We start from the raw sequence: 115,343 nt of genomic DNA on the forward strand, positions 1-115,343 counted from the left end.
GCCTTCACCAAGCTCGATAAAGCGTTGAATCATGTTGTCACTCTCCTTTCCTTTAAATCAGAAATCCAATCATAATGTAGCATGAATTCTTTATGATGGAAAGGATGAAGCGTTTGCATTAGAATGAAAGAAAGGAGGTTCTTCTATGGGCTCGATTCTGCTCCTGGTTGGTTTAGTAGGTGGGTTGCTTTATCTATACTGGAAAGGAAGACATGCTAAAGAGGAAACCGTCGATAAAAAGTTGATTCAGGGATTGATTATCACAGACATTCTTGCTGCACTTGTGTTGCATGGTGTCATAACAGCAGCGGAGGCTGAAATGCTTTCAGAGCAATCTCTATCAGAGGTAGAAGATTATTTGTTTAATCATACGAGTATTACAGAAGGATCATTTAGCGACTGGGTTCATCACGGTTGGCATGGTGTGCAGTTTGATGCACTCGACATTGATTCTGGCTAAAGTAAGAAACCTCTTTTGTTCCGTATCGATAAAAAAACCCGCAGGATTTCCTGCGGGTGCCTTAAGCTGTGAAGCTAAGGCAAATGGGAGAGGAGAAACCGGAGGAAGAACTTATGGGGAAACGTAAGTCTTCTTCCGCGGTTGGCAACATCGTTATGAACGATGCTACTACGTTTAGTATCACCATCCCAAAAACGTTTATACATGGATTTTAGCTTTCCCTTTTTTTGTGGTAGGATAAGTAGGAATATGGAAACGATAAGGTTGTGAGAGAGATGCGTATAATTGCAGGAGAATGTAAAGGAAGGCAAATTAAGCCTGTCCCTGGAACTTCTACAAGACCAACAACAGATAAAGTAAGAGAATCAATTTATAATATCATTGGCCCATTTTTTGAAGGTGGTTTCGCTCTTGATTTGTATGGAGGTAGTGGAGCACTAGGCATTGAAGCTTTAAGTCGTGGTATTGAAAAATGTGTTTTTGTGGATCGCGAAAGTAAAGCGATTGAAACAATCAAATCGAATTTGGAGCAAACGAATTTTACGGAATCCGCGGAAGTTTTTCGGAATGATTCAAAGCGTGCGCTAAAAGCTCTTCAAAAACGAGAGGTTAAATTTTCACTTGTTTTATTAGACCCTCCATATCATAAAGAGCAAATCTTGCACGACCTTGAAAAGCTTACGGCTTATCATTTGTTACACGATCAAGCAACGATTGTCGTTGAGCACAAAAAAGAAGTGACGCTTCCAGAATCCTATGCGGGATTGCGAATGATTCGTGAAGAAACGTATAGCGGGAAAACAACGATATCCATTTATACATATGAACAGTTGGGTGTTGAGGAGGAGAAATAGTCATGGCAAAAATTGCAGTATGCCCGGGTAGTTTTGATCCAGTGACTTTTGGTCACCTGGATATTATTAAACGAGGTGCAAGAGTGTTTGATGATATTAAAGTTGTTGTGCTTAATAATCAGAGTAAATCCACGTTATTCTCTGTAGAAGAGCGTGTAGCTTTGTTAAAAGAAGCAACGAAAGACATTCCGAACGTTACCGTTGATTCTCATCACGGTCTTTTAATTGAGTATGCTAAAAAAGTTGAGGCGTCAACGATCTTACGCGGATTGCGTGCGGTATCTGATTTTGAATATGAAATGAAAATTGCTTCAATTAACCGAAAACTAGAAGATGAAATTGAAACTTTTTTTATGATGACCAACAATCAATACTCCTTTTTAAGTTCAAGTATTGTAAAAGAAATTGCGAAATACCATGCACCTGTCTCAGATCTAGTACCTGAGATCGTTGAAAGTGCTCTCAGACAAAAGTATGCAGAATCCCCGTTAAGTTAACGGGGGTCTTTTTTCTACTTAAATATCCGTTGATTCCCAGCACGGTAAGTAACAAGGATGATAAATGTAAGTAATGAAAAAAGGGTGATCCAGGGTCCTGTTTGCGTAAGAAAAGAATAGACGCTTTCAATAAAAGACGGTGCATCTTCTCGATTTAAAACAGGAAGAGAGCCATTACCTGAAGATAAATAATCCAAATAAATAGGTTTCCAAATGACAAGTGTAAGAAAAGCTGCGAAAAAGCCATGAAGTAATCTCGCGAAAAAAAATGGCTTGAACCGAATGTCGGTATCTGCCAAAATACTTGCTACCTGTGCCTGAACGGAAAATCCATTAAAAGCCAGAATGAAGCTTGTGACGATCGCTTGAGCAAGAAGTGTTGTAGAGCTTTCACTTGCTAGTCTGCTTCCTAACGTAATTTCAAACATTCCAGAAAGTAATGGGATATCGAGCTCAGGTGATAGCTGTAACAGTAGCAGGATGGACCGAATTACTCCTGCAAGTATTGCGGCGATTCCAATCACACCGAGTAGCTCATTTAAAACAGAAAACAGAATGATGAAGCCACCAACCATTAATAGTGTTTTAATCGAAGAATGAACAGCATCGCCCATCATTTTTCCGAATGGCCGTGTATCTATAAGCCGTGTTTGATGGAGAGCGGTAAAAGCAAGTCCGAGTCGCGACTCAGAAGAGCGAATCATTTCAGTAGGATGAGCGTCTTCAGGATGATGAAAACGCATCACGAACCCAACTAGAATATTACCTGTGTAGTGGGCGATCGCTAAAATAACGCCAAGTGCGGGATTATGGAAAAAACCAACGGCAACAGCGGCGAAAATAAAAAGCGGGTTTGAGCAGTTCGTAAACGAAACAAGGCGTTCTCCTTCAATGGCAGTGATGTCATTATTTTGACGAAGATGAGCGGTATACTTCGCCCCTGCAGGGAAGCCTGACGCGATGCCCATTGCAAATACAAAAGCACCTGAACCCGGTACACGAAAAAGGGGTCTCATCAAAGGTTCTAGTAAAATGCCAATAAATCGAACAACGCCGATGCCGATTAGGAGTTCAGAGATAATAAAAAAGGGTAATAAAGATGGGAAGACTATATTCCACCACATGGATAAACCGCTTTTGGATGCCTCTAGTGTATGATCAGGAAATAAAATAACGGCGAGAGCAACGAACGTCACGGACGTTGCAAGCATTATAGTTTTCATTACTTGAACGTTCACAGTTTCATTCCTCCCACTTCTCAAATCATGAGCAGTTAACGAAAAAAGATTCTCTAACCTGTCCGATTATTAAAATATACGTATGTGAGGCACAATTAGACCATATGATTAAGCAGGTATAGACAGGGAGGCGTTCTCAGGTGAACCGTCCAAAAATCGGATTAGCTCTCGGTTCTGGTGGAGCAAGAGGATTCGCTCATTTAGGTGTGCTTAAAGTATTACTTCAAGAAAAAATCCCGATTGATTGCATTGCCGGAAGTAGCATGGGATCACTCGTCGGTGCGATTTATGGATCTGGACATGATGTCGAAACGATGGAGAAAATGGCATCGCTTTTTCGTAGAAAGTATTATTTAGACTTTACCGTCCCTAAGATGGGGTTTATTGCAGGGAATAAAGTGAGAAGTTTAATTGAAACGTTGACTCATGGAAAACAGTTAGAAGACATGGATCCTCCGCTTGCGATTGTGGCAACAGACATTATTAAAGGAGAAAAGGTTGTTTTTCGAACCGGGTCTGTAGCGCAAGCGGTAAGAGCTAGTATTGCGATACCTGGGATATTAGTTCCAGAAAAGATTGGAGAACGCCTTTTAGTAGATGGAGGTGTAATTGATCGGGTCCCAGTTTCTGTTGCAAGAGAAATGGGCGCAGATCTTGTCATTGCTGTTGACGTATCCAACGTAAAGAAAGAACCTGATGTGACATCTATTATAGACGTCATTATGCAAAGTATTGATATTATGCAGAATGAAATGGTGAGGCTGCATGAAATTAATGCAGATGTCATGATAAAACCAGGGTTGGAATCTTTTCAATCAAGAGCTTTTACAAACGTAGTGGATATCATTAAAATCGGAGAGGAAGAAGCCTATCGCCACCTTGAACAAATTCATCGGGCGGTGAAGGTGTGGAAGGAGAAAAACAAATGAATCGAAGCACCAAGAAATTCACCTATGTATGGGCAATTATTATTGTATTGGTGGCGGCCTTTACATTTATTGACCTCCCCTATTATGTGACAACACCGGGAGAAGCGAGAGTATTAGATGAAGTAATCAACGTTGAGGGTGGTTCACAAGATGGTGGAGAATTTATGCTGACGACTGTGCGAGTGGGAGAAGCAAACGTTATCCAATATATCTGGGCCCAATTTAACGAATATCATGAGTTAATTGAAGAAGATTTGATTAAACGTGAAGGCGAGTCGGATGAAGAATACCATCAAAGACAGCTAGATGTTATGGCAAACTCACAAACGAGTGCGACAATTGTAGCATACCAGGCAGCGAATAAGGACATTACCATTACAAAAAATGGTGTTCTCGTAACCGGAATCATTGAAGGAATGCCGGCAGATGGGAAGTTAGAACTAGGAGATTTAATTGTCGAGGTTGATGGAGAGAAAGTGGAAGAAACCGAACAGCTTCTTGAGCAACTTGGCTCTTATGAAAAGTCAGACACGGTTAACCTAACCATTAAAAGAGAAGATAAGGAAATGAAGGTGGAGCTTGGTTTTGCAGAATTCCCTGAAGCTTATAATGCCGAAGACGGTAAAGTAGGCGTTGGGATTACAGGTCCTGTAACAGCAACGACAATCGAAACAGATCCTTCTATCAAAATCAATACGGACGAAATTGGTGGACCATCAGCAGGGTTAATGTTTTCACTTGAAATTTATAACCAATTAACAGAAGAGGATTGGACAAAAGGGTATGAAATTGCTGGAACAGGTACAATCAACGATGAAGGTGAAGTTGGACCGATCGGTGGAATAAAACAGAAGATCGTGGCTGCTGATGGATCAGGGGCAGAAATTTTCTTTGCACCGGTTGCTCACTCCAATTATGATGATGCCTTAGAAGCAGGAAAAGATATTGATACCGATATGAAGATTGTTCCTGTGGAAACATTTCAAGATGCTCGTGAGTACTTAAAACAATTGAAAGAAAAGTAAAAGCCCGGCTTACTGCCAGGCTTTGTTTAGATCATTAAAGGGACAGATTTATATTCTTTTTTAAGAAAGTCTTCTTGATGCTGACCATTGTAGCCGAGTGCATAAACAAGGCTTGCTCGTCTTTCAATTGTGAGAAATGGGTGGTCTGATTGATTGATATTGGAAACGAGGGGAATAGAAAGTGCCCCTTTTTTCTCACTAAGAAACGTTCGACCTGATTTTGTCATCCCAAGAATACGGATATATGGTGCTTCCCCATCAAGTGCTGGCTTCATGTCCTCCTTAGTCGTTTGCGTGAGGACGTGAATAGCGAACCGTTGAATTCTTGTCCACGTGTATCGTTTGGTTTTGACAAACTCCATAAATGATTGAAAACTTGGGGCTTTCTTCGCCATTGTAATAAGACGGTTCTCAAGCCCTTCCTCTGCTTCATAGATGAAAGAAAGATCCTTATTGTTCGTCGTAAGTAGTTTATAACGCAACAGGTGATAAAGCTTGTGCCACCCGTGGAAGTCGCTATATGTATGCTCATAGTCGAGGAGCTTCTGGTAAGTTGGATGTGGCACGTAATTGATGATGTGATCAAGGGTACTACCTTTTAATAGCTTGCTTCGAATACTTGTTGCGCTTGCAATTTCCACATCGTCAAAGTCTTGATCATGGTAACCTGCTTTTGTTCGTAAAATTGTAAAGGGCTCTAGATGAGAATTAAGATCTTGAATCGCTTTAACATAGTGGTAACCCAGTATGTTATTTGGTTGAGAGAGATCAAGCACGTTTCTGTGTCCATCAAGACTCTCAAAAGCAAGCGATGACGCTTTTGGATAGCTATTTCCCTGGCCCATGTAATATTTAATTCGTTCGTTATATTCTGGTTCATTGTGATGGATAAATGTTGTTGTCTTTTGGAACTCTTCTATTGAACCTGATTCACTCCCAAAACAGACGGAATCCACTCCGAGCGAAGATAGGAGTGAAATTGCTCCTTTTGCAAAGATTTCCGCTTTTTGGGTAGCATAAACGTAGGGGAGTTCAATCACAAGATCAACGCCATTTCTTAGAGCCATCTCTGTCCGTGTCCATTTATCAACGAGGGCTGGCTCTCCCCTTTGTAGAAATGAACCGCTCATAACGGCAATCACCACATCAGCATTAGTCGTTTTTTTCGTTTCTTCTAGATGATAAAGATGCCCGTTATGAAAAGGATTGTACTCCACAACAACTCCAGCAGCTTTCATACAGTCGCTCCTCTCGATCCAAATCTAATTGGACGTCCATTTTTATTAGTTGAATTAAAGGTTTTTTCTCTGGTATGATAAACATTATACCAAGATTACCAATGAAACAACTGGTGTAAAGAAAAAATATTGACATTTGCTTAATTTGTAGCTATAATACTTTTGTTGCCTTGAGGTGATACACAGATGAAATGGTCAATTGAACAATTGAAGTCCTATAAATTAAAAGGCCTTACAATTGACGAAGAAGTGAATGTAGAGGAACTGAAGGAACGTAATCCAGATATACGTGAGATTACGCCAGTTCATGTTACTGGTGAAACATCGTTTCATGGTAATAAGGTTACCTTTCATCTTACAGTGAAAGGCAAAATGGTTCTACCATGTGCCAATACACTTGAAGATGTTAATTTTCCGTTCGTACTTCGCCCAATGGAGACATTTGTGCTTGAAGCAAACACAAATGGCGTTGATTTTGAGGTGGAAGATGAAGAAATTCATCAAGTTTCGGGAAATACGGTTGACTTAGTTCCGTATATTAAGGAAAATATACTTTTGGAGATTCCGATTCGCGTTGTGAAATATAGCTCTGAATCGGAAGAAATGCCAAAAAAATCGGGTAATGGTTGGGAAGTAATTACGAAGGAACAACCGAAAGAAAAGGTTGATCCTCGTATGGCCGGTTTAGCTGATTTTTTCAATAAGGAAAATGAAGATAACTAGATCAAAATTTCCGTAAGACTGTTAACTTTTTAAGGAGGTGGAAACAATGGCAGTACCAGCTAGAAGAACTTCTAAAACGCGTAAAAACAAGCGTCGTACTCATTATAAATTAGAAGTACCAGGAATGGTAAAGTGCCCTAATTGCGGCGAATACAAACTTTCTCACCGTGTATGTAAAGAGTGTGGAAATTACAAAGGTGAAAACGTAGTAAGCAAGTAATCTTGCGAAACAGAGAGAGAAATCTCTCTGTTTTTTTTTACGTGTTTAATTATTTGACTTTTCTAAAAAGGAGAGGCCGAGATGACAAGTGTGATCGTTGAACATCGTAATCATGCGGCAATCGTAACGATTCATCGACCTGAGCAAAGAAATGCGATTAATGACGGGGTGATGGAACAATTAATGCACGCGGTTGAACAAGCTGAAGCAAACGAAAGCGTAAGCTATATTGTGATCACAGGTAGCGGTGAGAACGTTTTTTGTAGCGGCGGGGATTTGAAGGCATTTCAAGGACTTAAGACAGCTGAACAGGCTTATCCTATGCTACGTAAAATGGGTGATGTTCTTGATCGCTTATTTTTCTGTAAGAAACCGACCGTTGCGCTTTTGAATGGTCATGCAGTTGGGGGCGGGTTGGAGCTTGCGATGGCATGCGATTATCGGATTGCTAGAAAGAACACGAAGGTAGGGTTTATACAGGGATCGATCGGGTTAACAACTGGCTGGGGCGGATCTACATATGCCTTAACGAGAATGAATCATACTGAAGCTTTGAAGATGCTTATGAGCGCTGATCGCTATTCGAGTGAAGAAGCTTTTTTAAGCGGTTGCCTTACATATATTACGAATGATCTTCCATGGGAAGAGGATGCTTATCGCTACATAGAAAATCTTCTGAAACGGTCTCCACTAATTCTTTCTACTTATAAAACCTACTGGCTCAATAGCCTTGATCCACATCTCATCCGTCATCGAGTTGAAGAAGAAATTAGAAGCTGTGCTCGCTTATGGGATACAGAGGAGCATCATCAAGCTGTTAAGGCATTTTTAAACAAGAATTCGTAAATTTGTATCGTATAAATCGGTTTCATTCGATCAATTTTAGGTTGTTTTGGAATAAGAAAAGGTCTATCCCTCTCTCTCTAGGAATTAAAAAATAGATTCTTTCATAAATACAAGAGTCTACTATATCTAGTAAACGCATATGATGACTGTAAAACAGTTATTGGGGGGATTGTGATTGGTACCGATTCGCCAGGATGCTTGGTCGAAAGATGAAGATGTGTTATTAGCTGAGGTTGTCCTACGTCACATTAGAGAATCAAGTACACAACTCGCTGCATTTGAAGAAGTAGGTATGACGCTGTCTCGAACTCCAGCAGCTTGTGGGTTTCGATGGAATTCGCTTATTCGTAAACAGTATGAGGCGGCGATCACGTTAGCTAAGAAGCAGCGCAAGGAACAGAAAAAAAACCAAGTGGAAGTGAAAGTAGATTCAGCAGAAGAAGATCGAAGCATCGATTTAATCGATGAAGCCATTAGGCTGTTGATAACATCGAAAACTTATCTCACTGAAACAAGTAAAAGTGAAGCATCACTACAGGAGGCGCTGGCTGAAAACCTTCAGCTTAAGCAAAATCTTCATCAGTTAGAAAAAGAGTACCTGACAGTTCAGGAAGATTATCAATCATTACTAGAAATTATGGAGAAAGCAAGGAAAATGGTGATCTTTCAAGAGGACGATTCAGGAAGTTTACGGTTTCAAATGGATGCGAACGGCAACTTAGAAAAAATAAAGAAATAGGAGCGTGTCAGCTCCTATTTCTTCGTTACTCCTGTTCGCTTACGCCTTCAGGATACCATACATAAGGATTTTCTCCACGATCGCGTTCGGGCTGATAGGTGACTGCTTCAAAGCCCATTTTCTCCCAGAATTCACCTGAACCTTGTCTTGCGTTCGTTTTCACTGGCAAATTAAAGGTTTTTGCGAAATTCACAAGCGTGGAACCATAATCACGATTATGATATTGCGGAAGTACTTCAAGTTTCCAGAGCTCAAGGTAATCCTGCGGTGGATCAAAATAGCGATCGTATTTGCCATCGATACGATACAAGCTCATTCTAGCAACAAGCTTATCTCCATAGTAAATACCATAGAATGGAGATTCGCTATCATTCTCAATGATGTTATCTTGCAGGTCTTCCATCATTGAAAGTTCCTGAATACCAAATTCTTTAAACTTCTTAAACTCCTCGAGAGTTTTGTAATTGATTACAAGTGGACGAACTGTCAGATCTACCATAGTGGCCCCCTCCAAACATGCTTCTTATTCTCTTAGGTGATTAGAAGTAAAACAACTTCTACCTTTCTATTATAACCGAAAACACAAAACTTTTCCTTATTTCAAAAAACAAAGTATAAAAGGAATAATTTGAATATTTATTGAAACGTGAAGGTCATTTAATGATATGATAAATGTAAGGGTTTTCAAACCTGTTAATTCATTATTGTGGTGAGAGGGGCGATACTTTGAAAAAAATCCTAATTGCAAATCGTGGCGAAATTGCGGAACGAATTATAAGAACATGCAGCAAACTAGGTCTTCAGACGGTTGCTGTTTATTCGAGTGCAGATAAGGATCTTCCATATGTTAAGCAAGCAACAGTCGCATATGAGATTGGTGACCCGCCTGCAGCAAAGTCATACTTGAATCAGGAGCAAATTCTGAAGGTAGCAAGTGAAGAGAACGTGGACGCGATTCATCCTGGCTACGGATTTTTATCTGAAAATGCTGCATTTGTAAGGAAAATCAATGAACAGGGAATAACGTTTATTGGCCCTAGCGCAGATGTTGTGGAAGCGATGGGCGATAAGATTACAGCGAGAAAGACGATGCAGGAAGCTGGTGTACCGGTCGTACCAGGCAGCGGAGAAATTGTGGATGTAGCGGAGGCCGTTGCATTTGCGAATGAAATCAACTACCCCATTATGTTAAAAGCCGCTGCGGGTGGTGGTGGCATTGGTATGCAGCGTTGTGAAAATGATCAAGAGCTAGAAAAAGCATTCGTATCGAGTCAAAACCGTGCAAAGGCTTATTTTGGGAACGGAGCGATGTTTGTAGAGAAATTCATTGACGATGCGCGACATATTGAGGTGCAAATTGTAGGAGACAATCATGGAAACATTGTTCACCTGTATGAGCGAGATTGCTCCATTCAAAGACGAAATCAGAAGGTGTTAGAGGAAGCGCCATCACCATTTTTGTCTAAAAGCACCCGTATCCAAATAGGAGAAGCTGCTCTACTAGCTGCTAAGCATGTCCAATATACGAATGCTGGAACAGTTGAATTTGTCATGGACAAGGATGAGAATTTTTATTTTCTAGAGATGAACACTAGATTGCAAGTGGAGCACCCCATTACAGAAGAAACCATTGGTGTCGATTTAGTTGAGTGGCAAATCAACGTTGCAGAAGGAAAAGCGCTCCCTCTGAAACAGGAAGACATTCAACCTACAGGTCACAGTATTGAGCTTAGACTATATGCAGAAGACCCAACTTCCTTTATGCCTTCACCTGGAAAGATTGAAACGCTCCATTTTCCTAAAATGGAAGGAGTCCGGATTGATTCAGGTTATGAAAGCGGCTCAACCGTTTCCCCATTCTATGATCCGATGATTGCGAAAATCATTGTATCAGGCTCAAGTCGCGAAGAAGCGATTAAACGATGTACAGATTTCTTTACTTCATTTTCGCTGACGGGGATCAAGCATAATGGACCACTTTTTGCCCAATTACTTAAAGAAGAGAATTTTCAACAGGGGAAATATTCAACGTCTTATCTATCAAAAATTCTTGTCAAAAAATAATACGACTGAAAAGGAATGATGAACATGCAAGAAATTAAAGCATCAATGGCGGGAACAGTTTTAAATGTAATGGTCGGCGAAGGAGATGCGGTTACAGCAGGACAAGAACTCGTTATGCTTGAATCGATGAAAATGGAAATTCCGATTGAAGGTGTGGAAGAAGGAACGGTTGCAGAGGTTAAAGTGAATGTTGGCGATTTTGTAAACGAAGGCGATGTACTCGTTACGGTAAAGTAAGCGTGTGTTCTGAACGAGCGCTCGATCTAACCCTAACAGAAGGAGGAGTTTTCAATGAATCATCTAGAAGAGCTTTTATCGTCTAGAGCATCAGAGGTTGAGTCTGGCGGTGCTGAGAAATATCATGAGAAGTTAAAAGAATCAAACAAACTTTTTGTGCGTGATCGTCTGAAGCTTCTGTTTGATAATGGCGATTATATGGAAGACGGAAAATTTGCAAACCACCTTGCTAAAGATCTACCAGCAGACGGTGTTGTAACAGCGATTGGTAGCGTGAATGGTGAAAAGGTATGCGTGATGGCAAATGATTCCACTGTTAAAGCTGGCTCATGGGGAGCGCGTACAGTGGAAAAGATTATTCGCATTCAAGAGACAGCGATGAACCTTAAAGTGCCTCTTTTGTATCTAGTGGATTCAGCTGGAGCGCGTATTACGGATCAGTTAGAAATGTTCCCGAATCGTCGCGGAGCCGGAAGGATTTTTCATAATCAAGTAAAAATGTCTGGGATGGTGCCGCAAGTTTGTTTGTTATTTGGTCCATCAGCGGCAGGTGGTGCTTACATACCGGCATTCTGTGACATCGTAATCATGGTGGATAAAAATGCTTCCATGTATCTCGGCTCTCCGAGAATGGCTGAAAAAGTGATCGGTGAAAAAGTGACGTTAGAACAAATGGGTGGTGCGCGGATGCACTGCAGTACAAGTGGGTGCGGCGATGTTCTTGCTGATAATGAAGAGCATGCAATCGAACTTGGAAGAAGCTATCTAAGTTATTTTCCGGGGAATTTCCATAAGCAACCGCCTCATCTAGAAGGGAAACTTCCTTCACTTGAAAAATCAATTAGCGAGATTGTTCCTGAAAATCAAAATGCGCCATTCAATATGTATGATTTAATCGATGCACTCGTTGATAAGGAAAGTTTTTTTGAAATGAAAAAGCTGTTTGCCGCGGAATTAATTACAGGCTTTGCAAGAATTGATGGACGAGTTGTTGGGTTGATTGCAAACCAGCCTAAAGTAAAGGGTGGCGTGCTTTTTGTTGATTCAGCCGATAAAGGAGCTAAATTTATTCAGCTCTGCGATGCATATCATATTCCGCTTATTTTTCTTGCGGACGTCCCGGGCTTTATGATTGGAACGAAAGTAGAAAGTGCTGGCATTATTAGACATGGGGCGAAACTAATTGCGGCAATGAGTTCGGCGACCGTTCCGAAAATTTCGGTTGTTGTTAGAAAGGCTTATGGGGCAGGCTTGTATGCCATGGCTGGTCCTGCATTTGAGCCGGATTGTTGCATTGCGCTTCCAACTGCCCAAATTGCTGTAATGGGCCCTGAGGCGGCTGTGAACGCTGTATATGCGAATAAGATCAATGCAATTGAGGATCCAAAGGAACGGATCGAATATGTGAAAGAAAAACATCAGGAGTACAAAGAGCACATTGACATTTATAAACTAGCATCGGAGTTAATTGTTGATGATATTGTGCCTGGAAGTGAACTACGTCATGTGTTAGTCGAGCGATTAAGTTACTATGAATCGAAAGAAGTGGAAGCACCATCTAAAAAACATCCGGTCTATCCGGTATAAAATGCTGAAAATCCCTTAACTTAACTGTTAAGGGATTTTTTTCTCATCAACATGATGAACCTGTGCTAAACTTTAAAATAAAGACTCACGATAAGGTGGGGGAGAAGTTGAACGTAACGATAATTGGAGCGGGGTCAATTGGATTACTAGTGGCTGCGAAGCTTGCTATGAATGGCCAAGTAGTGACAGTTATATGTCGTCGCAAATATCAGGCTGATCAGCTCAGCAAAGGCATTAACTACATAAATAGACGCAAGACTCAGTGCGTCAAAGTACAGGCAACACATCTTCTGTCGTCAAAAAAAACGGATTTACTCATTGTGGCAGTCAAGTCAAATCAGGTTCCGTCTGTGCTGTCGTTGATTCAAGAAGTGTATCAAGATTCGAATTTGCCGGATATCCTTTTTATTCAAAATGGGATGAGGCATCTTTCCTATATTAAGTTGTTGCATCATAATGTTCTTGTCGGGGTAGTCGAACATGGTGCGTTAAAGATCGATGAAAGAACAGTTGAACATACTGGTGATGGAATTATTAGAATGAGCGCTTATTCAGGTGTTCCCAAGGTGCTAACTGCGCTTTCTAGCGAAGATTTTCCGGTTCATTACGAACATGACTGGTACGAGATGCTTGCGAGAAAATTAGTCATAAACTGCGCGATTAATCCACTTAGTAGTATATATGGTGTTTTAAATGGAGAGCTTTTGCAAAATGCAAGGTTTTATAGTCTGATGAGAGAATTAGTAAAAGAAGCTTGCGAAGTTCTCGAGTTAGAATTTGAACGGTCATGGAATGATGTGCAACTCGTATGCAGAAAGACGAGCGCGAATACGTCTTCGATGCTCGCAGATATACAAGCTGGAAGATTAACCGAAATCGATGCAATCACAGGATACGTACTAAAAGAAGCGGAGACACGGGGGAAATATGTTCCTTTTTCAAGGTTTGTCTTTGATAGCGTGAAGGGTCTTGAGATGGTAACGAGATAGAGAAGGGAGTCTCATGAAATGGAAAACCTCTTATCATGGATTGTAGCAACGGCTGTAACAGCCCCACTGCTCGCATGGTACCTGGTCTATATTATTACGGTAAAAATGACACGAAAGAAAAAATTCTCTTTTCGTCTTGCAGTAGATCTTTCTACAATCTTTTTTATTTTAAGCGTCCATTTTATTCTAATAGAATTAGTTGGAAAGTCTTTTCTATGGGTTATTTTATTAATGATTATTGGAGCTGCAGGAGCCTTTACGATTCTGCATTGGAAAACGAAAGATGACATTCACATTCATAAAGTGATAAAAGGCGCGTGGCGATTTAACTTTCTATTGTTCTCTACAGGGTATGTTGTTCTATTGCTTATTGGGTTAGTTCACCGAATTATTTCGGTCTAACTCATAAGCTTTTTTTTTGGTAGCGATGAGGAAGTTTGATATACTAACAAAGGATTAAATAGGCGGATTTCAGTAACGGTGTCAAGAAAGGAAGAAATATTAATGAGACTCAAAGAAACATTCCTTCCAGGATCAAATGTCATTGCGGCAGATTATATCGCTGAGAAAACAACGCTCTCAGCTTTTTTTGACTATACATATCAGCATGATTCCTCGTATGAAGAGCGTTACAAAGAGTTAATGGAACGTCATCAAGATCGTACGAATTTAACGGAACACTTGATGGGGTTTAATGAGAAATTTGAAGCTGAAGGACCTGCGCTTAGAAATATCGAGCGTTTACAACAATCAGAATCGGTCACAGTTGTTGCCGGACAACAGGCTGGCGTGTTAACTGGTCCTCTTTATACGATCAATAAAGCGATATCGGTCATTAAATTAGCAGAAGAGAAAGAACGAAAGCTCGGGGTACCTGTTATACCTATTTTTTGGGTAGCGGGGGAAGATCATGATTATCATGAAGTGAATCATATTTATTCGTATGATGAAGGACGCGAGCGTAAAGAAGCAGTGCCTCAAAAACAAATGACCAAGCAGGCATTATCCGATATATCGCTTGATCATGACGCGATGAACACTTGGACGCGTGACATGCTCAAACGATTTGGGGAAACATCATATACGAAAGAGATACAAGCGTTTCTTGAAGGAGTAACAGAGAAGTCAACTACTTACGTGGAGCATTTTTGTTACATCATGACAAAGCTTTTTTCAAAGCATGGACTTGTGCTCGTAGATTCAGGTAACCGAGATTTTCGCCAGCTTCAGACGGACGCGTTTAAAAAAATGATTCATCAAAACGAAACAATCAATGAAGCGGTTTTAACCCAGGCGGCTCGTCTTCGTGAAGAAAATTATCCAATTGGTGTTGACCTTGATGACCAACAAGCAAATTTATTTGTAAAGGTAAATGGCGAGCGAATCTTACTAGAACGACTAAACGGAAGATTTGAGGGAAAAACGGCTTCCGTTTCATTCTCGAAAGAAGAACTGCTTGATTTAGCGGAACGTCAACCGGAAGATTTAAGTAACAATGTTGTGACGCGACCGATCATGCAGGATTTAATGTTTCCTGTGCTAGGATTTGTGGCTGGACCGGGTGAACTTGCCTACTGGGCTTTACTGAAGCCTGCTTTTCATACTTTTGGAATAAAAATGCCTGTCATCGTGCCGCGACTTACATTTACGTTTGTGGAGCGACATATTCAAAAGTATGTCGCTGACCTCTCCTTATCAGATGATGAAATCCTAAAGTCAGGGATCGATCACTCAAAAGAGGCCTATATGCGCCAGTTAGATGATGTAGGGATTGGGACCACATTTAACGATGCTAAGTTAAAAGTGGAGGAAATTCATCAAAACCTTCGTGATTTAACAGAATCTGTTGATCGCGGACTTGATCGCTTTGCGGAAAAGAATGGCCGGTTTCTTCAAAGACAGCTTGATCTTCTTCAACAAAAACTCTATCATTCACTCGAATACCAGCATGAAAATACGTTGGCTAAATTCGATGAGGTGGGATTTGCATTAAAACCTAACGGCGCTCCCCAAGAGCGAAAGTGGAATGCTGTCTATTATTTAAATTGGCATGGTTTGGATTTTGTGGATCAAATGATGGATCTGGAGCTTCCCTTTAATGATCAGCATAAGGTGATTTATCTTTAGAGGATAGAAGGGACAGGAGCGGTTATTTCGATTCCTAACCATATAGTTGAAAAGCTGCCGGAGGATTCTGGCAGCTTTTTTTAGTTTGGCCAATATAGTTGAGATTTGGCCAATAAAAAAGGGTTTTAGCTAATATAATTCGTATTTGGCCAATATCCTCTGAAATTGGCCAATATAACACGATGGGGCATCGTTTCATTCGACAAATAGCGGGGGGTGACAGGCACCCGCGGAGAAAACCAAATATTTTTAAAGAAAAATCCTGCTGAACAGCAGGATTTTTGTGTTGTGGTACGAATTAATTTTTTAGTGGTGAAAAGTGGGGAGTTGTGGTAACTTAGAGGTAGAAAGTGGGAGAGGTGGATGGAGCCATGTTTATGGGGGAATATCAACATACTGTTGATGAAAAAGGCAGAATGATTATTCCCGCTAAGTTCCGTGAAGAACTTGGAGATAGCTTCGTCCTCACCCGCGGGTTAGATAAATGTATCTTCGGCTACCCAATGACCGAATGGGAAGTTCTTGAAGAGAAAATGAAATCACTCCCTTTTACAAAGAAAGATGCTCGTGCTTTTACCCGATTCTTTTTCTCAGGTGCAACTGAATGCCAACTGGATAAACAGGGCAGGGTAAATATTGCCGGAACATTACGCCAGTATGCAGGGCTTGAGAAAGAGTGCGTTGTAATTGGTGTTTCAAATCGATTAGAAATTTGGGACAAAGCGGTCTGGGAAGAGTATTTCAATGCATCAGAAGATTCTTTCTCTGAAATCGCGGAAAGTATGATGGATTTCGATTTGTAGAAGGTCAATATGGAATGAAGGTTAAGGTGTCGCTATGTTTGAACATATTACAGTATTAAAAGAAGAAGCAGTAAATGCACTAAATATTAAAGAAGATGGCATTTATGTAGACTGTACGCTTGGTGGCGGCGGTCATTCAAAAGCAATCCTGGATAAGCTTACCACAGGACACCTCTATGCTTTTGATCAGGATCAGTGGGCAATCGATAATGCCAAAACAACACTCGCAGGGTATGAGGAAAAGCTCACGGTTATCGAACGAAACTTTAGTTTTATTAAAGAAGCGTTAGCTGACCTCGGTGTTGAAGGCGTTGATGGGATTTTATTTGACCTTGGTGTTTCCTCTCCGCAGCTTGATAAAGGTGAGCGGGGGTTTAGTTATCAGCATGATGCACAGCTGGATATGAGGATGGATCAATCTTCCAGTTTATCAGCGTATGAAGTGGTGAATGAGTGGGAGTATGAACGTCTCGTCTCGATTTTTTTCAAATTTGGTGAAGAAAAGTTTTCAAAACAAATCGCTCGCAAAATTGAAAAAGCAAGGGACTTAAAACCGATTGAAACCACATTTGAACTCGTTGATCTCATTAAAGATGCTATTCCTGCACCTGCGAGAAGGAAAGGGGGACATCCCGCTAAAAGAATTTTTCAAGCGATTCGTATAGCGGTAAATGATGAGCTGAAAGTATTTGAGCAGGCTCTAATTGACGGAATGTCCATTTTAAACCCAGGCGGACGGATGAGTGTCATCACATTCCATTCTCTTGAAGATCGGATTTGCAAAACAACGATGAAAGAAGCGGCTTCAGGGCCAGAACTTCCACCGGGAATGCCGATTATCCCAGATGCATACCAGCCTGATATGAAGCTTGTAACAAGAAAGCCAATTCTACCATCTGAAGAAGAGCAGGAAGCAAACAGACGTGCACGATCAGCGAAGCTTCGTGTGGCAGAGAAAATGTAAAGATAAAAATAAAAGAAGGTGCAAGGGGGAAAATGATGAGTAACCTGGCGTATAAGTATCAGCAGCAGCATCAAACGCAAAAACAAGTTGAAACAAAAAAGCAAGCGGTTTATGTAGAACGTGGACGTATTACAAAAGGAGAGAAACTGCTCTGGACGATGCTTGTACTTACGTTTGTGGCCGCGTCAATCTTTATGGTTTCAAATTATGCTACGATTTATAATTTGAATACGGGTCTGCAGCAAGCAGAAGCAGATCAACGTGCTCAAGTGAAACAGAACGAAGAGCTTCAAGTGAAAGTAACTGAGCTAAGTGCACCCGGTCGAATTGTGAACATTGCCGAAGAAAAATTAGGCATGGAGCTAAATGATCAAAACGTAGAAGTGATCAACAAGGGATCATAATTTCGGAGGTTTGCACTGTCATGAAAGAATCAAACAAGAACTCACATATTAATGTTGGAGCAGCGATTTTAATGTTACTATTTGTCCTGCTCTTTTTTGCTTTTATTGGAAGGTTTTTCTATATTGAATGGACGCAGGCGGTTTCGGGTTCCGATGGTGAAAAAGTGGACTTAATGGAACTAGGAAAAGATAAGTGGACGCGAAGCAAGATTCTTGAAGCGGATCGCGGTACGATTTATGATCGCACAGGAGAAAACGCGCTTGCCACTGACATTCCTTCATTTACACTGCGAGCCATTTTAGATGAAAATTATGAAGATCATGTAAAAGATGTTTCGAAAACTGCGGCTGCTCTTGCGCCGATTCTAGAGATGGAGCAATCCGATGTTACTGAAATTCTTTCTAGAGAAGAACTATTTCAGGTGGAGTTCGGAGCATCTGGAAAAAATTTAAGCCTTACTCAAAAAGAAGAAATTGAAAAACTCGACTTACCTGGAGTTGGCTTTATTCCAACGAAAACGCGCCTCTATCCTAATGAAGAGTTTGCTTCTCATCTTCTTGGGTTTACAAACGAAAATGAAAAAGGTGTCCAGGAAGGCTTGTTAGGTTTAGAAAAGGAATTAAATAAGTATCTTGTTCCGCAAGAAGGGAAAGAAACGTATCAAAGTGATCGGGAAGGGTTTAAACTTCCTTATGGAAATGAAAACATCACCCCTTCAAAAAGTGGGAATGACGTCTATTTAACGATTGACCAAAAAATACAGGTATTAATGGAAAACGCATTAAATGAAGCGCAGGAGAAATATAACCCAGAGCGAATGACGGCCATCGTTGCCGATCCGGATACGGGTAAGATATTAGCGATGGGAAATCGTCCAACGTTTGATCCCAATTTAAGAGATGTTTCGAATTATACAAATATGGCATTAACTGCGTTTGAACCAGGCTCTACAATGAAAGTCTTTACTGCTGCTGCAGCTATTGAAGAGGGCGTGTACAACGGAGATGAACTTTTTCAATCAGGACAATATTCTGTACCAGGTGGTCGGGTAAGTGATCATAACGGTGGAGAAGGTTGGGGCATGATTAGCTTTGATGAGGGAATTCGTCAATCCTCCAACGTAGCTGCATCCATTTTAGTAAAAGAAAAACTGGGTTATGACAAATACGAAGACTATTTAACGAAATTTGGATTAGATGCTAAAACGGGGATTGACCTTCCTGGAGAAGCTTCTTCAAGAATTACTTATAGTGGAGAGCTTGAACGGATAACGACTGGTTTCGGTCAAGGGTCTACCATTACACCGATTCAACAAGTTCAAGCGATTACTGCAATCGCAAACGGTGGAAAGATGATGCAACCTTATGTAATTGAGAAGATTGTTGATCCTGAATCAAATGAAGTGAAACTTAATCACGAGCCAAAAGTAGCGGGAGAGCCAATTTCGAAAGAAACAGCAACACAAACTCGCGATCTACTTCGCACGGTTGTGACAGATGGTACGGGAACACCATATAACATTGAAGGTTACGAGATTGCTGGGAAAACAGGTACAGCACAAATTTCTGAAGGGTCAAAAGGATATATGAGTGGATACGGAAACAACATCTTCTCATTTATTGGAATGGCCCCTGCAGATGATCCAGAATTAATTGTTTATGTAGCGGTTGATCGACCTGAACTCGAGTATCCGGAACTAGGAAGTGACCCTGTTTCTCTCATCTTTAACACGGTTATGAAAAATAGCCTTCAATATTTGAATATCGATCCGATTGAGAAGGAAGATAATACTTCTGAGGAAGCTGAAGAGACAGAATCCGGTCAAATATTAAAAGATGTAACGGGCATGAGTGTAAAAGAAGCTAAAAAGCAGCTTGTAGACAAGGGCTTATCTGTCATATCACTTGGCGAGGGAGAGGTTGTTGGTCAATCCCCTAGGCCGAGTACGAAAATTCTCAATGGTGAACGAGTTATTTTGCAAACGGAAGGTAACGCCACAATGCCTGATATAACAGGTTGGTCTCTTGCAGACGTAATGAAGCTCGTCGAGTTGGTTGAGTTAAAACCAAATGTGATGGGGTCAGGTTATGTGGTGAAGCAAGGGATTGAAACAGGAAGTACGATCAAAAAAGATGACTATCTTGTAGCCGAATTAAAGACGCCTTCTTCTGAAACGGAAGAGGAAGAAGGGCCAGAAGAAGAACCAGAACCAATTACGGACTAGCAGGTCTATCCTTCCAACCGAACACATATAGTGAAACGAGCATAATCAGGGAGGATGAGTTTATGCGCGTTTCGAATGTCACTGTTCGAAGAAGACTTGTGATCGCACTTATTGTTGGGCTATTTGTTTTTGCTGTAGTTGTTGTAAGACTCGGTTATGTACAGCTTGTTATGGGGAGCTGGCTTAGTGAGAAAGCGAAGGATTCGTGGAGCCGAAACATCCCGTTTGAACCTAGTAGAGGAGAAATCCTGGATCGTAACGGTGTAGCTCTTGCCACAAACGTGAGTGCTCCGTCTGTTTTGATTGTTCCTAGACAGCTCCAAAATCCAGCTGCCACTGCCGAAGCTCTAGCGGCGTCCCTTAATACTAGCAAGGAAAAAGTTTATGAAACTATCACTCAGAATGAATCGATGGTCTGGATTCGCCCTGAAGGTAAGAAAATGACGAACGAGAAAGCAAATGAGATCCGAAAATTGAACCTATCTGGAGTTTATATTGCAGAAGATAACAAACGCCACTATCCAAATGGTGATTTTTTAGCTCATGTGCTTGGGTTTAGTGGCATTGATAATCAAGGTTTAACAGGGATCGAGCTCTATTATGATGCTGAATTAAGTGGGGAAAAAGGACAGGTGGAATATTACGCTGATGCGAAAGGAAAGCGAATGCCTTCCCTAGCAGATGATTATACAGAACCTGTCGATGGGCTTGATCTTCGATTAACGATTGATTCCCAAATCCAGACGATTATGGAAAGAGAGTTAGATATCGCTGAAGCAACCTATCATCCAGATGGCGCAGCGGCCATCGCAATGGATCCAAATACAGGTGAGATTCTTGGAATGTCTTCAAGGCCAGATTTTAACCCAGAAGAATTCCAGGAAGTATCTCCTGATGTTTGGAACCAGAATAAGCCTGTTTGGAGTACGTATGAACCGGGGTCAACCTTTAAGATCATTACTCTTGCTGCAGCACTTGAAGAGGGAGAGGTGGATCTTGAGGAAGATCATTTTCATGACCCAGGTAGCATTGAAGTGGCAGGAACAAAATTAAGATGCTGGAAAGCTGGAGGTCATGGAAGTCAGACGTTTTTGGAAGGCGTTCAAAATTCCTGTAACCCCGGTTTTGTCATTTTAGGAGAACGTCTTGGTAAAGAAAAGCTTTTTTCCTATATTGATAAATTTGGATTCGGTGACAAAACGGGCATTGATTTACAAGGAGAAGCGAGCGGAATTCTTTTTGATGTTGAAAACGTAGGGCCACTTGAACTTGCGACGACGGCATTTGGCCAGGGGGTCTCTGTCACGCCTATTCAGCAAGTAACGGCCGTTTCTGCAGCCGTGAATGGTGGAACACTTTATGAACCATATATCGCCAAAGAATGGCTGGACCCAGAAACAGGGGCAGTTGTTAGCAAAAACACGCCACAAGCGAAGCGACAGGTAATCTCTGAGGAAACTTCCAAAGAAGTAAGGCACGCGCTTGAAACGGTTGTTGCCCTTGGAACTGGAAAGAACGCCTATGTGGACGGTTATCGCGTCGGAGGAAAAACAGGAACAGCTCAAAAGGCTAAAGACGGAGCTTATCTTAAAAATAATCATATCGTTTCCTTTATCGGTTTTGCTCCGGCTGATGATCCACAAATTGTCGTATACGTTGCGATCGATAATCCGAAAGATACCCTTCAATTTGGAGGGATTGTAGCGGCACCAATTGTAGGTAATATAATCCAGGATAGTTTGACGGTTATGGGTGTTGAAAAAAGGGAAGACCAAATTGAGAAAGAAACGACATGGCAGGATGAAGAGATGATTGAAATGCCGGATTTAGTGGGTATGTCATCAAAAGAGATTCGTGAAGCGATGTATAATTTGAAAATTGATTCAAGTGGGGAAGGCGATATTGTTGTCGCTCAGGCCCCAGAACCTGGAGTGAAATTACCGGTTGGTTCAGAAATTCGGCTTTATATGGGTGACAAATAAGCGACCGGTGAGTACAATAAGTAGTGAACAAGCCAAGGCGTATGCTCTTGGCTTGTTTTCTGAAAATATGTCAGCAAACTAGAAAGGTTTGAAAGAAATGAAATTAAACGATCTTCTTCATGCATTACTTACATATAAACAGGTAGGAAAAGGCGATCCAGAAATAAAAACGATTGAAAGTGATAGTCGTGCCGTAACAGAGGGCAGTCTCTTCGTTTGCATTCCAGGTTATACAGTAGATGGGCATGATTTTGCAGAGCAGGCTGTTCAACAGGGAGCGGTTGCTCTTATATCAGAAAAAGAGATTCATGTTTCAGTACCCGTTATTCTCGTTCGTGATGCGCATCGCGCCTTAGCTGAACTTGCAAATCGTTTCTATCAACATCCGACGAAGTCATTTTCATTAATTGGCATTACAGGAACCAATGGGAAGACAACCGTTTCTCATTTAATAGAACAGATACATAGAGATAAAAAGCAAACAACAGGGTTAATCGGAACGATTAATATGAAAATAGCCGATGAAGAATTTGAAACGAAAAACACAACGCCAGAACCACTCTTGCTTCAAAAGCAATTTGCTAAAATGCGCGATCGTAATGTGCATACGGCCGTTATGGAGGTATCTTCTCATGCCTTAACACTAGGGCGCGTGAGAGGTTGTGATTATGATATTGCTGTGTTTACAAATTTGACGCAGGATCATCTTGATTACCATGGTACGATGGAAGAATACCGTCAAGCAAAAGGTCTTCTTTTTTCACAGTTAGGTAATACATATGATACAGGGAGAAAAAAGGTAGCCGTCCTTAATGGAGATGATGACGCTGCACAGCAGTATGAACAAATGACATCTGCTCATATTTTGAGATATGGCATTGATCGTCCCGCAGATATTAAGGCAGATCATATCTCTTTTTCTGCGAATGGGACAAGATTTCGCTTAAGTACCCCAGAAGAAAACCGTGACGTGAAATTGATGCTAACAGGCAAATTCAGCGTATACAACGCACTTGCAGCAATTGCGGCTTGTCTTGCAAATGGTTTAGATCTTGATCATATTTTGAACAGTCTTGAGAAAATTGCAGGCGTGCCTGGACGTTTTGAACTTGTAGATGAGGGTCAAGGCTTCCCAGTGATCGTTGATTATGCTCACACTCCAGATAGTCTTGAAAATGTCTTGTTGACAGTAAAAGAAATGACCGAAGGAAACGTTTTTGCAGTGGTTGGTTGCGGGGGCGACCGTGATCGAACAAAACGACCACTCATGGCTAAGATTGCAACCGAAATAGCGGATACAGCTGTACTAACATCAGACAATCCACGAAGTGAAGACCCAGAACGCATTTTAGATGATATGGTCGAAGGTGTGAAAGGTCACTATGTGCGGATAACGGATCGGTCAGAAGCGATTCGACATGCGATTCAAAATGCTGTTAATGGAGATGTAGTCCTTATCGCAGGAAAAGGACATGAAACTTATCAAATCGTTGGTGATCAAGTTCTTGATTTTGATGACCGAGAGATCGCACGTCAAGCAATAAAGGAGCGAAAAGGATGAAATTTTCATCGAAATTACTAAACAAAATTAGTCAAGGACCAGTTGATCACGAACTGGTCTTTGAAGGTGTGGCAACCGATACGCGTAAGGATTGCACAAATAAACTATTCGTACCTATCGTTGGCGAAGTTTTCGATGGCCATCGTTTTATCGATGCTGCTATCGTTAATGGTGCTACCGGAACACTTTGGGATAAGAGCAAACCGTTTCCTATAGACCTTGTCGGGAAAATCAATGTCTACGAAGTGGATGATACGACAGTTGGATTCCAGGAATTAGCGAAACAGGTTCTAAAACAGCAAAAACCTTATGTGATTGGTGTTACAGGGAGTAACGGGAAAACGACCGTTAAAGATATGCTTGAGGCTGTTCTAAGTCCGAAATATAAAACATTTAAAACGCAAGGTAATTTAAATAATCATTGGGGACTGCCAATGACCGTGCTTGCGATGCCTGATGACACAGACGTGTTGATTTTAGAGATGGGAATGAGCGGTCTCGGAGAAATCTCCCTTCTTACTCAAATCGCACAGCCTGATGTAGCGGTTATTACAAATATCGGAGAGTCACATTTACTTCAACTTGGTAGCCGCGAAAATATTGCTAAAGCAAAGATGGAAATTGCTGAAGGACTTAAGTCTGAAGGTGTTCTCGTTATTGATGGCGATGAGCCACTCCTGACACCAGATCACAAAAATGTGATTTCATGTGGCTATGAAGACAAAAACGACCTTCAAATTGATCGTATTCAAAAGAGAGAAAATGGCTATGTGTTTACATTGAAAAATCAAAAAGAGCCGTTCGAAATATCTTTGTTAGGTAAACATAATATTAAAAATGCTGTGTATAGCATCGCTTCAGCAAGAAAACTAGGGATGACAGATGATCAAATTCGCAAATCGTTATCTTCCTTAACGTTAACTGGAATGAGGCTTGAAAAATTCCGGTCATCTACTGGTGCGTTAATTATTAACGATGCATATAACGCAAGTCCAACTTCAATGAAAGCAGCATTAGAAACGCTCGCTGAGTTAGAAGGCTTTAATAAAAAAATTGCTATTCTTGGCGATATGTATGAACTTGGTGATCAGGAAGAATTTCTTCACCGGGACATTGCAACCGCGGTAAAACCGTCTATTACAGAAGTGATTACCGTTGGTGACAAAGCAAAGTGGATTTATGATGGGATGACGGAAAATGAAACGCAAGTATCTGCTGTTTCCTTTGACAACAAAGAAGATGCCGCATCATATTTATCGGGTCGACTTGATGAACAAACAGCTGTTTTATTAAAAGCATCAAGAGGGCTTGGACTCGAAACCATACTACAGGCATTAGGGAAAGAATCATAAGGAGGCAGTACAGTGATTGAACAATTATTAATTTTTAGTTTGCTAACATCATTTATAATAGCGGTGCTTGTATCACCGGTATTTATCCCTTATTTAAGAAGACTTAAATTTGGACAGAGTATTCGAGAAGAGGGACCAAAGTCACACCAAAAAAAATCTGGTACACCGACAATGGGTGGCCTCATTATTATTCTTGCGATTATACTAGGCACAGTGATCATCGCACTAAAATATGACGAAATCTCCACTCAAATCTGGCTACTGTTGTTTGTGACAGTGGGATATGGTCTTATTGGGTTTTTAGATGATTTTATTAAAGTAGTGAAGAAACGTAACCTTGGTTTAACCTCAAAGCAGAAATTGCTAGGTCAAATGGTTATCGCTATCCTCGTTTACTTCGGTTTAAGAACCATTGGCTTTGATACGGCGATTCGCGTTCCTGGTACAGAAATTAGCTTTGATATTGGCATTGGGTATGTTGTGTTACTGTTTGTTATGCTTGTTGGCGCATCGAATGCGGTTAACTTAACGGACGGATTAGACGGTCTTGTTGCAGGTACAGCAGCCATAGCTTTCGGAGCTTTTGCCATCTTAGCAGCTTCGGTTTATATGTACGACGTAGCTATTTTCTCAGTAAGTGTCGTTGGTGCTGTTCTTGGATTTCTTGTTTTCAATGCACACCCAGCAAAAGTATTTATGGGTGATACCGGGTCACTTGCTCTTGGTGGCGCGCTTGCCGCTGTAGCCATTATGACCAAGCTTGAGCTTCTCCTAGTGATTATTGGTGGTGTCTTTGTCATTGAGACATTGTCAGTTATTATTCAGGTGGCATCATTTAAAACAACTGGGAAGCGTGTGTTTAAGATGAGTCCGCTCCATCACCACTACGAACTTTCTGGTTGGACGGAATGGCGCGTCGTCGCTACATTCTGGACTGTAGGTTTACTTTGTGCAGCATTTGGAATTTATCTTGAGGTGTGGATGTAATGAAAAAAATAAATTATGAAAATAAATGTGTACTCGTATTAGGCATAGCGAAAAGTGGATTTGCAGCAGCAAAATTGCTTCGTTCGCTTGGCGCAACCGTTACAGTCAATGATCGCGAGCAAGTTGAGAATAATCCAAAAGCTATTGAACTTCAGGAATTGGGTTTTGAAGTGATAGGCGGGGGACACCCGCTCGAGCTACTTGACGGAATTGACTTAATTGTTAAAAATCCTGGGATTCCATATCAAAACCCGCTCCTTGTAGAAGCAGTAAAAAGAGATATCCCAATCGTAACTGAAGTGGAAATTGCCGGAGAGATTTCTGAAGCGCCATTTATTGCGATTACTGGTTCAAACGGAAAAACAACAACGACGACTTTAATTGGTCAACTATTAAATCAAACGCCGGCTAATCCGATCGTCGCTGGAAATATCGGCACGGTTGTTTGTGAAGTAGCAGCCGAAGCAACACCTGATCAAACGCTTGTAACGGAGCTATCAAGCTTTCAATTACAAGGTACGGTAAATTTCCATCCGCATATTTCGGTTCTTCTTAATCTTTATGAAGCGCATCTTGATTATCATGGTACAAAAGACGCTTACGCAGCAGCGAAAGCACGTATGTTCCGAAATCAAACCAATGAGGATTTTGCCGTTTATAATGCAGATGATTCGCTAGTTTCTTCGTTTGCAGAAGCTTCAAAAGCTTCTCTTGTTCCATTTTCAGCTACTAAAATACTTGATGATGGTGTTTTTATTGAAGATAGTTGGATCGTCTTTAGAAAAGAAAAAGTGATCAAAATAGATGATCTATCCATGAAGCAGAACATTGAGAATACACTTGCCGCTATTGCTGTAGCGAAGTTATCCGGTGTGTCGAACGAAAAAATTCATCAAGAACTTACGAATTTTCACGGTGTGAAACATCGCCTTCAATTTGTTGGCGAAGTAAGTGGACGTAAATTCTTCAATGATTCAAAAGCAACGAATTCAATCGCTACAAAAAAAGCGTTAGATTCGTTTGAGAAGCCAGTAATCCTTCTCGCGGGTGGCCTGGATCGTGGAAATGACTTTGATGATTTAAATATCTATTTTAAAACAAAAGTAAAGCACTTGATTACGTTTGGGGAAACCGCCTCGAAATTGAAACAAACGGCTAACCAAGCAGGACTGAATTCTGTCACAGTTGTCGATAATGTAGAAGAAGCTGTTTCAACAGCGTATCATCTATCCGGAACGGGAGATGTTATTCTTCTTTCACCAGCTTGCGCAAGCTGGGATCAGTTCAAAACGTTTGAAGAGCGAGGAGACATCTTTATTGAGGCAATGCATAGACTCTAATGAGGGGTTGTCTTGCTTATCCGCGAAGTTCGGTTAGGTAAAATCGACATAACGGAGTGTGGGTCCATTGCCGAAAACAAAATCAACGCCAGATCTGGTCTTTTTAACTGCAACACTTGTCCTGTTAGCAATTGGATTAATCATGGTTTACAGTGCAAGCGCCGTATGGGCCTCCTATAAATTTGACGATGCGTTTTTCTTTGCGAAGAGGCAGCTTCTTTTTGCAGGCGTAGGCGTGGCTGCCATGTTCTTCGTTATGAACGTTGAATATTGGACGTGGCGGACATGGTCAAAAGTAGGGGTGCTCATCTGCTTTATCCTGCTTGTCTTAGTACTTATTCCAGGAGTAGGACTTGTTCGTGGAGGAGCGAGAAGCTGGCTTGGTGTTGGTGCGTTTTCAATTCAGCCTTCGGAATTCACAAAGCTTGCAATGATTGCTTTTCTTGCGAAGTACTTATCTGAAAATCAGAAACGAATTACGTCGTTTAAAAAAGGTCTAGTTCCGTCACTCGGACTTGTCTTTGTTGCATTTGGCATGATCATGCTTCAACCGGATCTTGGGACAGGAGCCGTGATGGTTGGAACGTGCGTTGTGATGATTTTTATTTCAGGCGCAAGAATTGCACATTTTGTCTGGCTTGGTATGCTCGGTTTAGTTGGGTTTGCAGGTTTAATTTTATCTGCGCCATACAGAATTGCGAGAATTACATCTTACCTAGATCCGTGGAGTGACCCATTAGGTAGTGGGTTCCAAATTATTCAGTCCTTATATGCAATAGGACCTGGAGGATTGATGGGGCTTGGTCTAGGACAGAGTAGACAGAAGTTCTATTATTTACCTGAGCCACAAACGGACTTTATCTTTGCAATATTATCAGAAGAACTCGGGTTTATTGGCGGAAGCTTTGTGATCCTTTTGTTTGCTCTTCTTCTCTGGCGAGGAATACGGATCGCCTTACGAGCACCTGATTTGTTCGGAAGCCTCCTTGCGGTTGGAATTATTGGCATGCTAGCGATCCAGGTCATGATCAATATCGGGGTTGTGACCGGTTTAATGCCTGTTACAGGGATCACCTTACCTTTTCTTAGCTATGGAGGATCTTCCTTAACCTTAATGCTTGTTGCGATGGGCGTCTTATTAAATATTAGTCGATATGCAAAGTTCTAAGCGGTATATGTCGTAAAAGCGCTCATTTTGAGCGCTTTTTTCAATGTTTTTGTAACTGTTTTTTCCATTGACTGAACCATTTATAACAAAGAAATATTATAAGTGGGAATGCGGTGATATTTCTCTGGGATGAATTTCCTTCAAGAGGATAATAAGTGGTAAACTTATGCTATAATGATTGAAATAAGGACTATCTGCTGGATCATGCCGTTCGGTTGCCATGATAAGCGTTTATACATCTTAAGGGTAGACAGAAGTTCAATCACCGGAGACGGAGGCAAGACAATGGAAGATCGCAAAGTTGTAACAATTGAAGACCGGATCCCCACTCTGAAAGCACAGCGGAAGCAACGTGCGAATCGAAGGTTGGTTGTATATCTCTCAATCTTTTTCTTTCTTATTTTGCTGATTATTTACTTCCAATCTTCCTTAAGTCATATTCGGAACGTAGAAGTTTCTGGAAACAATTACGTTTCTGATAAAGAAATCATTCAGTTGAGCGAACTAGATAATAGCGTAAGCTTTTGGAACTTAAACACTGAGAAAGTAGAAGTGAAGGTTGAGGAGTCGAAAGAAATTGCAAATGTAACTGTGTCAAGACAATTTCCTGCGACTGCAAAAGTAAAAGTTGTTGAAAATGCGCGTGTGGCCTATTTGAAAAAGGGTAGTCAGTATTTCCCGATTTTACAATCTGGTGCGATTCTTGATGCGCTTCCTAAAGGAGATACGCCAGTAAGCGCTCCGATCTTAATGCAGTGGAATGAAAGTACAGAGCTATCTGACATGGCAGGAGAGCTTCGGAAGGTAAATTTAAGTATCATTAATCGTATTTCTGAAATACACTACACGCCGGATGGTGATAAAGCGTTTAACTTAACGCTCTATATGACAGATGGTTATGAAGTAAAAACAAGCATTGCTGATTTTTCTGAGAAAATGAATAGTTACCCACTAATTGTAGAGAAGCTTAAGGATAAAGCTAAAGGAGTTCTTTATTTGAATGAGGGTAGCTGGCTAGAGCCATACGAAGAAGTTCCTACAAATGATGAAGAGAATAAAGAGACTTCATAAAAATGTACGATAATACTTATTCGAATGGACAGGGAATGATTTTCATTAACGAACGGTTATAAGCAGGGTATCGCATAAGAAAACCACTTAATAACATAGCAGAATGAAAGAAAACAACAAATTTCTTTTAATTACCTGAAACAGTGACTTTTCTACTGCTTTCACATGGTGTAGACTAATACGTATGCACTGCTTTAGACTAACTCTTCTTGTAAATGGAAAGTAGGCGAGGAGAGTAGGGGTTTGGTACCCAAAAAAATGAGAGTAATTCTCGTATAAAAGAAGGGAAATAACCGGATTTGTGGAATAGAGTCCTTATATCATATTCTTCCTGGGACTTCATGAAGCAAGGCTTGAGGAAGTTTAGTTTGAATCAATGTTGTGTATATAAAGGTGTTGGACATTTTTTCAACCCTATTATAGAGAAACTATTAATACCTGAATATGGTAGCATTTTGAAGGAGGTGCCAGGAGAATGAACAGCAATGAGATTTATGTGAGTCTAGACATCGGTACATCCAATGTGAAAGTAATCATTGGCCAGATGACGAACGATTCTTTAAATATACTAGGAGTTGGCAGTGCGCCTTCCGATGGAATTCGTAAAGGATCGATTGTGGATATAGATGAAACTGTTCGTTCAATTAAACAGGCAGTAGAAAACGCAGAAAGAATGGTAGGTTTATCGGTTCGTTCTGTAATTGTGGGGATCAACGGCAATCACGTTCAGCTACAGCCCTGTCATGGGGTAGTGGCGGTATCAAGTGAGGATCGTGAAATTCATGATGAAGATATTGCTAGAGTAATTGACGCAGCACAGGTTGTTTCTATCCCTCCTGAGCGAGAAATTATTGATGTGATTCCAGGTCAGTTCGTGGTTGATGGACTCGATGGCATTACGGATCCGCGTGGCATGATTGGTGTTCGCCTTGAAATGGAAGGGACAATCATTACAGGTTCTAAAACAGTATTACATAATTTATTAAGATGCGTAGAAAAAGCGGGTCTTGAAATTGCTGATATTTGTCTACAACCGCTTGCATGTGGATCAATGGCTTTATCAAAAGATGAGCGTAATCTAGGCGTGGCTCTCGTTAACATGGGTGCTGGTTCGACGACGATTTCCATCTTTGAAGAAGGCAACCTGAAAGCCACATCTGTCTTACAAATTGGTGGCGATCACGTAACAAAAGATATTTCGATTGGTCTTAGAACAACGACTGAAGAAGCTGAGCGGATTAAGATCAAGCACGGCAATGCTTTCGTTGATCTTGCTTCAGAAGAGGAAGCTTTCACTGTATCGACAATTGGCAGTTCGGCTGAACAAGAATTTAATCAGTACGAATTAGCTCATATTATAGAACCTCGGATCGAAGAGATGTTAGAATTGATAGAAGACGAAATTAAGCGAATGGGAATTCGCGAATTGCCGGGCGGATTTGTTCTAACCGGTGGTATGGTCGGAATGGACGGTGTACTTGAACTTGCACGTGAAATTCTGCAACATAATGTACGTGTTGCTGTCCCAGACTATATCGGCGTACGCGAACCGCAATATACAACTGGCATTGGTCTTATCCAATTCACGTATAAAAACGTGAAGATTCAGGGTAAAGAAGTGGCAGCATCACTTAACCCTGAAGAAGAAGTGAAGCCCAAGCGTAGAACAAAAGCCGAACCTCAACCAGGTGAGAAATCTTCTTCACCAGGTATGAAAGAGAAAGTGAAGAATTTCTTTAATCTATTTGTTGAATAAAGGGCTATTACAAGATTAGGAGGACCTGAGATGTTAGAGTTTGATATGAATATGGAACAATTAGCACAGATAAAAGTAATCGGTGTCGGCGGAGGCGGAAGCAACGCTGTTAATCGTATGATTGAAAATGGTGTACAAGGTGTTGAATTTATTGCCGTTAACACGGATGCACAGGCATTAAACCTTGCTAAGGCAGGGGTGAAGATGCAAATTGGTGGTAAATTAACAAGAGGTCTTGGAGCTGGAGCTAATCCTGAGATTGGCAAGAAAGCTGCTGAGGAAAGCAAAGAGCAAATCCAGGAAGCACTTAGCGGTGCAGATATGGTTTTCGTCACGGCAGGAATGGGTGGCGGAACAGGGACTGGAGCAGCACCTGTTATTGCTGAAATAGCAAAAGAGCTTGGTGCATTAACCGTAGGTGTTGTGACGCGTCCATTTACATTTGAAGGTAAAAAACGTTCAACACAAGCTGTTACTGGTATTGCAATGCTGAAAGAAAAAGTCGATACGTTAATTGTTATTCCTAACGATCGCCTACTTGAAATCGTAGACAAGAATACGCCAATGCTTGAAGCGTTCCGTGAAGCGGACAACGTTCTTCGCCAGGGTGTTCAAGGTATTTCTGATCTTATTGCGGTACCAGGACTGATTAACCTTGACTTTGCCGATGTAAAAACCATTATGACTGAACGTGGTTCTGCACTAATGGGTATCGGTATTGCAACTGGGGAGAATCGCGCTTCTGAAGCTGCTAAGAAAGCTATATCAAGTCCACTCCTTGAAACATCAATCGATGGAGCGAAAGGTGTTCTAATGAACATTACGGGCGGGTCTAACTTGAGTCTTTATGAAGTGAATGAAGCGGCTGATATCGTATCTTCTGCATCCGATGAGAATGTGAACATGATTTTCGGTTCTGTTATTAATGAAGATCTAAAAGATGAAATTCTCGTAACTGTTATCGCCACAGGATTTGACGAGAATGAAAATAAGAAAAAGACGGTTCCACGTCCTTCTGCTCAATCGAAGCAAAGCGCTCCGATTCAGCAACCTAAGCACGAAGAAGAAGAAGTACAGCCAGAACCATCCAAATTTGGCGCGCGCTCTGACGAGTCCAATGACACATTGGACATCCCTACGTTCTTACGTAACCGTAAACGCAATCGACGCTAATATGAAAAACCAGCTCTTTTTGAGCTGGTTTTTTTATTGGAGAAATTTAGCGTCACTCATAAGTAGTTATGGAGTCTATCCTTAAAATGATTGCGCTTTCTAATAGAAATGTGAGTTGCTTTCCTCTTCTAACATTTGTTAACATAGTAAAAATTATATTTTTTCTGAAAATGGTGTTGTGTTCATGGGCAATCACACGTATAATGTCCATTATATAAAAACAAGTGTCCTCACCAGAAGGACAAAGGAGTGGAGAGAAAATGAAGGATTGCGTATCAGTTGGATTATTAGGACTAGGAACGGTTGGTAGTGGTGTCGTACATATGATTGATTCTCATCAAAAGGAATTGCAGCAGCGAGTTGGCTGTGAAGTGAAAGTAGCTAAAGTTCTTGTAAGAGATATTGATAAAGCACGAAGCGTAGATTTAGATGAAAGTGTACTAACGCTTAATCCAGATGATGTCATCAATAATCCCGAAGTTGACGTAGTGATTGAAGTAATTGGTGGAATTGATCAAGCAAAAGAATTTATTCTTTCATCACTTCAAAATCATAAACACGTTGTGACTGCAAATAAAGATTTGATGGCCATTCATGGAAGAGAGTTACTAAGCGCTGCGGTTGAGAATGAAAGTGATCTTTTCTATGAAGCTAGTGTAGCAGGTGGGATTCCGATCCTTAGAAGTTTAGTAGAAGGATTATCTTCGGACCGCATTACGAAATTAATGGGGATCGTAAATGGGACAACAAACTATATTTTAACAAAGATGACAAAAAACAATGTCCCTTACGATAGTGTGTTAAAAGAAGCACAGGAGCTAGGCTTTGCAGAAGCAGATCCTACAGCGGATGTAGAAGGACTTGATGCGGCTAGGAAAATGGTTATTCTTGGAACACTCGGCTTTTCGATGAAAGTAGGCTTAGACGACGTTAAGGTAGAAGGCATTACTCGAGTAGATGAAGATGATATTGCTTATAGTAAAAAGCTAGGTTACACCATCAAATTATTGGGGATTGCAAGCTCAACAGATGGTTCGATTGAGTTATCCGTTCAGCCAACCTTGCTTCCGTCAAGACATCCATTAGCTTCCGTTAACGATGAGTATAATGCAGTCTACGTATACGGTGAAGCCGTTGGAGAAACGATGTTCTACGGCCCTGGTGCTGGTCAGCTGCCAACCGCAACGGCTGTTGTATCGGATCTTGTTGCAGTGATTAAGAACATGAGACTAGGTGTGAATGGAAAAAGTGTTATTCTTCCACAGCATGATCGTAAGCTTAAAGATGATGAACAAATCAAAAGTAAGCATTTTATTCGCTTAATTGTAAAAGATGAACCTGGAGCTTTTTCTAAGATCTCACATCTCTTCCAGGACCGTGGATTAAGTTTAGAAAAATTAATTCAAGAACCTGTTGTCAATAAAGGAACTGCAGAACTTGTCATCATCACACATGAAACAAATCAGAGAGCATTTGAGGACGTTCATAATCGATTAAGAGATCTGGATGTTGTTGTAGAAGTGAAAAGTCGCTACCGCGTGGAGGGAATGTAATGAGCTGGAACGGACTAATTAAGCATTATAAAGAGTATTTACCTCTTACAGAGGAAACGCCGCAGCTCACTTTAAATGAAGGGAATACCCCTCTCTTAAAGCTTGATCAGCTGTCAGACGAACTTGGCATTTCACTGCACGTTAAAATTGAAGGGGCGAACCCGACTGGCTCTTTTAAAGATCGTGGTATGGTGATGGCGGTTGCTAAAGCGAAGGAAGAAGGCAGTGATGCGATCATTTGCGCATCAACTGGTAACACAGCAGCCGCAGCAGCTGCCTATGGAGCAAGGGCAGGTTTACGCTGTATCATCGTTATTCCAAAAGGAAAAGTAGCGCTTGGAAAGCTAGCTCAGGCAATGATTTATGGTGCAGAAATTTTTGAGATTGATGGAAATTTTGATGAAGCGTTACGAATGGTTCGTGATATTGCTGAAACAGAACCGATTGCACTCGTAAACTCTGTTAACCCTTATCGTTTAGAAGGGCAAAAAACAGCGGCTTTTGAAGTCTGTGACCAGCTAGGTGAGGCTCCAGATGTGCTAGCTATTCCTGTTGGAAATGCGGGCAACATTTCAGCTTATTGGAAAGGCTTCAAAGAATATGTCTCAGAAGAAAATCGCCCGCAAATGCGAGGATTTGAGGCTGAAGGGTCAGCGGCAATTGTTCAAAAGAAAATCATTCCGAATCCGGAAACGATTGCTACGGCGATCCGAATCGGCAATCCAGCTAGCTGGCATCTGGCTGAAGAGGCTGTTATCGAGTCAAAGGGGAAAATTGATAGTGTAACGGATGATGAAATCCTGCATGCTTATCAGGAACTTGCTAAAAAAGAGGGTGTCTTTGCAGAACCAGCTTCTTGTGCTTCAGTGGCAGGAGTGATGAAACAAGTCGCTTCTGGCGAGATTAAGAAAGGAACAAAAGTAGTTGCGGTCCTAACAGGTAATGGATTGAAAGATCCTGCAACTGCGATGGACAATGTGATCGCGAAACCACGAGTTGTCGCAGCAGATAAAACAGCGTTTCTTGAAGAACTTAAGGGATGTGTCAGCCATTGATAAAAGACGAATGTCTTTACTTGAAAGTTCCAGGAAGCACGTCAAACCTTGGACCGGGATTTGATTCAATTGGTCTTGCCATCAATCGTTATTTACATGTAAAAATTGAACCTTCGACAGAATGGTCTTTTCACTATATTGATTTTGATGACCGTTTTCCATCTGGAAAAGACAATATGATCTATCAAACAATTGAAGAAATTGAGAGAAAGTATGGGAAAGGGAAAGAGCCCAGGCCTTTCGCTGTCACGATGACAAGCGAGCTTCCTTTAGAAAGAGGGCTTGGGAGTAGTGCTGCAGCGATTGTAGCGGCTGTAGAAATAGCAAATTATGCAATGGAGCTTGGTCTAACGTTAGAAGAAAAAGTGCAAATTGCGACGGTGTTTGAAGGTCATGCTGATAACGTTGCTGCTTCTCTTTATGGTGGTTTAGTCATCGCTGCAGGGCAAGAGGGTTTAGACACGATATCACATAAAGTAATGGATTTAGAAATGGTAGCCTTAATTCCAAATCATAAATTGAAAACAACGGATTCTCGTTCTGTTCTTCCTAATATGTTACCTTATGAGGAAGCTGTCGAAGCGAGTAGTATTGCAAATCTTTTTATTGGGGCAGCACTCCAAAATAATTGGAAGTTAGCTGGTAAATTAATGGCGCGTGACCTTTTTCATCAGCCATATCGAAAGCACCTTGTACCTGATCTTGAACAAGTCCATGAATTTGCAATAAGTCATGGCGGCTATGGTGCTGCGTTAAGTGGAGCTGGACCAACATTAATTGTGTTTGCTCCAAGCGGCTCCTCAGAGTATCTTCAACAATCGCTAGCAAAGCGTTTTCCGATTTACCAATGCGAAGTGCTTCACCCAACGTCTACCGGGATAGAAGTAACCGTCGGAGCTTATGAAAATCAATCAATCTAAGAAGAAGTCGCCCTCAAACAGGGCGGCTTTTTCTATTTGAGAGGGATAGTTGATGGCTGACAAAACTAGTGATAATTATCCAAAATAACCTCAGTCTAACCGGCACAATCTGACAGGTTTATCTGTCAAATTAGTCTATACTTAGAATCAAAATCGCAAGGGGGGAGGTACTTAGTGGCAGTATACCTTGATGTGATTTGGCTATTGAATTTTTGTTTCGATTATATGCTACTTGCGCTAACCGGGATACTGCTAAAGAAAAATGTTAAGAAAAGACGACTTGCGACAGGTGCATTAGTTGCTTCTTTTTACGTTCTTTTTCTTTTTGTTCCATCATTGAGTTTTATGACACTTCCACTGATGAAATTACTTTACTCCTTCGTGATTGTTTTCATGACGTTTGGATTTACTCGATTCCGTAGTTTTATTCAATGCTGGCTTCTTTTTTACTTTGTGACGTTTATGATCGGTGGAGGAATGATGGGAGCTCATTACTTTTTTCAGCAAGACGTGACGGTCGTTAACGGAGCAATCGCGACAAAAAGTACTGGATTTGGTGATCCGATAAGTTGGGCATTTGTCTTAATCGGTTTTCCTGTAGTATGGCTTTTTTCAAAAAGGAGAGTTGAGAAACTTGAAACAACGCGCATTCATTTTGATCAATTGGCCAATGTGTCAATCCGAATTGATGAGGTAACAATTTCAGCAACTGGATTGATCGATAGTGGCAACCAGCTTCAAGATCCGTTAAGTGGTTCACCGGTAATGATTCTTGATATGACTGTTCATGAATCAAATTTTCCACCAACTTTAATTGAAAAAGCAAAAAACATTACTGAATTTCAGGAAGAGGGAGAGGGGGATCGCTGGGAACACAGGTTACGAATTGTTCCGTTCCGAGCAGTCGGACAAGATCACCAATTCTTGTGTGCTGTAAAGCCGGATGAAGTGCTTATCTCATTTGAAGATCGTTCGTTAACAGTAAAGAAAGTGCTTGTTGGGTTAAGCTTTCATTCAATTTCTGGAGAAAAAGACTATTCGTGTATACTTCATCCGAAAATGCTGACAGGACATAAGGCGACTGCGTCATAGAAGGTAATTTAAGACGATCAAGGAGGAGTTTGGATGGGGAAAATGAGAATTAAGATCGTTCTCTGGTGGCAGCGGATATTAATGAAACTAGGGATAAAACCTGATGAAATTTACTACATAGGAGGGAGCGAAGCGCTTCCTCCTCCTCTATCGAAAGACGAAGAAGCGCATTTGTTAATTCAGTTACCTAAAGGGGATAAAGCGGCAAGATCGATCTTAATTGAACGGAACCTTCGCTTGGTCGTTTATATAGCGCGGAAATTTGAGAATACGGGAATTAATATTGAAGATTTGATAAGCATAGGCACAATAGGATTAATTAAAGCTGTGAACACGTTTAATCCTGAGAAGAAGATCAAACTTGCTACCTACGCTTCACGGTGTATTGAAAATGAGATTTTAATGTTTTTGAGAAGAAATAATAAAATCCGATCTGAAGTATCGTTTGATGAGCCGCTTAATGTGGACTGGGATGGGAATGAATTGCTTCTTTCAGACGTTCTTGGTACGGATGAAGATATCATTACGAGAGGAATTGAAGCTCGCGTTGATCGTCGTCTGCTTGTTAAAGCGTTAGAAACACTAAATCCACGAGAAAAACAAATTATGGAGTTAAGATTTGGTCTAGCGGGAGAAGAGGAGAAAACGCAAAAAGATGTTGCGGATCTTCTCGGTATATCTCAATCTTATATTTCAAGGCTTGAAAAACGCATCATAAAACGTCTTCGAAAAGAATTCAATAAAATGGTCTAAGCATGTTAAGAGAATAGATGCATAAAATTCCCACTCGCGGAGATACTTTACTTTGACAGCATCTCCGATGAGGAGGGAATGAGTTGACACGAAACAAAGTCGAGATTTGTGGAGTAGATACCTCCAAACTTCCTGTACTTAAAAATGAGAAGATGAGAATTCTTTTTAAGCAGATGCAGGAAGGGGATATATCAGCACGTGAAGAATTAGTTAACGGAAATTTAAGGCTAGTTCTAAGCGTGATCCAGCGATTCAATAATCGAGGAGAATATGTGGATGATCTTTTTCAGGTAGGGTGTATTGGCCTGATGAAATCCATAGATAACTTTGATTTAGGGCAAAACGTGAAATTCTCTACTTATGCAGTGCCGATGATCATTGGTGAAATTCGTAGGTATCTCCGTGATAATAACCCAATTCGGGTTTCGCGATCATTGCGGGATATCGCTTATAAGTCTCTCCAGATTAGAGATAAGTTAATGACGAAGAATTCTAAGGAACCAAATCCCACTGAAATTGCAAAAGAGCTAGGCGTAACGAAAGAAGAAGTTGTGTTTGCGCTTGACGCCATTCAGGATCCCGTTTCATTATTTGAACCGATCTATAATGATGGCGGTGATCCGATCTTTGTAATGGATCAAATCAGCGACGATAAACAAAAAGATATTCAGTGGTTAGAGGATATTGCACTTAAAGAGGCAATGACTCGATTAAATCAACGAGAAAATTTGATTTTACAAATGCGGTTTTTCCAGGGGAAAACCCAAATGGAAGTAGCGGATGAGATTGGGATATCACAGGCCCAGGTGTCTCGTCTTGAAAAAGCGGCGATCCATCAAATGAATAAAAATATTCAAAGTTAGAATGAGACCTGAGAAACAGGTCTTTTCTTTTGCCTGCATTTCATATAATGAGTTGAAAGGTGGGTGCGTCATGATAAAAATTTCTGAATTTCAGGTCAAAGATGTTGTGAACGTATCGAATGGACGAAAACTTGGTCACATCGCTGATCTGGAAATTAATTTAACTACAGGTAAAATAGAAGCGATTGTGATTCCGGGTGCAGGTAAGATGATGGGGTTATTCGCGAGAGAAAGCGATGTCGTTATTCCGTGGCGAAACATTGTTAAGATTGGTTCAGACGTGATTTTAGTAAGGCATCACGATACGGCAGATGGCGAATCTTTTCAGAAAGAATCGTAAGCTCAGAAAGATGTAACAATCTATCTCCCTTAGCTTCAACATATTATGATAAAATAAGGTATAAACTGTATCATGGTATAAAGGGGTGCAACTGTGGCGAACGAACCATTTCATGCAACAATGAAACAAACTTCACTGGAACTGAAATTTCCAGATCAAGCTGAGCGAAAAAATCAACCAATTGCAGGTTTTTCGACTCGCAGAAACGGAGTTAGCCAGACTCCGTTTTCTAGCTTGAATCTTGGATTTCACGTACCAGATGAAGCGAAAGATGTGCTCGAGAACCGAGAAATTCTTGCTGGTGATATTGAGCGACCACTAAATCAGTGGGTCGTTGGAGAACAAATCCACGGCGCGGCTCTTGCAAAGATTGTTTCAAAGGATAAAGGACGTGGATCAACGGATCATCACGATGCGATTTCAAGCGTCGACGGATTATATACAGATGACCAGGATGTTTTATTAACGGCTCTTTATGCAGATTGTGTTCCATTATATTTTTATGCCCCAAAAGCGAATCGGGTTGGTCTTGCCCACGCAGGGTGGAAAGGAACGACGAAGAATATTGCTGGAGAGATGATAAACGCCTGGAAGCTAGATGGTATAAAGGCTGAGGATATTTATGCAGCGATAGGACCATCTATTGGGAAGTGCTGTTACGAAGTTGATGATGGAGTAGTCAATCAGGTCAATTCACTCCTTTTAAATAAAGCTACACTGTATGAAGAGACATCAAAAGGAAAATATCAGCTTGATTTAAAAACTGTTAATCGGGAATTGCTTCTAAAGGCTGGTGTTCAATCGAGTCATCTATCAATTAGTAGCTACTGTACAAGCTGCAGCAATCTGTTTTTCTCTCACCGAAAGGAAGAAGGAAAAACAGGAAGAATGATGGCATACATAGGACTCGGGGAGGTATAGCATTAACGTGGATGTAAGAGAAAGTTTCACTACGATTAAAAAACAAATAAACGCAGCAGCCGAAGCTTCTAGTCGAAATTCAGAGCGAGTAAACGTGGTAGCTGTTACAAAATACGTAAGTGTTAAACGTACAAAAGAAGCGCTCGATGCAGGGTTAACGCATTTTGGTGAAAGTCGTGATGAAGGACTTTTAGAAAAAGTGGAAGCACTTGGGACAACGCCATCCTGGCACTTTATCGGAACGCTACAGTCACGTAAAGTAAAAGAAGTTCTTCCATATGTAGAATATATTCATTCACTTGATCGTCGTTCTTTAGCAAAAGAAATACAGAAACGAGCGGATCGTGAAATTAACTGTTTTGTACAGGTGAACGTATCCGGTGAAGATTCCAAGCATGGCTTATCATTAGATCATACGATTCCTTTTATTGAATCGCTGAAAGAGTTCTCATCGATTAAAGTGATTGGGTTAATGACAATGGCTCCGCATACAGATGATCGAAATGAAATTCGATCAGTCTTTAAGCAACTCCGGGAGCTTGGAGAACGTATTCAAAACCTTTCACTAAGTCATGCTCCTTGCAACGAGCTTTCAATGGGCATGTCTAACGATTATGAAATTGCAGTTGAAGAAGGTGCAACTTACGTTCGAATTGGATCGTCACTTGTCGGTAATGAAAAATAAATTAAGCTCTCCAGGAGGTGCAGGGAATTGGGTATTAAGACGAAATTCAAACAGTTCTTTGAACTTGATGATGAGACAATAGGATTGGATGAGCAGCAGGAGAACGAAGCCTATATGGAAGAAGAAGAGCCTGAAGTAAGCAGGGCAAATCGAAAAAGTAAACAAAATGTTGTCAGTCTTCAAAGCGTTCATAAGAACTCAAGAGTTGTGCTAGTGGAACCTAGAGTGTATGCTGAAGCTCAGGATATTGCTGATCATGTGAAGAATCGGAAGTCCGTTGTCATGAATCTTCAACGTATTCCGCAGGATCAGGCGAGACGCATTGTCGACTTTTTAAGTGGAACCGTCTATGCTGTTGGGGGCGATATTCAGAAGCTTGGTCCGGAGACATTCTTATGTACGCCGGATAACGTTGAAATTTCAGGAAATATCACAGATGAAATTTATGAAGACGAGTAAGTAAGAAAGGGTGAAAAGTTTGAACATTGCTTCAATCTTAATTTCAGCAGTACAAATTTATACGTGGATTCTCATCATTTACATTTTTATGTCATGGATTCCAAATGCGAGAGAATCTTCAATTGGCCAGATGATTGCTTCGATCGCAGAGCCATATCTTGCACCATTTCGCAAATTCATTCCACCAATCGGAGGCATGCTTGACATTTCACCGATTGTTGCGATCTTTGCGCTTCAATTCGTACAATACGGAATCGCTGCTCTCTTTAGTTTCGTAAGTTAATGTCGATTTACGAACATTACCGCCCTGAAGAACGGACGTTTGTAGATCGCGTTTTGCAGTGGCAAGATGAGGTTCAGGAAAGATACGCCCCCAGATTAACAGATTTTCTAGATCCGCGAGAGCAGGATATGGTGAGACAAATCATAGGAAATCATCCTGATGTGGGAGTGTTTTTCTCAGGTGGAGTGGAAGGGTCTGAACGTCAAAGGGCTCTTCTTGTTCCACCTTACTTTGAGCCTTCAACCGAAGATTTCGAGATAACAGCATTTGAAATTACATATCCAGCTAAGTTCGTTACACTTACGCACCCTGATTTGCTTGGCGCAATGATGGGCCTCGGGATAAAACGAGAGAAATTTGGAGATATCATCGTAAATGATAGTCTTGCACATCTTATTGTCGCAAAGGAGATTGCAGACTTTGTTCAAATGAATTTGACGCAAGCTGGTAAAGCTTCTCTTTCTCCAGTAGAAATTTCACTTGAACATTTACATTTGCCTGAAGCAGTATGGGACGAGCAGGCAGGGACGGTGACTAGTCTTAGACTAGATACTGTTCTCGCTGAAGTTTATAATCTCTCAAGAGGTAAAGTGAGTACGATGATCGAACATGATCGCGCAAAATTAAACTGGAAGATTGTAAGTCAACCTTCTGCTGAAGTGAAAGAGGGAGATTACTTATCTCTTAGAGGTTCCGGTAGAAGTAAAATCGTTTCAATCGATGGGAAAACTAAGCGAGATAAATGGCGAATCACTTATCAAATTCGTAAATAGTTTGTCGCAAATAGAAGGAATATCCAAATCGCTGTCGAAATAAGATTAAGCCGGGTATATGAAATGAGAGTAAATCGGAGGTGGCTGAATTGCCTTTAACACCATTAGATATTCATAACAAAGAGTTTACTCGCGGTTTCCGCGGTTATGATGAAGATGAAGTCAATGAATTTCTCGATCAGGTAATCAAAGATTATGAAACGGTAATCAGAGAAAAGAAAGAATTGAATGAGAGAGTGAAACTATTAGAAGAACGACTAGGACATTTCTCTAACCTGGAAGAAACGTTAAACAAGTCGATCTTAGTTGCACAAGAATCAGCAGAAGAAGTAAGACAAAATGCAAAAAAAGAATCTCAGCTTATTGTTAAAGAAGCAGAAAAAAATGCCGATCGCATTATTAATGATTCACTTGCAAAAGCGCGCAAGATTTCAATGGATAACGAAGAGCTAAAGAAACAAGCTGCCGTTTATCGCACGCGTTTTCGTATGCTAGTTGAAGCTCAACTCGAAATGCTTAATAACGAAGATTGGGATGGTCTTGTAGCTCGGTTTGAAGAAGAGGAAGAAGAGCAGCAGGAACAAATCGAAGAAAAAGCGTAATGCACTTATTTATTTTTTTGTCATTTCCTTGACTTCTTATTTTTATTTAAACTATACTTCTAGTAATAGCAATAACGATCGACGAAGATGGGAAGAGTACCTAATTCTTACTTAACAAAGCGAGCCGGGTATGGTGTGAGCCGGTGTTAAACAATTAGGGAAGATCGCCCCTGAGTCCCGTGCTGAACGATAAGTAAGCCTCGGCGAATCATTCACGTTACGAATGCAAAGTGAGCGTAAAGCTTAATTTGGGTGGTACCACGGGAAAAACCTTCTCGTCCCTATTCGGGGACGAGAAGGTTTTTTTGTGTTTGACGAAAGTGATGCCGGGGATTTGCTTGCTACGGTTGTTGGTCGTTATAAGTTGAAGGAGGAAACCTCATGAGCTTTAAAGAAACGCTCTTAATGCCAAAAACAAAATTTCCGATGAGAGGAAATTTACCAAATAAAGAGCCTGACATGCAGAAAGAATGGGAAAAGATTAATCTTTATGCAAAAGTACAGGAAAGAACGAAAGACCGTCCATTGTTTGTGCTACACGATGGTCCTCCATATGCGAATGGTGACATTCATATGGGCCACGCTGAAAACAAAGTGTTGAAAGATATCATCGTTCGTTATAAATCAATGAACGGTTTCAGTGCACCTTACGTTCCGGGTTGGGATACACATGGGCTTCCAATTGAGCAGGCGTTAACAAAAAAAGGTGTCGATCGTAAAAAGTTAACGGTAGCTGAATTTAGAAAGAAATGTGAAGAGTACGCATTAAAACAAGTCGATCGTCAGCGCGAGCAGTTTAAGCGTCTTGGTGTTCGAGGCGATTGGGATAACCCGTACATCACACTTCATAAAGGCTACGAAGCTCAACAAATCAAAGTGTTCGGTGAAATGGCGAAGCGCGGTTATATCTACAAAGATAAGAAAACCGTTTACTGGTCTCCAACTTCTGAATCTGCATTAGCAGAAGCTGAAATCGAGTATCATGATAAGCGCTCTCCTTCCATCTATGTTGCATTTGATGTCAAAGACGGTAAAGGTGTGCTTGCAGGTGATGAAAAGTTTATTATCTGGACTACAACACCATGGACGATCCCTTCTAACCTTGCGATTGCGTTAAACGAGAAATTTGAGTACAGCGTTGTTGATGCTGACGGAACAAAATACGTCGTTGCAACAGAGCTTGTTGATCAGTTAAAAGAAGAGTTTGAATGGACGAACGTAAGTGAAGTGAAGCGCGTTAAAGGTAGCGAGCTTGAATACGTAACAGCTCAGCATCCGATCTATGACCGTGAGTCTCTCGTTATTCTTGGTGATCATGTCACGCTTGACGCTGGTACAGGATGCGTTCATACGGCTCCTGGACACGGGGAAGATGACTACTTGATCGGACGAAAGTATAAACTTGATATCCTTTGCCCGGTTGATGAAAAAGGGGTCTTTACAGATGAAGCTCCTGGTTTTGAAGGGATGTTTTATGATAAAGCGAATAAGCCAATTACAGAGAAGCTTGAAGAAGCAGGTGCTCTCGTAAAGCTTACGTTCTTCACGCACTCTTATCCACATGATTGGCGTACGAAGAAACCAATTATCTTCCGTGCAACAGAACAATGGTTTGCTTCTATTAAAGAGTTCCGTCCAGAGCTACTTCAAGCTGTGGCAGATGTGAATTGGTTCCCATCATGGGGCGAGATTCGCCTTCATAATATGGTGAAGGATCGTGAAGATTGGTGCATCTCTCGTCAACGTGCATGGGGCGTTCCGATCCCGGTATTTTATGGCGAAAATAATGAGCCAATCATTACAGATGAAACAATTTCTCACGTATCAGATCTATTCCGTGAACATGGATCAAATATCTGGTTTGAATGGGATGCAAAAGACCTTCTCCCTGAAGGATTTACTTCAGAGCACAGTCCGAATGGAGAATTCCGGAAAGAAATGGACATCATGGACGTTTGGTTTGATTCAGGTTCATCTCACCAGGCTGTACTAGAAGAGCGCAGTGATCTCGTTCGTCCTGCTGACTTGTATCTTGAAGGTTCTGATCAGTATCGTGGTTGGTTTAACTCATCTCTTTCTACAGCTGTAGCTGTAACTGGAAAAGCACCTTATAAAGCGGTTCTAAGCCACGGCTTTATCCTCGATGGTGAAGGAAAGAAAATGAGTAAATCTCTAGGAAATACAATGGTGCCGAACGATGTCATGAAGCAATTAGGCGCAGATATCCTTCGTCTTTGGGTATCATCAGCTGATTACCAGGCTGACGTGAGAGTATCAGATGATATTCTTAAACAAGTAGCTGAAGTGTATCGTAAAATTCGTAACACGTTCCGTTTTATGCTTGGTAACTTGGAAGGCTTTGATCCAGCTCAGCATCAAGTCGCTTATGAAAACCTAGGTGAACTTGATCAGTATATGCTTGTGAAGCTAAACAACTTAGTATCAAAAGTGAAGAAAGCTTACGATGAGTATCAATTCTTAACGGTTTACAACACGATTCATAACTTCTTCACAATTGAAATGAGTTCCTTCTACCTTGATATTGCAAAAGATACGCTTTATATCGAGCATGAAGATCATCCAAAACGCCGTGCGATTCAAACTGTTCTTTATCAGACGGCTGTAGCGTTAACAAAACTTCTTTCTCCAATTATCCCGCATACAGCTGAGGAAGTTTGGCAGTATGTTCCTGGTGAGAAGGAAGAGTATGTACAGCTTTCTGATATGCCGGAAGTGAAAAACTTTGAAGGCACTGCAGATCTAGAGCAAAAATGGAATCATGTCATGGAACTTCGCGATGAAGTGCTTAAGGCATTAGAAGAAGCACGTAACGAGAAAGTAATCGGTAAATCATTAACAGCTCAGCTTCATATTTACGCTGATAAGGGCACGAAGGAGTTGCTTGAAGGCGTAGCGAATCTTGAGAAGCTCTTTATCGTATCTGGTGCTACAGTTGCCGGTACGAAGGCTGAAGCACCTGCAGAAGCCAAAGTATATGAAGAACTAGCGATCGCTGTTTCACCTGCTGAAGGAGAAACGTGTGAGCGCTGCTGGCAAGTGAAAACGGATGTTGGCACTGATAGCGAGTACCCAACTCTTTGTGCTAGCTGTGCTGAAACGGTTAAAAATCATTACTAATCGTGATCGTAAACGAAAAGACGCTTTGCAATTGCAAAGCGTCTTTTCTATATGGCAACCGCAGTTTCGATTGTCTGCTGAAGCAAGCTGTGCTAAACTTTCATAGGAAGTAACATTTGATCGGAGGAGCGCTCGTGTGGAAATATCTCATAGCCATTGGCATCATTGTACTTGATCAGTGGACCAAATGGCTTGTTGTGAAGTATATGGAATATGGTGAAAACATAACATTGATCGATGGTTTTCTTTCTCTCACATCTCATCGAAACCGGGGCGCGGCCTTCGGAATCCTTCAAGGACAGATGATTTTCTTTTATATTATTACGATTTTCGTCATTGGAGCGGTTATTTATTATATGAGACAGTATAAACATAGCCGTTTCGTTAGTGTAACGCTCGCGCTCATACTTGGTGGTGCAATTGGGAACTTTATTGATCGAGTACTTCGAGGAGAAGTAGTGGATTTTGTAAACACATTCATCTTCTCTTATGACTTCCCGATTTTTAACGTTGCTGATGCATCCCTTGTTGTAGGGGTTATTCTCATTTTTATCGGAACCATTTTTGAAAGTAAGCAGGCTAAAGGGGAAAACTAATGGAAAAATTCACATTTAAAGTAGCAGAAGAAGAAAAAGGTGAGCGAATTGATAAGCTCATTACTTCTTATGAAAGTGACTGGTCACGTAGCCAGGTTCAAACTTGGATTAAAGAAAAAAACATTCAAGTAAATGGTGAAGCAGTAAAAGGCAATTATAAAGCAACAGCAGGCGATGAAATCGAAGTAACCGTTCCAGAGCCTGAGGAGTTAGAAATTGTTGCGGAGAACTTAAATCTTGAGATCGTTTATGAAGATGCAGATGTACTTGTCGTGAATAAGCCTCGTGGAATGGTTGTTCATCCTGCACCGGGCCACGCTAGCGGCACGCTTGTAAACGGACTAATGTATCAAGTGAACGACCTAAGCGGCATTAATGGCGTTGTTCGCCCCGGGATTGTGCACAGAATCGACAAAGATACATCAGGTTTGTTGATGGTTGCTAAAAACGATAAGGCGCATGAATCACTCGTAAAGCAACTGCAAGCCAAAACAGTTAACAGACTGTATACGGCCATTGTACATGGCAATATTCAACACGATGTAGGCACGATTGATGCTCCAATCGGACGAGATCGTCAAGATCGTCAAAAAATGACGGTGACGGATGAGAATAGTCGCGATGCTGTAACACATTTTCGTGTGCTTGAGCGGTATCAGCAATATACGTATGTGGAGTGTAAGCTTGAAACAGGTCGGACGCATCAAATTCGCGTGCACATGAAGTATATCGATCATCCTGTCGCAGGGGACCCGAAATACGGACCAAGAAGAAAGTCGCTTCCAATTGACGGTCAGGCGCTACATGCAGGAGTACTTGGTTTTCGTCACCCTGTAACGGAAGAGTGGCTTGAATTCTCAGCGCCTATTCCTGAAGATATCGAACGCTTATTAAAAAGACTTAGACAAGATTAGGGTTGACTTTAGAGAAGATCTCTGCGATACTCTTTGTAGACAACAGCATACCCTTTAACGACAGTCCCGTGAGGCTGCAAAGGAAAATCGGCTGCGTACGAACGCTACATTTGTATGCCCAAAAACCCTTTTGCCCTCATGGCAAAAGGGTTTTTTTAATGCTTAGGAATAGAAAAGAGAGGGGCGATCATCATGGAAAACAAGCGAATTTTGCTAGATGATCAAGCGATTCGAAGAGCACTAACAAGAATTGCGCATGAAATACTAGAACGCAATAAAGGCATCGAAAATACAATGCTTGTTGGAATAAAAACGCGAGGCATCTATTTAGCTGAAAGGTTAGCTGAACGAATTGAGCAAATCGAAGGCTCAGCGATTTCAGTAGGAGAAGTGGACATCACGATGTATCGCGATGACTTAACTCACAAAAATGAAGATCAGGATCCGCTGATTAAAGGAACAAGCATATCAAAAGATGTGAGCGATCAGAAAGTGATTCTCATTGACGACGTCCTTTATACTGGTAGAACCGTTCGTGCAGCAATGGACGCCTTAATGGATCTCGGTCGTCCATCACAAATTCAACTAGCTGTGCTTGTGGATCGCGGGCATAGAGAATTACCGATTCGACCTGATTACGTTGGTAAGAACGTGCCAACATCAAAAGAAGAAATCATTGAAGTCGCCCTTACAGAAGTAGATGACTTGGATCAAGTTAGCTTAACACAATCATAAATCGTGCTCCCTTTAATTTCGTCCAGAGAGACGGCCAAGGGAGGAACCGCGTTCCGTTATAGGACACGCGCGTACCTCCTTGCGGCCATGCAAGGAGTTTTTTTATAAGCATGGCCGGGACACGCACAACCAAGGAGGAAAACATCATGAAACAAGTACTAGGAATTCGAGACGTTCCAAAACCATCAAGTTGGCTTACATTAAGCTTACAGCATTTATTCGCCATGTTTGGCGCAACGATATTAGTTCCGTTTCTCGTCGGTCTTGATCCGGCCGTGGCTCTTGTCTCAAGTGGACTTGGTACACTAGCGTATCTCTTAATTACGAAAGGTCGAATTCCTGCTTATCTCGGCTCATCATTCGCCTTCATAGCGCCAATCATATCAGCAGTATCATTACACGGCCCTGAAGGAGCGATGATCGGAAGTTTCTTTGCAGGAATTGTTTATGGATTAGTTGCGATCGGAATTCGAACACTTGGCTTAAACTGGCTCTTAAAGCTGCTGCCGCCGATCGTTGTAGGACCGGTCATTATGGTGATTGGGCTCGGGCTAGCGGGAACGGCGATTGACATGGCCATGAACAACCCGGCAACGGAAGCTTATAGCGGCACACACTTTACTGTCGCGCTTGTTACGCTTGGGATCACCATTCTTGCTTCGATGTTTTTAAGAGGATTTTTCAGCCTGATCCCGATCTTAATCGGCATTGTATCAGGATATACATTTGCTTACTTAATGGGCATTGTGGACTTAACACCGATTAAAGAAGCTTCATTCTTTCAAATGCCTGACTTTATCATCCCGTTTGCAGATTACAACCCAGTAGACGTCTTCTCGTGGGAAATCCTGTTCATCATGGTTCCCATTGCGGTTGTCACGATTGCTGAACACATTGGGGATCAGATGGTCTTAAGTAAAGTAGCCGGAAAAAATTTCTTAAAAACACCTGGTCTTCATCGTTCTATTCTTGGTGACGGCGTAGCGACAATGATTGCATCTTGTCTTGGTGGACCGCCAAACACAACTTACGGCGAAAACATCGGTGTGCTTGCCATTACACGAGTGTTCAGCGTCTTTGTCATAGGGGGAGCCGCTGTGCTCGCACTCATGTTCGGCTTCGTAGGAAAAATAACGGCGCTTATCTCAACAATTCCAACGGCCGTCATGGGCGGAGTTTCAATCCTTCTCTTCGGAATTATTGCTTCTTCAGGCCTACGCATGCTAATCGATAACAAAATCGATCTTGGAGAAAAGCGAAACTTGATTATCTCCTCTGTTATTCTTGTTATCGGTGTAGGTGGTGCCTTCATCCAAGTAAGTGATAACTTGCAAATTGCTGGCATGGCTCTAGCCACGATTATCGGTATTGCGCTAAACTTGATACTGCCTGGAGGAAGCTCACAGCAATCAGTAGAAAAAATGTTTGAAGAAGATCTAGATAACAATGAACCAGCTGCATAGTATCATCCTTTAAAAAGGTACAGAGAGACCTAAAAGGGTGGAAATGAGAGGCGTTGACACAACGCGTCTACCTTTCTACACCCTGACAAACGCTCAGGGTGTTTTTTTTGAACAAAAATGAAGGAAATGGAGTGAATGATTTGAAGCATTTACTTGATATGACGTCTCTTACACTAGATCAAATCCAGGAGATATTACTACAGGCTGAGCGTTTTCGAAAAGGAAAAAGTCTTCAAACCCAGGAACCTGTATTTATTGCCAATCTTTTTTTTGAGCCTTCTACAAGAACGAGATTTAGTTTTGAAGTAGCAGAAAAGAAATTGGGATATGAAGTGTTGAATTTTGAAACTTCCTCATCCAGTGTGCAAAAAGGAGAAACGCTGTACGACACGATTAAGACGCTTGAAGCAATTGGTGTAAGCGCAGTGGTCGTTAGGCACAAGGATGAAAGGTATTTCGCACCATTACTTGAAAAAACGGCGATGTCGATCATTAATGCTGGAGACGGATGTGGTCATCATCCAACACAATCTTTACTTGATCTTCTAACGATTCGGCAGGAGTTCAAGCGATTTGAAGGACTTCACGTTGTGATTGCTGGAGATATAAAGCATAGCCGAGTGGCACGCTCAAATGCTCACGTATTAAAGAGGCTAGGAGCAAAGGTAAGCTTCTCCGGCCCACCTGAATGGCAAGATGAAACAATGAATGAATTTCCATTTGTAACGATAGATGAAGCAGCGGAACAGGCAGACGTTCTCATGCTCCTCCGTATTCAAAACGAACGACATGAAAGAAAAAGCAACACGGGTTCTTATCTTGAGTCATATGGGCTAACAATCGAGCGAGAGAAGCGAATGAAGAAACATAGCATCATTATGCATCCGGCACCGGTTAATCGAGGCGTGGAAATTGATACAACGTTAGTGGAATGCGAGCGCTCAAGAATTTTTAAGCAGATGGAAAACGGTGTTTATGTTCGCATGGCCTGCTTGAATTTAGTTCTACAACCTACACAGAAAGGGATGGTCGTGTAATGCTAATCCAACACGTGAAACTAGTAAACGAAACTGGAGAATTGATCGAGCAGGATGTACTTGTAAATGAGGAAGGACGAATTGAAGAAATCGCAAAAGGTATTGAAAAGGGCGCTCATGAAACGTTCGATGCGAAAGGAAACCTTCTCGTTCCTGGTCTTGTTGATCTCCACGTGCATTTAAGAGAACCGGGCGGAGAGCATAAAGAGACGATTGAAACGGGAACGAAAGCAGCAGCAAAAGGTGGATTTACGACAATAGCGGCGATGCCGAATACAAGACCTGTGCCAGACAATGAAGATACGATGGAGAAATTAATGAATCGCATTAATGAAACGGCTAGCGTACGGGTCCTTCCATACGGAGCGATTACAACGAGGCAGCTTGGTCAAGAGCTTACAAATTTTAATGGGCTAAAAACTCATGGCGCATTTGCGTTAACAGATGATGGTGTTGGCGTCCAGAATGCAGGAATGATGCTAGAAGCGATGAAGCGTGCGGCAGCGAGTAACCTATCCATTGTCGCTCACTGTGAAGAAAATACGTTGATCAATGGCGGAAGCGTTCATGAGGGGCATTTTTCAAAAGAAAATGGATTAAACGGTATCCCGTCTGTATGTGAAGCGGTACATATTGCAAGGGACGTTCTGCTCGCTGAAGCAGCAGGCGTACATTATCACGTTTGTCATATTAGCACGAAAGAATCTGTACGCGTCGTCCGGGATGCGAAACGGTCGGGGATTAACGTCACTGCAGAGGTGACACCGCATCATTTGCTTCTATCAGAAGATGACATCCCTGGACTTGATACAAATTATAAAATGAATCCTCCATTACGCTCGAAGGAAGATCGAGAGGCCCTACTTGAAGGACTGCTCGATGGGACAATTGATTTTATTGCAACAGATCATGCCCCACATTCACAGGATGAAAAGGCACAATCAATGGAGAAAGCACCTTTTGGCATCGTTGGACTGGAGACTGCCTTTCCGCTTCTTTACACTTATTTTGTTGAAAAAGGGACGTTTACGCTCAAGCAACTTGTGGATTGGTTAACGGTGAAGCCAGCACGTGCATTTGGCCTAGAATACGGCACGCTTGCGAGTGGCGTACAAGGTGATATGACCATTATTAATTTATCAGATGAAGAGGATATTAATCCGGAGTTATTTGTCTCAAAGGGGAAAAACACCCCATTTACTGGGTGGACGTGCAAAGGATGGCCAGTAGCAACATTTGTAAATGGAAAAATCGTATTTGACAAGGGGAGCGATCAATGATGAAAAGACAGCTAATTCTAGAAGATGGATCCATTTTTGTAGGAAAAGCATTTGGTAGTGACATCGAAAAAAGCGGTGAAGTTGTTTTTAACACAGGAATGACGGGCTATCAGGAAATTTTATCAGATCCTTCTTACTGTGCTCAAATCGTCACGTTAACGTATCCGTTAATCGGAAACTACGGCATTAACCGAGATGATTTCGAATCAATTAACCCATCTGTACACGGCCTGATCGTTAAAGAAGCAACGGCTGTGCCAAGCTACTGGAGAAATGAAATGACGCTTGATGAACTGCTTCGTGTGAAGGGCATTCCCGGGCTAGAAGGAATTGATACAAGAAAGCTCACAAAGCTGATTCGTTCGAATGGAACGCTAAAAGGAAAGATGTGTAGCATGGACGTCGATCCAGAAAAAATTGCGCGTGATCTAAGCGAAACGCCGTTAAAACGAGATCAGGTGAAGCAGGTGTCTATTAAAGCACCATATGCAAGTCCAGGAAGGGGCTTCCGCATTGTCCTTGTCGATTTTGGGATGAAGCACGGCATTCTAAGAGAATTAACAAAACGTAAATGTGATGTGGTTGTTGTTCCGTACAATACGTCAGCGGAAGAAATTCTTCGCCTAAATCCTGATGGCGTCATGCTTAGTAACGGCCCTGGGGACCCGAAAGATGTTCCCGAGGCTGTAGAGATGATCAACGGCATCCTTGGTAAAATCCCGCTCTTTGGCATTTGTCTTGGTCATCAGCTGTTTGCCCTTGCTTGTGGAGCAAATTCAGAGAAAATGAAGTTTGGTCATAGAGGATCAAATCATCCGGTAATGGATTTAACTACAAAACGCGTGGCGATTACTTCACAAAATCACGGGTATACAATCGCACCTGAAACGTTAGAGAAAACGGAGTTAGTTGTTACACATGTTGCAGTAAATGATGGGTCAATTGAAGGGGTTAAACATAAGGAATATGCAGCTTTCAGTGTGCAATACCATCCAGAAGCTTCACCTGGGCCTGAAGATTCCAATGAACTTTTTGACGACTTTATCACGATGATTACAACATTCAAGGGGGAAAAAACATATGCCTAAACGTACAGATATTCAAAAAATCCTTGTGATCGGATCAGGACCGATTGTCATCGGGCAAGCAGCAGAATTTGACTATGCAGGGACGCAGGCTTGTCAGGCGTTAAAAGAAGAGGGATATGAAGTGATTCTCGTAAACTCGAATCCGGCCACCATTATGACGGATACAACGATTGCGGACGAAGTTTACATCGAACCACTTACGCTTGATTTTGTTAGCCGCATCATTCGAAAAGAACGACCAGATGCTCTTCTTGCGACGCTTGGAGGACAAACTGGACTAAATATGGCAATGGAATTATCAGAAGCGGGCGTTTTGAAAGACTATGAAGTAGAACTTTTAGGTACTAAACTTGATGCGATTCAGCAGGCAGAGGATCGTGATTTGTTTCGTACGCTCATGAATGAGCTAAACGAGCCAGTACCGGAAAGTGATATTATTCATAATCTCGAAGAAGCCTATCGATTTGTGAAGCGAATAGGCTACCCGGTGATCGTTCGCCCTGCCTATACGCTCGGAGGAACAGGCGGGGGAATTGTAAACAATGATGAAGAGCTAGAAGAAATTGTTTCAAGCGGACTTAAGTACAGCCCGGTGACCCAATGTCTTCTCGAGAAAAGCATCGCAGGCTTTAAAGAAGTAGAGTATGAAGTGATGCGTGACGGTCAGGATCAGGCGATCGTCGTTTGTAACATGGAGAACATTGACCCAGTTGGCATTCACACAGGTGACTCCATCGTTGTGGCGCCGAGTCAAACGCTATCAGATCGAGATTATCAAATGCTAAGAAACGTCGCACTAAAAGTAATCCGCGCCTTAAAGATTGAAGGAGGCTGTAACATTCAGCTTGCTCTTGACCCATACAGCTTCCAATATTACATCATTGAGGTAAATCCTAGGGTTAGCCGTTCCTCCGCGCTTGCATCGAAAGCAACGGGCTATCCAATTGCTAAACTAGCAGCAAAAATAGCGGTTGGACTCTCTCTTGCAGAAATGAAAAACCCGGTTACAGGAAAAACGTATGCAAGCTTCGAACCAGCTTTAGACTACGTTGTATCAAAGATTCCAAGATGGCCATTTGATAAATTTGAAAGTGCGAACCGTAAACTAGGAACGCAAATGAAGGCCACAGGCGAAGTGATGGCGATCGGACGGACGCTAGAAGAATCTCTCTTAAAAGCTGTGCGTTCTTTAGAATCGAACGTCAGTCATATATGCATTCCAGAATTAGCTGAGCTTGACGACGAAACGCTGGAGAAACGAATTCGCTTCGCAGATGATGAGCGCATCTTTGTTGTAGCGGAAGCATTTAGAAGAGGAAAGACAATGAAACAAATTCATGACTGGAGCATGATTGATCATTATTTCCTCGTGAAGATACAAGGAATGATTGAACTTGAAAACAAACTAAAAGAAAATAAAGGGAATCTTGATCTTTTACTTGAAGCAAAACAAAAAGGGTTCTCAGATCACATCATTGCAACTCTCTGGAATCAAACAGAGCTTGAAATTTATGAGCTCAGAACAAAAGAATCCATCCGACCTGTCTATAAAATGGTTGATACCTGTGCAGGTGAATTTGAATCGGAAACACCTTATTACTATTCAACGTACGAGGAAGAAAATGAGTCGCTAGAGACGCCGAAAGAGAGTGTGCTTGTGCTTGGCTCAGGACCAATTCGAATCGGGCAAGGAATTGAGTTTGACTACGCAACCGTGCACAGCGTTTGGGCAATTCGCGAAGCGGGATATGAAGCCATTATTATTAATAATAATCCAGAAACGGTTTCAACGGATTTCAGTATTTCAGATAAGCTATACTTTGAACCATTAACAGTGGAAGATGTGATGCACGTCATCGATCTTGAAAAGCCTAAAGGCGTAGTCGTTCAGTTCGGAGGCCAGACGGCTATTAATCTCGCAGACGAACTATCAGCTCGAGGAGTAAAAATTCTAGGAACATCTTTAGAAGATATGGATCGAGCAGAGAATCGCGATAAATTTGAAATGGCGATGGCAGAGCTGAACATTCCGCAACCAGAAGGGAAAACAGCAACATCCGTTGATCAAGCTGTCTCGATTGCCGAGCGAATTGGCTATCCTGTCCTTGTTCGCCCATCCTATGTTCTCGGCGGAAGAGCGATGGAAATCGTCTATAAAGAAAGCGAACTGCTTCATTACATGGAAAATGCGGTTAAAGTGAATCCACAGCATCCAGTCTTAATCGATCGCTATTTGATGGGGAAAGAAATCGAAGTTGATGCGATCTCTGACGGAGATACCGTGTTTATTCCAGGGATTATGGAACATATCGAGCGAGCTGGAATTCACTCAGGCGATTCCATCGCGGTGTATCCACCTCAGAGCTTATCCAGTGATGTGAAGCAAACGCTTATTGATCAAACGATCACGCTTGCGAGAGGATTGAAAATCAAAGGGCTCCTGAATATTCAATATGTGATTCAAAATGAGCAAGTCTATGTGCTCGAAGTAAACCCGCGCTCAAGTCGCACTGTGCCATTCTTGAGTAAAATTACAGGGGTACCAATGGCGAATCTCGCAACGAAAGTGATCTTAGGAGCATCACTTACTTCCCTTGGTTACGAAACAGGGTATGGAACAGAGCGAGACGATGTGTATGTAAAAGTACCGGTCTTCTCGTTTGCGAAACTGCGTCGCGTAGATATTACGCTCGGGCCAGAAATGAAATCAACAGGTGAGGTAATGGGTCGCGATTATACGCTGGAGAAAGCTTTATATAAAGGACTAGTAGCTTCAGGTATGAAGATTCCTACGCACGGCTCAGTCTTATTCACAATCGCCGATAAAGACAAAGAAGAAGCGATCGATATTGTAAAACGGTTCAATGCAATCGGCTACCACATTCTTGCGACAGAAGGAACGGCTCAGATCATACGTGATCTTGGAATCCCTGTGACAGTCGTAAATAAAATTGGGGCAGAAAAGCCGAATTTGTTACACGTCATTCGTGAAGGACAGGCGCAATTTGTCATTAACACGCTCACAAGAGGGAAGCAGCCTGCCCGTGACGGCTTCCGCATTCGACGCGAGTCAGTGGAAAATGGCGTTGTGTGCTTCACGTCGCTTGATACTGCAAAAGCATTGCTACGGGTCATTGAGACGATGACATTTACAAGCACAAGCATGCCAAAGTTTCATGAAAAAGAAGTGGTTCGTACATGAAGCAGTTAAAAACCGAGCTTGTTTCTCAAAAAGAAATTGCAGCTTCGATTTATGAAGCGGTTGTTTTCCATAAGGAGATTGATGAAAGCTTTCAACCTGGACAATTTGTTCATGTTAAAACGGGATTCGGATCAGACCCACTTCTAAGAAGGCCGATTAGCATTTGTCATATCGATCCTTCAAGGCATGAGTTAACGATGATTTACCGTGCAGAAGGAAAAGGAACAAAAGTATTAGCCGAGATGGTACCAGGGGTCGAAGTGGACCTCCTTGGACCACTCGGGAATGGTTTTCCAGTTGAGAGGACAAAGGAGGGCGATACAGCTCTACTTGTGGGGGGCGGTATCGGCGTTCCCCCCCTCTATTACCTTTCAGAGGAGTTAACGAAGCGCGGTGTAAAAGTAAAACATGTACACGGTTTTCAAACGAGTTCTGTCGTTTTCTACGAAGAAAAATTTAAAGCATATGGCCCTGTCACAATCACAACAGCAGATGGCACATATGGCGAAGAAGGATTTGTAACAAACCAGCTTGATATGAACGCTGACTACCTTTTTGCCTGCGGACCATCGCCTATGTTAAAAGCTCTAGAGAATTACCGTGCCAAAAAAGGTGTTTACCTCTCACTCGAACAGCGAATGGGATGTGGAATTGGTGCATGTCTCGCATGTGTTTGTCACGTACAGGGAGACGAAACAGGCTTTGCTTATCGTAAAGTATGCAGTGATGGGCCAGTATTTCAAGCGGGGGAGGTTGTTCTATGAATCGATTACGAGTTGAGCTACCAGGACTGGATCTAAAAAACCCGATTATGCCAGCATCAGGCTGCTTTGGATTTGGTAAAGAGTATAGTCAGTTTTATAACCTGGATCAGCTTGGAGCAATTATGGTGAAGGCGACAACGCATGAGCCGCGTTTTGGCAATCCAACCCCTCGCGTCGCAGAAACAACATCAGGCATGTTAAATGCGATTGGTCTTCAAAACCCAGGACTTGAGCGTGTGATGACAGAGGAATTACCGTGGCTATCGAACTATAACGTGCCAATTATTGCGAATGTCGCTGGATCGACGATAGAAGACTACGTGGCTGTTGCAGAGCGAATCTCAACGGCAGACAACGTACATGCGCTTGAGTTGAATATTTCTTGTCCAAATGTGAAAGAAGGCGGTCTTGCATTTGGAACGGTGCCTGAAACGGCATTTGAGGTCACTAAAGCAGTTAAAGAGGTGTCATCGGTTCCTGTTTACGTCAAACTCTCGCCAAACGTGACAGATATTGTGCAGATGGCAAAAGTCGTTGAGCGTGCGGGCGCTGATGGGTTAACGATGATCAATACGCTTCTCGGTATGCGAATTGATTTAAAATCAGGTAAGCCGATCCTTGCAAATGGAGCGGGAGGATTATCAGGTCCGGCGATTAAACCTGTGGCGATTCGTATGATTCATCAAGTGAGTCAGCAAGTCAACATTCCAATTATTGGAATGGGTGGGGTACAGTCGGCGGAGGATGTAATCGAATATTTTCTCGCAGGAGCGAGCGCTGTTGCGGTTGGTACGGCAAACTTCGTGGATCCATTCACTTGTCCTACTATTATTGACTCCTTACCAGCTTTGCTGGATGAATTAGGTGTTCACCATATTTCTGAGCTGACAGGAAGGAGCTGGAAAAAGTCATGGGATCTTCAATCATCCTCGCACTAGATTTTTCGGAAAAGGAAGAGCTAAATGATTTCCTTAAGCAATTTGAAGGAGAGAAACTTTTTGTAAAAGTGGGAATGGAAGCATTTTATCAATACGGACCAAAGCTTGTAGACGAATTAAAACAGCGAGGTCACCATGTTTTCCTCGATTTGAAACTGCATGATATTCCAAATACAGTGAATAAAGCGATGAAGGGTCTTGCTGGTCTAGGTGTTGACTTAATTAACGTACATGCGAGCGGAGGATCACGGATGATGCAGGCGGCAGTTGAAGGACTAGAAGCAGGTACTAGCGGTGGCCAAAAACGGCCTTTGTGCATCGGTGTCACGCAATTAACGAGTACATCAGAAGAAATGCTTCGAAACGAACTGCAAATTGCAACAGATATGAAAAATAGTGTTGTGTCTCTTGCAGAACTTGCAAAGGGAAGCGGACTTGATGGGGTCGTTAGTTCAGCTCTTGAAGTTCCGATGATTAAAGAAGCGTGCGGAGAATCGTTCTTAACGGTAACACCAGGCATTAGATTAGAAGGCGATATGGCCGGAGATCAAAACCGGGTCTGCTCTCCGAAGAAAGCACGGTCTCTAGGAAGTGATTTTATTGTGGTCGGACGTAGCATCACAGGAGCGAAAAACCCATTAGCGGCATACGACATCTTAAAATCAGAGTGGAGGAATATAAATGAAATCAATCGCTAAAGCACTTTTGGAAATTGAAGCCGTTAGCCTTCAGCCAAATAACCCTTTTACGTGGTCATCAGGATTATTATCACCAATTTACTGTGATAATCGTTTAACCCTCTCTTATCCAAAGGTAAGAAAGGAAATTGCGCGTGGGCTTGCCGCTATGGTGAAAGAAAAATACGCTGATGCAGAAGTGATTGCCGGAACAGCAACCGCTGGTATTCCTCACGCTTCCTGGGTAAGCGACCTGCTCGATCTTCCGATGGTATACGTTCGAGGAAGTGCAAAAGGCCATGGAAAAGGAAATGTGATTGAAGGGAAAGTAGAGGAAGGACAAAAGGTTGTTGTAATTGAAGATTTGGTTTCAACAGGAGGCAGTGCGATCGACGCTGTGAAACAATTAGAAGCTGCTGGCGCTAACGTGCTCGGTGTAGCCGCCATCTTTACATATGGAATGAAAAAAGGAGCAGAGCAGTTCACCAGCGCGGAAATTGCCTGGGATACGCTTACCAATTTCGATGAATTATTAACATGTGCCGTAGAAACAGGTATGATTGAAGAAAGAGAGGTTCAATCACTGCTTCACTGGCGCGACAATCCATCCTCAAAAGAATGGTTGGAGCAGTTGAAAGATCTCTCCGTTTAGGAGGGGTAAGATGAGAAAAATGCAGGGAGAAGAGTTCGATTCACTCGTATCCTTTTTTGATGATATGGCACGAACAAAGTGGCTTGGTGCCGTTCATGATGAACTAAAACAAGCTTCCGGTTCATGGGAAGAAAAATCCGTTCTCGATGTAGGATGTGGGACAGGGAGGCTTCTTCTTCGTGGTGTTGAGGAAGCGAGCATGCTGACAGGTGTTGATCTATCATCTGAAATGATTAAAGCTAGCAAACAGAATTTTTTCTTTTTGAATCGGTCGAATAAAAGTCACTTTTCAGAAGGTGACGCATGCAACCTTGCGTTTGAGGACGACTCGTTTGATTTGTCTCTATCAACGTGCGTCATGTTTCTATTACCTGAGCCTGAAGCAGGCATGAAAGAGATGATTCGTGTAACAAAAGAAGGCGGGAAGGTTGTGATGTTAAATCCGTCTTTACAAATGGACCAAATGGCAGCTTTCTCATATGGAAAAAAGCATAATATGAGCGGTTTTGAACAAACTTCTTTGCTCAAATGGTCGAATGTTTCAACAAAAAGGCACCGCTACTCACCAGACCAATTAAGTGAAAAGCTTAAAGGTTTAGGTGCGAAGGAAACAAAACATGTTGAAGTGCTGGATGGTTTGGCCATTATTACAGTTGCATCCTTATAAAAAAGGTTCCCGCTAAATGTAGCGGGAACCTTTTCATTACTTCTTCATCCTAAAAACAAGATCCTGATCAGGTGTAACATATAACGTGTTTTGCTGATCATATGTCACAAACCCGGGTTTAGCACCATTTGGTTTTTTAACGTGACGCACTTCCGTGTAATCAACTGGAACAGAGCCAGACTCACGGGCTTTACTGAAGTAGGCAGCGAGATTAGCTGCTTCAAGTAGCGTCTCCTCTGTATATTCCTTATTTCGAATGACAACGTGTGATCCAGGAATATCTTTCGTATGGAGCCACGTTTCGCTTCGAGCGGCCAACTTATTCGTTAAATACTCATTTTGTTTATTATTCTTCCCAACCAGAATTTCTGTACCGTCAGAAGAAAGGTAAACATCAAGCTGAGGTTTTGTTGGCTTTGATTTTTTCTTTTTGCGTCGCTTTTTAATGTAACCTTCTTCTTCAAGCTCTTCCCGAATTTCCTCGATATCTCGAGGTGAAGCGGAAGTTAACTGCTGAATGAGCTGTTCAAGGTAAGCAATTTCTTGATGAGCCATCGTAATCTGCTCTTCAAGAACGGAAATAGAATTTTTGGCTTTACTGTAGCGCTTGAAATAAGCTTGAGCATTCTCGGACGGCGTTTTTTGTGGATTCAGCTCGATCTGAACTGTTCCACCATCTTCATCATAATAGTTTTGAACTTCTACTTGCTTATCGCCTCGTTTTACTACATGCATATTTGCGGTTAACAGCTCGCCAAGCAGTTGGTAAGTGTCAGCTTCTTGGGCTTGTTCGATCGTACGTGATAACTTCTTAATTTTTTTCTCGTTTTTCTTTAATTCATTCGATAGAAAACGCTCAAGATCATTTGACTGTTGTTTCACGCGATCACGATCGGCTTTTCCGTAATAGAAACGGTCGAGCAGTTCACTAGCGGAGTCAAATGCTCTTTTTTCACCAGCTAAGTGGGTAAGCTCAACGACTGAAAAGAACTCTTTTGAACTTGTCACCATTTGCGGCGCATAGTCGTGGTGCTCTAGTTTTTGGAAAACATCGAAGAAAGCTTCTGGTAGCGTTGAGCGATTTGCAAGGCCAGCTCTATGAATCACTTCACTTGCGATGAGAGGTGAAAGTCCACCAAAAGCTTGCACGAGCTGCTGGCTCAATTTCCCTGAGTTAAAATCGATTTTCTTTAGAAAATCATCTCTTGTTAATCCGAACGGCGAAACTTTGTTTTGCGCAGGGGGAGCGATATAATCCTGCCCCGGAAGTACCGTTCGATGTCTGTTTACAGACGGAGAAAGGTGCTTAATGCTATCTAAAATCATGTTCGATTCATTTAAAAGAATCACGTTACTATGGCGTCCCATTATTTCAGCGACTAATGTTCTTGTCGTTAAATCGCCAAGGTCATTTCGAGCTTTAAACGTAACGTGGATGATTCGCTCATTTTCAATTTGTTTAATTTCTTCCACAATACTACCTTCTAAGTGCTTACGAAGCAGCATGCAGAACATTGGTGGTTCTTTTGGATTCGCATAAGATTCCTGCGTAATTTGAATTCTTGCATAAGATGGGTTAGCTGATAAAAGCAACTGATGGTTTTTTCCACCAGAACGAATCACAAGTAATAAATCAGTCGCATAGGGCTGATAGATTTTTGTCACGCGCCCACCTTTTAATTGTTCGTTCGTTTCATGTGCAACGGCTCTCATTACCATACCGTCAAAAGACATATCGTTCACCTACATTCCTATCACTAGACATTATTCTTAGTATAGCATTTTTTTGAGCTTGTCTGAATATAGTTGAATTATTAGCGACATTACGTGCAGGATCGGGGTGTAGATCATGAACTGGTATAACATGACAAAAGGAGAAGTTGTTGAGGAATTGGAGACAAGCGAGGGGGGAATTAGTTCCGATGAAGTAGAGAGAAGAAGAAAAGTTTTTGGACTAAATCAATTAGATGAAGCAGAACGACCATCGATGATCTTAATGTTTTTAGCCCAATTCAAAGATTTTATGGTCGTCGTCCTCCTGGCGGCTACGCTTATATCCGGATTACTTGGAGAATATCTTGATGCGATCGCCATTATCCTAATCATCCTAATGAACGGGATTCTTGGCTTTGTACAAGAACGAAAAGCAGAAAAATCCCTCCAGGCATTAAAACAGTTATCATCACCAAAGATGAAGGTCCTTCGAGATGGTGATTGGACGACCATCCCTGCATTAGAAGCAGTTGTAGGGGATATTGTTCGAATTGAAAGCGGAGACCGGATTGGGGCTGATTTACGCCTTTTAACTTGTCAGGGGTTACAAATTGAAGAATCAGCGCTTACCGGAGAATCATTACCTGTAAACAAGCACCCAGAGGCGATACGGGATGAACAACCTGGTCCTGGTGATCAGCAAAACATGGGTTTTATGGGGACACTTGTAACGAAAGGAAAAGGTGTTGGGGTTGTGACAGCAACTGGGATGAAAACAGAGATGGGAAAAATCGCACATCTCATTCAATCCGCTGATACAATGGAAACACCTCTTCAAAATCGATTAGAGCAGTTAGGTAAAGTGCTAATAGCTGCAGCTCTTCTGTTAACGGCACTAGTTGTCGTGCTTGGGATTATTCAGGGACGAGATGTTTATAGTATGTTCTTAGCTGGAGTATCCCTCGCAGTCGCGGCAATCCCTGAAGGATTACCGGCAATCGTTACGATTGCCCTTGCGATTGGCATGCAAAAAATGAGTAAACGAAAAGCCATTGTTCGAAAGCTTCCTTCTGTCGAAACACTCGGGTGTGCGACCGTAATTTGTTCAGATAAGACGGGAACGCTCACGCAAAATAAAATGATGGTTACAAAGCTTTGGGCAGGCGGAGAGACGTGGGATGTTACCGGGTCTGGCTACTCTCCTTATGGCGACTTCTTTAAAGGCAACACGCGCGTTTATTCTGATGAGGAACGTTCGCTGAAGCAGCTGCTTACTTTTGGGTTACTTTGTAGCAATGCGAGAGTGATGGAAAAAAGCGGCGAATACGTTCTTGACGGTGATCCAACGGAAGGGGCACTCGTTGCCGCAGCAATGAAGGCCGGATTAACAGAAGATGTGAGGGAAGAGGAATTTATAATCATTCAGGAATTTCCTTTTGACTCCAACCGAAAAATGATGAGCATAGTAGTTGAAGATTCAGTTGGAAAACGGTATGTGATCGCAAAAGGTGCACCTGATATTGTTCTTAAGCAGTGTGAATCGGTGTTATGGAGTGAGAAAAAAGCGCCGCTTCGCAAAAGCTATGAAAGAGAAATTCAGGAGCAGTTAAATGCGTTTGGTGAATTAGCTTTAAGAACGATCGCCGTCGCTTTTAAACCGATCCAAAATGAAGACAATATGCTTCATAGCGTACAAGCTGAATCTCGCTTAACCTTTGTTGGCTTAGAGGGAATGATCGATCCGCCACGTGAAGAAGTGAAGCAGGCTGTAGCTGATTGTAAAACCGCCGGGATTAAAACGATTATGATTACTGGTGATCATGTGACAACAGCTAAAGCGATTGCCCTTAATTTAGGAATTCTACCTGAGCGTGGCAAAGTTATGGAAGGAAGTAAGCTCTCTTCCCTGAGCGTAGAAGAACTAGAAAATCAAGTAGAAGACATTTACGTGTTTGCGCGTGTATCACCGGAACACAAATTAAAAATTGTGAAAGCTCTTCAAAATAGAGGTCACATCGTTGCGATGACAGGAGATGGGGTGAATGATGCCCCCGCGATTAAAGCTTCTAATATCGGTATTTCAATGGGAGTGACGGGGACAGACGTAGCAAAAGAATCATCATCGCTCATATTAAGCGACGACAATTTCACAACGATCAGAGCGGCGGTAGAAGAAGGGCGAAACATCTATGAAAATATTCGGAAATTCATTCGCTATATGCTAGCCTCAAACGTTGGCGAAATTCTTGTCATGCTTTTTGCGATATTACTCATGCTCCCCCTTCCGCTCGTACCGATTCAAATTCTTTGGGTTAATCTCGTGACGGATGGGCTGCCAGCAATGGCGCTTGGACTTGACCCTGCAGAGGGTAATGTGATGAGGCGAGATCCGCGTAAGCCAAAAGAAGGCGTTTTTGCTAGAGGATTAGGATGGAAAATCATCTCTCGCGGTATCATGATAGGAGCCTGTACACTTGCTGCCTTTATGATTTGCTATAGTGAAAGCCCGAATGATCTAGTTCAGGCACAAACTGTAGCATTCTCAACACTCGTGCTCGCTCAATTGATTCATGTATTTGACTGCCGCAGTGAACGATCGATCTTTCATCGTAACCCTTTTGAGAATAAAGCCCTTGTCCTTGCGGTACTCTCTTCGGTTGGATTACTGCTCGCAGTCATCTATTATGAACCTCTTCAACCGATTTTCCATACAACTTATTTATCGATGAGAGAATGGATGCTTATATTAGTCTTTTCTAGCATTCCAACGTTCCTATTAGCAGGTACAACCTTTTTTAAAAGACAACGCAGCAGAGGGTAATGACCCTCTGTTTTTTCTATTCCAGATTCATAATAAGAAAGAGATATCCCTTTGTTTCAGTTTGATGAAGTGGTACAATTGGTTAGAATAGCTATTGGATGTGATAATATGGTTAAGAGTATGACCGGATTTGGGAGAGCATCGCATGAGGAAGAGGATGTTCAAATAACGGTAGAAATAAAATCCGTTAACCATCGTTACTTCGATGGTACATTTCGCATGCCAAAAGCGCTCCTTCATCTCGAAGGTAGAATGAAGAAGGCCATTCAGCGCACAATTGCGCGCGGGAAAGTGGAGCTTTATTTAACCATTGATGGAGCTGGGTTTCGATCATCGGACGTAAAGGTGGATTGGAATCTGCTTGACCAATACATAACGATTTTAAAACAAGCCTCCGAACGATACGAATTGCAAGAAGATTTGTCTACCTCTAAGCTTTTAAACATGGATGTCTATCAAGTGACTGAGAAAGAACAAAATATCAATCAGCTAGAGGATGAGATTTTTGCTACGATGAATTTAGCGGTCGCTCGACTTGTTGAAATGCGAGAAATTGAAGGGAAAGCCCTTGAGCAAGATATAAGGACAAAGCTTCAAAAAATGACAGAAGTCTTAACTTCCATTTCAATGCTTTCAAATGAAGTAACATCCTCATTTGAAGCTCGAATACGCACGAAACTCGAAGGTTTTAAAGAACTTGAAGCAATCGATGAGGCGCGTATTTTAACGGAAGTGGCGTATCTTGCAGATAAAGCGAGTATCGATGAAGAAATCACGCGACTCCGTAGTCACCTAGCCCAATTCCATGATATTCTTAGTAATGATGGTGTCGTAGGAAGGAAACTTGATTTCTTAGTGCAGGAAATGAATAGGGAGCTGAATACGATCGGTTCCAAGTCTCAACACCATAAGATCAGCCAACATGTTATTGATCTTAAGAGCGAAGTGGAAAAGGTTCGTGAGCAGGTTCAAAATATTGAATAGCCTTAGCGCTTTGTTTAAAATCACCCTACTGGTGTAAAAATAGAATCGTGATTCCTGGGAGGAACGACCATGAGTATTAAATTAATCAATATCGGATTCGGTAACATAGTGAATGCGAATCGAATTGTTTCAATTGTTAGTCCAGAGTCGGCACCAATCAAACGAATTATCACTGTTGCAAGGGACCGCAATATGCTTGTGGACGCAACATATGGAAGAAGAACGCGTGCCGTTATTATTTCTGATAGCGACCATGTTATTCTTTCGGCAGTCCAGCCTGAAACAGTCGCGCAGCGTCTCGGGAACAAAGACGAGCTTTCAGACGAGTAGCATCTATAAAGTGGAGGTTAGTATGGAAAAAGAACGTGGGTTGTTAATTGTTCTCTCTGGCCCTTCTGGTGTTGGAAAAGGAACAGTAAGAAAAGCTTTCATGCATAATGCGGACGAGGTACAGTATTCCATTTCTGTTACAACACGCAAGCCGCGTGAAGGCGAAGTGAACGGAGTTGATTATTTCTTTAAATCTCATGAAGAATTTGAAGATATGATCGAAAATAATAAGCTGCTTGAATATGCCCATTACGTTGGGAACTACTATGGCACGCCTGTTGACTATGTAGAAGAAACCTTGCAGTCTGGGAAAGATGTGTTGCTTGAGATTGAAGTGCAAGGAGCAAAGCAAGTTCGCAAGCATTTTCCTGAAGGAGCTTTTATTTTTTTAATGCCTCCTAGTTTAACAGAACTTCGCAATCGTATCGTTAACCGTGGTACGGAATCGAATGATTTAATTGATAACCGTATGGGCGTTGCGAAAGAAGAAATCGAATTGATTGATGAATACGATTATATCGTTGAAAATGATCAAGTAGAATTAGCTTGTGAGCGAATTCGTGCTATTATTACAGCAGAGCACTTAAGACGTGATCGTCTTGCCCATAAATATAAGAATGTAACGGAGGTTAAATAATGATTTTATACCCATCGATTGACTCACTAATGGACCGTATTGATTCAAAGTACACACTTGCAACACTTTCAGCTAAGCGTGCGCGCACGATTCAACAAACTGGTAATGTTTATGTTGATCGTCCAAAGTCAGTAAAGGCTGTTGGTAAAGCACTTGAAGAAGTACTTGATGGCAAACTACTTGCAGACGGCATGATAGAAGACTGAGTGAAAAGTAACAACCTATGAGAATAGGTTGTTATTTTTTTCTTAAATTAGCTTCTCTTTACTATATTTATATTATGTTAACTATTTGGACGGAAGGTGAAACTTATGAGTCTAAAGGGAAAGAAGATATTGCTTTGTGTTAGTGGTGGGATTGCTGTATTTAAGGCAGCCGCTCTCACAAGTAAGCTCTATCAAACGGGTGCGGAAGTGAAGGTGTTAATGACAAAATCAGCTACTGAATTTGTTACACCATTAACGTTTCAAACGCTTTCCAGAAATGATGTTTATAAGGATACCTTTGAAGAAAAGGACCCAACAGCAGTAGCCCATATTGACGTAGCGGACTGGGCAGACCTCGTTCTTATCGCGCCTGCTACAGCAAACATCGTTGGTAAGCTTGCGAACGGAATCTCAGACGATATGATGTCAACGACGTTACTTGCTACCGAAGCTCCCGTATGGGTAGCCCCAGCGATGAATGTTCACATGTACGACCATCCTGCTGTTAAGAAAAACATGGACATCCTCCGCTCGTTTGGCTGTCATTTTCTTGAGCCTGGAGAAGGGTTACTTGCATGTGGCTATGTTGGTAAAGGGCGCATGGCGGAGCCTGAAGATATCCTGGCAACGTTAGAAACGTATTTTAAAGAAGATACGAACGATTTAGCTGGGAAAAAAGTAGTCGTCACGGCAGGTCCTACGCGAGAACCGGTTGATCCTGTTCGCTATTTTACAAACTATTCTTCCGGAAAAATGGGATTTGCTTTAGCTGAGCAGGCGGCAAACCGTGGTGCGGATGTCACATTAGTGGCAGGTCCAGTCTCTCTTCCCACTCCTCAAGGTGTTGAACGTATTGATGTCGTTACCGCAGAAGAAATGTTTGAGTCTGTTCTACAGGCAGCTGAGACGGCTGATATTGTTATAAAAGCAGCCGCCGTTGCCGACTATCGACCTGCTACAATTGCTTCAGAAAAAGTGAAGAAATCTGAGGGTGAGATGGTGATTGAGATGGAGCGGACGAAAGACATTCTTTGGACGCTTGGCCAAAAAAAGAAAAATCAAATTCTTGTTGGGTTTGCGGCAGAGTCAGAGCGGTTGGATGAATTTGCACAGAAAAAGCTAGTAAAGAAAAATTTGGATTTGATTTGTGCGAACAATATTAAAGCAGAGGGTGCAGGCTTTGATAAAGATACCAATGTTATGACGCTTCTTCATCGTGATGGGGAACGCGTTGAACTTCCATTGCAATCCAAGCATGAGGCAGCGAATCGCATTCTCGATGAAGTGAATCGATTGGACGTGACTCGTTCATGATTGCAAAAGTCATAGTCGATGTACCGGCGAATCAAACTGATCGCCTGTTTGATTATGCGATTCCGGAAGAATGGGAAGAAATGATAGAACCTGGGATGAGAGTTGTGGTTCCTTTTGGACCGAGAAAAATTCAGGGATTTGTGATCTCGGTCGCGAATGAATCAGAACATGCTAAATTAAAAGAATTAAGTGAAGTAAAAGATGTTACCCCCATATTAACGCAGGAGTTACTTGATCTAGGGTTCTGGCTTACAGAAAAGGCGCTTTGTTACGCAGTATCAGCCCTTCAGGCTATGTTACCTGCTGCGATGAAAGCAAACGTGACGAAAACAGTTGTGCCTGGAAATCGTGTCAATGAAGAGGCTACATGGCATCGGATGGTATCCTCTAACGGAGTAAAATGGGACGATTTTCTTTCGCATTTTAGTCATAAAGAATTAAACCGGGCCATCAAAAACGATGAGCTTGAGGTACGGTATGATGTAAAGGAAAAGACCGCTCCTAAAACCATTCTTTCTGTATCAGCCGCACTTCAGAAGGACAAGCTTCAACAAGAAAAGGAAAAGATGGGAAATCGCGCATTGAAGCAACAGGAAATCATCACGCACTTCATAGAGAATGAAGGAGCTGTTTCTTACAAAGAGCTCATGGATATGCTTGATACAACGCGGTCAACGATCAAATCACTCGTCTCAAAAGAAATATTAAAAGAAGAAGAAGTTGAGCTTTACCGTGACCCCTATAAGGGACGGGAATTTACTCCTTCGACGGCTCTAGAGCTCACTGACTTGCAAGAACAAGCGATAACCCCCATTTTGACAAGTATTGAAGATCATCAACATGAGACGTTTCTTATTCATGGCGTAACAGGGAGCGGTAAGACAGAAATTTATTTGCAGTCGATTCACCGCGTGCTAGAGCAGGGCAAGGAAGCCATTGTGCTTGTTCCCGAAATCTCATTAACACCACAAATGGTGACCAGGTTTAAAAGTCGATTCGGTTCCGAGGTAGCGGTCTTACATAGTGGGCTTTCCCGTGGAGAAAAGTATGATGAGTGGCGAAAAATTCATCGGAAAGAAGTAAAAGTTGTTGTTGGCGCACGTTCAGCCGTTTTTGCTCCATTTACGAATCTTGGCATTATCATCATTGATGAGGAGCATGAGAGTAGCTACAAACAAGAAGAAAATCCTAGGTATCATGCAAGGGATGTAGCGATTAAGCGTGGCGAATATTACAACTGTCCGGTTGTATTAGGGAGCGCAACGCCATCGCTTGAATCGTATGCACGCGCATCAAAAGGTGTTTATACCCTTCTTGAATTGTTGCACAGAGTAAATAAGCAGGCTATGCCGACTGTATCAATTGTTGATATGAGAGAAGAATTACGAGCCGGTAACCGCTCGATGTTCTCAAACGACCTCTATGACAAATTAAAAGATCGATTAGAGAAGAAAGAGCAAACGGTGCTCTTTTTAAACCGTCGAGGTTATTCAACTTTCGTAATGTGTCGGGACTGCGGGTATGTAGCAGAGTGTCCTCATTGTGACATTAGCTTAACGTATCACAAGATCAACGGAACGATGCGGTGTCACTATTGTGGCCATGAAGAACGTTTTCCAACTCAATGCCCTGAGTGTGAAAGTGAGCACATTCGCTTTTTCGGTACAGGTACACAGCGTGTTGAGGAAGAACTAACAAAAATCCTTCCAGAGGCACGGGTGGTGCGGATGGACGTTGATACAACGAGACGTAAGGGAGCACATGAGAAGCTCTTGAATCAATTCGGAGAAGGAAAAGCAGATATCCTACTCGGAACACAAATGATTGCCAAAGGTCTTGATTTCCCAAATGTTACCCTTGTTGGGGTATTAGCAGGAGATGCCATGCTCCATATCCCTGACTTCCGAGCCTCAGAGAAAACGTTCCAGCTACTAACGCAAGTAAGTGGACGCGCAGGACGTCATTTGCTACCAGGTGAAGTGATTGTTCAATCCTATACACCAGAACATTACAGCATTGAAATGGCTGCCGAACACGACTATCAGTCCTTTTATCAGCGTGAAATGGTCACACGAAAACAATTTGGTTATCCGCCTTTTTATTTTCTTGCCATGGTGAATGTTTCGCATGAAGAGTTAACCAAAACAGTTGATGTGACAGAGAAAATTGCAGCTTATTTAAAGGACCACTTATCAAAACAAAGTGTTGTGTTAGGTCCTGTAGCCTCACCGATCCCACGGATCAAAGATAGATATCGCTATCAATGCATGATAAAATACAAAACTGAACCGAACTTAACTCATTATTTAAAAGAAATTCAAAAGCATTTTTCAAAGGAAATAAGTCGTGGTGGATTACAGCTATCCATCGATACACAACCTTATATGATGATGTAGAATGTGAAAGGGAGTATACGCGTGGCTATGAGAGAAATTGTGTTGCATCCAAATGAGGTGCTTGAAGTTGAATGCCATCCTGTAGAGGAATTCGATAAAGAGTTGCATCAGCTACTCGATGATATGTTTGAGACAATGTACGCAGCAGAGGGCGTTGGACTCGCTGCACCACAAATCGGTATTCGAAAACAAGTTGCCGTTGTTGATACGAGAGAAGAAGAGGCATTAGAACTAATCAATCCAACGATTATTAAATCATCCGGAAAAGAAGTCGACCTTGAAGGTTGCTTAAGTTTCCCTGGTCTATTTGGCGAAGTTGAGCGCCCATATTCCATCACGTTAAAAGCGCTGAACCGTTTTGGCAAACCGTTTAAATTAAAAGCGGAAGGGTTCTTTGCGAGAGCGATTCAGCATGAGATTGATCATCTTCACGGCGTATTGTTTACAGAGAAAGTCATTCGCTACATTGACCCTGAGCAGGAAGGAGACGGTGAATGACAATGACAAAAATCGTATTTATGGGGACACCGGATTTCTCTGTTCCTGTTCTTGATATGCTAGTAGAAGAAGGGTATACGATCGTCGGTGTCGTTACGCAACCAGACCGTCCAAAAGGGAGAAAAAGAGTGCTAACGCCCCCTCCTGTTAAGGTAGCTGCTGAAAAACATGGTCTTCCTGTGCTACAACCTGAGAAGGTGAAAGATCCGGCTCAGCTTCAACCTATTCTAGATTTAAATCCAGATTTGATCGTAACGGCAGCCTTTGGCCAAATCTTACCAAACCAGCTTCTTGAAGCACCGAAGCACGGTTGTATTAATGTCCATGCGTCACTGTTACCGGAACTTCGCGGCGGTGCACCAATTCATTATTCGATCCTGCAAGGAAAGAAAGAAACGGGCATTACGATTATGTATATGGTGGAGAAACTAGATGCAGGTGATATTTTAACCCAGTCAATCGTACCAATTGAAGAACGCGACCATACTGGAAGCCTTCATGATAAACTAAGTGCGTCAGGGTCAAAGCTTTTAAAAGAAACGTTGCCAAAGCTTCTTCATGGTGAATTAACGCCTGTGAAGCAAAAGGATGATGAGGCGACGTTTGCCCCTAATATTAAACGGGAGCAAGAGCGAATCGACTGGACAAAAACTGGTGAAGAAATTTATAATCACATTCGCGGATTACATCCATGGCCAGTGGCCTTTACTCAATATGAAGGCAAAGTAATGAAAGTCTGGTGGGGAGAGAAGATCGAAAGTGCTGAGAAGGCTGAGCCAGGCTCTGTCCTGTATACAGACGCGGATGGACCTGTTGTTGCAACAGGAAACACGACCGCGATTAAGTTAACGGAAATTCAACCAGCAGGCAAGAAGCGCATGACATCTGCGCAGTATTTACAAGGTAGAACATTCGAGAAAAATGAGAGATTTGGTGAATAGTATGACAAACGTAAGAGAAGCAGCACTTGATGTAATTGAAAAAATCAATAAAAACCAGGCATATAGCAACCTGTTGTTAAATGAAACAATTAAAAAGCACCAGTTAAGTCGCAAAGATACGGGATTATTAACAGAAATCGTATACGGAACGATTCAGCGAAAGAATACTCTTGACTTCTACCTCGATGATTTTCTAACAAATCGGAAAAGAATTCAGACATGGGTCATTTCTCTTTTACAACTTTCCCTTTATCAAATGGTTTATCTTGACCGTGTACCGGATCGTGCCATTATTCATGAAGCGGTCGAAATAGCTAAAAAACGAGGACATAAAGGCATCAGTGGTATGGTGAACGGAGTGCTTCGGAATACCCAACGAAAAGGGCTTAAGAACCCTGAAGCGATAGAGGATGTTGCAGAACGCATTTCGATCGCAAAAAGTCACCCACTCTGGCTCGTGCAACGTTGGATCGACCAACTTGGTGTTGAAGCAACGGAAGCAATGTGTGAAGAGAACCTACTTGCCCCTTATGTAACGGCTCGTGTGAATGTGACACGAACATCTGTTAATCAAGTGATCGACGATCTTGCAAAGGTAGGCGTAGAAGCAGTTCCAGGAAGTTTATCAGAAGATGCCATTAAAGTCATTCAAGGGAAGGTCCTTGATACAGACGTTTATAAGCGCGGTGACTTAACAATTCAAGACGAAAGTTCGATGCTTGTAGCACGAGCACTTGGCGTTGAACCTGGTCAGAAAGTTCTCGATGCGTGCGCAGCACCAGGTGGGAAATCAACTCACATCGCAGAGCGACTAAATGGATCTGGACACGTAAATTCTCTTGATCTTCATGCTCATAAAGTGAAATTAATCAAGAAGCAGGCACAGCGTTTGAACTTACGTGCGATTGAAGCAGAGACGCTAGATAGCCGAAATGTAGGTGAACGCTTTAAAGCCAAATCATTTGATCGCATTCTCGTTGACGCTCCATGTACTGGTTTTGGTGTGTTAAGAAGAAAGCCTGATATTAAATGGTCGAAAAAAGAGGAAGATATCGAGCGCATTACGGTTGTGCAAAAAGGAATCCTCGAAGCTCAGGCGTCTCTTTTAAAACCAGGTGGAAAATTGGTTTACAGTACGTGTACAATAGAAGGAGCAGAAAACCAGGAAGTGGTAAAACAATTCTTGGAAGAACATCCTGAATTCACCTTAGACAAAACACTCGCTAACCGTTTGCCTAAGGAAGTGGCGGAGTATTGTGAAGAAGGACAACTTCAGCTTCTCCCACATTATTTTGGCACGGATGGATTTTATATCGCATGTTTAGTTAAAAAATAATGCTGGATGCTGGTGAATCGTCTGTTTACAGGCGATTCTTCCCGCATTCTTGTGATAAGAGGAGACGGGGTAATCACATGCAAGCAATCGCATTGACAGATCAAGGCCAAGTAAGGGCATACAATGAAGATAGCACAACATTTCTCCGCAATCACCTAGACGAATATTTAGTTATTGTAGCAGATGGAATGGGTGGTCATCAGGCAGGTGACGTGGCAAGTGCACTAGCAGTTGAATCATTAGAGATAAGTTGGAAAGATGAAAAAGCAGGATTTCGCCCGGGAAGAGCGGAAGCCTGGCTTTTACATACGATTCGAAAAGCAAATGAAACGATCCTTGCCTTTTCAAAAGAAAAACCTGAATATGCCGGGATGGGCACAACGCTTGTCGCCGCAGTTTGTACAAATGAATTTATTACGATTGGCCACGTTGGAGACAGCCGGGCTTATTTATTTGGAGATCGTGTACTTAATCAAAAAACAAGTGACCATTCTCTTGTAAATGAACTCGTGAAGAGCGGTCAGCTTTCAGCAGAAGAAGCGGAAGATCATCCACGGAAAAACGTTCTCTTGCGTGCACTTGGAACGGATGATGATGTGAAAGTAGACATTCACACGTTCGAGTGGGAAGAACATGAAGCAGCGCTTTTTTGCTCTGATGGGTTAACGAATAAAGTATCAGACAATGACTTGGAAAAAGTGATGAACTCTGAAGGTTCTCTTAAAGAGAAGGCAACAGAGCTTATTCGATTAGCGAACGAAGCAGGTGGAGAGGATAACATTACAGTTGCAATAATTGAGAACTCTTCAGCTTCTGGAAGTGAAACCTCATGCTAGGTAAGCATATTAATGGACGTTACAAACTGCTTGAAGTCATTGGAGACGGCGGGATGGCTATCGTCTATCGAGCTTTAGATTTAATCCTGGATCGGACGGTTGCTGTAAAGCTGCTTCGTCCAGAATTCTCCCAAGATGATGATTTTATCAAGCGATTTCGTAGGGAAGCTGAATCTGCGACCAGCCTGGCGCATCCGAACATAGTGTCAATCTATGACGTTGGGGAAGAAGAAGATTTTTACTACATCGTTATGGAATACGTAGCAGGAACCACGCTCAAGCAAAAGATTCGTGATCGTGGCGCTCTGCCTATTGAAGAAGCGCTAGATATTATGAAACAAATGACGTCTGCTATTGAGCATGCCCATGAGAATCACATCATTCACCGGGACATTAAGCCCCATAATATTCTTATTGATGAGTATGGAGATGCAAAAGTAACGGATTTTGGAATCGCGATGGCGATGACCTCCGCAACGATTACGCATACCAATTCGGTACTAGGCTCTGTTCATTATTTCTCCCCTGAACAGGCCCGTGGTGCATTGGCGAATGAACGGTCAGATATTTATTCTCTTGGAGTCGTGCTATACGAAATGGTAACAGGTGTGCTTCCGTTTTCAGGGGATTCTCCCGTTTCTGTCGCGTTAAAGCACCTACAAGATCGTTTTCCTAAGCCTAGTTTAATCAATACCTCTCTACCAAGAAATGTCGAGCATATTATTATGAAGGCGATGGCCAAGGAACCTGTCCAACGTTATCAAAGTGCGCAACAAATGTATGAAGCGCTCGATATGGCTCTCGACCCGACAAAAGTTTATGAAAAACCACCCGAGCAGGATGATGAAGAAGCGACAAAAGTCTTAACACCTGTCACACCTGATAGTCGAGGTGTAGGACAGAATACGATGCCGCAACAACCTGTTCAAAATGGTGAATCTAGTGAACCTCCTCCCAAAAAGAAAAAGAAAGCAGGAAAGATCGCAATACTTGTGATGCTGATACTCTTACTTCTCGGGGGAGCAGGTGCGCTTGCATTTACATTTATGCCTGATCTCTTCTATGTAAGTGACGTGGAAGTTCCGGATGTAACGGGAATGGAATACGAGGAAGCAAGATCCGCATTAATTGAACAAAAACTTGATGTAAAGAAAGAAGAGCAGTTTAGTGAAGAAGTAGAGGAAGATGACGTCATCAGTCAAGATCCGGCCTCTGGGACAATGGTGAAAGAAGATAGTACGGTCACACTTTATGTTAGTATAGGGGCTGAAAAAACAGAGCTCGGTGATTATATTGGGAAACAGAAAGATGAAGTGGAAGCTTTATTAAAAGAACAAGGATTTGAAAACATTAAATTCGAAGACGAATACCGTGACACGCCTGAAGGTGAAATTTTTGATCAAAGTCCTGAAGCTGGAAAAATGGTCCTGCCAACAGAGGACGCGATCGTAATATGGTTTAGTTTAGGTTCGGAATCATTTCCTCTTGAAGATTTAGAAGATAAAACGAAAGCCGAAGTGGAGAAATACGCGGAGAAAGAAGAGTTAAAGCTAGCATATGATGAGCCGGAATACAGCGACTCAGTTGAAGAAGGGTCGGTTCTCTCTCATTCTCCAAGTACAGCAGCTCAAGTGAAAAAAGGGGATGAGATTACAATAACCCTGTCGAAAGGTCCTGAGCCCGAGCCAGAACCAGAACCAGAACCAGAACCAGAACCAGAACCAGAACCCAAGCCTGAACCCGAGCCTGAACCTGAACCTGAACCTTCACCTGAAGAGGAAGCGATTGTTGTTCCTAACTCCTTTAAGATCGATGTGAAAAAGGGTGAAGAACATTTAATTGAAATCCTTTATACCGATTCGACAACAGAAGGCGAAGAAATCTCGGAAACCATTACTGAAACAAAGGAAATTAATTTTGATTTAACGATCTATCCTGGCGAGGAAGCTTCGTATAAAACCTTTGTGGATAACAAAGAGAAGAAAGAAAACTCGAAGACTATCACGTACGAAGAAGCAAAACAAAAATACGGTAAAAATGAGTAAGGAGTCCTACATGGCAGATGGAAGAATAATTAAAGCATTAAGCGGCTTTTATTACGTGCAGGATGAAGTGAATAAAGAAATTTACCAATGTCGAGGAAGAGGTAACTTTAGAAAGCGGAAGATCACCCCTCTTGTTGGTGACTTTGTTGTATATGAAGCAGAAAATAAAACGGATGGTTACGTTCTTGAAATTAAAGAAAGAGAAAATGAATTGGTACGTCCCCCGATTGCGAACGTTGATCAAGCTTTTCTTGTTTTTTCAGCAACGCAACCGACGTTTAATACACAGCTTCTTGACAAATTTCTTGTTCATATTGAAGCGAGTGATATTCGACCGATCATCTGCATTTCGAAGATCGATCTTGTTTCAAATGCTGAAGAAAATGAAATTATGGCTTATGCAGATGATTACCGGGAAGTAGGGTACGATGTGGTTGTTTCATCTGCCCAGAGTCTTTCAGGCGTAGCAGAAATCGAACCTTATTTTCAAGAAAAAGTGACAGTATTTGCGGGACAATCTGGAGTTGGGAAGTCCTCACTCTTAAATGCGATTAACCCTGACCTTGAGCTTGATACAAGTGATATCTCTACGCATCTTGGTCGTGGAAAGCATACGACGAGACATGTTGAACTTATTCCTTTTGGATCTGGACTTGTAGCTGACACGCCTGGTTTTAGTTCACTCGACTTTAGAGGAATTGAAGCAGACGACCTATGGCTTTATTTTCCGGAGATACAAGAAAAAAGTAGTGAATGTAAGTTTCGAGCATGTACCCATCAATCAGAACCAGGCTGCGCGGTTAAAGTAGCGGTAGAAAAAGAAGAAATTAAAGCGTATCGTTACGATCATTATTCTTCATTTTTCCAGGAAATAAAGGATCAAAAACGGAGGTACTAACATGATAAAAATTGCCCCTTCTATTCTAGCTTCAGATTTTGCCAGATTAGGTGAGGAAGTAAAAGACGTCGAAGCAGCAGGAGCTGACTACATTCACGTTGATGTGATGGATGGACACTTTGTTCCTAATATTACAATTGGTGCACCAATTGTACGCGCGCTACGTCCGATAACTTCACTACCGTTAGATGTTCATCTTATGATTGAAAATCCCGATCAGTACATTGAAGAATTTGCGGAGGCTGGCGCCGATATTCTTACGGTTCACGCTGAAGCTTGCCCGCATCTTCATCGGACGATTCAACTAATTAAAAGCAAAGGTGTTAAAGCTGGTGTTGTCATTAACCCAGCCACACCTGTTGATGCAATTAAACACGTTATTGAGGATGTCGACTTAGTCTTACTAATGACGGTAAATCCTGGCTTCGGAGGACAGGCGTTTATTGACCGCGTGCTTTCTAAGATTACGGAGACGAAACAGCTTGCCGATTCATTAGGCGTCTCCCCTGAAATTGAAGTGGATGGTGGAGTGAACGCTGAAACGGCTCGTGCATGTATTGAGGCAGGAGCTACTGTGCTCGTTGCGGGGTCAGCAATTTATAGTCAATCTGATCGGAAAGCGGCCATTGATCAAATACGTCAATCATAAAACAGCGGGGCTCTACCCGCTGTTTTTTCATAAGACAAAGCTTAGGTAATGGAGGAATTAGGATTCATGAAGAAAGATAATCGGCTTCTTTTGCTTGTAGAGATCGCTTTAATGGCTGCTGTTGGCGTGATACTAGATTTATTGTCAATCAGGTTATGGCCAAATGGTGGTTCCGTGTCGCTAGCCATGGTGCCCATTTTTTTAATCGCTTACCGAAGAGGGCTAGGTGCAGGTTTAACAACTGGATTATTAGTTGGGATTTTGCAACCTCTTATCGTCCCGCCTTTTTATGTTCATCCCATTCAATTTTTACTAGATTATCCCATCGCCTTTATGATTGTTGGTATGGCTGGGGTTTTCAGTGTGACAGTGGACGCACCAAAACGAAAGCGCATGACGATGATCGTTCTTGGGTGCTTAACTGGATCAGCTCTTCGGTTGGTCAGTCATTTTATTTCTGGAGTGATCTGGTTCGGTGATATGGCACCAGAAGGAACACCTGTGGCATTATATTCATTCCTTTATAACGCGTCTTATTTACTGCCAACTGCTGCTGTCTCGATCATCGTTCTTGCATTGCTCTCAAATCAAGCACCTAAGTTGGTGCATAAACAATGAGCTCAAAGCACATTTATATTGTGGCAGGAGGACCGGAAGAGGACCTTCCAGCTCATCTTCTTAAAGAAAAAGATGTTAGGTGGATTGGGGTGGATCGTGGCGTCTATACACTATTAAAAAATGGTGTTATTCCTGAACATGGATTTGGGGATTTTGACTCAGTAAGCGCGGAAGAACGGAAATGGATGGAAACGCATGATTTGCCTTTTACCGTTTATCCATCAGAAAAAGATCACACAGATCTAGAAATTGCACTCGATTGGGCAATCGATGAAAACCCCGATGCGATTACGATGTTTGGAGTAACAGGGGGAAGACTTGATCATAGCTGGATGAACGTTCAAATGTTGATCAAGGGTGTGAAAGCAAACGTATCACTTTCCATTGAGGATAAATTAAACCGATTAGAAATGAAAGAGCCTGGTACATACTCTGCTCAAAAGGATGCTCGTTTTCCATATATGTCCTTTCTTTCTTTTACTCCTGAAGTAACTGGTTTAACGCTTGTTGGCTACCGTTATCCATTGATAGAAAGGCATATATCCTGGGGATCCAGTCTCTGCATTAGCAATGAACTGGTCGGGGAAAATGGGTCTTATTCATTCAGTAGTGGCATACTATTGGTGGTAAGAAGTTCGGACGCCGAGCAGGTTTAGGTACTATTTCAATTTCGGCGAATATAATAGTAATGCATCTTATATTCTCATATTGTTCATCCTGGGGTCCATCTTTGACTTTCTGAGGAGGGGGAAATATGAAGTTTTATACGATTAAATTACCAAAATTTCTCGGTGGTTTTGTGAGAGCAGTGCTCGGGTCTTTTAAAAAAAATGAGTAGTTGAAATGAAAAAAAGCACCCAATTGGGTGCTTTTTTTTACGTTTACTATGCGCGTTCGATTTTGCCTGATTTAAGAGCACGAGCAGATACATAAACTTTCTTAGGTTTACCATCTACCATGATGCGTACCTTTTGAAGGTTAGCACCAAATTTACGTTTTGTTGTATTCAACGCGTGAGAACGCTTGTTACCAAACGAAGTCTTGCGTCCAGTGATTGCACATTTAGCCATTGTTTCTACCTCCTTACTGTCCTACATTGCACAAAAAGTGCAGGATAAATCCTCCACTATAGTATCATGTAGGTGTAGTGAATGCAAGATGTTTAACACGTCTTATCAAGAAAAAAACTTAACAGTAAAAGCTTATCATAATAGAGGTTTTAAATGATGAACTTTTATTATATGTGATATTGTAGTAAAATAACGTTAGCTCTGCAAAGGATTTATTTTTACTTTATAATGTTATGAATAGAATCTTATTGAGGATAAAACTGTTAAGTGGTCAGTTCTTAAATCGCTAAGGGAGGAAATATAATGGCAATTGAAATGAAAACCCAGTACGGACAAATTGATATTTCGACGGAAGTAGTCGCTGCGATTGCAGGTGGCGCAGCAATTGATTGTTATGGTATCGTTGGAATGGCTTCGCAAAAGCAATTAAAAGACGGCATCACTGAACTATTGGGGAAAGATAACTTTAGCAGAGGGATTGTCGTACGTAAAGATGAAGATGACCTTAACATTGACATGTACATTATCGTAAGCTACGGCACTAAAATTTCAGAAGTAGCTCATAACGTGCAAACAAAAGTAAAATATCAGCTTGATCAAATGCTCGGGCTATCAGTTGATTCAGTAAACATTTACGTCCAAGGGGTTAGAGTGACCAACCCATAAGTGGAGTTAGGAGGAAAAGTCTGTGACGATTCAAAAGATTGATGGAAAGCGTTTTGCGCACATGGTTCTTGAAGGAGCAAATAATCTTTCAAAGAATGCCAAAATGGTAGATGCGCTAAATGTTTTCCCTGTACCAGATGGAGATACTGGTACAAACATGAACTTAACAATTACATCTGGAGCAGCTGAAGTAAGATCAAGCAGCTCTGATAAAGTAGGAGACGTGGCATCTCTTTTTGCAAGAGGCTTATTGATGGGCGCACGCGGGAATTCTGGCGTTATTCTATCTCAGCTATTTCGAGGGTTTTCAAAGTCAATAGAAGGAAAGTCTGAGATTACAAGCGTCGAGTTAGCTGCCGCACTTGAAAATGGCGTGGATTCGGCCTATAAAGCTGTTATGAAGCCAGTGGAAGGCACCATTCTTACCGTTGCAAAGGATGCTGCTCGTAAAGCAGTGAAGTCTGCAAAGAAAATATCAGACGTTGTCGAGCTGATGCAGGTGGTTGTAAAAGAAGGAAAAGAGTCTTTAAACCGTACGCCTGATCTCCTTCCTGTACTAAAAGAAGTTGGCGTAGTTGATTCTGGCGGTCAGGGTCTATTGTTAATCTATGAAGGATTCCTTGCTGTTCTGGAAGGAAAAGAAACACCTGATTCTTCCGTTGATGAAGAGAAGATGGATGAGCTTGTGCGAGCTGAGCACCACAAAAGTGCACAAGGTCATATGAAAACAGAAGACATTGAATTTGGCTACTGTACAGAGTTCATGGTTCAATTTGAAGAAGAAAAGCTTGCCAAATCACCTTATGACGAGGAAGCATTTCGAAATGAACTTGATAAGCATGGTGACTCCTTGCTAGTTGTCTCTGACGATGATCTCGTTAAAGTACATATGCATACTGAATATCCGGGAAACATTATGACGTATGCACAAAATTACGGGAGTTTAATTAAGATTAAAATTGAGAACATGCGCGAGCAGCACTCAACAATCGTGAAAGAAGAGCGTCCGAAGCGGGAGAAGAAAGAGAAACCTGCTGAACGTAAAGAGTATGGGATTATTACGGTGTCAATGGGCGAAGGAATCGCAACGTTGTTTGAGAGCCTTGGCGCTCATTACGTCATCCCAGGTGGACAGACGATGAATCCGAGCACAGAAGATATCATCAAGGCAATTGAAGAAGTGTACGCTAATAATATCATTATTTTGCCAAATAACAGCAATATTGTGATGACTGCACAGCAGGCTGCTTCCGTTGTTGATGAGAACGTCATTGTTATTCCATCTAAGACGGTGCCACAGGGTATTTCGAGTCTCCTTGGCTTTAACCCTTCTGCTAGTGCTCAAGCAAATGAAGAAGCGATGAAAGATAGTCTTTCAGCTGTTAAATCAGGTCAAGTAACGTTTGCTGTACGCGATACGAAGATTGACGGAATTGATATCGCAAAAGACGACTTTATGGGAATCGCGGATGGTAAAATTGTTGTTTCTGAACAAGAACGTCTTGAAGTAGCTAAGGCGCTTTTATCATCTATGATTACAGAAGACGATGAAATTGTTACGATTATTTACGGGGAAGACGCTGAGCAGGAAGAAGCAGAAACCCTTGTAGCTTATATCGAAGAGCGGTTTGAAGAAGTTGAAGTTGAGCTTCACGAAGGTAAACAACCGATCTACGCCTATATTATGGCCGTGGAGTAGATTGAATAAATAGTTGCGGAAAAAGAAACGTGGCATGAGCCAGGTTTTCTTTTTCTGTATAGAACTCCTTTTATTAAATAAAGCAAGTTGAGAGGTGGCGTCAACGTGAAGTTTCGCAGTGTATTCGATATTATTGGACCTGTAATGATTGGTCCATCAAGCTCCCATACAGCTGGAGCAGCTAGAATAGGTCGTGTGGCAAGACATTTGTTTGGTCGTGAGCCTAAGTCGATCACCGTTTCACTATACGGATCGTTTGCAAGAACCTACAAAGGACATGGTACTGACGTGGCGCTAATCGGTGGCGTTCTCGATTTTGATACATACGACGAGAGAATCGTGAATGCGCTTACAATAGCGAAGGAAAAGAAAATCAAAGTTCGCTTTACGGAAGAAGATGCGATCACAGATCATCCAAATACTGCGCGCATCCACCTATCTGACGAAAAGGGAGAACTTGAGCTTGTTGGGATTTCCATCGGCGGTGGTAAAATCGAGGTTATTGAACTTAATGGGTTTGCGCTAGGACTTTCAGGGAATAGTCCAGCGATTCTCGTTGTGCACAATGATCGATTTGGCGCGATTGCAGGTGTATCAAACACGTTAGCCAAACATGAGATTAACATTGGTCACATGAATGTATCGCGAAAAGAGAAGGGCAAAGAAGCGCTAATGACGATTGAAGTGGATCAAAACATTCCGCAAATTGTATTAGATGAAGTGGAATCGTTGCCTAACATTATACAAGTTGCAAAAATTAGCGATTGAGGTAAAGAGGAGGAATAGGTATGTTTCGTAACGTAGCAGAATTGGTAGAATTGGCGCAATCGAAAAATAAGCCAATCTCAGAAATAATGATTGAACAAGAAATGGATTTCAGAGGCCGTACACGTGAAGAAGTTTACAATCAAATGAAAAATAATCTTGTTGTCATGGAGCAGGCGGTTGAAAGAGGAATTAATGAAGATGTTAAATCACATTCCGGCTTAACAGGTGGAGACGCTGTTCTTCTTCAAAACTATATGAAGTCTGGAAACTCGTTGTCAGGCCATACGATGCTTGATGCTGTTAGTAAAGCGATCGCCACAAATGAAGTAAACGCAGCAATGGGCACAATTTGTGCAACGCCGACAGCAGGCTCGGCTGGAGTTGTACCAGGTACTTTATTTGCGATTCGTGAAAAAGTAAATCCGACAGAAGAGCAGATGGTAAGGTATCTCTTCACTTCTGGAGCATTTGGGTTTGTTGTAGCGAATAATGCTTCTATTTCAGGTGCAGCTGGTGGCTGTCAGGCTGAAGTAGGTTCTGCAACAGGGATGGCTGCAGCAGCGATTGTGGAACTAATGGGGGGGACGCCAGAACAATCTTCTCACGCATTTGCTATTGCACTTAAAAACATGCTTGGTCTTGTATGTGACCCTGTTGCAGGCCTTGTTGAAGTACCGTGTGTAAAACGTAATGCAATGGGCGCTTCTAATGCGCTCGTAGCAGCAGATATGTCTCTTGCTGGTATTACAAGTCGCATTCCATGTGATGAAGTAATTGATGCGATGTATAAAATTGGACAAACGATGCCATCTGCCCTTCGTGAAACAGCACAAGGGGGACTTGCAGCAACACCAACGGGACGTGAGCTCGAAGCGAAAATCTTTGGAGTATCCCTTGATAGGAAATGAGTGAGAAAGAATGGACGATCGGATTACGCAAATAAAAGGGATTGGTGATGAGAAAGCGGCTTCTCTTTCATCGATCGGAATTCATAACATACAAGATTTAACTGAATATTTTCCATTTCGGTATGAAGATTATGAGCTAAAAGATCTAGCTGAAGTGAAGCATGAAGAACGAGCAACGCTTGAAGGGAAAGTTCATAGTGAACCGGTAGTCCGCTTTTATGGAAAGAAGAAATCACGATTGTCCGTAAGGCTGTTAGTAGGGAAATTCCTCATAACAGCCGTTTTTTTTAATCGTGCTTTCTTAAAAAAGCAGTTTACGCTAGGTCAGATTGTTACGGTAACAGGGAAATGGGATCAACATAAAATGACCCTCTCAGCAAATGAAATTACGTTTTCTAGTCATAATCCAGACGGAACGATAGAACCGATCTACCCTGTCGGTGGGGACGTAACGGTGAAAGCGATGAAACGTTATATTCAGCTTGCGTTGAATCAGTTTGGGGAACAAATAGAAGAAAATCTTCCTCCGCAAATGCTTGAGCGGTATAAATTGATGCCGCGAAAAGACGCTGTCTTTATGATGCACGCCCCACCTTCACATGACGGGCTTAAGCAAGCAAGACGTCGCTTCGTCTATGAAGAATTACTTCAATTTCAGCTGAAGATGCAGGTGTTTCGTAAGCGTGAACGGGAAAGTACAAAAGGAGCTTCACAAGTGTTTGAAAAGGAGAAGCTGGATGCGTTTGTAGAAAGCCTTCCTTTCCCATTAACCGGTGCTCAAAATCGCGTAGTTGGCGAAATATTGAAGGATATGCAGAGTGACTATCGGATGAATCGACTGCTACAGGGAGATGTTGGTTCAGGTAAAACGGTTGTGGCTGCGATTGGCTTATACGCTTCATACCTTGCTGGTCATCAGGGGGCATTAATGGTGCCAACTGAAATACTTGCTGAGCAGCATTATGAATCTTTTCAAGAACTTCTTGGCGAGCAACTGAATGTGGAGTTGTTAACAGGATCAGTGAAGGGGAAGAAGCGACGTGAGATTCTAGAACGTCTGGCTCTTGGAGAAGTCGATCTTCTTATTGGTACACATGCACTGATACAGGATGAAGTTGTGTTCGAAAACCTCGGGCTCGTCATTACAGATGAACAGCATCGTTTTGGTGTAAATCAGCGTCGTGTTTTACGTGAAAAGGGACTAAGTCCAGACGTTCTCTATATGACAGCGACGCCGATTCCAAGAACGCTCGCCATCTCTGTTTTTGGTGACATGGATGTATCTACCATTGATGAAATGCCTGCAGGTCGCAAACCAATTGAAACGTATTGGGCGAAACCAGACATGCTTCCTCGAGTGATTGATTTTGTGAAAAAAGAACTGGATCAAGGGAGGCAGGGTTATGTCATTTGTCCTCTGATCGAAGAGTCTGAAAAGCTTGATGTTCAAAATGCGATTGACGTCCATTTTCAAATGCAAACAGCTCTTCCCGGTTATCAGGTGGGCTTAATGCATGGACGACTTAGCTCAGATGAGAAAGAAGAAGTGATGGAAGAGTTTAGTACGAATAACGTCCAGCTTCTTGTTTCGACCACAGTCGTAGAAGTAGGGGTAAATGTACCAAATGCGACGATCATGGTCATCTATGATGCTGAACGTTTTGGACTGGCACAGCTTCATCAATTGCGAGGTCGTGTTGGTCGAGGCAGTGAGCAATCTTACTGTGTGCTACTTGCTGACCCTAAATCAGAAGTTGGTAAAGAACGCATGCAAATCATGACGGAATCGAACGATGGTTTCGTCCTTTCTCAGCGTGACTTAGAGCTTCGTGGCCCCGGGGACTTTTTTGGACGAAAGCAAAGCGGGCTACCTGAATTTAAAGTAGCCGATTTAGTTCACGATTATCGCGTACTTGAAGTGGCTCGAAATGATGCTGCTGCACTTGTTGAATCGACCGCATTCTGGGAAGATGAGACGTATCGTAGTTTACGAGACTACCTAGCTGAACAAGGCGTTTTAAGCGGAGAAAAGCTGGATTAGCTTGCATAATGCTACCGCAAAGTATATACTACCTTTTAGGACCTAGTCATAAGACTGAGATAAAGAGGATCATGTGATCCTCTTTATCCGTTTATTAATGCTAGATAGGCGGCGGTAGTAGATGAAAAGGAGTAAGAAAGACCGGCAAAGTCAGCTTAAGGAAACAATCGAGAGCACACCCTTTATTACGGATGAAGAGCTTGCTGAAAAGTTTAACGTTAGTATTCAAACGATAAGACTCGATCGTTTGGAGCTTTCTATTCCAGAACTTCGAGAGAGAATAAAGTACGTGGCACAGCAGCAGCTTGATGAAGTAAAAGCTCTCCCGATCGATGAAGTGATCGGACAAGTGATTGATCTCCAGCTTGATGAAAGTGCCATTTCAATCCTTGATATTCGTCCTGAACACGTTTTTTCTAGAAACAAAATCGCAAGAGGCCATCATCTTTTCGCTCAAGCCAATTCACTTGCTGTAGCGATTATTGATGATGAACTTGCACTGACAGCCAAAGCGAATATTCGCTTTTCTAGTCAGGTGAAAGAAGGAGAACGAGTGGTAGCAAAAGCACTTGTCACAGACCAGCGAAAAGACAGAACGACGGTTGAAGTGAATAGCTTTGTCCAGAATGAGAATGTCTTTTCTGGTGAATTTGTTATGTATCGCTCGACTAAACCCTGAAGGGAAGTTGTTTGAAAATGAGACTTGCAATTGACGCAATGGGTGGAGACAATGCACCTGATGCCATAATAGATGGTGTATATGAAGCGATTGAAGCGTTCAATGATTTGTCTGTTACGGTTGTGGGAGACGAAAATAAAATCAATCCGCTGTTAAAAGGAAACAAAGATCGAATCACAGTCTTACATACAGAAGAATACATATCATCAGACGATCAGCCAGTAAAAGCTGTTCGAAGAAAGAAAAACGCTTCGATGGTTTTAGCTGTAAATGAAGTAAAGGAAGGGCGAGCAGATGCTGCTATATCAGCTGGTAATACTGGTGCGTTAATGGCAGCAGGATTGCTTTATGTCGGCCGCATTAAGGGGATTGATCGTCCTGGATTAGCGCCAACGCTCCCAACAATAGATGAAGCTGGTTTTGTTCTGCTCGATGTTGGAGCGAATATGGATGCGAAACCAGATCACCTTCTTCAATACGCTCATATGGGTTCGGTTTATGCTGAGAAAGTGCGTGGTGTTAATAACCCGCGCGTTGGTTTATTGAACATCGGTACAGAAGAAGGAAAAGGAAATGAGCTAAGCAAGCAGGCGTATGCACTCCTTGAGAATAGTGGCCTGAACTTTGTAGGGAACGTGGAGTCAAGAGACATTCTTGGTAACGAAGCAGATGTTGTTGTGTGTGATGGCTTTTCCGGAAATTTGGTTTTAAAAACAATTGAAGGTACAGCCTTAACGATGTTCAAAATGTTGAAGGAAGAACTTACAAGCTCGTTTACAAGTAAAGTAGCAGCGGGTGTACTAAAACCGAAGCTTAAGAATTTATCTACAAAGCTTGATTATTCGGAGTATGGTGGTGCAGGATTATTTGGTCTAAATGCTCCTGTTATTAAAGCACACGGATCGTCAAACGGAAGAGCTGTATTCAGCGCGATTAAGCAAGCTAGAATGATGGTGACAGGAAATGTAGTATCTGCAATTCAATCATCTCTTGTCAAAGAGGAAGGAGAATAATCATGGGTAAAACCGCTTTTCTATTTCCAGGTCAAGGTTCACAGGCTGTTGGAATGGGGCAAGAATTTATGGAGGCTTATTCAGTAGCGAAAGATGTATTTACAGAGGCTGATCATCGACTCAACTTTGAGCTAACGAAATTAATCATGAACGGACCTATTGAGACGTTAACAAGAACTGAAAACGCTCAGCCTGCGCTTGTAACGACAAGTGTAGCAGTTCTTGAAGCACTCCGAGAAAAAGGGATTACAGCGGATTATACGGCAGGTCATAGTCTGGGCGAATATTCAGCTCTAGTTGCTTCAGGAGCGCTTTCGTTTTCAGATGCTGTTTTCGCTGTAAGAAATCGCGGTCTTTATATGGAGGAAGCTGTTCCTTCAGGTGAAGGAGCAATGGCAGCAATTATGGGTATGGAACGTGAAGAATTGCAAAAAGTGGTTGATGAAGTTACGGCTTCGACCGCAACAGTTCAGCTTGCAAACTTGAACAGTCCTGGGCAAATTGTCATTTCTGGTGCAAAAGCAGGCGTTGAAAAAGCATCTGAAGTTGCTAAAGAAAATGGCGCAAGACGTGTCATTCCGCTTCAAGTCAGTGGACCGTTTCATTCAAGCCTTATGAAGCCTGCTGCAGATCAACTATCAGCGATTCTAGATGCGATTGAGATTAAAGATGCTTCGATTCCAGTTGTTGCAAATGTCACAGCTGAACCATCCACTTCAGGAAAAGAAATTCAAAAACACTTATTGGAACAAATCTATTCCCCTGTACTTTGGGAAGATACAGTGAGAAAGCTAATGGATCTTGGCGTTGATACATTTATCGAGATTGGTCCTGGTAATGTTCTTTCTGGCCTTGTGAAAAAAGTTAACCGTCGTGCATCCGTTCATGCCGTCGGGACGCCAGATCAGCTCGATCAACTTATTGAAAAGTTAGGGGAGGAATAAAGAATGGCTGAAAATAAAACGGCTCTAGTAACAGGCGCTTCTCGTGGAATTGGACGTGCAATTGCTTTAGAACTTGCGAAAGAAGGCATGAATGTTGCAGTCAACTATGCAGGAAGTGAAGCGAAAGCAAACAGCGTGGTAGATGAGATTAAGGCAGCTGGCGGCAATGCGATTGCCATTAAAGCGAATGTTGCAAGTATGGACGAAGTTCAGGGCATGATTAAGGAAGTTGTCTCAACATTCGGTAGCCTTGAAGTGCTTGTGAATAATGCTGGCATTACACGTGATAATCTGATTATGAGAATGAAAGAAGAAGAGTGGGATGCTGTTATCGACACGAACTTAAAAGGTGTCTTTAACTGCACGAAATCCGTTACTCGTCAAATGATGAAACAGCGCTATGGCCGTATTGTAAACGTAGCGTCTGTTGTTGGTGTAGCTGGGAATGCTGGACAAGCGAACTATGTAGCAGCGAAAGCAGGCGTGATCGGTTTAACGAAAACAACTGCTAAAGAACTTGCAAGCCGTAACATTACTGTTAATGCACTTGCACCTGGTTTCATTGAAACAGATATGACAGACGACCTTTCTGATGATGTAAAAAGCGGAATGAAAGGACAAATCCCACTTGGTCGACTTGGAGCAGCTGTTGACATTGCTAAAGCAACGAAGTTCCTCGTTTCAGATGATGCCAACTACATCACTGGACAAACGCTTCACATTGATGGCGGCATGATCATGTAACTTTTTTATCAACGTCTAGTTTTTTTGTTTTATATATCCTATAATAGCTTGAGGGGAGGTGAGTCTAATGGCAGATACACTAGAGCGTGTAACAAAGATTATTGTTGATCGTCTTGGAGTTGAAGAATCTGAGATTAAACCAGAAGCTTCTTTCAAAGACGACCTTGGTGCCGATTCCCTTGATGTAGTGGAATTAGTCATGGAACTTGAAGATGAGTTTGATCTTGAAATTTCTGATGAAGATGCTGAGAAAATTGTAACAGTTGGCGATGTAATTGATTACATAAACAGCCATCAATAATCTTCGGGTTAACCTGAAGTGATGGAATAAGCCCCGCTTGACGGGGTTTTATTCCTGTTAATAAAGCTCCAGAGTAAAAAGATGATAGTGATCAGTCGTGGAGGTATCTATGTCCAAATCAAAACATTCACCAAAAACGAGAGCCAGACGTTTCAAACCTAAGCATTCACGACAACTCGTGGTTGGAGAGGCAATCAAATCGCAATTCACTGCTTTTCAAAAGGAAATTGGTGTATCGTTCGAAAATGAACAACTTCTTTTTCAAGCTTTTACCCATTCATCCTATGTGAATGAGCATCGACTGCATCCGCAGATGGACAATGAACGTCTTGAATTTCTAGGAGATGCCGTACTTGAGCTTACGATATCAAGATACTTATATGAAAAGTACCCAAATATGAGTGAAGGCCAGCTAACAAAGCTAAGAGCAGCAATTGTTTGTGAGCCATCGCTTGTTCAATTCGCAAATGACATGAATTTTGGACATCTCGTACTTCTTGGTAAGGGAGAAGAGATGACGGGTGGAAGAATGCGCCCGGCACTTCTTGCGGATGTATTTGAGTCGTTCGTTTGTGCTTTGTATCTTGATCAAGGTCTTGAAGTCGTCTTTGAATTTCTTGAGAAGTTTGTTTATCCGAAAATTAACGCCGGTGCTTTTTCTCATGTGATGGATTATAAAAGTCAGCTTCAGGAAGTCATTCAGCGTGAAAGTCTTGGAGTTATTGATTACGTCATTACCGATGAAAAAGGACCCGCACATAACCGAGAGTTCTCATCGAAAGTTATGTTGAATGGAAATGACCTTGGCGTTGGAGTAGGACGTTCGAAGAAAGAAGCCGAACAAATGGCTGCACAAAAAGCACTTATAAATTTAAAAGAACGTAATGAAAAAGAATCCTGAGCTCAGGATTCTTTTTCATTAGGAGCTTATTCGACTGTTTAAGAAGCGCGCAATTTTCCTAGTTCAGCTAAAATCGCTTGCATTTCTGCAACGCTAAGCGATTGCTTCTTATTCAGCATGACATAAATTTCATAAATGTCATCATAAGAAGATAAATCGAATGATTCTGGTTTAATCATGCCTGAATTGATCACTTGCATTTTTTCTTTAATGCTCTCGACCATATACGCCAGGTTTTCTTCTGATTTAATCGTAAGATCCATTAGTTCCACCTGCCTTATTTAATATTCAATGACGACAGATCGCCATGTTATGTACCAATCCCTCATGAGTCCAACTTATGTTGTTGGACTCATGAGGTTTTCCTTATTGTAACATGTCTTAGCTCAGTATCGTAGAGGTCATTGTTTTATGATAAAATAAGACAGTTAGTGAATTGAAACGTACTTAATTTGCATACATAGATGAAACAGATGAGGGGGAAAGATGATGTTCCTCAAACGATTAGATGTAGTCGGCTTTAAATCATTTGCCGATCGTATTTCAGTTGAGTTTGTCCCAGGAGTAACATCAGTTGTCGGCCCGAACGGCAGCGGTAAAAGTAATATTAATGACGCCATCAGATGGGTGCTTGGTGAGCAATCCGCCAGGTCACTGAGAGGCGCTAAAATGGAAGATATCATTTTCGCAGGAAGTGATACAAGAAAAGCAGTGAATTTAGCGGAGGTTACGTTAACGCTTGATAATACGAATCAATATCTTCCAATCGACTATAACGAAGTCAGCGTAACGAGACGCGTTTATCGCTCAGGAGATAGTGAATATCTTTTAAATAACCAGACGTGTCGACTTAAAGATATTATTGAATTGTTTATGGACTCAGGTCTTGGGAAAGAATCCTTTTCTATTATTGGACAAGGTAGAATTGAAGAGATACTAAGTAGTAAATCCGAAGAACGCCGTAAAATTTTTGAAGAGGCGGCGGGCGTTTTGAAATACAAGACGCGAAAGACGAAAGCAGAAACACGATTAAAGGAAACGGAAGATAACCTTCACCGTGTTGAGGATATTTTATATGAGTTAGAGGATCAAGTAGAACCACTTCGGATGCAGGCATCGATTGCTAAGGATTATTTGCAGAAACGTGAGGACCTTGAAAAGATCGAAGCAGCGCTTACCGTTCATGAAATTGAAGAATATCACCAGGCTTGGAAGCTAAAGAAAGAAGAGCTTGATTCTTTAAAAGCGAAGGAACTTACGTTAAATGACTCGATCACTGTAAAAAAAGAGGCGTTGGCAAGTGCAAGAGAGAAGCTTGACAAATGTGAGCATAACCTAGAAACATACCAACAGCAGCTTCTTGATACGAGTGAAGAGCTAGAGAAACTTGAAGGAAAGAAAGAAGTTCTAAAAGAACGGAAGAAAAATGCGCATCAAAACCGGTCGAACCTTGAAGAGCGGATGACGTTTTTACAAGAGAAAAAGCGGTACTATGAAAAAGAAATTGAGCATCACCGCAGTCGATTTGATCAGCAGAAAAAAGAATTAGGTCAATTAAAGTCTAGTTTGAAGAAAGAAACAGAACTTCTATCTGATATCGAACAAGACATTGAGCAAGAGCTTGATCGCATGAAGTCTGATTACTTTGAACTGCTTAATGAGCAGGCGTCCATACGGAACGAAAATCGTTATCTTCAAGACCAGCTTTCGATACTTAGTCAGCGTAAAGATCGGCTTGATGGAGATAATCATAAATATATTGAAGAGCGAAGCGCTGTTGACGAAAAGAAAGCAGAACGCTCAGCCAAGTTAGCTCAGTCAAAACAAGAACTTGAAGCTCACGTCTCACGCTTCTACAAAAGCAAACATGATGTAGAAGAGAAAAAGAAAGCACTTGGTGAGAAAGAATCAAAGCTCTATCAAGCTTATCAATATATTCAACAATACAAATCAAAGAAAGAAATGTTAGAAGAAATGCAGGACGATTATGCCGGGTTCTTTCAGGGCGTAAAAGAAGTGCTTAAAGCCCGCGAAGACCTTTCAGGTATTGAAGGAGCGGTAGCTGAACTCATTACCGTACCTAAAGAAGTGGAAACAGCACTTGAAACAGCCCTTGGAGGAGCTATGCAAAACGTCGTCGTCCAAGATGAGGCTTCGGGTAGACAGGCAATCACTTATTTGAAAAAGAACCGCTTCGGACGAGCCACTTTTCTTCCATTGTCAGTCGTGAAGTCACGAAAGATATCAAGCTATGATTTAGAACGCGTAAAACAAAACGAGGCATTCGTAGGCGTTGCTTCTGACCTCATCACGTTTGATTCAAAGTATCAGACAATAATGGAAAATTTATTAGGCTCTGTTCTTGTTGCCAAAGAACTAAAAGGTGCGAATGAACTTGCAAAAATCATGCAGTACCGAACACGGATCGTTACGCTAGAGGGAGACGTTGTGAATCCTGGCGGCTCCATGAGTGGAGGAAGTGTGAAGCAGAAATCCTCATCACTATTAAGCCGTCAACGTGATCTTGAAATTCTGATCAAAAAACTTGAGGACATGCAGGAAAAGACGACGGGTGTCGAGCAAGAGATCAAGAAGGATAAAGTCGCTTTAGCTGATCTAGAAGAAAAGCTAGATGAGATGCGCGAACGTGGCGAAAATCTAAGACTTGAAGAGCAGTCTCTCTTAGGAGACTTACGAGCGATCGAGGGAGATGAACGTAATTCGAATGAACGTCTTCAGCTATACGATCGTGAGAAAAAAGCGATTGAAGAAGAGATTGAAACGCATCATAAGCGCCATATCTACCTTACAGAAAGACTCGAAACGATTACGAAACAAGCAGCAACACTTGAAAGTAAAATTGATAACTTAACTGCGAAGAAACAAACTCAGCAAACGTCTCGTGAATCAATTCAAACCGAGATTACTGAGCTGAAAGTAAAAGTGGCTGAGCACCAGCAATCATTCCAAAATCAAAAAGAAACGCTTGATCGTTTAACAACAGAACAGAATGAGACGAATACACAGTTGGCTGAAACAACAGAAGAATTCACCCTATTATCTGAAGCGATGTCTTCAAATTCTAACGGAGAAGAGAAACTGGACCAAAACATTGTCTCATTCCGCTCTGAGAAAGATAAATTGCTTGAGACGCTTCAAAATGAGAGAGAAGCAAAGCTTTCACTGCAACAAGAGATTGAAACAATTAGTACAAAGCTGGATTCTCTAGTCGCAGAGGACAAGCAGCTCTCAGGATTAATGCAGGCTGTTGAAGTTAGCATTAATCGTTTGGACGTTGAACTCGAGAACAGATTGGCGATTTTAAGTGAGGAATACGAGTTAACCTATGAGGCAGCGAAGGAAAAACATGTTCTTTCCCTTGAACCTGAAGATGCAAGGCGAAAGCTAAAGCTCATTAAATTAGAAATTGATGAGCTAGGAACCGTGAACCTTGGCGCAATTGATGAATACGATCGCGTCAATGAGCGCTATACGTTCCTTAGTGAACAGCAAGCGGATCTTCTTCAGGCAAAAGAAACGCTTTATGCGGTTATTGAAGAAATGGATCAGGAAATGAAGAAACGGTTTGAAGAGACGTTTACGAAAATACGTGCGCAGTTCCAAATCGTTTTTAAAGAATTATTTGGTGGAGGAAAGGCAGACCTTGTTCTCACCGATCCAGATAATCTTCTTTCTACAGGCGTGGATATTCTGGCCCAGCCACCGGGGAAAAAATTGCAGCATCTTGCTCTTCTTTCGGGAGGAGAGAGGGCATTTACTGCCATTGCGCTTCTATTTTCAATTTTAAAAGTTCGTCCAGTCCCATTCTGTGTACTTGATGAGGTGGAAGCCGCATTAGATGATGCGAATGTGGGTCGTTTTGCTAAGTACCTGAAGCAATTTAGTGAAAAAACCCAGTTTATTGTTATTACCCATAGAAAGGGTACAATGGAAGAGTCGGATGTGCTTTATGGCGTAACGATGCAGGAGTCAGGTGTGTCTCGACTCGTTTCCGTAAGGCTTGAAGAATCGAAGCAATTAATATCGCAATAACAAGTAGGGGGATGCAAAGTGAGTTTTTTTAAAAAGTTAAAAGATAAGTTCACGACACAATCAGATGATGTAACAGGGAAATTTAAAGACGGACTCGAGAAAACAAGAACGTCTTTCTCTACAAAAATGAACAATCTCGTAAAAAACTATCGGAAAGTAGACGAGGAGTTCTTCGAAGAATTAGAGGAGCTTCTCATTAGTGCTGACGTTGGTGTAGCAACGGTAATGGACCTCATTGACGTTTTAAAGGATGAAGCAAGAACGCGCAATATTAAAGATACAAAAGAACTTCAGAGTGTCATTTCAGAAAAATTAGCGGAGCTTCTCCATAAATCTGACGAAGATGGTTCACTTAATATCCAAGAAGAGGGGCTAACGGTCTTCTTATTCGTTGGGGTTAATGGGGTTGGTAAGACAACGACAATCGGTAAGCTTGCGCATAAGTTTAAGCAAGAAGGCAAGAAAGTTGTTCTCGCAGCAGGAGATACATTCCGAGCAGGTGCCATTGAACAGCTGGATGTATGGGGAGAAAGAGCTGGCGTAGATGTAATCAAGCATCAAGCTGGCTCAGATCCAGCGGCAGTTGTTTTTGATGCAGTACAATCTGCTAAATCACGTAACGCAGATATATTGCTTTGTGATACAGCTGGGCGCCTTCAGAACAAAGTAAACCTTATGAACGAGCTAGAAAAAGTAAAGCGCGTTATTCAACGTGAAGTACCATCTGGTCCACATGAGGTGATTCTTGTTCTTGATGCAACAACAGGTCAAAATGCGATGAGTCAGGCGAAACAATTTGGGCAATCAACGGACGTGTCTGGCATTGCGTTAACTAAACTCGATGGAACAGCTAAAGGTGGCATTGTGCTGGCCATTCGACATGAACTTGATATCCCTGTTAAACTCGTAGGGCTTGGTGAGAAGATGGATGATTTACAGGAATTTGATCCGGACACATTTGTGTATGGATTATTCTCTTCGATCATTGAAGAAGAGGAAGAAAACGAAGAATAAAATCTTCGTAAATTGTGTTAAGAAAAAATCTTGACAAATAAAATGACGCATAGTAATATAATTAACGTAAAGGTGATTACCTTAACAAGGGGCTGTTAACAATGCTAGAGAAAACGATGAGAATCAACTCGTTATTCGACTTTTATCAGTCGCTTTTAACACCGAAACAGCGTAATTATATGGCATTGTATTACCTTGATGATTATTCATTAGGTGAAATCGCAGAAGAATTTCAAGTTAGCCGTCAGGCTGTCTATGATAACATTAAGCGAACAGAACAAATGATAGAAGAATATGAAGCAAAACTGTTGCTATTCGAGCGATACATCAAAAGACAGGAGCTGTTAGAAAAGCTCAAGGAAGCGATCATGAGTGAGAATGAAAACTCGAAGGCGCTGTCGTTGATAACATCTCTTGAAAAACTGGATTAGGAGGCGGCGAACATGGCATTTGAAGGGTTAGCCGACCGACTGCAAGACACCCTGCAGAAGATACGCGGTAAAGGGAAAGTAACGGAAGCTGACGTAAAAGAAATGATGCGTGAAGTAAGGTTAGCCTTGCTTGAAGCGGACGTTAACTTTAAAGTCGTAAAACAGTTTATCAACAAGGTCAAAGAGCGCGCCGTTGGACAGGAAGTTATGAAAAGCCTGACCCCAGGGCAGCAGGTCATTAAAGTCGTTAATGAAGAGCTGACAGCGCTTATGGGTGGAGAACAGAGTAAGATTGCTGTTTCAAACCGCCCACCGACTGTGATTATGATGGCCGGTCTACAGGGTGCGGGTAAGACGACAACTGTCGGTAAGCTTGCAAACCATTTACGTAAAAATCATAACCGTAAACCACTTTTAGTAGCGGCGGATATTTACCGCCCTGCAGCGATTAACCAGCTTGAAACACTCGGTAAACAGCTTAGTATGCCGGTCTTCTCGATGGGTGATCAAGTGAGTCCGGTAGAAATTGCTACCAAAGCAATTGAAAAAGCAAAAGAAGAACATCTGGACTATGTCATTATTGACACGGCCGGCCGCTTGCATATTGATGAAAATCTAATGCAGGAGCTAAAAGATGTGAAAGAAGCTGTTACGCCTGATGAAATCTTCCTAGTGGTTGATTCCATGACAGGACAAGACGCTGTGAATGTAGCTGAAAGCTTTAATGATGCCCTTGATATTACAGGTGTCGTTCTAACAAAGCTTGATGGTGACACGCGCGGTGGTGCTGCACTGTCGATCAAGTCTGTAACAGATAAACCGATCAAGTTCGCAGGTATGGGTGAAAAACTTGATGCACTAGAACCGTTTCATCCCGAGAGAATGGCTTCGCGAATTCTTGGCATGGGTGACGTGCTAACGCTCATTGAAAAAGCCCAGACTTCTGTTGATGAAGACAAAGCGAAAGAGCTTGAGAAAAAGATGCGAACGATGAGTTTTACGTTTGATGATTTCCTTGATCAACTTGGTCAGGTTCGAAGCATGGGACCGCTTGATGAATTGATGGACATGATTCCTGGTATGAATAAAAAAGCCATGAAAAATGTAAGTGTTGATGAAAAACAGATTGGCCGGGTTGAAGCCATTATTCAGTCAATGACAACACGTGAAAAAGAAGAACCAGATATTATCAATGCGAGTCGCAAAAAGCGAATTGCCGTCGGAAGTGGTACGTCTGTTCAAGATGTCAATCGTCTCTTGAAGCAATTTGATGAGATGAAGAAGATGATGAAGCAGATGACCAATATGTCTAAAGGCGGTAAGAAAAAAGGCAAGGGCATGAATTTCCCATTCATGCAATAAAAATGAAGTAAATTTTCTCTTTACAAGAGTATAAATTTATGATATTATATTGATTTATGTGAACATTTTTTGGAGGTGAAAGACATGGCAGTTAAAATTCGTTTAAAGCGTATGGGTGCTAAAAGAGCTCCTTACTATCGCGTAGTTGTTGCTGATTCACGTGCACCACGTGACGGACGCTTCATCGAGGAAATCGGAACTTACAATCCGGTTGCTAATCCAGTTGAAGTGAAAATCAACGAAGAGAAAGCTCTTGATTGGATGCTTAAAGGCGCTAAGCCTTCTGATACAGTACGTAACCTATTCTCCACTGCAGGACTTATGGAGAAGCTTCACAACGCAAAAAACACAAAGTAATTTAACACCTTAGAGGAGGCTTTCTTGAAAGCCTCCTTTGGTGTATCCTGGTCCATCATTTCGAAAAAGGTGGGAGACGATCATGGAAGCCCTGGTTGAAACAATTGTAAAAGCTCTTGTCGATCATCCTGATGATGTTCGAGTTGAAAAAGAAGCAACAAACAGCCTGGACATCTACAAGCTTTACGTTCATGCCGATGATACAGGTAAAGTGATTGGAAAGCAGGGGAAGGTTGCTCGATCAATCCGAACAGTCATGAATGCCGCGGCTGTTCAGTCAAGTAAACGCGTACAGTTGGAGATACTTTAGGGGGGAGCTTACACTCCTCTTTTTTATTTGTAACTTTAAAGACCATTAAAATGACATTACATACGGAGGGCAGTGCGATGAAAATCATTGTAACGTATGACGTGAAACAAGTTTTAACAGAGCAAAGCCGGGCTTCTTATTTACAACAATGGCAAAAAGAACGCTCAGCCCTTCAACAGGAAAAGGAACATCTCCAATTTGAAATGAAACGATTGCAAAAAAAGCGTCCGTCTGACCACAAGTGGATTGCCGATCAGTTTGAAAAAGAAATCCGGTCGAGAACGGAACGGATGTCTTATTTGGATTTTAAAATCGATCAGCTTGACCAGTTATCGCCAGGGTCTGAAATCCACGATGGGGAGATTGAATCGATTCAAGAGGTTCGAGTTGGTGAAAAGTGGCATGCACGAGAGCAAAAAGGTAAAATAGTCATTAAAGACGGGATCGTGCAAAGCATTGTCCCTGATTCCACAGGAAAGGATATCACGATATGACAGAATGGCTTAATGTAGGCAAAATCGTTAATACTCACGGCGTGCGAGGAGAAGTGCGCGTGATTTCAAGAACGGACTTCCCGGAGGAACGTTATGCAGTTGGCAGCACGCTTTATTTATTTAAGGATGAAGAACCAGTGTCTTTAACCGTTGCATCTCACCGTAAACATAAGCAGTTTGATTTACTGACATTTGAAGGCTTTCATAATATTAACGAAGTGGTTCATATGAAAGAAGGCATTTTAAAAGTTAAGGAAGATCAAGGTGGTCGGCTTGCCGATGAAGAGTTCTATTACCGAGATATCATTGGACTTGAAGTTCATACAGAAGAAGGCGAATATTTAGGGAAAATCAAAGAAATCTTATCGCCTGGGGCGAACGACGTTTGGGTAGTTCAAAGCATAAGCGGTGGTAAAGACCTTTTATTGCCTTACATCGAGCAAGTTGTGAAGCAAGTTGATTTAGCGGAAGGGAAAGTTACCGTTCATTTGATGGAAGGACTTCGTGATTAGCATGAAAATTGATGTGCTTTCTCTGTTTCCAGAAATGTTTACAGGTGTGTTTAATCATTCGATCTTAAAACGTGCTCAGGATAATGGAGCCGTCTCTTACAATGTAACCAATTTCAGAGATTACAGTTTGAACAAACACAAAAGCGTGGATGATTACCCATATGGTGGTGGCGCTGGAATGGTATTAACGCCTCAGCCGGTTTTTGATGCGGTCAATGATCTTTCTGAAGGAAAGCGCCCGCGCGTCATCCTTATGTGTCCTCAAGGAGAGAGGTTTACACAGAAGAAGGCAGAAGAATTAGCGAAAGAAGAGCATCTCATTTTTATATGCGGTCATTATGAAGGATATGATGAGCGAATTCGAGAAAATCTTGTCACGGATGAGATCTCGATTGGAGATTTTGTATTAACTGGTGGCGAACTCGGTAGCATGGTTGTTATTGATAGTGTAACGAGACTTCTCCCAGGTGTTTTAGGAAATGATACGTCAGCTCCAATGGATTCCTTTAGCAGTGGGTTGCTTGAACATCCTCATTATACTCGTCCTGCCGAATACAAAGGGATGAGTGTGCCTGATGTGCTTATGTCTGGTAATCATGAGGCGATACGAAAATGGCGTCTCAAAGAGTCATTACGACGCACCTTGAATAGAAGAGCAGATCTTTTAAACGAGAAAGACTTAACAAAAGAAGAGCAGAAGTTATTAAGTGAAATAAAGAGAGAAAAAGAATGAATTCATTCTTGTAATCTAAAAAGTGCTATGCTATGATAACAGTTGTGGCATTAGTCACGTATTACGATGTTCCGCTGTAATGTAAGATGATTTATATGAGCATCTGTGTGGAAGGAGGGTTACTTGATGCACAAGTTAATCCAGGATATCACAAAAGACCAACTTAAGTCGGATCTTCCTAATTTCCGACCAGGAGATACTGTGAAAGTTCACGTTAAAGTTGTCGAAGGCACTCGTGAGCGTATTCAGTTATTCGAAGGTGTTGTGATTAAACGACGTGGTGGCGGAATCAGCGAAACATTTACAGTTCGTAAGATTTCTTACGGAGTAGGTGTTGAGCGTACATTCCCAGTACATTCACCGAAAGTTGCTAAGCTTGAAGTTGCTCGTCGCGGTAAAGTTCGCCGTGCTAAGCTATACTACTTGCGTGCACTTCGTGGTAAAGCCGCTCGTATTAAAGAAATTCGATAAAGTAAGACACGGAGAAGGAGCTTGCATTGCCAGGCTCCTTTTTTCTATTGAAAAAAATCGCCATATGAAAAAAACGTCACACTGTGATAAAATAAAGCGAATTACGAAGGTTTGTAGGAAAGGCATAAGGGGAAAGAAAGAGGTAAAAAAAGAGCCTTTCATTAGGAGGAACAAGCATGAATAGCACCAGATCAGCAGAGAAAAAAGATTCCTGGGAGTGGATACGGGCGCTCATTATTGCTTTTATTCTAGCAGGAGCCGTTCGCTATTTTATTTTTGCTCCTATTGTAGTTGATGGAGAAAGCATGATGCCGACGCTTCAAGACCGTGATCGGATGATCGTGAATAAAATCAGTTATAATATTGGTGATGCTGAACGTTTCGATATTATTGTATTTGAGGCTCCTGAAGGCAAAGATTATATTAAGCGAGTGATCGGTCTTCCTGGAGATAAGGTGGAGTACAAAGGTGATATGCTATACGTAAATGGTAAAGCAATGAAAGAACCTTATCTAGAATCATATAAGGAAGATTTATTAGAAGGTAACCTTACCTATGATTTTGATCTAACCGGAGTAACTGGTGAAGCAACCGTTCCAGAAGGGCATTTGTTTGTCATGGGTGACAATCGGCAGCATAGTAAAGATAGTCGATCCATTGGCTTCGTTCCTGTAGAGAAAGTAATAGGAGAAGCAAACGTTATTTTTTGGCCTTTAAATGATATACAAGTAATGGAATAATGTGGGGTGTATTCCTGCATGATTTGAGAATAGGTGGAGATTGCATGACGATTCAATGGTTTCCCGGACATATGGCAAAAGCACGACGGGAGATTACCGAAAAGCTAAAAATGATTGATGTTGTAATTGAACTAGTGGATGCACGAATCCCACTAGCTTCAAGAAATCCGATGATTGATGAAATTGTTTCGTCAAAACCAAGGCTTATTTTGCTCAATAAAGCAGATATGGCGGATAATCAGAAAACAGCCGAATGGAAGCATTATTTTCAGTCGCAGGGTCATAAAGCATTAGCGATTGATTCACAAACAGGTAAAGGTGTGAAAAGCATTCCTGCTGCTGCGAGAGAGCTGATGAGTGATAAAATTGATCGCATGATTGAAAAAGGCATGAAGCCCCGCGCTGTGCGTGCGTTAATTTTAGGGATTCCAAACGTCGGGAAATCGACGTTAATTAACCGTTTGGCAGGGAAGAAGATTGCTAAAACTGGTGATCGCCCTGGTATTACAAAGAAGCAACAGTGGATCAAAGTTGGAGATGAGATGGACCTTCTCGATACGCCGGGAATTCTCTGGCCTAAATTTGAAGATCAAATTACCGGATATAAGCTTGCTGCGACGGGAGCAATTAAAGATGAAATTCTTGATTTTCAAGATATTTCGGTATTTGTGCTGAAGTTTATGAGCGAACATTATCCCGATAGACTAATGGACCGGTATCATCTTGATCACATCCCGGAAGATGTTGTGGAGTTGTTTGATGAAATCGGAAAAAAACGCGGATTTTTAATGAGTGGTGGCTGGATTGATTATGATAAAACAGCTGAAACCGTTCTTCGAGAGCTACGAAGTGGTAAATTGGGCGACGTATCGTTAGAAACGCCAGAAAGGTAAGGCCATGAGCCTTACCTTTTTTTAAGTGAACATTAAGAAAGAGGGGATCATATGAGCGATCGAGTAAAGTCGATTAAAGAAATTGATCAAATGTTGAAGGAAGGACAGTATACGAACGAAGATTGGGACCAATGGAAGCAGGATGAACGAAAAGGGGTTGTACGCTTACTTGCTAGGGAAGGAAAGAAAGAACAAGAAAAAATGAAGATTCTTAAGATGCATGAAGAAATGAGCGTCCTAGAAGCTCACTACAGAGGAAATGGGCGTCTCTCGATAGCGGGAGTCGATGAAGTAGGAAGAGGCCCTCTAGCAGGCCCTGTCGTTGCTTCAGCAGTCATATTAGATCCTGAAGTCCCGATTCTTGGCCTTCAAGATTCAAAGAAACTGTCGCATGCGAAATTAAATGACCTTTTTGATCAAATACATATGGGTGCCGTCGCAATTGGAGTTGGCGTCGTTAGTGCAGCTGAAATTGATGAATTAAATATTTATCAAGCGACAAAAAAAGCGATGCAACAAGCTGTTGAGGGATTACGTGTACAAGCTGACTTCTTACTTGTAGATGCCATGCACATTCCGGTTCAGATCGATCAAGAGTCTCTTATCAAAGGGGACGCGAGAAGTGTTAGTATTGCAGCCGCATCTATCATTGCCAAAGTAACACGTGATCGCATGATGGTGAAATTAGCAGAAACCTATCCAGAGTATGGATTTGAACGACATGTAGGTTATGGAACAAAGGAGCATCTTTCTGCCCTTGATGAATTTGGTATTACAGAAGTGCACCGAAAATCATTTGCGCCTGTAAGAGATCGTTTAAGCGTATGAATAGGTAGAAAAGGTTGATACTATACCTATTCTAATGTGAAGGAGCAATTATTTGTGAAAGATCCAGGACCTCAAGAAAAGAATGAATCTTTTTATGAAGAAGCAGGAGAAGAGTTTGGTGTCTATACCCCAGCAGCAGCAAGAGAATTAACGATTACGGACCACAAGAAGAGGGAGCAAGAAAGCTCGCCTAAGAAAGCGGGAAGAAATGAGCAGGAAGAGGGGAGGTGACCCCTCTTCTTTTTTTGATTTTACTTCGTTTATTCTAAATTTACCACGTGGCACTCATTTTAGCAGAACAAGCGTGAAATAAGCGGAATGATTCGTTTTCAGACGATGAATTGGAACAATTTTTGCAAGAAAGAAAAGAGACTTTATGCAAAAGGGTAGACAATCGGTGTGAATTTTCTATACAATGAAAACGTCGTCAAAGATTTGATTGACTAGGATAGGAGGATGAGAGAATGAATATCCATGAATATCAAGGAAAAGAAGTCCTAAGAAGCTACGGGGTATCCGTCCCTAATGGACAAGTCGCATACTCCGCAAAAGAAGCTGTGGACGTTGCAAAACAATTAGACAGTAGTGTTTACGTTGTAAAAGCACAAATCCATGCAGGTGGTCGAGGGAAAGCTGGCGGAGTTAAAATCGCTAAGAACCTTGAGGAAGTTCGTACATATGCTGAGGAGATCCTCGGAAAAACACTTGTTACTCATCAAACAGGACCAGAAGGCAAAGAAGTAAAGCGCTTACTTATCGAAGAAGGTTGCGATATTAAACAAGAATACTACGTTGGCCTTGTGCTTGATCGTGTGACATCACGCGTTGTTATGATGGCATCCGAAGAAGGTGGAACTGAAATTGAAGAAGTGGCTGAACATAGCCCCGAGAAGATCTTCAAAGAAGTGATTGATCCTGCCGTTGGTCTTCAAGGTTATCAGGCTAGAAGACTAGCATTTAATATTAATATTCCAAAAGAACAAATTAACAAAGCAGTTAAGTTCATGCTTGGATTGTATAAAGTTTTTGTTGAAAAAGATGCTTCTATTGCTGAAATTAACCCACTTGTGACAACGGGTGATGGAAATGTAATGGCGCTTGATGCAAAACTAAACTTTGATCCAAATGCACTTTATCGCCATAAAGATATTCTTGAACTTCGTGATCTTGACGAAGAAGATACAAAAGAAATCGAAGCATCAAAATATGAGTTAAGCTACATCGCTCTAGATGGCAATATCGGCTGTATGGTTAACGGTGCAGGTCTTGCGATGGCAACGATGGATATTATCAAGCATTACGGCGGCGACCCCGCTAACTTCCTTGACGTTGGGGGCGGCGCAACAGCTGAGAAGGTAACGGAAGCTTTCAAAATTATTCTTTCTGACAAAAACGTTAAAGGCATCTACGTTAACATTTTCGGCGGGATCATGAAGTGTGATGTAATCGCTGAAGGTGTTGTGGAAGCTACGAAACAAGTAGGTCTTGAAATTCCGCTTGTTGTACGTCTTGAAGGAACAAATGTTGATCTTGGAAAGCAAATCCTGAAAGATTCAGGATTAAATATTACCGCTGCTGAGTCTATGGCTGACGGCGCGGAAAAAATCGTTTCATTAGTGAAGTAGAAAGGCGGGACTAGGAATGAGCGTATACATTAATCAAGATACAAAAGTCATCGTTCAAGGGATTACGGGATCTGTTGGTTTATTTCATACACAGCAAATGCTTGAGTATGGTACGAAAATTGTAGGTGGCGTAACGCCTGGTAAAGGCGGTACTGAAGTGGAAGGCGTTCCTGTATTTGATACCGTGGAACAAGCCGTTCAAAAAACAGGCGCTAATGCTTCTGTCATTTATGTTCCGCCTGCTTTTGCAGCCGATGCCATTATGGAAGCTGTAGACGCTGAAATGGACCTTGCGATTTGTATTACGGAAGGAATTCCGGTTATCGATATGGTGAAAGTAAAGCGTTATATGGAAGGAAAGAAAACGCGTCTTGTTGGACCGAACTGTCCAGGCGTGATCACTCCTGAAGAATGTAAGATCGGCATTATGCCTGGGTATATTCACAAAAAAGGTCACGTAGGCGTTGTTTCTCGTTCTGGTACGTTAACGTATGAAGCGGTTCATCAACTTTCAGAATCAGGTATTGGTCAATCAACAGCCGTTGGTATTGGTGGTGACCCGGTGAATGGCACGAACTTTATCGATGTCTTGAAAGCTTTTAACGAAGATGACGATACGTATGCGGTGATTATGATCGGTGAAATCGGCGGTACAGCTGAAGAAGAAGCGGCTGAATGGGTAAAAGCGAACATGACAAAACCTGTAGTTGGCTTTATCGGAGGTCAAACAGCACCTCCAGGAAAACGTATGGGCCATGCTGGTGCGATTATTTCTGGTGGTAAAGGTACGGCTGATGAAAAGATCAAAACAATGGAGTCTTGTGGAATTAAAGTCGCTCCAACGCCTGCAGTAATGGGTGAAACACTGATTTCTGTTTTAGAAGATAAGGGCTTACTAGAGAAGTGCACAACACATAAGGCTTAATCAAAATAGCTCCCGTTTTGGGAGCTATTTCTCTTATACATAGCGGGCATGCGATAAATTTTATTCTTGATAGGAGAGAACCGTGATTGAGAACATTTAGAAGCCGGTTAATTCAGTTGCATCAGTGCCGGGGGTGTACCTGGAAACTGATGCAATCCTTTCTCATATTTGACCCAACGCTTCAAAGCATATATGATATGTCTGCTACTCAGTTAAGGCAATTTGGTTTATCAAACGAACAAGCTGGATATTTATATGAAGATCTTCATTTTACTAAACCATGGAGATTGGCTCATTTTAAAGCGGGCGAAATTCGCGTAATAACAAGATTTGATAAGGCATACCCTGAACAACTTACGCATATTTATGATGCACCGTGGGTGATTTATTGCATTGGGAATACCACGCTTCTAAATGAACGTCGCTTGTTGAGCGTAGTTGGCTCACGAAAGCATTCACCAGATGCACGTGAAATGATGAACCTTATCTTAACACCGATCGTATCGAGTGGATGGACGATTGTTAGTGGGCTAGCCCTCGGTATTGATACGCTTGCTCATCAGCTTGCTCTCGATCATGGTGCAGGGACGATCGCTGTACTTGGCGGTGGATTTAAATGGATTTATCCGAAAGAAAACCAGCTGCTAGCTTCTTCCGTTGCAAGAGACGGTCTCCTTTTATCGGAATATCCACCCAATTGCCGACCTGAAAAACATCACTTTCCGGAACGGAATCGCATTATTAGTGGATTATCCGCTGGAACGTTTATCGTTGAAGCGCAAAAACGCAGTGGTTCGCTCATTACAGCTGACCAGGCAATGGAACAGGGGCGCGAAGTATTTTGCTTACCTGGAAAAATAACAGATCCGTCTGCTGAAGGGACAAATCGCCTCATTCAGCAGGGCGCTAAACTTGTTTTAGAAGCGAATGATATCCTCAATGAACTACCGAATTTTCATGAAAAGAATACTAGCACTATTTGACAAACAAGTTTTGACTATTGAATAATAAGGAAGATTTTAAAATTTACCTCAATGGGGGGAGGAAACGTATTGTGGCAGATTATCTAGTAATTGTTGAATCTCCCGCTAAAGCAAAAACAATTGAAAAATATTTAGGAAAGAAATATCAGGTGAAGGCCTCATTAGGTCACGTCATTGACCTTCCTAGAAGTCAGATGGGCGTTGATGTGGAAAATAACTATGCTCCTAAATATATAACAATACGCGGGAAAGGCCCTGTCTTAAAAGAAATTAAAGATGCAGCAAAAAAAGCGAAGAAAGTCTATCTCGCAGCTGACCCCGATCGCGAAGGGGAAGCGATTGCATGGCATCTTGCTCACAGTTTAAAAATCGATGAGCAAACAGAGTGCAGGGTTGTCTTTAATGAAATTACAAAAGATGCGGTTAAGGATGCGTTCAAGCAACCGAGACCGATTAACATGGATCTTGTCGATGCTCAGCAAGCAAGACGTGTCTTAGACCGTTTAGTTGGGTATAACATTAGTCCATTATTATGGAAAAAAGTAAAAAAAGGTTTAAGTGCTGGACGAGTTCAATCCGTTGCAGTTCGCCTTATTATTGAAAGAGAAAAAGAAATTCAAAATTTTGAAGCAGAAGAGTATTGGAAAATCAAAGCGTCGTTTGAAAAAGATGGCGAACAATTTGAGGCTGGTTTCTACGGAGTAGATGGAAAGAAAACGGATCTGCAATCACGTGAAGATGTCGACAATGTTCTAAAACGCATTGAAGGCGATCAGTTTAATATCCAGTCTGTTCAAAAGAAGGAACGCAAACGAAACCCGGCACTACCGTTTACGACATCTTCTCTTCAGCAGGAAGCGGCGAGAAAACTTAATTTCCGCGCGAAGAAAACGATGATGCTCGCTCAGCAACTTTATGAGGGGATCGCAATCGGAAAGCAGGGAACGGTTGGTTTAATTACGTACATGCGAACTGACTCAACACGTATTTCTGAAACGGCGAAGGATGAAGCGAAAGAATACATTCAAGGTAAATATGGTGACACATACTTATCAGCTAAAAAGCCTGCTAAAAAACAGTCAGGGAAATCACAAGATGCTCACGAAGCCGTTCGACCAACATCGGTTATGCGTGATCCATCTGAAATGAAGGCTTACTTAAAGCGTGATCAGCTTCGTTTATACAAGTTGATCTGGGAGCGTTTTGTAGCGAGCCAGATGGCACCGGCTATCATGGATACGATGAGCGTTGACTTAGAAAACAATGGAACGACCTTCCGTGCAACTGGTTCTAAAGTGAAATTTAAAGGGTTTATGAAGGTGTATGTTGAAGGAAACGACGACAATAAAAAGGAAGAAGATAAAATGCTTCCTGATCTTGAAGAAGGAATGAACGTATCCACTTCAGACATTGATCCGACACAGCATTTTACACAGCCACCGCCGAGATATTCAGAAGCACGTCTTGTTAAAACAATGGAGGAACTCGGTATAGGAAGACCATCTACTTATGCACCAACCCTGGATACGATTCAGCGTAGAGGGTACGTGGCGTTAGAAGATAAGAAATTTGTTCCAACTGAACTTGGCGAAATAGTGTTAGAGCTGATTTTGGAGTTCTTCCAGGATATTATCAACATTGAATTTACGGCTGGATTAGAAAATGATCTTGACAAAATCGAGGATGGCGAGGCAGAATGGATTTCTGTCATCAACGAATTTTATCAAAACTTCGAACAGCGCCTGAAGGTAGCTGAGGAAGAAATGAAGGAAGTCGAAATTAAAGACGAACCTGCTGGAGAAGATTGTGAGAAGTGTGGTTCTCCAATGGTAATTAAGATGGGACGTTATGGAAAGTTCATGGCTTGCTCAAACTTTCCTGATTGTCGCAATACAAAACCGATTCTAAAAGAAGTTGGCGTTACCTGTCCGAAGTGTAAAGAAGGTAATGTCGTTGAACGTAAAAGTAAGAAAAATCGCCTTTTCTATGGTTGTGATCGTTTCCCTGAGTGTGATTTCCTATCGTGGGATAAACCGATCAAACGTCCATGTCCTAAATGCGGTGACTTACTTGTTGAGAAGAAAACGAAGAAAAAGAAAGAAATTAAGTGTGTGAACTGTGATTTCGTTGAAGAAGAAAATTAGTAAGGGGTTTTAGCAATGAGTAAACACGTGACGGTGATTGGCGCCGGTCTTGCTGGCAGTGAAGCCGCGTGGCAGCTTGCAAAGCGAGGAGTGGATGTTCATCTTTATGAGATGCGTCCAAAGAAGCAAACGCCTGCTCACCATACTGATAAATTTGCGGAGCTTGTGTGCAGTAACTCGCTAAGAGCGAATACGCTAACAAACGCAGTTGGAGTATTAAAAGAAGAAATGCGAAAGATGGACTCTGTTATTATTAACTCGGCTGATGAATGTGCGGTCCCTGCGGGTGGTGCACTTGCAGTCGATCGCCATGAATTCGCCGCTAAAGTAACGGAGAATGTTAAAAACCATCCTAACGTAACGGTTTTTTCAGAAGAGTGCACAAAAATCCCTGATGGACCAACTATTATTGCAACAGGTCCTCTTACATCGAAAGATCTATCTGATCAATTGAAGGCGCTAAGTGGTGAAGAGTATTTATACTTCTATGATGCTGCTGCTCCTATAATTGAAACAGAAAGCATCGATATGGAAAAAGTGTACAAGAAGTCCCGTTACGATAAGGGAGAAGCAGCGTACTTAAACTGTCCAATGACGGAGGAAGAGTTTAATACGTTCTACGAAGCGCTTATATCCGCTGAAACGGTCCCGCTAAAAGAATTTGAGAAGGAAATTTTCTTTGAGGGCTGTATGCCGATTGAAGTCATGGCCCAACGTGGGCAGAAAACGATGACGTTTGGTCCTCTTAAGCCTGTTGGATTAGAAGATCCTCGCACAGGAAAGCGCCCTTATGCTGTCGTGCAGCTGAGACAGGATAATGCGTCGGGTACGCTTTACAACATCGTTGGATTCCAGACCCACCTTAAATGGGGACCGCAAAAAGAAGTGATTCGCTTAATTCCGGGTCTTGAGAATGCTGATATTGTTCGTTATGGCGTGATGCACCGAAACACGTTCATTAACTCGCCTAATCTATTAAAACCAACCTATCAGTATAAAGAACGTGAGAATCTCTTTTTCGCTGGTCAAATGACGGGTGTTGAAGGCTATGTCGAATCGGCGGCATCAGGCTTAATTGCTGGGTTTAATGCTGCTCGGCTCATGAATGATGAAGAGCCATTAGTATTCCCTGAAGAAACGGCACTTGGTAGTTTAGCGAATTATATTACGACAGCGAATCCAGATAATTTCCAACCGATGAACGCTAACTTTGGTTTGTTTCCACCACTTGAAACGCGGATCAAAAGCAAAAAAGAACGCAATGAAACGATCGCGAATCGAGCCTTAGAAACAATTCAGAATTTTGTAAAAAGATTGTAAATTTCTATTGCTAAGGCTTCTAAATTGTGTTACGATTTAGAAGCCTTTTGAGGTGATGACGATGAATAACAATCAACAAGCTCATATTCAATCATTTTCTGAGTATCTCCAGATTGAAAAGAATTGTTCACCACATACGATCTCAGGTTACTTACAGGATATTGAACATTTCCGGTCTTTTATGAAGCAGCAGACTATCGATGTCTTTGCTGCTGTTTCTTATGCAGATGTCAGAATTTATTTAACTGAGCTTCATGAGCGAGGTTACGCAAGAAAAACAGCAGCAAGAAAAATTTCAACGTTACGAAGCTTATATCGATTCCTTTTACGTGAGAACATTGTAGAGATTAATCCCTTTACAATGAGTTCCCTGCCTAAACAAGAAAAACGTCTGCCGCAATTTTTGTACGAAAAAGAACTTAACGTGCTGTTTGACACGCCAGATACCACGAAGCCGCTTGGTCAACGCGACAGAGCGCTGCTCGAAGTACTATACGGGTGTGGCATACGAGTGAGTGAGTGTGTTGGGCTTAATTTAGAAGACATTGATTTTGCGATTGGGACGATTTTTGTACTTGGTAAAGGACGTAAGGAAAGGTATGTACCAATAGGGAGTTTCGCTATAGATGCAATGAAAGAGTACATTCACGATGGACGAGAACAGTTGCTATCGTCAGGGAAAGAGCCGACTAAAGCCCTGTTCCTAAATTTTAGAGGTAGTCGTGTGACGGCAAGAGGTGTTCGGACAATTTTAGATAAGATTGTAAAAGATGCCTCTTTGCATGTACATATAAGCCCGCATGTGATGAGACACACATTCGCAACCCATTTGCTGAATGAAGGGGCAGACTTACGTTCTGTGCAGGAGCTATTAGGGCATTCTGATTTATCATCTACTCAGATCTATACCCACGTGACGGGAGATCGATTGCGAAATATATACATGAACCATCACCCAAGAGCCTAAGGGCTCGGGAGGAGGAACTTATGGGAGACTTTCATTCTACAACGATATTTGCCGTTCAGCATAATGGTGAGTGTGCAATGGCTGGTGACGGTCAGGTTACATTCGGAAATGCTGTGGTCATGAAGCATACAGCTAAGAAAGTAAGAAGGCTTTTTCATGGAAAAGTAGTTGCGGGATTTGCAGGATCCGTTGCTGATGCTTTTACTCTTTTTGAGAAATTTGAGAGCAAGCTTGAGGAATTTGGTGGCAACCTTCAGCGTGCCGCTGTGGAACTTGCTAAAGAGTGGCGCAGCGATCGCGTGTTAAGGAAGCTTGAAGCGATGCTAATAGTAATGAACAAAGATGAGCTATTGCTAATCTCAGGTACTGGTGAAGTGATTGAACCTGATGATGGCATTCTTTCAATTGGTTCAGGTTCAAACTACGCTCTTTCAGCAGGCAGAGCACTTAAGCGTTATAGTGATAACAAAACCGCTGAAGAAATTGCGCGAGCATCTATGGAAATTGCATCTGAAATATGCGTATACACGAATGATCAAATTATCGTAGAAACCATTTAGTATATAAAATGTATCTTTGGAGGAGATCGTATGTCTAATCCATTAACACCGAGACAAATTGTTGAAAAGCTTGATCAGTATATTGTTGGTCAGAATGACGCGAAGAAGGCTGTCGCAGTGGCATTAAGAAATCGATACCGCCGTAGCCAGCTGAGCGACAAACTGAAGGATGAAGTGAATCCAAAAAATATCTTAATGATTGGACCTACAGGCGTAGGTAAGACTGAGATAGCACGTCGACTTGCTCGCCTTGTCAATGCGCCATTCATTAAAGTTGAAGCAACGAAATTTACTGAAGTAGGTTATGTTGGTCGAGATGTGGAATCGATGGTTCGTGATCTCGTGGAAACATCAATCAGGCTTGTCAAAGAAGATCGCATGGAACAGGTGAAGGGCAAGGCGGAAGAAAATGCGAACAAACGCATTGTGGAATTGCTTGTACCTTCTAGTAAAAAGCAAACCCAATACAAAAATCCGCTTGAAATGTTATTTGGTAATCAAGGACAAGAGGAAACAGCGAACCAGTCCGCAAGTGAAGATCAGACCATTGCATCAAGGCGGAAGCAAATGGCTCAGCAGCTCGCACTTGGTGAACTGGAAGATCGCATGATTACAGTGGAAGTTGAAGAGCAAAACAACTCCATGATGGATATGTTCCAGGGAGCTGGTATGGAACAAATGGGTATGAACATGCAGGATATGCTCGGCAACATTATGCCCAAAAAGAAGAAAAAGCGTAAGCTGCCTGTGTCAGAAGCAAGAAAAGTTTTAACACAGGACGAAGCAGCAAAACTCGTAGATATGGACGAAGTTGCGCAAGATGCTGTTTCAAAGACAGAACAATCGGGTATCATCTTCATTGATGAAATTGATAAGGTAGCTGGGAAAAGCCAGCAATCAGCTGATGTTTCTAGAGAAGGTGTTCAAAGAGACATCTTACCGATTGTAGAAGGCTCAACAGTAACAACAAAATATGGACCTGTTAAAACAGATCACATTTTATTTATGGCTGCAGGAGCTTTCCATATGTCAAAACCATCTGATCTAATTCCTGAGCTACAGGGCCGTTTCCCAATTCGCGTAGAGCTATCTAGTTTAACGGTAGACGACTTTAAGCGGATTTTGACAGAGCCTGATAATGCTCTTGTGAAGCAATATACAGCTTTATTAGAAACTGAAGGTATTAAAGTTGAATTTTCTGACGATGCTATTCTTAAAATTGCTACAATTGCTACAGAAGTGAACCAGGACACGGATAATATTGGTGCGCGAAGACTTCATACAATTTTAGAAAAGCTTCTTGAAGATCTTTCATTTGAAGCGCCAGACATTAATCTAGACAGCATTACAATCACACCAGAGTATGTTGAGGAAAAGTTAGCTTCTATTGCGAAGAACCGTGACCTCAGCCAATACATCCTATAATACATACAGGAGGACAAAACAATGAATTTACTTGAAAAAACAAGAAAAATTAATGGTATGCTACAAAAGTCAGAGGGTCCAGTTAACTTTACCGATATGGCAGAAACGCTACGTGACGCTATTATGGCAAACGTATATGTTGTAAGCCGCAGAGGTAAATTACTTGGCATCGCGATTAATCAAGAAATTGAGAACGAACGTATGAAGAATATGTTCTCAGAGCGTCAGTTTCCAGAAGAATATACGCAGAATCTCTTTAACATTGGTGAAACGTCTTCGAACCTTGACATTACAAGCGAATACACAGCTTTCCCTGTAGAGAATCGTGATCTTTTCGAAAAAGGTCTAACAACGATTGTACCAATCGTTGGTGGTGGAAGCCGTCTAGGTACGCTTATTCTATCTCGTCTAAGCGATTCATTCTCAGATGATGATCTTTTGTTAGCTGAGTACGGTGCAACCGTAGTAGGAATGGAGATTCTTCATGAGAAGGCAGAAGAAATTGAAGAAGAAGCAAGAAACAAAGCAGTCGTGCAAATGGCGATTTCTTCTCTTTCCTATAGTGAACTTGAAGCAATTGAGCATATTTTCGAAGAACTTGAAGGAAATGAAGGACTTCTTGTTGCAAGTAAAATTGCTGACCGCGTAGGGATTACACGTTCTGTCATCGTAAACGCTCTTCGTAAGCTTGAGAGTGCTGGTGTTATTGAGTCTCGTTCTCTAGGAATGAAAGGAACTTATATTAAAGTTCTTAACGATAAGTTTCTTGTAGAACTATCAAAACTGAAGACGCAATAATTGATTAAACGCTCCGGGACTCTCGGAGCGTTTTTATTAGTATTTTCGGCATTTTTTTATGCGTGGTGCATTGGAATGCTAAGCTTTTATATGGATTATGAGAGTAAGATAGTATAGGTATTCATGGAATTTAAGATTTAAACTTGCGACTTGTCACATGATATGATATATTAATCAACGGTGTTAATCACACACGCTTGTTGATTTGGAAAGTGGTGCTGCAGACGCAGTTTTTTCCGAAATAGATGCAAGCGGAGGATAAAAAAACCATTAGGAGGAACACAATCATGGCAGTAATCTCTATGAAACAGCTTCTTGAAGCTGGGGTACACTTCGGTCATCAGACTCGTCGTTGGAACCCGAAAATGAAACCTTATATCTTCACTGAAAGAAACGGTATCTACATTATCGATCTTCAAAAAACAGTGAAGAAAGTCGAAGAAGCTTATAACTTCGTTCGTGACATCGCTCAGGACGGTGGTAAAGTTCTTTTCGTAGGTACAAAAAAGCAAGCGCAAGATTCCGTTAAGGATGAAGCGATCCGTGCTGGTCAATACTACATCAACCAACGCTGGTTGGGTGGAACGCTTACGAACTTTGAAACTATTCAAAAGCGTATCAACCGCCTGAAGAGCCTTGAAAAGATGCAAGAAGACGGTACATTCGAAGTACTACCTAAGAAAGAAGTTATGCTTCTTAAAAAAGAAATGGATCGCCTTGAAAGATTCCTTGGTGGTATTAAAGATATGAACGGCGTTCCAGACGCAATGTTCGTAATCGACCCTCGTAAAGAGCGTATCGCTATTGCTGAGGCTCGTAAGCTTAATATCCCTATCGTTGCGATCGTGGATACAAACTGTGATCCAGATGAGATCGACTATATTATCCCTGGTAACGACGATGCAATCCGCGCTGTGAAACTTCTTACTGCTAAAATGGCTGACGCTGTTATCGAAGTTAGCAAAGTAGAAGAAGAAGCAGAAGTTGAAGCGGTAGAAACTGAAGAAACATCTGTATAAGAACACAAAGGGGTGATAAAGGGGAACTCTAACCCCTTTATCACCTTTTTTTAACCCAAAAGGGTATGATTACATATCATAATTCAAGGAGGAATTACTAATGGCAGTAACAGCTCAAATGGTAAAAGAATTGCGTGCACAAACAGGCGCAGGAATGATGGATTGCAAAAAAGCACTAACTGAAAACGATGGTGACATGGACAAGGCAATTGACTGGCTTCGTGAGAAAGGTATCTCGAAAGCAGCGAAAAAAGCTGACCGCGTAGCAGCAGAAGGTCTTGCAACGATCGCTGTTGAAGGAAACAAAGCAGTAATCGCTGAAATTAACTCTGAAACTGACTTCGTTGCAAAGAACGAGAGCTTTACTTCTTTAATCAACGAAATCTCTCAACACCTCCTTAAAACAAATCCTGAGTCTGTAGATGCAGCTCTTGAAAGCAAAATGGAAAACGGACAAACAGTGACTGAATATTTGAATGATAAAATCGCGAAAATTGGAGAGAAAATTTCTCTTCGTCGCTTCCAAATCGTTGAGAAAACTGATGCAGATGCATTTGGCGCTTACCTTCACATGGGTGGACGCATCGGTGTTCTAACACTTCTTGAAGGTACAACTGATGAAGAAGTAGCGAAAGACGTAGCAATGCACACAGCGGCAGTTAACCCTCGTTTCGTATCTCGCGATGCTGTTCCAACTGAAGAAGTTGAGCGTGAGCGCGAAGTTCTTAAACAACAGGCCCTTAACGAAGGTAAGCCTGAGAAAATTGTTGAGAAAATGGTAGAAGGCCGTATCAACAAATTCTTCGAAGAAATTTCTCTAGTTGATCAGCCGTTTGTTAAAGACACTGATCAAAAAGTAGGAAAGTACGTTGAATCTAAAGGCGCTACTGTAAAAGGCTTCATCCGCTACGAAGTTGGCGAAGGCATGGAGAAACGTGAAGATAACTTCGCTGAAGAAGTTATGTCTCAAGTGAAGAAGTAAAACAATGATAGGGAACACGCTGTGTTCCCTATTTTTCAAGAACAAATACTGATAAACATGCTGGAGGGTTAAAATGAGCGGAGCCAAGTATGAACGCGTTGTGTTAAAATTAAGCGGAGAAGCATTGTCCGGTGGAGAAGGTCAGGGAATATCACCTTCAATCGTTCAGTCTATCGCATCACAGGTGAAGGAAATTCATGAAATGGGTGTAGAAGTTGCTGTTGTTGTCGGCGGTGGAAACATCTGGCGTGGAAAAGTAGGCAGTGAAATGGGAATGGATCGTACGACTGCTGATTATATGGGGATGCTTGCTACTGTAATGAATTCACTTGCAATGCAGGATAGCCTTGAAAGCATTGGAGTTGAAACGCGTGTTCAAACTTCAATCGAAATGAGACAGGTAGCTGAACCGTACATCCGTCGTAAAGCCAT

At 41.9% G+C, this 115,343-nt stretch carries 115 protein-coding genes, 1 pseudogene and 1 other annotated feature (2 of these 117 running past the window's edge); of the genes and pseudogenes, 109 read left to right on the plus strand and 7 right to left on the minus strand.

What is annotated here, in order from left to right; all coding sequences use genetic code 11:
- Positions 1-33, minus strand: the 5' end (the start) of a protein-coding gene (locus ATG70_RS05080; protein WP_098443275.1) for a DUF7147 family protein. The gene continues 354 nt to the left of window position 1, outside the view; the window shows 33 of its 387 coding nt (coding positions 1-33); the start codon lies at positions 31-33; the stop codon falls past the left edge of the window.
- Positions 34-145: 112 nt separating this feature from the next.
- On the opposite strand from ATG70_RS05080, the gene ATG70_RS05085 reads away from it, so the two are divergent.
- The 3 genes from ATG70_RS05085 (at position 146) to coaD (ending at position 1,811) form a co-directional block, all read left to right on the plus strand.
- Positions 146-460: a hypothetical protein gene (locus ATG70_RS05085; RefSeq protein ID WP_098443276.1), complete on the plus strand. Its 315-nt coding sequence runs from the start codon at positions 146-148 to the stop codon at positions 458-460.
- A gap of 266 nt (positions 461-726) precedes the next feature.
- A complete protein-coding gene (gene rsmD, locus ATG70_RS05090) occupies positions 727-1,314 on the plus strand; it encodes a 16S rRNA (guanine(966)-N(2))-methyltransferase RsmD (RefSeq protein WP_257147625.1) in 588 nt (195 codons plus the stop codon).
- A 2-nt stretch (positions 1,315-1,316) separates the two neighbouring features.
- Positions 1,317-1,811, plus strand: a complete 495-nt coding sequence (gene coaD, locus ATG70_RS05095) for a pantetheine-phosphate adenylyltransferase (RefSeq protein WP_098443278.1) — start codon at positions 1,317-1,319, stop codon at positions 1,809-1,811.
- A gap of 14 nt (positions 1,812-1,825) precedes the next feature.
- On the opposite strand, the gene ylbJ is transcribed toward coaD, so the two are convergent.
- Positions 1,826-3,049 carry a sporulation integral membrane protein YlbJ gene (gene ylbJ / locus ATG70_RS05100; RefSeq protein ID WP_179886189.1) on the minus strand — a complete coding sequence of 408 codons (1,224 nt, stop codon included), beginning with the start codon at positions 3,047-3,049 and terminating at the stop codon, positions 1,826-1,828.
- A 140-nt stretch (positions 3,050-3,189) separates the two neighbouring features.
- On the opposite strand from ylbJ, the gene ATG70_RS05105 reads away from it, so the two are divergent.
- Both ATG70_RS05105 and ATG70_RS05110 read left to right on the plus strand, forming a co-directional pair.
- On the plus strand, positions 3,190-3,978 hold the full coding sequence (locus ATG70_RS05105; protein WP_098443279.1) for a patatin-like phospholipase family protein: 789 nt from the start codon (positions 3,190-3,192) through the stop codon (positions 3,976-3,978).
- Entirely contained in the window at positions 3,975-5,003 is a 1,029-nt protein-coding gene (locus ATG70_RS05110; protein ID WP_098443280.1) for a SepM family pheromone-processing serine protease, read from the plus strand. The genes ATG70_RS05105 and ATG70_RS05110 overlap by 4 nt, the downstream gene beginning before the upstream one ends.
- 26 nt (positions 5,004-5,029) lie before the next feature.
- Here the strand turns inward: ATG70_RS05110 and ATG70_RS05115 are convergent, their stop codons facing one another.
- Entirely contained in the window at positions 5,030-6,241 is a 1,212-nt protein-coding gene (locus tag ATG70_RS05115; protein WP_098443281.1) for a nucleotidyltransferase, read from the minus strand.
- 186 nt (positions 6,242-6,427) lie between these two features.
- On the opposite strand from ATG70_RS05115, the gene ATG70_RS05120 reads away from it, so the two are divergent.
- The 4 genes from ATG70_RS05120 to ATG70_RS05135 all read left to right on the plus strand — a co-directional run bounded on the left by ATG70_RS05120 (position 6,428) and on the right by ATG70_RS05135 (position 8,769).
- Complete coding sequence (locus tag ATG70_RS05120; RefSeq protein WP_098443282.1) at positions 6,428-6,964, plus strand: YceD family protein; 537 nt, start codon at positions 6,428-6,430, stop codon at positions 6,962-6,964.
- Positions 6,965-7,010: 46 nt separating this feature from the next.
- On the plus strand, positions 7,011-7,184 hold the full coding sequence (gene rpmF / locus ATG70_RS05125; protein ID WP_098443283.1) for a 50S ribosomal protein L32: 174 nt from the start codon (positions 7,011-7,013) through the stop codon (positions 7,182-7,184).
- A gap of 81 nt (positions 7,185-7,265) precedes the next feature.
- Positions 7,266-8,030, plus strand: coding sequence for an enoyl-CoA hydratase/isomerase family protein (locus tag ATG70_RS05130; protein WP_098443284.1), 765 nt, complete (start codon positions 7,266-7,268; stop codon positions 8,028-8,030).
- Positions 8,031-8,205: 175 nt separating this feature from the next.
- A complete protein-coding gene (locus ATG70_RS05135) occupies positions 8,206-8,769 on the plus strand; it encodes an RsfA family transcriptional regulator (protein ID WP_098443285.1) in 564 nt (187 codons plus the stop codon).
- A 25-nt stretch (positions 8,770-8,794) separates the two neighbouring features.
- On the opposite strand, the gene ATG70_RS05140 is transcribed toward ATG70_RS05135, so the two are convergent.
- Positions 8,795-9,268 (minus strand): N-acetyltransferase, encoded by a 474-nt coding sequence (locus tag ATG70_RS05140; protein ID WP_098443286.1) that lies wholly within the window; start codon positions 9,266-9,268, stop codon positions 8,795-8,797.
- A 227-nt stretch (positions 9,269-9,495) separates the two neighbouring features.
- On the opposite strand from ATG70_RS05140, the gene ATG70_RS05145 reads away from it, so the two are divergent.
- From ATG70_RS05145 to ATG70_RS05370, 46 genes are all read left to right on the plus strand, one after another.
- Complete coding sequence (locus tag ATG70_RS05145; RefSeq protein ID WP_098443287.1) at positions 9,496-10,833, plus strand: acetyl-CoA carboxylase biotin carboxylase subunit; 1,338 nt, start codon at positions 9,496-9,498, stop codon at positions 10,831-10,833.
- A 24-nt stretch (positions 10,834-10,857) separates the two neighbouring features.
- The gene (locus tag ATG70_RS05150) at positions 10,858-11,070 is read left to right on the plus strand and encodes a biotin/lipoyl-binding carrier protein (protein ID WP_098443288.1); all 213 of its coding nucleotides are present in this window, start codon (positions 10,858-10,860) and stop codon (positions 11,068-11,070) included.
- Between the two features lie 54 nt (positions 11,071-11,124).
- Positions 11,125-12,657 (plus strand): acyl-CoA carboxylase subunit beta, encoded by a 1,533-nt coding sequence (locus ATG70_RS05155; protein WP_098443289.1) that lies wholly within the window; start codon positions 11,125-11,127, stop codon positions 12,655-12,657.
- A 107-nt stretch (positions 12,658-12,764) separates the two neighbouring features.
- Complete coding sequence (locus ATG70_RS05160; protein WP_179886190.1) at positions 12,765-13,646, plus strand: 2-dehydropantoate 2-reductase; 882 nt, start codon at positions 12,765-12,767, stop codon at positions 13,644-13,646.
- A gap of 18 nt (positions 13,647-13,664) precedes the next feature.
- On the plus strand, positions 13,665-14,048 hold the full coding sequence (locus ATG70_RS05165) for a DUF3397 domain-containing protein (protein WP_098443291.1): 384 nt from the start codon (positions 13,665-13,667) through the stop codon (positions 14,046-14,048).
- 102 nt (positions 14,049-14,150) lie between these two features.
- Positions 14,151-15,773, plus strand: coding sequence for a bacillithiol biosynthesis cysteine-adding enzyme BshC (gene bshC, locus ATG70_RS05170; protein WP_098443292.1), 1,623 nt, complete (start codon positions 14,151-14,153; stop codon positions 15,771-15,773).
- Positions 15,774-16,144: 371 nt separating this feature from the next.
- The gene (mraZ, locus tag ATG70_RS05175) at positions 16,145-16,576 is read left to right on the plus strand and encodes a division/cell wall cluster transcriptional repressor MraZ (protein WP_098443293.1); all 432 of its coding nucleotides are present in this window, start codon (positions 16,145-16,147) and stop codon (positions 16,574-16,576) included.
- A 34-nt stretch (positions 16,577-16,610) separates the two neighbouring features.
- Entirely contained in the window at positions 16,611-17,540 is a 930-nt protein-coding gene (gene rsmH / locus ATG70_RS05180; RefSeq protein ID WP_098443294.1) for a 16S rRNA (cytosine(1402)-N(4))-methyltransferase RsmH, read from the plus strand.
- Positions 17,541-17,575: 35 nt separating this feature from the next.
- Entirely contained in the window at positions 17,576-17,944 is a 369-nt protein-coding gene (ftsL, locus tag ATG70_RS05185; RefSeq protein ID WP_179886191.1) for a cell division protein FtsL, read from the plus strand.
- Between the two features lie 20 nt (positions 17,945-17,964).
- On the plus strand, positions 17,965-20,169 hold the full coding sequence (locus tag ATG70_RS05190; protein ID WP_098443296.1) for a penicillin-binding protein: 2,205 nt from the start codon (positions 17,965-17,967) through the stop codon (positions 20,167-20,169).
- Positions 20,170-20,231: 62 nt separating this feature from the next.
- The gene (locus ATG70_RS05195) at positions 20,232-22,151 is read left to right on the plus strand and encodes a stage V sporulation protein D (protein WP_098443297.1); all 1,920 of its coding nucleotides are present in this window, start codon (positions 20,232-20,234) and stop codon (positions 22,149-22,151) included.
- A 97-nt stretch (positions 22,152-22,248) separates the two neighbouring features.
- Entirely contained in the window at positions 22,249-23,712 is a 1,464-nt protein-coding gene (locus ATG70_RS05200) for a UDP-N-acetylmuramoyl-L-alanyl-D-glutamate--2,6-diaminopimelate ligase (RefSeq protein ID WP_098443298.1), read from the plus strand.
- Positions 23,709-25,064 (plus strand): UDP-N-acetylmuramoyl-tripeptide--D-alanyl-D-alanine ligase, encoded by a 1,356-nt coding sequence (locus ATG70_RS05205; RefSeq protein ID WP_098443299.1) that lies wholly within the window; start codon positions 23,709-23,711, stop codon positions 25,062-25,064. The genes ATG70_RS05200 and ATG70_RS05205 overlap by 4 nt, the downstream gene beginning before the upstream one ends.
- A gap of 12 nt (positions 25,065-25,076) precedes the next feature.
- Positions 25,077-26,051 (plus strand): phospho-N-acetylmuramoyl-pentapeptide-transferase, encoded by a 975-nt coding sequence (gene mraY, locus ATG70_RS05210; protein ID WP_098443300.1) that lies wholly within the window; start codon positions 25,077-25,079, stop codon positions 26,049-26,051.
- Entirely contained in the window at positions 26,051-27,391 is a 1,341-nt protein-coding gene (gene murD, locus ATG70_RS05215) for a UDP-N-acetylmuramoyl-L-alanine--D-glutamate ligase (protein ID WP_098443301.1), read from the plus strand. Before mraY ends, murD begins: the two co-directional genes overlap by 1 nt.
- Positions 27,392-27,458: 67 nt before the next feature.
- On the plus strand, positions 27,459-28,559 hold the full coding sequence (spoVE, locus tag ATG70_RS05220) for a stage V sporulation protein E (protein WP_098443302.1): 1,101 nt from the start codon (positions 27,459-27,461) through the stop codon (positions 28,557-28,559).
- Positions 28,560-28,844: 285 nt separating this feature from the next.
- Complete coding sequence (locus tag ATG70_RS05225; RefSeq protein WP_179886192.1) at positions 28,845-29,630, plus strand: cell division protein FtsQ/DivIB; 786 nt, start codon at positions 28,845-28,847, stop codon at positions 29,628-29,630.
- Positions 29,631-30,105: 475 nt separating this feature from the next.
- Entirely contained in the window at positions 30,106-31,386 is a 1,281-nt protein-coding gene (ftsA, locus tag ATG70_RS05230; RefSeq protein WP_098443304.1) for a cell division protein FtsA, read from the plus strand.
- A gap of 30 nt (positions 31,387-31,416) precedes the next feature.
- Complete coding sequence (gene ftsZ, locus ATG70_RS05235) at positions 31,417-32,559, plus strand: cell division protein FtsZ (protein ID WP_098443305.1); 1,143 nt, start codon at positions 31,417-31,419, stop codon at positions 32,557-32,559.
- Between the two features lie 260 nt (positions 32,560-32,819).
- Positions 32,820-34,112 carry a homoserine dehydrogenase gene (locus tag ATG70_RS05240; RefSeq protein WP_098443306.1) on the plus strand — a complete coding sequence of 431 codons (1,293 nt, stop codon included), beginning with the start codon at positions 32,820-32,822 and terminating at the stop codon, positions 34,110-34,112.
- Positions 34,112-35,167, plus strand: a complete 1,056-nt coding sequence (gene thrC, locus ATG70_RS05245) for a threonine synthase (RefSeq protein WP_098443307.1) — start codon at positions 34,112-34,114, stop codon at positions 35,165-35,167. The genes ATG70_RS05240 and thrC overlap by 1 nt, the downstream gene beginning before the upstream one ends.
- Positions 35,164-36,087: a homoserine kinase gene (gene thrB, locus ATG70_RS05250; RefSeq protein WP_179886193.1), complete on the plus strand. Its 924-nt coding sequence runs from the start codon at positions 35,164-35,166 to the stop codon at positions 36,085-36,087. The genes thrC and thrB overlap by 4 nt, the downstream gene beginning before the upstream one ends.
- Before the next feature lie 174 nt (positions 36,088-36,261).
- Positions 36,262-37,179: a sigma-E processing peptidase SpoIIGA gene (gene spoIIGA, locus ATG70_RS05255; RefSeq protein WP_098443309.1), complete on the plus strand. Its 918-nt coding sequence runs from the start codon at positions 36,262-36,264 to the stop codon at positions 37,177-37,179.
- A 33-nt stretch (positions 37,180-37,212) separates the two neighbouring features.
- The gene (sigE, locus tag ATG70_RS05260; RefSeq protein ID WP_098443310.1) at positions 37,213-37,932 is read left to right on the plus strand and encodes an RNA polymerase sporulation sigma factor SigE; all 720 of its coding nucleotides are present in this window, start codon (positions 37,213-37,215) and stop codon (positions 37,930-37,932) included.
- An 83-nt stretch (positions 37,933-38,015) separates the two neighbouring features.
- The gene (sigG, locus tag ATG70_RS05265; protein WP_098443311.1) at positions 38,016-38,795 is read left to right on the plus strand and encodes an RNA polymerase sporulation sigma factor SigG; all 780 of its coding nucleotides are present in this window, start codon (positions 38,016-38,018) and stop codon (positions 38,793-38,795) included.
- A 70-nt stretch (positions 38,796-38,865) separates the two neighbouring features.
- A complete protein-coding gene (locus ATG70_RS05270) occupies positions 38,866-39,135 on the plus strand; it encodes a YlmC/YmxH family sporulation protein (RefSeq protein ID WP_098443312.1) in 270 nt (89 codons plus the stop codon).
- Positions 39,136-39,228: 93 nt separating this feature from the next.
- On the plus strand, positions 39,229-40,056 hold the full coding sequence (gene pgeF, locus ATG70_RS05275; protein WP_257147626.1) for a peptidoglycan editing factor PgeF: 828 nt from the start codon (positions 39,229-39,231) through the stop codon (positions 40,054-40,056).
- 7 nt (positions 40,057-40,063) lie between these two features.
- The gene (locus ATG70_RS05280) at positions 40,064-40,741 is read left to right on the plus strand and encodes a YggS family pyridoxal phosphate-dependent enzyme (protein ID WP_098443313.1); all 678 of its coding nucleotides are present in this window, start codon (positions 40,064-40,066) and stop codon (positions 40,739-40,741) included.
- A gap of 27 nt (positions 40,742-40,768) precedes the next feature.
- Positions 40,769-41,200, plus strand: a complete 432-nt coding sequence (locus ATG70_RS05285; RefSeq protein ID WP_098443314.1) for a cell division protein SepF — start codon at positions 40,769-40,771, stop codon at positions 41,198-41,200.
- Between the two features lie 19 nt (positions 41,201-41,219).
- Positions 41,220-41,483, plus strand: a complete 264-nt coding sequence (locus tag ATG70_RS05290; RefSeq protein WP_224879672.1) for a YggT family protein — start codon at positions 41,220-41,222, stop codon at positions 41,481-41,483.
- Positions 41,483-42,256, plus strand: coding sequence for a YlmH family RNA-binding protein (locus ATG70_RS05295; RefSeq protein WP_098443315.1), 774 nt, complete (start codon positions 41,483-41,485; stop codon positions 42,254-42,256). Before ATG70_RS05290 ends, ATG70_RS05295 begins: the two co-directional genes overlap by 1 nt.
- Positions 42,257-42,345: 89 nt before the next feature.
- The gene (locus tag ATG70_RS05300) at positions 42,346-42,858 is read left to right on the plus strand and encodes a DivIVA domain-containing protein (protein ID WP_098443316.1); all 513 of its coding nucleotides are present in this window, start codon (positions 42,346-42,348) and stop codon (positions 42,856-42,858) included.
- 75 nt (positions 42,859-42,933) lie between these two features.
- Positions 42,934-43,144: a binding site (T-box leader), on the plus strand.
- 95 nt (positions 43,145-43,239) lie between these two features.
- Entirely contained in the window at positions 43,240-45,996 is a 2,757-nt protein-coding gene (gene ileS, locus ATG70_RS05305) for an isoleucine--tRNA ligase (protein WP_098443317.1), read from the plus strand.
- A 134-nt stretch (positions 45,997-46,130) separates the two neighbouring features.
- Positions 46,131-46,592: a signal peptidase II gene (lspA, locus tag ATG70_RS05310; RefSeq protein ID WP_098445727.1), complete on the plus strand. Its 462-nt coding sequence runs from the start codon at positions 46,131-46,133 to the stop codon at positions 46,590-46,592.
- Positions 46,592-47,506, plus strand: coding sequence for an RluA family pseudouridine synthase (locus tag ATG70_RS05315; RefSeq protein WP_098443318.1), 915 nt, complete (start codon positions 46,592-46,594; stop codon positions 47,504-47,506). Before lspA ends, ATG70_RS05315 begins: the two co-directional genes overlap by 1 nt.
- Before the next feature lie 192 nt (positions 47,507-47,698).
- Positions 47,699-48,241, plus strand: coding sequence for a bifunctional pyr operon transcriptional regulator/uracil phosphoribosyltransferase PyrR (gene pyrR, locus ATG70_RS05320; protein ID WP_098443319.1), 543 nt, complete (start codon positions 47,699-47,701; stop codon positions 48,239-48,241).
- A 110-nt stretch (positions 48,242-48,351) separates the two neighbouring features.
- Entirely contained in the window at positions 48,352-49,704 is a 1,353-nt protein-coding gene (locus ATG70_RS05325) for a solute carrier family 23 protein (RefSeq protein WP_373560756.1), read from the plus strand.
- A gap of 140 nt (positions 49,705-49,844) precedes the next feature.
- Positions 49,845-50,741, plus strand: coding sequence for an aspartate carbamoyltransferase catalytic subunit (locus ATG70_RS05330; RefSeq protein WP_098445728.1), 897 nt, complete (start codon positions 49,845-49,847; stop codon positions 50,739-50,741).
- Positions 50,741-52,021 (plus strand): dihydroorotase, encoded by a 1,281-nt coding sequence (locus ATG70_RS05335; RefSeq protein WP_098443321.1) that lies wholly within the window; start codon positions 50,741-50,743, stop codon positions 52,019-52,021. Before ATG70_RS05330 ends, ATG70_RS05335 begins: the two co-directional genes overlap by 1 nt.
- Positions 52,021-53,109: a carbamoyl phosphate synthase small subunit gene (locus tag ATG70_RS05340; protein WP_098445729.1), complete on the plus strand. Its 1,089-nt coding sequence runs from the start codon at positions 52,021-52,023 to the stop codon at positions 53,107-53,109. The genes ATG70_RS05335 and ATG70_RS05340 overlap by 1 nt, the downstream gene beginning before the upstream one ends.
- Positions 53,102-56,311, plus strand: a complete 3,210-nt coding sequence (gene carB, locus ATG70_RS05345) for a carbamoyl-phosphate synthase large subunit (protein WP_098443322.1) — start codon at positions 53,102-53,104, stop codon at positions 56,309-56,311. The genes ATG70_RS05340 and carB overlap by 8 nt, the downstream gene beginning before the upstream one ends.
- A complete protein-coding gene (locus ATG70_RS05350) occupies positions 56,308-57,075 on the plus strand; it encodes a dihydroorotate dehydrogenase electron transfer subunit (protein ID WP_098443323.1) in 768 nt (255 codons plus the stop codon). Before carB ends, ATG70_RS05350 begins: the two co-directional genes overlap by 4 nt.
- Entirely contained in the window at positions 57,072-58,013 is a 942-nt protein-coding gene (locus tag ATG70_RS05355; RefSeq protein ID WP_098443324.1) for a dihydroorotate dehydrogenase, read from the plus strand. Before ATG70_RS05350 ends, ATG70_RS05355 begins: the two co-directional genes overlap by 4 nt.
- Positions 57,986-58,711 (plus strand): orotidine-5'-phosphate decarboxylase, encoded by a 726-nt coding sequence (gene pyrF / locus ATG70_RS05360; protein ID WP_098443325.1) that lies wholly within the window; start codon positions 57,986-57,988, stop codon positions 58,709-58,711. The genes ATG70_RS05355 and pyrF overlap by 28 nt, the downstream gene beginning before the upstream one ends.
- Complete coding sequence (gene pyrE, locus ATG70_RS05365; protein ID WP_098443326.1) at positions 58,695-59,342, plus strand: orotate phosphoribosyltransferase; 648 nt, start codon at positions 58,695-58,697, stop codon at positions 59,340-59,342. The genes pyrF and pyrE overlap by 17 nt, the downstream gene beginning before the upstream one ends.
- A 10-nt stretch (positions 59,343-59,352) precedes the next feature.
- The gene (locus tag ATG70_RS05370) at positions 59,353-60,009 is read left to right on the plus strand and encodes a class I SAM-dependent methyltransferase (RefSeq protein ID WP_098443327.1); all 657 of its coding nucleotides are present in this window, start codon (positions 59,353-59,355) and stop codon (positions 60,007-60,009) included.
- A 36-nt stretch (positions 60,010-60,045) separates the two neighbouring features.
- On the opposite strand, the gene ATG70_RS05375 is transcribed toward ATG70_RS05370, so the two are convergent.
- Positions 60,046-61,743 carry an Rqc2 family fibronectin-binding protein gene (locus tag ATG70_RS05375; protein WP_098443328.1) on the minus strand — a complete coding sequence of 566 codons (1,698 nt, stop codon included), beginning with the start codon at positions 61,741-61,743 and terminating at the stop codon, positions 60,046-60,048.
- Positions 61,744-61,858: 115 nt separating this feature from the next.
- Between ATG70_RS05375 and ATG70_RS05380 the strand changes: the two are divergent.
- The 17 genes and pseudogenes from ATG70_RS05380 to spoVM all read left to right on the plus strand — a co-directional run.
- Positions 61,859-64,510 (plus strand): annotated as a pseudogene (locus tag ATG70_RS05380) (calcium-translocating P-type ATPase, SERCA-type); the annotation flags it as partial.
- A 141-nt stretch (positions 64,511-64,651) separates the two neighbouring features.
- Positions 64,652-65,527 carry a YicC/YloC family endoribonuclease gene (locus ATG70_RS05385; protein WP_098443330.1) on the plus strand — a complete coding sequence of 292 codons (876 nt, stop codon included), beginning with the start codon at positions 64,652-64,654 and terminating at the stop codon, positions 65,525-65,527.
- Between the two features lie 69 nt (positions 65,528-65,596).
- Positions 65,597-65,857 (plus strand): extracellular matrix/biofilm regulator RemA, encoded by a 261-nt coding sequence (remA, locus tag ATG70_RS05390; protein ID WP_098443331.1) that lies wholly within the window; start codon positions 65,597-65,599, stop codon positions 65,855-65,857.
- A gap of 22 nt (positions 65,858-65,879) precedes the next feature.
- A complete protein-coding gene (gene gmk, locus ATG70_RS05395) occupies positions 65,880-66,494 on the plus strand; it encodes a guanylate kinase (RefSeq protein ID WP_098443332.1) in 615 nt (204 codons plus the stop codon).
- Positions 66,494-66,700 carry a DNA-directed RNA polymerase subunit omega gene (rpoZ, locus tag ATG70_RS05400; protein WP_202407214.1) on the plus strand — a complete coding sequence of 69 codons (207 nt, stop codon included), beginning with the start codon at positions 66,494-66,496 and terminating at the stop codon, positions 66,698-66,700. The genes gmk and rpoZ overlap by 1 nt, the downstream gene beginning before the upstream one ends.
- Positions 66,701-66,805: 105 nt before the next feature.
- Complete coding sequence (gene coaBC, locus ATG70_RS05405) at positions 66,806-68,014, plus strand: bifunctional phosphopantothenoylcysteine decarboxylase/phosphopantothenate--cysteine ligase CoaBC (RefSeq protein ID WP_098443333.1); 1,209 nt, start codon at positions 66,806-66,808, stop codon at positions 68,012-68,014.
- Positions 68,011-70,410, plus strand: a complete 2,400-nt coding sequence (gene priA, locus ATG70_RS05410; protein WP_098443334.1) for a primosomal protein N' — start codon at positions 68,011-68,013, stop codon at positions 70,408-70,410. The genes coaBC and priA overlap by 4 nt, the downstream gene beginning before the upstream one ends.
- A 21-nt stretch (positions 70,411-70,431) precedes the next feature.
- Positions 70,432-70,908 (plus strand): peptide deformylase, encoded by a 477-nt coding sequence (def, locus tag ATG70_RS05415; protein ID WP_098443335.1) that lies wholly within the window; start codon positions 70,432-70,434, stop codon positions 70,906-70,908.
- Between the two features lie 2 nt (positions 70,909-70,910).
- Entirely contained in the window at positions 70,911-71,849 is a 939-nt protein-coding gene (gene fmt, locus ATG70_RS05420) for a methionyl-tRNA formyltransferase (RefSeq protein ID WP_098445731.1), read from the plus strand.
- A 1-nt stretch (position 71,850) separates the two neighbouring features.
- On the plus strand, positions 71,851-73,185 hold the full coding sequence (rsmB, locus tag ATG70_RS05425; RefSeq protein ID WP_098443336.1) for a 16S rRNA (cytosine(967)-C(5))-methyltransferase RsmB: 1,335 nt from the start codon (positions 71,851-71,853) through the stop codon (positions 73,183-73,185).
- Between the two features lie 77 nt (positions 73,186-73,262).
- Positions 73,263-74,021, plus strand: a complete 759-nt coding sequence (locus ATG70_RS05430; protein ID WP_098443337.1) for a Stp1/IreP family PP2C-type Ser/Thr phosphatase — start codon at positions 73,263-73,265, stop codon at positions 74,019-74,021.
- Positions 74,015-76,066 carry a Stk1 family PASTA domain-containing Ser/Thr kinase gene (pknB, locus tag ATG70_RS05435; RefSeq protein WP_098443338.1) on the plus strand — a complete coding sequence of 684 codons (2,052 nt, stop codon included), beginning with the start codon at positions 74,015-74,017 and terminating at the stop codon, positions 76,064-76,066. Before ATG70_RS05430 ends, pknB begins: the two co-directional genes overlap by 7 nt.
- Before the next feature lie 10 nt (positions 76,067-76,076).
- Positions 76,077-76,964, plus strand: coding sequence for a ribosome small subunit-dependent GTPase A (rsgA, locus tag ATG70_RS05440; protein WP_098443339.1), 888 nt, complete (start codon positions 76,077-76,079; stop codon positions 76,962-76,964).
- Position 76,965: 1 nt separating this feature from the next.
- On the plus strand, positions 76,966-77,613 hold the full coding sequence (rpe, locus tag ATG70_RS05445; protein WP_098443340.1) for a ribulose-phosphate 3-epimerase: 648 nt from the start codon (positions 76,966-76,968) through the stop codon (positions 77,611-77,613).
- 66 nt (positions 77,614-77,679) lie between these two features.
- The gene (thiT, locus tag ATG70_RS05450) at positions 77,680-78,231 is read left to right on the plus strand and encodes an energy-coupled thiamine transporter ThiT (protein ID WP_098443341.1); all 552 of its coding nucleotides are present in this window, start codon (positions 77,680-77,682) and stop codon (positions 78,229-78,231) included.
- Positions 78,228-78,887, plus strand: coding sequence for a thiamine diphosphokinase (locus tag ATG70_RS05455; RefSeq protein WP_098443342.1), 660 nt, complete (start codon positions 78,228-78,230; stop codon positions 78,885-78,887). Before thiT ends, ATG70_RS05455 begins: the two co-directional genes overlap by 4 nt.
- Before the next feature lie 98 nt (positions 78,888-78,985).
- Positions 78,986-79,069, plus strand: a complete 84-nt coding sequence (spoVM, locus tag ATG70_RS05460) for a stage V sporulation protein SpoVM (protein ID WP_048309835.1) — start codon at positions 78,986-78,988, stop codon at positions 79,067-79,069.
- Positions 79,070-79,115: 46 nt separating this feature from the next.
- Here spoVM and rpmB read toward each other — a convergent pair whose 3' ends face one another.
- Positions 79,116-79,301 carry a 50S ribosomal protein L28 gene (gene rpmB / locus ATG70_RS05465; RefSeq protein WP_098443343.1) on the minus strand — a complete coding sequence of 62 codons (186 nt, stop codon included), beginning with the start codon at positions 79,299-79,301 and terminating at the stop codon, positions 79,116-79,118.
- A gap of 303 nt (positions 79,302-79,604) precedes the next feature.
- Here rpmB and ATG70_RS05470 point away from each other — a divergent pair, with 303 nt between their 5' ends.
- The 11 genes from ATG70_RS05470 to rnc all read left to right on the plus strand — a co-directional run bounded on the left by ATG70_RS05470 (position 79,605) and on the right by rnc (position 89,965).
- A complete protein-coding gene (locus ATG70_RS05470) occupies positions 79,605-79,967 on the plus strand; it encodes an Asp23/Gls24 family envelope stress response protein (protein ID WP_048309833.1) in 363 nt (120 codons plus the stop codon).
- Positions 79,968-79,989: 22 nt separating this feature from the next.
- Positions 79,990-81,666 (plus strand): DAK2 domain-containing protein, encoded by a 1,677-nt coding sequence (locus ATG70_RS05475; RefSeq protein WP_098443344.1) that lies wholly within the window; start codon positions 79,990-79,992, stop codon positions 81,664-81,666.
- A 105-nt stretch (positions 81,667-81,771) separates the two neighbouring features.
- Complete coding sequence (gene sdaAB / locus ATG70_RS05480) at positions 81,772-82,434, plus strand: L-serine ammonia-lyase, iron-sulfur-dependent subunit beta (RefSeq protein WP_098443345.1); 663 nt, start codon at positions 81,772-81,774, stop codon at positions 82,432-82,434.
- Between the two features lie 20 nt (positions 82,435-82,454).
- Complete coding sequence (gene sdaAA / locus ATG70_RS05485) at positions 82,455-83,342, plus strand: L-serine ammonia-lyase, iron-sulfur-dependent, subunit alpha (protein WP_098443346.1); 888 nt, start codon at positions 82,455-82,457, stop codon at positions 83,340-83,342.
- Between the two features lie 10 nt (positions 83,343-83,352).
- Complete coding sequence (recG, locus tag ATG70_RS05490; protein ID WP_098443347.1) at positions 83,353-85,383, plus strand: ATP-dependent DNA helicase RecG; 2,031 nt, start codon at positions 83,353-83,355, stop codon at positions 85,381-85,383.
- Between the two features lie 121 nt (positions 85,384-85,504).
- On the plus strand, positions 85,505-86,062 hold the full coding sequence (fapR, locus tag ATG70_RS05495) for a transcription factor FapR (RefSeq protein WP_098443348.1): 558 nt from the start codon (positions 85,505-85,507) through the stop codon (positions 86,060-86,062).
- Between the two features lie 17 nt (positions 86,063-86,079).
- Positions 86,080-87,075: a phosphate acyltransferase PlsX gene (plsX, locus tag ATG70_RS05500; protein ID WP_098443349.1), complete on the plus strand. Its 996-nt coding sequence runs from the start codon at positions 86,080-86,082 to the stop codon at positions 87,073-87,075.
- A 2-nt stretch (positions 87,076-87,077) separates the two neighbouring features.
- On the plus strand, positions 87,078-88,019 hold the full coding sequence (gene fabD, locus ATG70_RS05505) for an ACP S-malonyltransferase (RefSeq protein WP_098443350.1): 942 nt from the start codon (positions 87,078-87,080) through the stop codon (positions 88,017-88,019).
- 3 nt (positions 88,020-88,022) lie between these two features.
- Entirely contained in the window at positions 88,023-88,763 is a 741-nt protein-coding gene (gene fabG / locus ATG70_RS05510) for a 3-oxoacyl-[acyl-carrier-protein] reductase (RefSeq protein ID WP_098443351.1), read from the plus strand.
- Between the two features lie 67 nt (positions 88,764-88,830).
- Positions 88,831-89,064: an acyl carrier protein gene (gene acpP / locus ATG70_RS05515; protein WP_048309824.1), complete on the plus strand. Its 234-nt coding sequence runs from the start codon at positions 88,831-88,833 to the stop codon at positions 89,062-89,064.
- A 109-nt stretch (positions 89,065-89,173) separates the two neighbouring features.
- Positions 89,174-89,965, plus strand: a complete 792-nt coding sequence (rnc, locus tag ATG70_RS05520; RefSeq protein WP_098443352.1) for a ribonuclease III — start codon at positions 89,174-89,176, stop codon at positions 89,963-89,965.
- Between the two features lie 38 nt (positions 89,966-90,003).
- Here the strand turns inward: rnc and ATG70_RS05525 are convergent, their stop codons facing one another.
- Entirely contained in the window at positions 90,004-90,228 is a 225-nt protein-coding gene (locus tag ATG70_RS05525) for a DUF1128 domain-containing protein (RefSeq protein ID WP_098443353.1), read from the minus strand.
- 226 nt (positions 90,229-90,454) lie between these two features.
- On the opposite strand from ATG70_RS05525, the gene smc reads away from it, so the two are divergent.
- The 26 genes from smc to pyrH all read left to right on the plus strand — a co-directional run.
- Complete coding sequence (gene smc, locus ATG70_RS05530; RefSeq protein ID WP_098443354.1) at positions 90,455-94,018, plus strand: chromosome segregation protein SMC; 3,564 nt, start codon at positions 90,455-90,457, stop codon at positions 94,016-94,018.
- 18 nt (positions 94,019-94,036) lie between these two features.
- Complete coding sequence (gene ftsY, locus ATG70_RS05535) at positions 94,037-95,032, plus strand: signal recognition particle-docking protein FtsY (protein WP_098443355.1); 996 nt, start codon at positions 94,037-94,039, stop codon at positions 95,030-95,032.
- Between the two features lie 101 nt (positions 95,033-95,133).
- On the plus strand, positions 95,134-95,463 hold the full coding sequence (locus ATG70_RS05540; protein WP_098443356.1) for a putative DNA-binding protein: 330 nt from the start codon (positions 95,134-95,136) through the stop codon (positions 95,461-95,463).
- A gap of 12 nt (positions 95,464-95,475) precedes the next feature.
- Positions 95,476-96,825, plus strand: a complete 1,350-nt coding sequence (gene ffh, locus ATG70_RS05545) for a signal recognition particle protein (protein WP_098443357.1) — start codon at positions 95,476-95,478, stop codon at positions 96,823-96,825.
- An 84-nt stretch (positions 96,826-96,909) separates the two neighbouring features.
- A complete protein-coding gene (rpsP, locus tag ATG70_RS05550) occupies positions 96,910-97,182 on the plus strand; it encodes a 30S ribosomal protein S16 (protein ID WP_098443358.1) in 273 nt (90 codons plus the stop codon).
- A gap of 82 nt (positions 97,183-97,264) precedes the next feature.
- Positions 97,265-97,492, plus strand: coding sequence for a KH domain-containing protein (locus ATG70_RS05555; RefSeq protein ID WP_098443359.1), 228 nt, complete (start codon positions 97,265-97,267; stop codon positions 97,490-97,492).
- Positions 97,493-97,569: 77 nt separating this feature from the next.
- On the plus strand, positions 97,570-97,986 hold the full coding sequence (locus ATG70_RS05560; protein ID WP_179886194.1) for a YlqD family protein: 417 nt from the start codon (positions 97,570-97,572) through the stop codon (positions 97,984-97,986).
- Positions 97,983-98,498 (plus strand): ribosome maturation factor RimM, encoded by a 516-nt coding sequence (rimM, locus tag ATG70_RS05565; protein ID WP_098443361.1) that lies wholly within the window; start codon positions 97,983-97,985, stop codon positions 98,496-98,498. The genes ATG70_RS05560 and rimM overlap by 4 nt, the downstream gene beginning before the upstream one ends.
- Position 98,499: 1 nt before the next feature.
- On the plus strand, positions 98,500-99,231 hold the full coding sequence (gene trmD, locus ATG70_RS05570; RefSeq protein WP_098445732.1) for a tRNA (guanosine(37)-N1)-methyltransferase TrmD: 732 nt from the start codon (positions 98,500-98,502) through the stop codon (positions 99,229-99,231).
- A gap of 126 nt (positions 99,232-99,357) precedes the next feature.
- Positions 99,358-99,702, plus strand: coding sequence for a 50S ribosomal protein L19 (rplS, locus tag ATG70_RS05575; RefSeq protein WP_098443362.1), 345 nt, complete (start codon positions 99,358-99,360; stop codon positions 99,700-99,702).
- Positions 99,703-99,878: 176 nt separating this feature from the next.
- A complete protein-coding gene (gene lepB, locus ATG70_RS05580; RefSeq protein WP_098443363.1) occupies positions 99,879-100,442 on the plus strand; it encodes a signal peptidase I in 564 nt (187 codons plus the stop codon).
- A 44-nt stretch (positions 100,443-100,486) separates the two neighbouring features.
- Positions 100,487-101,335 (plus strand): ribosome biogenesis GTPase YlqF, encoded by an 849-nt coding sequence (gene ylqF, locus ATG70_RS05585; protein WP_098443364.1) that lies wholly within the window; start codon positions 100,487-100,489, stop codon positions 101,333-101,335.
- 51 nt (positions 101,336-101,386) lie between these two features.
- Positions 101,387-102,163 carry a ribonuclease HII gene (locus ATG70_RS05590; RefSeq protein WP_098443365.1) on the plus strand — a complete coding sequence of 259 codons (777 nt, stop codon included), beginning with the start codon at positions 101,387-101,389 and terminating at the stop codon, positions 102,161-102,163.
- A 54-nt stretch (positions 102,164-102,217) separates the two neighbouring features.
- Positions 102,218-102,394, plus strand: coding sequence for a hypothetical protein (locus ATG70_RS22390; protein WP_159782356.1), 177 nt, complete (start codon positions 102,218-102,220; stop codon positions 102,392-102,394).
- Between the two features lie 233 nt (positions 102,395-102,627).
- Positions 102,628-103,788, plus strand: a complete 1,161-nt coding sequence (gene sucC, locus ATG70_RS05595; protein ID WP_098443366.1) for an ADP-forming succinate--CoA ligase subunit beta — start codon at positions 102,628-102,630, stop codon at positions 103,786-103,788.
- Positions 103,789-103,804: 16 nt separating this feature from the next.
- Positions 103,805-104,713, plus strand: coding sequence for a succinate--CoA ligase subunit alpha (gene sucD, locus ATG70_RS05600; protein ID WP_098443367.1), 909 nt, complete (start codon positions 103,805-103,807; stop codon positions 104,711-104,713).
- 86 nt (positions 104,714-104,799) lie between these two features.
- A complete protein-coding gene (gene dprA, locus ATG70_RS05605) occupies positions 104,800-105,696 on the plus strand; it encodes a DNA-processing protein DprA (RefSeq protein WP_098443368.1) in 897 nt (298 codons plus the stop codon).
- A 71-nt stretch (positions 105,697-105,767) separates the two neighbouring features.
- Positions 105,768-107,840, plus strand: coding sequence for a type I DNA topoisomerase (gene topA / locus ATG70_RS05610; protein ID WP_098443369.1), 2,073 nt, complete (start codon positions 105,768-105,770; stop codon positions 107,838-107,840).
- Between the two features lie 15 nt (positions 107,841-107,855).
- A complete protein-coding gene (trmFO, locus tag ATG70_RS05615) occupies positions 107,856-109,160 on the plus strand; it encodes an FADH(2)-oxidizing methylenetetrahydrofolate--tRNA-(uracil(54)-C(5))-methyltransferase TrmFO (protein WP_098443370.1) in 1,305 nt (434 codons plus the stop codon).
- Positions 109,161-109,221: 61 nt separating this feature from the next.
- A complete protein-coding gene (xerC, locus tag ATG70_RS05620) occupies positions 109,222-110,127 on the plus strand; it encodes a tyrosine recombinase XerC (protein ID WP_098443371.1) in 906 nt (301 codons plus the stop codon).
- Positions 110,128-110,147: 20 nt separating this feature from the next.
- A complete protein-coding gene (gene hslV, locus ATG70_RS05625) occupies positions 110,148-110,687 on the plus strand; it encodes an ATP-dependent protease subunit HslV (protein ID WP_098443372.1) in 540 nt (179 codons plus the stop codon).
- A 30-nt stretch (positions 110,688-110,717) separates the two neighbouring features.
- The gene (hslU, locus tag ATG70_RS05630; protein WP_098443373.1) at positions 110,718-112,112 is read left to right on the plus strand and encodes an ATP-dependent protease ATPase subunit HslU; all 1,395 of its coding nucleotides are present in this window, start codon (positions 110,718-110,720) and stop codon (positions 112,110-112,112) included.
- A 21-nt stretch (positions 112,113-112,133) separates the two neighbouring features.
- Positions 112,134-112,910, plus strand: coding sequence for a GTP-sensing pleiotropic transcriptional regulator CodY (codY, locus tag ATG70_RS05635; RefSeq protein ID WP_098443374.1), 777 nt, complete (start codon positions 112,134-112,136; stop codon positions 112,908-112,910).
- A 287-nt stretch (positions 112,911-113,197) separates the two neighbouring features.
- Positions 113,198-113,929: a 30S ribosomal protein S2 gene (gene rpsB, locus ATG70_RS05640; protein ID WP_098443375.1), complete on the plus strand. Its 732-nt coding sequence runs from the start codon at positions 113,198-113,200 to the stop codon at positions 113,927-113,929.
- A gap of 100 nt (positions 113,930-114,029) precedes the next feature.
- Positions 114,030-114,911, plus strand: a complete 882-nt coding sequence (gene tsf / locus ATG70_RS05645) for a translation elongation factor Ts (protein WP_098443376.1) — start codon at positions 114,030-114,032, stop codon at positions 114,909-114,911.
- Positions 114,912-114,984: 73 nt separating this feature from the next.
- On the plus strand, positions 114,985-115,343 hold the 5' end (the start) of the coding sequence (pyrH, locus tag ATG70_RS05650) for a UMP kinase (RefSeq protein ID WP_098443377.1). The gene runs 367 nt beyond the window's last position; 359 of the gene's 726 nt are visible here — the first part of the coding sequence; the start codon lies at positions 114,985-114,987; its stop codon lies beyond the right edge, outside the window.

Origin of the sequence: Bacillus sp. es.036, assembly GCF_002563635.1 — a bacterium.
Taxonomy (GTDB): Bacteria; Bacillota; Bacilli; order Bacillales; family Guptibacillaceae; genus Guptibacillus.

Bases quoted from the DNA above. Each gene is read 5' to 3' on its own strand.
- rsmB (WP_098443336.1), top strand. From the start codon at position 71,851: ATGACAAACGTAAGAGAAGCAGCACTTGATGTAATTGAAAAAATCAAT.
- pknB (WP_098443338.1), top strand. From the start codon at position 74,015: ATGCTAGGTAAGCATATTAATGGACGTTACAAACTGCTTGAAGTCATT.
- ATG70_RS05200 (WP_098443298.1), top strand. From the start codon at position 22,249: ATGAAATTAAACGATCTTCTTCATGCATTACTTACATATAAACAGGTA.
- ATG70_RS05590 (WP_098443365.1), top strand. From the start codon at position 101,387: ATGAGCGATCGAGTAAAGTCGATTAAAGAAATTGATCAAATGTTGAAG.
- rpe (WP_098443340.1), top strand. From the start codon at position 76,966: ATGATAAAAATTGCCCCTTCTATTCTAGCTTCAGATTTTGCCAGATTA.
- ATG70_RS05085 (WP_098443276.1), top strand. From the start codon at position 146: ATGGGCTCGATTCTGCTCCTGGTTGGTTTAGTAGGTGGGTTGCTTTAT.
- rpsP (WP_098443358.1), top strand. From the start codon at position 96,910: ATGGCAGTTAAAATTCGTTTAAAGCGTATGGGTGCTAAAAGAGCTCCT.
- ATG70_RS05315 (WP_098443318.1), top strand. From the start codon at position 46,592: ATGGAAAAATTCACATTTAAAGTAGCAGAAGAAGAAAAAGGTGAGCGA.
- fapR (WP_098443348.1), top strand. From the start codon at position 85,505: ATGAAAAGGAGTAAGAAAGACCGGCAAAGTCAGCTTAAGGAAACAATC.
- ATG70_RS05525 (WP_098443353.1), bottom strand. From the start codon at position 90,228: ATGGATCTTACGATTAAATCAGAAGAAAACCTGGCGTATATGGTCGAG.
- ATG70_RS05340 (WP_098445729.1), top strand. From the start codon at position 52,021: ATGAAAAGACAGCTAATTCTAGAAGATGGATCCATTTTTGTAGGAAAA.
- carB (WP_098443322.1), top strand. From the start codon at position 53,102: ATGCCTAAACGTACAGATATTCAAAAAATCCTTGTGATCGGATCAGGA.
- plsX (WP_098443349.1), top strand. From the start codon at position 86,080: ATGAGACTTGCAATTGACGCAATGGGTGGAGACAATGCACCTGATGCC.
- ATG70_RS05155 (WP_098443289.1), top strand. From the start codon at position 11,125: ATGAATCATCTAGAAGAGCTTTTATCGTCTAGAGCATCAGAGGTTGAG.
- sucC (WP_098443366.1), top strand. From the start codon at position 102,628: ATGAATATCCATGAATATCAAGGAAAAGAAGTCCTAAGAAGCTACGGG.
- rplS (WP_098443362.1), top strand. From the start codon at position 99,358: ATGCACAAGTTAATCCAGGATATCACAAAAGACCAACTTAAGTCGGAT.
- ftsZ (WP_098443305.1), top strand. From the start codon at position 31,417: ATGTTAGAGTTTGATATGAATATGGAACAATTAGCACAGATAAAAGTA.
- ATG70_RS05350 (WP_098443323.1), top strand. From the start codon at position 56,308: ATGAAGCAGTTAAAAACCGAGCTTGTTTCTCAAAAAGAAATTGCAGCT.
- mraZ (WP_098443293.1), top strand. From the start codon at position 16,145: ATGTTTATGGGGGAATATCAACATACTGTTGATGAAAAAGGCAGAATG.
- ATG70_RS05560 (WP_179886194.1), top strand. From the start codon at position 97,570: ATGAAAATCATTGTAACGTATGACGTGAAACAAGTTTTAACAGAGCAA.
- gmk (WP_098443332.1), top strand. From the start codon at position 65,880: ATGGAAAAAGAACGTGGGTTGTTAATTGTTCTCTCTGGCCCTTCTGGT.
- ATG70_RS05385 (WP_098443330.1), top strand. From the start codon at position 64,652: ATGGTTAAGAGTATGACCGGATTTGGGAGAGCATCGCATGAGGAAGAG.
- sigE (WP_098443310.1), top strand. From the start codon at position 37,213: ATGGGGAAAATGAGAATTAAGATCGTTCTCTGGTGGCAGCGGATATTA.
- ATG70_RS05375 (WP_098443328.1), bottom strand. From the start codon at position 61,743: ATGTCTTTTGACGGTATGGTAATGAGAGCCGTTGCACATGAAACGAAC.
- priA (WP_098443334.1), top strand. From the start codon at position 68,011: ATGATTGCAAAAGTCATAGTCGATGTACCGGCGAATCAAACTGATCGC.
- thiT (WP_098443341.1), top strand. From the start codon at position 77,680: ATGAAGAAAGATAATCGGCTTCTTTTGCTTGTAGAGATCGCTTTAATG.
- ATG70_RS05240 (WP_098443306.1), top strand. From the start codon at position 32,820: ATGAAGGATTGCGTATCAGTTGGATTATTAGGACTAGGAACGGTTGGT.
- ylqF (WP_098443364.1), top strand. From the start codon at position 100,487: ATGACGATTCAATGGTTTCCCGGACATATGGCAAAAGCACGACGGGAG.
- ATG70_RS05115 (WP_098443281.1), bottom strand. From the start codon at position 6,241: ATGAAAGCTGCTGGAGTTGTTGTGGAGTACAATCCTTTTCATAACGGG.
- rpmB (WP_098443343.1), bottom strand. From the start codon at position 79,301: ATGGCTAAATGTGCAATCACTGGACGCAAGACTTCGTTTGGTAACAAG.
- ATG70_RS05205 (WP_098443299.1), top strand. From the start codon at position 23,709: ATGAAATTTTCATCGAAATTACTAAACAAAATTAGTCAAGGACCAGTT.
- ATG70_RS05270 (WP_098443312.1), top strand. From the start codon at position 38,866: ATGATAAAAATTTCTGAATTTCAGGTCAAAGATGTTGTGAACGTATCG.
- ATG70_RS05140 (WP_098443286.1), bottom strand. From the start codon at position 9,268: ATGGTAGATCTGACAGTTCGTCCACTTGTAATCAATTACAAAACTCTC.
- sucD (WP_098443367.1), top strand. From the start codon at position 103,805: ATGAGCGTATACATTAATCAAGATACAAAAGTCATCGTTCAAGGGATT.
- trmFO (WP_098443370.1), top strand. From the start codon at position 107,856: ATGAGTAAACACGTGACGGTGATTGGCGCCGGTCTTGCTGGCAGTGAA.
- recG (WP_098443347.1), top strand. From the start codon at position 83,353: ATGGACGATCGGATTACGCAAATAAAAGGGATTGGTGATGAGAAAGCG.
- sdaAA (WP_098443346.1), top strand. From the start codon at position 82,455: ATGTTTCGTAACGTAGCAGAATTGGTAGAATTGGCGCAATCGAAAAAT.
- ATG70_RS05190 (WP_098443296.1), top strand. From the start codon at position 17,965: ATGAAAGAATCAAACAAGAACTCACATATTAATGTTGGAGCAGCGATT.
- ATG70_RS05540 (WP_098443356.1), top strand. From the start codon at position 95,134: ATGCTAGAGAAAACGATGAGAATCAACTCGTTATTCGACTTTTATCAG.
- hslU (WP_098443373.1), top strand. From the start codon at position 110,718: ATGTCTAATCCATTAACACCGAGACAAATTGTTGAAAAGCTTGATCAG.
- rsgA (WP_098443339.1), top strand. From the start codon at position 76,077: ATGGCAGATGGAAGAATAATTAAAGCATTAAGCGGCTTTTATTACGTG.
- rimM (WP_098443361.1), top strand. From the start codon at position 97,983: ATGACAGAATGGCTTAATGTAGGCAAAATCGTTAATACTCACGGCGTG.
- ATG70_RS05370 (WP_098443327.1), top strand. From the start codon at position 59,353: ATGAGAAAAATGCAGGGAGAAGAGTTCGATTCACTCGTATCCTTTTTT.
- ATG70_RS05150 (WP_098443288.1), top strand. From the start codon at position 10,858: ATGCAAGAAATTAAAGCATCAATGGCGGGAACAGTTTTAAATGTAATG.
- lepB (WP_098443363.1), top strand. From the start codon at position 99,879: ATGAATAGCACCAGATCAGCAGAGAAAAAAGATTCCTGGGAGTGGATA.
- hslV (WP_098443372.1), top strand. From the start codon at position 110,148: ATGGGAGACTTTCATTCTACAACGATATTTGCCGTTCAGCATAATGGT.
- pyrR (WP_098443319.1), top strand. From the start codon at position 47,699: ATGGAAAACAAGCGAATTTTGCTAGATGATCAAGCGATTCGAAGAGCA.
- rpsB (WP_098443375.1), top strand. From the start codon at position 113,198: ATGGCAGTAATCTCTATGAAACAGCTTCTTGAAGCTGGGGTACACTTC.
- ATG70_RS05430 (WP_098443337.1), top strand. From the start codon at position 73,263: ATGCAAGCAATCGCATTGACAGATCAAGGCCAAGTAAGGGCATACAAT.
- ATG70_RS05195 (WP_098443297.1), top strand. From the start codon at position 20,232: ATGCGCGTTTCGAATGTCACTGTTCGAAGAAGACTTGTGATCGCACTT.
- bshC (WP_098443292.1), top strand. From the start codon at position 14,151: ATGAGACTCAAAGAAACATTCCTTCCAGGATCAAATGTCATTGCGGCA.
- tsf (WP_098443376.1), top strand. From the start codon at position 114,030: ATGGCAGTAACAGCTCAAATGGTAAAAGAATTGCGTGCACAAACAGGC.
- acpP (WP_048309824.1), top strand. From the start codon at position 88,831: ATGGCAGATACACTAGAGCGTGTAACAAAGATTATTGTTGATCGTCTT.
- fabG (WP_098443351.1), top strand. From the start codon at position 88,023: ATGGCTGAAAATAAAACGGCTCTAGTAACAGGCGCTTCTCGTGGAATT.
- ATG70_RS05110 (WP_098443280.1), top strand. From the start codon at position 3,975: ATGAATCGAAGCACCAAGAAATTCACCTATGTATGGGCAATTATTATT.
- ftsA (WP_098443304.1), top strand. From the start codon at position 30,106: ATGAACAGCAATGAGATTTATGTGAGTCTAGACATCGGTACATCCAAT.
- fmt (WP_098445731.1), top strand. From the start codon at position 70,911: ATGACAAAAATCGTATTTATGGGGACACCGGATTTCTCTGTTCCTGTT.
- ATG70_RS05165 (WP_098443291.1), top strand. From the start codon at position 13,665: ATGGAAAACCTCTTATCATGGATTGTAGCAACGGCTGTAACAGCCCCA.
- ffh (WP_098443357.1), top strand. From the start codon at position 95,476: ATGGCATTTGAAGGGTTAGCCGACCGACTGCAAGACACCCTGCAGAAG.
- ATG70_RS05120 (WP_098443282.1), top strand. From the start codon at position 6,428: ATGAAATGGTCAATTGAACAATTGAAGTCCTATAAATTAAAAGGCCTT.
- ATG70_RS05130 (WP_098443284.1), top strand. From the start codon at position 7,266: ATGACAAGTGTGATCGTTGAACATCGTAATCATGCGGCAATCGTAACG.
- smc (WP_098443354.1), top strand. From the start codon at position 90,455: ATGTTCCTCAAACGATTAGATGTAGTCGGCTTTAAATCATTTGCCGAT.
- coaBC (WP_098443333.1), top strand. From the start codon at position 66,806: ATGAGTCTAAAGGGAAAGAAGATATTGCTTTGTGTTAGTGGTGGGATT.
- trmD (WP_098445732.1), top strand. From the start codon at position 98,500: ATGAAAATTGATGTGCTTTCTCTGTTTCCAGAAATGTTTACAGGTGTG.
- ATG70_RS05555 (WP_098443359.1), top strand. From the start codon at position 97,265: ATGGAAGCCCTGGTTGAAACAATTGTAAAAGCTCTTGTCGATCATCCT.
- ileS (WP_098443317.1), top strand. From the start codon at position 43,240: ATGAGCTTTAAAGAAACGCTCTTAATGCCAAAAACAAAATTTCCGATG.
- pyrE (WP_098443326.1), top strand. From the start codon at position 58,695: ATGAAATCAATCGCTAAAGCACTTTTGGAAATTGAAGCCGTTAGCCTT.
- ftsL (WP_179886191.1), top strand. From the start codon at position 17,576: ATGAGTAACCTGGCGTATAAGTATCAGCAGCAGCATCAAACGCAAAAA.
- fabD (WP_098443350.1), top strand. From the start codon at position 87,078: ATGGGTAAAACCGCTTTTCTATTTCCAGGTCAAGGTTCACAGGCTGTT.
- ATG70_RS05455 (WP_098443342.1), top strand. From the start codon at position 78,228: ATGAGCTCAAAGCACATTTATATTGTGGCAGGAGGACCGGAAGAGGAC.
- xerC (WP_098443371.1), top strand. From the start codon at position 109,222: ATGAATAACAATCAACAAGCTCATATTCAATCATTTTCTGAGTATCTC.
- ATG70_RS05355 (WP_098443324.1), top strand. From the start codon at position 57,072: ATGAATCGATTACGAGTTGAGCTACCAGGACTGGATCTAAAAAACCCG.
- rpoZ (WP_202407214.1), top strand. From the start codon at position 66,494: ATGATTTTATACCCATCGATTGACTCACTAATGGACCGTATTGATTCA.
- pyrF (WP_098443325.1), top strand. From the start codon at position 57,986: ATGGGATCTTCAATCATCCTCGCACTAGATTTTTCGGAAAAGGAAGAG.
- ATG70_RS05470 (WP_048309833.1), top strand. From the start codon at position 79,605: ATGGCAATTGAAATGAAAACCCAGTACGGACAAATTGATATTTCGACG.
- coaD (WP_098443278.1), top strand. From the start codon at position 1,317: ATGGCAAAAATTGCAGTATGCCCGGGTAGTTTTGATCCAGTGACTTTT.
- remA (WP_098443331.1), top strand. From the start codon at position 65,597: ATGAGTATTAAATTAATCAATATCGGATTCGGTAACATAGTGAATGCG.
- rpmF (WP_098443283.1), top strand. From the start codon at position 7,011: ATGGCAGTACCAGCTAGAAGAACTTCTAAAACGCGTAAAAACAAGCGT.
- ATG70_RS05225 (WP_179886192.1), top strand. From the start codon at position 28,845: ATGGAAGATCGCAAAGTTGTAACAATTGAAGACCGGATCCCCACTCTG.
- thrC (WP_098443307.1), top strand. From the start codon at position 34,112: ATGAGCTGGAACGGACTAATTAAGCATTATAAAGAGTATTTACCTCTT.
- ATG70_RS05295 (WP_098443315.1), top strand. From the start codon at position 41,483: ATGTCGATTTACGAACATTACCGCCCTGAAGAACGGACGTTTGTAGAT.
- codY (WP_098443374.1), top strand. From the start codon at position 112,134: ATGAATTTACTTGAAAAAACAAGAAAAATTAATGGTATGCTACAAAAG.
- rnc (WP_098443352.1), top strand. From the start codon at position 89,174: ATGTCCAAATCAAAACATTCACCAAAAACGAGAGCCAGACGTTTCAAA.
- rsmH (WP_098443294.1), top strand. From the start codon at position 16,611: ATGTTTGAACATATTACAGTATTAAAAGAAGAAGCAGTAAATGCACTA.
- ATG70_RS05335 (WP_098443321.1), top strand. From the start codon at position 50,741: ATGCTAATCCAACACGTGAAACTAGTAAACGAAACTGGAGAATTGATC.
- murD (WP_098443301.1), top strand. From the start codon at position 26,051: ATGAAAAAAATAAATTATGAAAATAAATGTGTACTCGTATTAGGCATA.
- spoVM (WP_048309835.1), top strand. From the start codon at position 78,986: ATGAAGTTTTATACGATTAAATTACCAAAATTTCTCGGTGGTTTTGTG.
- ATG70_RS05325 (WP_373560756.1), top strand. From the start codon at position 48,352: ATGGCCGGGACACGCACAACCAAGGAGGAAAACATCATGAAACAAGTA.